Source organism: Bradyrhizobium genosp. SA-4 str. CB756, assembly GCF_000473125.1.
Classification (GTDB): Bacteria; Pseudomonadota; Alphaproteobacteria; order Rhizobiales; family Xanthobacteraceae; genus Bradyrhizobium; species Bradyrhizobium arachidis.
The window spans coordinates 8,315,238-8,430,580 of record NZ_KI421499.1 but is presented as its reverse complement, the minus strand read 5'-3'; the positions used below and the strand labels follow the sequence as shown (position 1 = coordinate 8,430,580).

Annotated in this window: 94 protein-coding genes (2 of these 94 cut by a window edge); 46 read left to right on the top strand and 48 right to left on the bottom strand. The window is 65.0% G+C overall.

Features of this window, described 5'->3' with window-relative positions:
- Positions 1-517, top strand: the 3' portion of a protein-coding gene (locus BRAGE_RS0140690; protein ID WP_027563205.1) for an MFS transporter. Its footprint begins 695 nt before the window's first position; only the last 517 of its 1,212 coding nucleotides appear in the window; the start codon falls outside the window, past its left edge; the stop codon is at positions 515-517.
- Between the two features lie 215 nt (positions 518-732).
- On the top strand, positions 733-2,448 hold the full coding sequence (locus BRAGE_RS0140685; RefSeq protein WP_027563206.1) for an N-acyl-D-amino-acid deacylase family protein: 1,716 nt from the start codon (positions 733-735) through the stop codon (positions 2,446-2,448).
- Between the two features lie 225 nt (positions 2,449-2,673).
- Here the strand turns inward: BRAGE_RS0140685 and BRAGE_RS0140680 are convergent, their stop codons facing one another.
- Entirely contained in the window at positions 2,674-4,011 is a 1,338-nt protein-coding gene (locus BRAGE_RS0140680; protein WP_027563207.1) for an MFS transporter, read from the bottom strand.
- A 145-nt stretch (positions 4,012-4,156) separates the two neighbouring features.
- On the opposite strand from BRAGE_RS0140680, the gene BRAGE_RS0140675 reads away from it, so the two are divergent.
- Genes BRAGE_RS0140675 through BRAGE_RS0140660 form a run of 4 tightly spaced genes read left to right on the top strand, consistent with a single transcriptional unit; the run spans position 4,157 to position 8,753 of the window.
- Positions 4,157-4,810: an ABC transporter ATP-binding protein gene (locus BRAGE_RS0140675; RefSeq protein ID WP_027563208.1), complete on the top strand. Its 654-nt coding sequence runs from the start codon at positions 4,157-4,159 to the stop codon at positions 4,808-4,810.
- On the top strand, positions 4,807-7,269 hold the full coding sequence (locus BRAGE_RS0140670; protein ID WP_027563209.1) for an FtsX-like permease family protein: 2,463 nt from the start codon (positions 4,807-4,809) through the stop codon (positions 7,267-7,269). Before BRAGE_RS0140675 ends, BRAGE_RS0140670 begins: the two co-directional genes overlap by 4 nt.
- Positions 7,259-8,341 (top strand): lipocalin-like domain-containing protein, encoded by a 1,083-nt coding sequence (locus BRAGE_RS0140665; protein WP_027563210.1) that lies wholly within the window; start codon positions 7,259-7,261, stop codon positions 8,339-8,341. Before BRAGE_RS0140670 ends, BRAGE_RS0140665 begins: the two co-directional genes overlap by 11 nt.
- A 25-nt stretch (positions 8,342-8,366) precedes the next feature.
- Positions 8,367-8,753, top strand: a complete 387-nt coding sequence (locus tag BRAGE_RS0140660; protein WP_027563211.1) for an MAPEG family protein — start codon at positions 8,367-8,369, stop codon at positions 8,751-8,753.
- 275 nt (positions 8,754-9,028) lie between these two features.
- Here BRAGE_RS0140660 and BRAGE_RS0140655 read toward each other — a convergent pair whose 3' ends face one another.
- From BRAGE_RS0140655 to BRAGE_RS0140645, 3 genes are all read right to left on the bottom strand, one after another.
- Positions 9,029-10,222, bottom strand: a complete 1,194-nt coding sequence (locus BRAGE_RS0140655) for an ABC transporter substrate-binding protein (protein WP_027563212.1) — start codon at positions 10,220-10,222, stop codon at positions 9,029-9,031.
- Positions 10,223-10,514: 292 nt separating this feature from the next.
- Entirely contained in the window at positions 10,515-13,679 is a 3,165-nt protein-coding gene (locus tag BRAGE_RS0140650) for an efflux RND transporter permease subunit (RefSeq protein WP_027563213.1), read from the bottom strand.
- A complete protein-coding gene (locus BRAGE_RS0140645; RefSeq protein WP_027563214.1) occupies positions 13,676-14,881 on the bottom strand; it encodes an efflux RND transporter periplasmic adaptor subunit in 1,206 nt (401 codons plus the stop codon). The genes BRAGE_RS0140650 and BRAGE_RS0140645 overlap by 4 nt, the downstream gene beginning before the upstream one ends.
- Positions 14,882-15,209: 328 nt before the next feature.
- Here BRAGE_RS0140645 and BRAGE_RS0140640 point away from each other — a divergent pair, with 328 nt between their 5' ends.
- The 7 genes from BRAGE_RS0140640 to BRAGE_RS0140610 all read left to right on the top strand — a co-directional run bounded on the left by BRAGE_RS0140640 (position 15,210) and on the right by BRAGE_RS0140610 (position 23,680).
- Entirely contained in the window at positions 15,210-16,364 is a 1,155-nt protein-coding gene (locus tag BRAGE_RS0140640) for an iron-containing alcohol dehydrogenase (protein ID WP_027563215.1), read from the top strand.
- A 17-nt stretch (positions 16,365-16,381) separates the two neighbouring features.
- Positions 16,382-17,932: an AMP-binding protein gene (locus tag BRAGE_RS0140635; protein ID WP_027563216.1), complete on the top strand. Its 1,551-nt coding sequence runs from the start codon at positions 16,382-16,384 to the stop codon at positions 17,930-17,932.
- A 272-nt stretch (positions 17,933-18,204) separates the two neighbouring features.
- The gene (locus tag BRAGE_RS0140630) at positions 18,205-19,803 is read left to right on the top strand and encodes an ABC transporter substrate-binding protein (protein WP_027563217.1); all 1,599 of its coding nucleotides are present in this window, start codon (positions 18,205-18,207) and stop codon (positions 19,801-19,803) included.
- A 36-nt stretch (positions 19,804-19,839) separates the two neighbouring features.
- On the top strand, positions 19,840-20,787 hold the full coding sequence (locus BRAGE_RS0140625) for an ABC transporter permease (RefSeq protein ID WP_027563218.1): 948 nt from the start codon (positions 19,840-19,842) through the stop codon (positions 20,785-20,787).
- Positions 20,788-20,796: 9 nt separating this feature from the next.
- On the top strand, positions 20,797-21,690 hold the full coding sequence (locus BRAGE_RS0140620; RefSeq protein WP_027563219.1) for an ABC transporter permease: 894 nt from the start codon (positions 20,797-20,799) through the stop codon (positions 21,688-21,690).
- Positions 21,690-22,697: an ABC transporter ATP-binding protein gene (locus tag BRAGE_RS0140615; protein ID WP_027563220.1), complete on the top strand. Its 1,008-nt coding sequence runs from the start codon at positions 21,690-21,692 to the stop codon at positions 22,695-22,697. Before BRAGE_RS0140620 ends, BRAGE_RS0140615 begins: the two co-directional genes overlap by 1 nt.
- Entirely contained in the window at positions 22,694-23,680 is a 987-nt protein-coding gene (locus BRAGE_RS0140610) for an ABC transporter ATP-binding protein (RefSeq protein ID WP_027563221.1), read from the top strand. Before BRAGE_RS0140615 ends, BRAGE_RS0140610 begins: the two co-directional genes overlap by 4 nt.
- On the opposite strand, the gene BRAGE_RS0140605 is transcribed toward BRAGE_RS0140610, so the two are convergent.
- The 8 genes from BRAGE_RS0140605 to BRAGE_RS0140570 form a co-directional block, all read right to left on the bottom strand.
- Positions 23,652-24,464, bottom strand: a complete 813-nt coding sequence (locus BRAGE_RS0140605) for a hypothetical protein (RefSeq protein ID WP_027563222.1) — start codon at positions 24,462-24,464, stop codon at positions 23,652-23,654. The genes BRAGE_RS0140610 and BRAGE_RS0140605 overlap by 29 nt on opposite strands.
- Before the next feature lie 267 nt (positions 24,465-24,731).
- A complete protein-coding gene (locus tag BRAGE_RS0140600; protein ID WP_027563223.1) occupies positions 24,732-26,705 on the bottom strand; it encodes an acetyl-CoA carboxylase biotin carboxylase subunit in 1,974 nt (657 codons plus the stop codon).
- Positions 26,702-28,318, bottom strand: coding sequence for an acyl-CoA carboxylase subunit beta (locus BRAGE_RS0140595; RefSeq protein ID WP_027563224.1), 1,617 nt, complete (start codon positions 28,316-28,318; stop codon positions 26,702-26,704). The genes BRAGE_RS0140600 and BRAGE_RS0140595 overlap by 4 nt, the downstream gene beginning before the upstream one ends.
- A 123-nt stretch (positions 28,319-28,441) precedes the next feature.
- Complete coding sequence (locus BRAGE_RS0140590) at positions 28,442-29,308, bottom strand: 3-keto-5-aminohexanoate cleavage protein (protein WP_027563225.1); 867 nt, start codon at positions 29,306-29,308, stop codon at positions 28,442-28,444.
- A 207-nt stretch (positions 29,309-29,515) separates the two neighbouring features.
- Positions 29,516-30,319, bottom strand: a complete 804-nt coding sequence (locus BRAGE_RS0140585; RefSeq protein ID WP_027563226.1) for a helix-turn-helix domain-containing protein — start codon at positions 30,317-30,319, stop codon at positions 29,516-29,518.
- A 193-nt stretch (positions 30,320-30,512) separates the two neighbouring features.
- Complete coding sequence (locus tag BRAGE_RS0140580) at positions 30,513-31,169, bottom strand: glutathione S-transferase family protein (RefSeq protein ID WP_027563227.1); 657 nt, start codon at positions 31,167-31,169, stop codon at positions 30,513-30,515.
- A complete protein-coding gene (locus BRAGE_RS0140575; RefSeq protein ID WP_027563228.1) occupies positions 31,169-32,332 on the bottom strand; it encodes an acyl-CoA dehydrogenase family protein in 1,164 nt (387 codons plus the stop codon). The genes BRAGE_RS0140580 and BRAGE_RS0140575 overlap by 1 nt, the downstream gene beginning before the upstream one ends.
- Before the next feature lie 119 nt (positions 32,333-32,451).
- A complete protein-coding gene (locus BRAGE_RS0140570) occupies positions 32,452-33,588 on the bottom strand; it encodes an acyl-CoA dehydrogenase family protein (RefSeq protein ID WP_027563229.1) in 1,137 nt (378 codons plus the stop codon).
- Positions 33,589-33,855: 267 nt separating this feature from the next.
- Between BRAGE_RS0140570 and BRAGE_RS0140565 the strand changes: the two genes are divergently transcribed.
- Both BRAGE_RS0140565 and BRAGE_RS0140560 read left to right on the top strand, forming a co-directional pair.
- Positions 33,856-35,406: an acyl-CoA synthetase gene (locus BRAGE_RS0140565; RefSeq protein ID WP_027563230.1), complete on the top strand. Its 1,551-nt coding sequence runs from the start codon at positions 33,856-33,858 to the stop codon at positions 35,404-35,406.
- Between the two features lie 74 nt (positions 35,407-35,480).
- Positions 35,481-36,704, top strand: coding sequence for an ABC transporter substrate-binding protein (locus tag BRAGE_RS0140560; protein ID WP_027563231.1), 1,224 nt, complete (start codon positions 35,481-35,483; stop codon positions 36,702-36,704).
- Here the strand turns inward: BRAGE_RS0140560 and BRAGE_RS0140555 are convergent.
- Positions 36,701-38,185, bottom strand: a complete 1,485-nt coding sequence (locus tag BRAGE_RS0140555; RefSeq protein WP_027563232.1) for a glycosyltransferase family 2 protein — start codon at positions 38,183-38,185, stop codon at positions 36,701-36,703. The two genes, BRAGE_RS0140560 and BRAGE_RS0140555, sit on opposite strands and share 4 nt — an antisense overlap.
- A 49-nt stretch (positions 38,186-38,234) precedes the next feature.
- Positions 38,235-39,005: a helix-turn-helix transcriptional regulator gene (locus tag BRAGE_RS0140550; protein ID WP_027563233.1), complete on the bottom strand. Its 771-nt coding sequence runs from the start codon at positions 39,003-39,005 to the stop codon at positions 38,235-38,237.
- A gap of 184 nt (positions 39,006-39,189) precedes the next feature.
- Here BRAGE_RS0140550 and BRAGE_RS0140545 point away from each other — a divergent pair, with 184 nt between their 5' ends.
- The 5 genes from BRAGE_RS0140545 to BRAGE_RS0140525 all read left to right on the top strand — a co-directional run bounded on the left by BRAGE_RS0140545 (position 39,190) and on the right by BRAGE_RS0140525 (position 46,674).
- A complete protein-coding gene (locus BRAGE_RS0140545; protein ID WP_027563234.1) occupies positions 39,190-41,454 on the top strand; it encodes a marine proteobacterial sortase target protein in 2,265 nt (754 codons plus the stop codon).
- A 198-nt stretch (positions 41,455-41,652) separates the two neighbouring features.
- Positions 41,653-42,222, top strand: coding sequence for a class GN sortase (locus BRAGE_RS0140540; protein WP_027563235.1), 570 nt, complete (start codon positions 41,653-41,655; stop codon positions 42,220-42,222).
- Between the two features lie 130 nt (positions 42,223-42,352).
- Positions 42,353-43,345: a glycosyltransferase family 2 protein gene (locus BRAGE_RS0140535; protein WP_027563236.1), complete on the top strand. Its 993-nt coding sequence runs from the start codon at positions 42,353-42,355 to the stop codon at positions 43,343-43,345.
- A 167-nt stretch (positions 43,346-43,512) separates the two neighbouring features.
- Positions 43,513-45,732, top strand: a complete 2,220-nt coding sequence (locus BRAGE_RS0140530) for an acetate--CoA ligase family protein (RefSeq protein WP_027563237.1) — start codon at positions 43,513-43,515, stop codon at positions 45,730-45,732.
- Between the two features lie 120 nt (positions 45,733-45,852).
- Entirely contained in the window at positions 45,853-46,674 is an 822-nt protein-coding gene (locus tag BRAGE_RS0140525; RefSeq protein WP_027563238.1) for an MlaD family protein, read from the top strand.
- 298 nt (positions 46,675-46,972) lie between these two features.
- Here the strand turns inward: BRAGE_RS0140525 and BRAGE_RS0140520 are convergent, their stop codons facing one another.
- From BRAGE_RS0140520 to BRAGE_RS0140505, 3 genes are all read right to left on the bottom strand, one after another.
- Entirely contained in the window at positions 46,973-50,092 is a 3,120-nt protein-coding gene (locus tag BRAGE_RS0140520; protein ID WP_027563239.1) for an autotransporter outer membrane beta-barrel domain-containing protein, read from the bottom strand.
- A 251-nt stretch (positions 50,093-50,343) separates the two neighbouring features.
- On the bottom strand, positions 50,344-51,846 hold the full coding sequence (locus BRAGE_RS0140510) for a flavin-containing monooxygenase (RefSeq protein ID WP_027563240.1): 1,503 nt from the start codon (positions 51,844-51,846) through the stop codon (positions 50,344-50,346).
- A 120-nt stretch (positions 51,847-51,966) separates the two neighbouring features.
- Positions 51,967-52,722: a S1 family peptidase gene (locus BRAGE_RS0140505; protein ID WP_027563241.1), complete on the bottom strand. Its 756-nt coding sequence runs from the start codon at positions 52,720-52,722 to the stop codon at positions 51,967-51,969.
- 108 nt (positions 52,723-52,830) lie between these two features.
- On the opposite strand from BRAGE_RS0140505, the gene BRAGE_RS0140500 reads away from it, so the two are divergent.
- Positions 52,831-53,466 carry an HAD-IA family hydrolase gene (locus BRAGE_RS0140500; protein ID WP_027563242.1) on the top strand — a complete coding sequence of 212 codons (636 nt, stop codon included), beginning with the start codon at positions 52,831-52,833 and terminating at the stop codon, positions 53,464-53,466.
- Between the two features lie 95 nt (positions 53,467-53,561).
- On the opposite strand, the gene mtnA is transcribed toward BRAGE_RS0140500, so the two are convergent.
- The 3 genes from mtnA to BRAGE_RS0140485 all read right to left on the bottom strand — a co-directional run bounded on the left by mtnA (position 53,562) and on the right by BRAGE_RS0140485 (position 56,124).
- A complete protein-coding gene (gene mtnA / locus BRAGE_RS0140495) occupies positions 53,562-54,668 on the bottom strand; it encodes an S-methyl-5-thioribose-1-phosphate isomerase (RefSeq protein WP_027563243.1) in 1,107 nt (368 codons plus the stop codon).
- Positions 54,669-54,698: 30 nt separating this feature from the next.
- The gene (locus tag BRAGE_RS0140490) at positions 54,699-55,574 is read right to left on the bottom strand and encodes an S-methyl-5'-thioadenosine phosphorylase (RefSeq protein ID WP_027563244.1); all 876 of its coding nucleotides are present in this window, start codon (positions 55,572-55,574) and stop codon (positions 54,699-54,701) included.
- A gap of 277 nt (positions 55,575-55,851) precedes the next feature.
- Positions 55,852-56,124 (bottom strand): phosphopantetheine-binding protein, encoded by a 273-nt coding sequence (locus tag BRAGE_RS0140485; RefSeq protein WP_027563245.1) that lies wholly within the window; start codon positions 56,122-56,124, stop codon positions 55,852-55,854.
- 357 nt (positions 56,125-56,481) lie between these two features.
- On the opposite strand from BRAGE_RS0140485, the gene BRAGE_RS0140480 reads away from it, so the two are divergent.
- The 7 genes from BRAGE_RS0140480 to BRAGE_RS0140450 all read left to right on the top strand — a co-directional run bounded on the left by BRAGE_RS0140480 (position 56,482) and on the right by BRAGE_RS0140450 (position 66,202).
- A complete protein-coding gene (locus BRAGE_RS0140480) occupies positions 56,482-57,699 on the top strand; it encodes an acyl-CoA dehydrogenase family protein (protein ID WP_027563246.1) in 1,218 nt (405 codons plus the stop codon).
- 39 nt (positions 57,700-57,738) lie between these two features.
- Positions 57,739-58,719, top strand: coding sequence for an amino acid--[acyl-carrier-protein] ligase (locus BRAGE_RS0140475; RefSeq protein WP_027563247.1), 981 nt, complete (start codon positions 57,739-57,741; stop codon positions 58,717-58,719).
- A gap of 41 nt (positions 58,720-58,760) precedes the next feature.
- Positions 58,761-59,636, top strand: a complete 876-nt coding sequence (locus BRAGE_RS0140470; protein WP_027563248.1) for a hypothetical protein — start codon at positions 58,761-58,763, stop codon at positions 59,634-59,636.
- A 348-nt stretch (positions 59,637-59,984) separates the two neighbouring features.
- Positions 59,985-62,852 carry a PAS-domain containing protein gene (locus BRAGE_RS0140465; RefSeq protein ID WP_027563249.1) on the top strand — a complete coding sequence of 956 codons (2,868 nt, stop codon included), beginning with the start codon at positions 59,985-59,987 and terminating at the stop codon, positions 62,850-62,852.
- A 203-nt stretch (positions 62,853-63,055) separates the two neighbouring features.
- Positions 63,056-64,030: a tripartite tricarboxylate transporter substrate binding protein gene (locus BRAGE_RS0140460; protein WP_027563250.1), complete on the top strand. Its 975-nt coding sequence runs from the start codon at positions 63,056-63,058 to the stop codon at positions 64,028-64,030.
- A gap of 174 nt (positions 64,031-64,204) precedes the next feature.
- Positions 64,205-64,690 carry a tripartite tricarboxylate transporter TctB family protein gene (locus BRAGE_RS0140455; RefSeq protein WP_027563251.1) on the top strand — a complete coding sequence of 162 codons (486 nt, stop codon included), beginning with the start codon at positions 64,205-64,207 and terminating at the stop codon, positions 64,688-64,690.
- Between the two features lie 3 nt (positions 64,691-64,693).
- Positions 64,694-66,202: a tripartite tricarboxylate transporter permease gene (locus BRAGE_RS0140450; RefSeq protein WP_027563252.1), complete on the top strand. Its 1,509-nt coding sequence runs from the start codon at positions 64,694-64,696 to the stop codon at positions 66,200-66,202.
- A gap of 116 nt (positions 66,203-66,318) precedes the next feature.
- Here BRAGE_RS0140450 and BRAGE_RS0140445 read toward each other — a convergent pair whose 3' ends face one another.
- Positions 66,319-66,783 carry a MarR family winged helix-turn-helix transcriptional regulator gene (locus BRAGE_RS0140445; protein ID WP_027563253.1) on the bottom strand — a complete coding sequence of 155 codons (465 nt, stop codon included), beginning with the start codon at positions 66,781-66,783 and terminating at the stop codon, positions 66,319-66,321.
- A gap of 97 nt (positions 66,784-66,880) precedes the next feature.
- Between BRAGE_RS0140445 and BRAGE_RS0140440 the strand changes: the two genes are divergently transcribed.
- Complete coding sequence (locus BRAGE_RS0140440) at positions 66,881-67,249, top strand: antibiotic biosynthesis monooxygenase family protein (RefSeq protein WP_027563254.1); 369 nt, start codon at positions 66,881-66,883, stop codon at positions 67,247-67,249.
- Positions 67,250-67,457: 208 nt separating this feature from the next.
- Here the strand turns inward: BRAGE_RS0140440 and BRAGE_RS0140435 are convergent, their stop codons facing one another.
- A complete protein-coding gene (locus BRAGE_RS0140435) occupies positions 67,458-69,152 on the bottom strand; it encodes a bifunctional diguanylate cyclase/phosphodiesterase (RefSeq protein ID WP_027563255.1) in 1,695 nt (564 codons plus the stop codon).
- Positions 69,153-69,373: 221 nt separating this feature from the next.
- Between BRAGE_RS0140435 and BRAGE_RS0140430 the strand changes: the two genes are divergently transcribed.
- Positions 69,374-69,634: a hypothetical protein gene (locus BRAGE_RS0140430; RefSeq protein WP_027563256.1), complete on the top strand. Its 261-nt coding sequence runs from the start codon at positions 69,374-69,376 to the stop codon at positions 69,632-69,634.
- Between the two features lie 205 nt (positions 69,635-69,839).
- On the opposite strand, the gene BRAGE_RS0140425 is transcribed toward BRAGE_RS0140430, so the two are convergent.
- The 3 genes from BRAGE_RS0140425 to mtgA form a co-directional block, all read right to left on the bottom strand.
- A complete protein-coding gene (locus BRAGE_RS0140425) occupies positions 69,840-70,499 on the bottom strand; it encodes a hypothetical protein (RefSeq protein ID WP_027563257.1) in 660 nt (219 codons plus the stop codon).
- Between the two features lie 144 nt (positions 70,500-70,643).
- Positions 70,644-70,826, bottom strand: coding sequence for a 50S ribosomal protein L32 (gene rpmF, locus BRAGE_RS0140420; RefSeq protein WP_007598106.1), 183 nt, complete (start codon positions 70,824-70,826; stop codon positions 70,644-70,646).
- A 169-nt stretch (positions 70,827-70,995) separates the two neighbouring features.
- Positions 70,996-71,670: a monofunctional biosynthetic peptidoglycan transglycosylase gene (gene mtgA, locus BRAGE_RS0140415; RefSeq protein WP_027563258.1), complete on the bottom strand. Its 675-nt coding sequence runs from the start codon at positions 71,668-71,670 to the stop codon at positions 70,996-70,998.
- 160 nt (positions 71,671-71,830) lie between these two features.
- On the opposite strand from mtgA, the gene BRAGE_RS0140410 reads away from it, so the two are divergent.
- Positions 71,831-72,754 (top strand): polyprenyl synthetase family protein, encoded by a 924-nt coding sequence (locus tag BRAGE_RS0140410; protein WP_027563259.1) that lies wholly within the window; start codon positions 71,831-71,833, stop codon positions 72,752-72,754.
- Between the two features lie 189 nt (positions 72,755-72,943).
- Positions 72,944-73,633: a DUF1345 domain-containing protein gene (locus BRAGE_RS0140405; protein ID WP_027563260.1), complete on the top strand. Its 690-nt coding sequence runs from the start codon at positions 72,944-72,946 to the stop codon at positions 73,631-73,633.
- A gap of 40 nt (positions 73,634-73,673) precedes the next feature.
- On the opposite strand, the gene BRAGE_RS0140400 is transcribed toward BRAGE_RS0140405, so the two are convergent.
- Together BRAGE_RS0140400 and BRAGE_RS0140395 are read right to left on the bottom strand one after the other, a co-directional pair.
- The gene (locus tag BRAGE_RS0140400; RefSeq protein WP_028146491.1) at positions 73,674-75,488 is read right to left on the bottom strand and encodes a caspase family protein; all 1,815 of its coding nucleotides are present in this window, start codon (positions 75,486-75,488) and stop codon (positions 73,674-73,676) included.
- Between the two features lie 182 nt (positions 75,489-75,670).
- Positions 75,671-76,099, bottom strand: coding sequence for a GFA family protein (locus BRAGE_RS0140395; protein ID WP_027563262.1), 429 nt, complete (start codon positions 76,097-76,099; stop codon positions 75,671-75,673).
- 94 nt (positions 76,100-76,193) lie between these two features.
- Between BRAGE_RS0140395 and BRAGE_RS0140390 the strand changes: the two genes are divergently transcribed.
- From BRAGE_RS0140390 to BRAGE_RS0140380, 3 genes are all read left to right on the top strand, one after another.
- On the top strand, positions 76,194-76,568 hold the full coding sequence (locus BRAGE_RS0140390; RefSeq protein ID WP_027563263.1) for a nuclear transport factor 2 family protein: 375 nt from the start codon (positions 76,194-76,196) through the stop codon (positions 76,566-76,568).
- Between the two features lie 221 nt (positions 76,569-76,789).
- Entirely contained in the window at positions 76,790-77,659 is an 870-nt protein-coding gene (gene bla, locus BRAGE_RS0140385) for a class A beta-lactamase (protein ID WP_027563264.1), read from the top strand.
- A 39-nt stretch (positions 77,660-77,698) separates the two neighbouring features.
- The gene (locus BRAGE_RS0140380) at positions 77,699-79,309 is read left to right on the top strand and encodes a Na+/H+ antiporter (RefSeq protein ID WP_092211937.1); all 1,611 of its coding nucleotides are present in this window, start codon (positions 77,699-77,701) and stop codon (positions 79,307-79,309) included.
- A 25-nt stretch (positions 79,310-79,334) separates the two neighbouring features.
- Here BRAGE_RS0140380 and BRAGE_RS0140375 read toward each other — a convergent pair whose 3' ends face one another.
- Complete coding sequence (locus BRAGE_RS0140375; protein ID WP_027563266.1) at positions 79,335-80,150, bottom strand: N-acetylmuramoyl-L-alanine amidase; 816 nt, start codon at positions 80,148-80,150, stop codon at positions 79,335-79,337.
- A gap of 310 nt (positions 80,151-80,460) precedes the next feature.
- On the opposite strand from BRAGE_RS0140375, the gene BRAGE_RS0140365 reads away from it, so the two are divergent.
- A complete protein-coding gene (locus tag BRAGE_RS0140365; protein WP_027563267.1) occupies positions 80,461-81,300 on the top strand; it encodes an outer membrane protein in 840 nt (279 codons plus the stop codon).
- 86 nt (positions 81,301-81,386) lie between these two features.
- Here BRAGE_RS0140365 and BRAGE_RS0140360 read toward each other — a convergent pair whose 3' ends face one another.
- From BRAGE_RS0140360 to BRAGE_RS0140345, 4 genes are all read right to left on the bottom strand, one after another.
- On the bottom strand, positions 81,387-82,283 hold the full coding sequence (locus BRAGE_RS0140360) for a TauD/TfdA dioxygenase family protein (RefSeq protein ID WP_027563268.1): 897 nt from the start codon (positions 82,281-82,283) through the stop codon (positions 81,387-81,389).
- Between the two features lie 244 nt (positions 82,284-82,527).
- On the bottom strand, positions 82,528-83,811 hold the full coding sequence (ispG, locus tag BRAGE_RS0140355; RefSeq protein ID WP_027563269.1) for a flavodoxin-dependent (E)-4-hydroxy-3-methylbut-2-enyl-diphosphate synthase: 1,284 nt from the start codon (positions 83,809-83,811) through the stop codon (positions 82,528-82,530).
- A 12-nt stretch (positions 83,812-83,823) separates the two neighbouring features.
- A complete protein-coding gene (locus BRAGE_RS0140350) occupies positions 83,824-84,777 on the bottom strand; it encodes a DMT family transporter (protein ID WP_027563270.1) in 954 nt (317 codons plus the stop codon).
- Between the two features lie 34 nt (positions 84,778-84,811).
- A complete protein-coding gene (locus BRAGE_RS0140345; RefSeq protein WP_027563271.1) occupies positions 84,812-85,306 on the bottom strand; it encodes a Fur family transcriptional regulator in 495 nt (164 codons plus the stop codon).
- A 157-nt stretch (positions 85,307-85,463) separates the two neighbouring features.
- On the opposite strand from BRAGE_RS0140345, the gene BRAGE_RS0140340 reads away from it, so the two are divergent.
- Genes BRAGE_RS0140340 through BRAGE_RS0140330 form a run of 3 tightly spaced genes read left to right on the top strand, consistent with a single transcriptional unit; the run spans position 85,464 to position 88,675 of the window.
- Positions 85,464-85,946: a MarR family winged helix-turn-helix transcriptional regulator gene (locus tag BRAGE_RS0140340; RefSeq protein WP_027563272.1), complete on the top strand. Its 483-nt coding sequence runs from the start codon at positions 85,464-85,466 to the stop codon at positions 85,944-85,946.
- Entirely contained in the window at positions 85,939-87,114 is a 1,176-nt protein-coding gene (locus BRAGE_RS0140335; RefSeq protein ID WP_027563273.1) for an HlyD family secretion protein, read from the top strand. Before BRAGE_RS0140340 ends, BRAGE_RS0140335 begins: the two co-directional genes overlap by 8 nt.
- 4 nt (positions 87,115-87,118) lie before the next feature.
- Positions 87,119-88,675, top strand: a complete 1,557-nt coding sequence (locus tag BRAGE_RS0140330; protein ID WP_027563274.1) for an MDR family MFS transporter — start codon at positions 87,119-87,121, stop codon at positions 88,673-88,675.
- 190 nt (positions 88,676-88,865) lie between these two features.
- Here the strand turns inward: BRAGE_RS0140330 and BRAGE_RS0140325 are convergent, their stop codons facing one another.
- The 6 genes from BRAGE_RS0140325 to pcaF form a co-directional block, all read right to left on the bottom strand.
- Complete coding sequence (locus BRAGE_RS0140325) at positions 88,866-89,954, bottom strand: phosphotransferase (RefSeq protein ID WP_027563275.1); 1,089 nt, start codon at positions 89,952-89,954, stop codon at positions 88,866-88,868.
- Positions 89,955-90,003: 49 nt separating this feature from the next.
- Positions 90,004-91,692 carry a methyl-accepting chemotaxis protein gene (locus tag BRAGE_RS0140320; RefSeq protein WP_027563276.1) on the bottom strand — a complete coding sequence of 563 codons (1,689 nt, stop codon included), beginning with the start codon at positions 91,690-91,692 and terminating at the stop codon, positions 90,004-90,006.
- Between the two features lie 229 nt (positions 91,693-91,921).
- On the bottom strand, positions 91,922-92,524 hold the full coding sequence (gene pcaG, locus BRAGE_RS0140315; RefSeq protein ID WP_027563277.1) for a protocatechuate 3,4-dioxygenase subunit alpha: 603 nt from the start codon (positions 92,522-92,524) through the stop codon (positions 91,922-91,924).
- Between the two features lies 1 nt (position 92,525).
- Entirely contained in the window at positions 92,526-93,227 is a 702-nt protein-coding gene (gene pcaH / locus BRAGE_RS0140310) for a protocatechuate 3,4-dioxygenase subunit beta (protein ID WP_027563278.1), read from the bottom strand.
- Positions 93,228-93,354: 127 nt separating this feature from the next.
- Positions 93,355-94,248: a dioxygenase gene (locus BRAGE_RS0140305; RefSeq protein ID WP_027563279.1), complete on the bottom strand. Its 894-nt coding sequence runs from the start codon at positions 94,246-94,248 to the stop codon at positions 93,355-93,357.
- Positions 94,249-94,402: 154 nt separating this feature from the next.
- Positions 94,403-95,611, bottom strand: coding sequence for a 3-oxoadipyl-CoA thiolase (gene pcaF / locus BRAGE_RS0140300; protein ID WP_027563280.1), 1,209 nt, complete (start codon positions 95,609-95,611; stop codon positions 94,403-94,405).
- Between the two features lie 215 nt (positions 95,612-95,826).
- On the opposite strand from pcaF, the gene mutS reads away from it, so the two are divergent.
- Entirely contained in the window at positions 95,827-98,565 is a 2,739-nt protein-coding gene (gene mutS, locus BRAGE_RS0140295) for a DNA mismatch repair protein MutS (protein ID WP_027563281.1), read from the top strand.
- 100 nt (positions 98,566-98,665) lie between these two features.
- Here mutS and BRAGE_RS0140290 read toward each other — a convergent pair whose 3' ends face one another.
- The 7 genes from BRAGE_RS0140290 to BRAGE_RS0140265 all read right to left on the bottom strand — a co-directional run bounded on the left by BRAGE_RS0140290 (position 98,666) and on the right by BRAGE_RS0140265 (position 105,139).
- A complete protein-coding gene (locus tag BRAGE_RS0140290; RefSeq protein ID WP_027563282.1) occupies positions 98,666-100,342 on the bottom strand; it encodes a methyl-accepting chemotaxis protein in 1,677 nt (558 codons plus the stop codon).
- Positions 100,343-100,508: 166 nt separating this feature from the next.
- Positions 100,509-100,712, bottom strand: coding sequence for a hypothetical protein (locus BRAGE_RS55395; protein ID WP_141263456.1), 204 nt, complete (start codon positions 100,710-100,712; stop codon positions 100,509-100,511).
- A 14-nt stretch (positions 100,713-100,726) separates the two neighbouring features.
- Positions 100,727-101,536, bottom strand: a complete 810-nt coding sequence (locus BRAGE_RS0140285; protein ID WP_027563283.1) for a hypothetical protein — start codon at positions 101,534-101,536, stop codon at positions 100,727-100,729.
- Positions 101,537-101,722: 186 nt separating this feature from the next.
- Complete coding sequence (locus tag BRAGE_RS0140280; RefSeq protein WP_027563284.1) at positions 101,723-102,232, bottom strand: OsmC family protein; 510 nt, start codon at positions 102,230-102,232, stop codon at positions 101,723-101,725.
- 54 nt (positions 102,233-102,286) lie between these two features.
- Positions 102,287-103,072 carry an ABC transporter ATP-binding protein gene (locus tag BRAGE_RS0140275; RefSeq protein WP_027563285.1) on the bottom strand — a complete coding sequence of 262 codons (786 nt, stop codon included), beginning with the start codon at positions 103,070-103,072 and terminating at the stop codon, positions 102,287-102,289.
- Positions 103,073-103,076: 4 nt separating this feature from the next.
- The gene (locus BRAGE_RS0140270; RefSeq protein WP_027563286.1) at positions 103,077-103,922 is read right to left on the bottom strand and encodes an ABC transporter permease; all 846 of its coding nucleotides are present in this window, start codon (positions 103,920-103,922) and stop codon (positions 103,077-103,079) included.
- A gap of 254 nt (positions 103,923-104,176) precedes the next feature.
- On the bottom strand, positions 104,177-105,139 hold the full coding sequence (locus BRAGE_RS0140265) for an aliphatic sulfonate ABC transporter substrate-binding protein (RefSeq protein ID WP_416207806.1): 963 nt from the start codon (positions 105,137-105,139) through the stop codon (positions 104,177-104,179).
- 213 nt (positions 105,140-105,352) lie between these two features.
- On the opposite strand from BRAGE_RS0140265, the gene BRAGE_RS0140260 reads away from it, so the two are divergent.
- On the top strand, positions 105,353-108,142 hold the full coding sequence (locus BRAGE_RS0140260; protein ID WP_027563288.1) for a [protein-PII] uridylyltransferase: 2,790 nt from the start codon (positions 105,353-105,355) through the stop codon (positions 108,140-108,142).
- 48 nt (positions 108,143-108,190) lie between these two features.
- Here the strand turns inward: BRAGE_RS0140260 and BRAGE_RS0140255 are convergent, their stop codons facing one another.
- The gene (locus tag BRAGE_RS0140255; RefSeq protein WP_027563289.1) at positions 108,191-109,093 is read right to left on the bottom strand and encodes a LysR family transcriptional regulator; all 903 of its coding nucleotides are present in this window, start codon (positions 109,091-109,093) and stop codon (positions 108,191-108,193) included.
- 165 nt (positions 109,094-109,258) lie between these two features.
- Between BRAGE_RS0140255 and BRAGE_RS0140250 the strand changes: the two genes are divergently transcribed.
- Positions 109,259-109,627, top strand: a complete 369-nt coding sequence (locus BRAGE_RS0140250) for a nuclear transport factor 2 family protein (protein ID WP_027563290.1) — start codon at positions 109,259-109,261, stop codon at positions 109,625-109,627.
- A gap of 82 nt (positions 109,628-109,709) precedes the next feature.
- Here BRAGE_RS0140250 and BRAGE_RS0140245 read toward each other — a convergent pair whose 3' ends face one another.
- Positions 109,710-110,240 (bottom strand): methylated-DNA--[protein]-cysteine S-methyltransferase, encoded by a 531-nt coding sequence (locus tag BRAGE_RS0140245; RefSeq protein WP_027563291.1) that lies wholly within the window; start codon positions 110,238-110,240, stop codon positions 109,710-109,712.
- A gap of 98 nt (positions 110,241-110,338) precedes the next feature.
- Here BRAGE_RS0140245 and BRAGE_RS0140240 point away from each other — a divergent pair, with 98 nt between their 5' ends.
- From BRAGE_RS0140240 to BRAGE_RS0140230, 3 genes are all read left to right on the top strand, one after another.
- The gene (locus tag BRAGE_RS0140240) at positions 110,339-110,695 is read left to right on the top strand and encodes a DUF1304 domain-containing protein (protein WP_181411744.1); all 357 of its coding nucleotides are present in this window, start codon (positions 110,339-110,341) and stop codon (positions 110,693-110,695) included.
- 150 nt (positions 110,696-110,845) lie between these two features.
- Positions 110,846-112,072, top strand: a complete 1,227-nt coding sequence (locus tag BRAGE_RS0140235) for an ABC transporter substrate-binding protein (protein ID WP_027563293.1) — start codon at positions 110,846-110,848, stop codon at positions 112,070-112,072.
- Between the two features lie 248 nt (positions 112,073-112,320).
- Positions 112,321-113,547: an ABC transporter substrate-binding protein gene (locus tag BRAGE_RS0140230; protein ID WP_027563294.1), complete on the top strand. Its 1,227-nt coding sequence runs from the start codon at positions 112,321-112,323 to the stop codon at positions 113,545-113,547.
- A 161-nt stretch (positions 113,548-113,708) separates the two neighbouring features.
- Here the strand turns inward: BRAGE_RS0140230 and BRAGE_RS0140225 are convergent, their stop codons facing one another.
- Entirely contained in the window at positions 113,709-114,134 is a 426-nt protein-coding gene (locus BRAGE_RS0140225; RefSeq protein WP_027563295.1) for a DUF1330 domain-containing protein, read from the bottom strand.
- 167 nt (positions 114,135-114,301) lie between these two features.
- On the opposite strand from BRAGE_RS0140225, the gene BRAGE_RS0140220 reads away from it, so the two are divergent.
- A protein-coding gene (locus tag BRAGE_RS0140220; RefSeq protein ID WP_027563296.1) for a transglycosylase domain-containing protein crosses the window boundary here: on the top strand, positions 114,302-115,343 show its beginning. It continues 1,181 nt past the right edge of the window; 1,042 of the gene's 2,223 nt are visible here — the first part of the coding sequence; it begins with the start codon at positions 114,302-114,304; its stop codon lies off the right edge, out of view.

Genomic DNA, 115,343 nt, shown 5'->3' with positions numbered 1-115,343 from the left:
GGTCGCCGGCATCAACAATTTCGGCGTGGTGGCGCTGATGAGCGGCTATGGGGCGTCCTATTCGATCGCCAATGTCGCGCTGACGGCGTTCCTTGGCTGCAGCGCCGTGGGTGTGCTCGCGGGCGGCTTCCTCGCCGATTACACCGAACATCACGGCTATGTCGCCGCCGCCTGCTTTGCCGCCAACGCAGCGATCGTGCTGCTGATCGCGCTGGTCACGCTGCCTGGCTGGGTCTTGACCGCGACGATGGCGACCGCGGGCTTCCTCTCCGGCGTGATCGCCCCGTCGCGGGACATGCTGGTGCGCAACGCCGCGCCTCCCGGCGCCGCCGGGCGCGCCTTCGGCATCGTCTCCACCGGCTTCAATCTCGGCGGCATCGTCTCTCCGCTGCTGTTCGGCTGGATCATGGACCAGAGCGCCCCGCACTGGGTGTTCGGGGCCTCCGTGATCTTCATGCTGGCGACGGTGGTGCTGTCGCCGTTCACCGAGCGGCGGGCGCAAGGTAAGGCGAATTGAGCGGTCAATATCGCTACAAATTCAACTGTCGTCCCCGCGAACGCGGGGACCCATAACCACAGGGAGGAGTCGTAGTGCAAGACCGGTAACTCCGAGTCTTCGCCAAACACCTCCCTGTGGCTATGGGTCCCGGATCTGCGCTTCGCTTGTCCGGGACGACGGCTGAGAGAGACGAGAAAAACACAACACAACAAGACAAAACGGGAAGAAACACCATGAGCACCCCTGATCTCGTGATCCGCGGCGGCACTGTTGCGGATGGAAGCGGCGGCGAGCTGTTCGAGGCTGACGTCGCGATCTCCCGCGGCAGGATCAGTGAGGTCGGGAAAGTTTCGGCGAAGGGACAAGAAGAGATCGACGCGCGCGGAAAACTGGTGACGCCGGGCTTCGTTGACGTGCACACCCATTACGACGGCCAGGTCACCTGGAGCCAGGACATCACGCCGTCCTCGCAGAACGGCGTCACCACGGCGATCATGGGCAATTGCGGCGTCGGCTTCGCGCCGTGCAAGCCCGCCGATCACACCCGTCTAATCCAGCTGATGGAAGGCGTCGAGGACATTCCGGAACCAGTGCTGAGTGCCGGCATTCCCTGGGCCTGGGAGAGCTTTCCGGATTACATGAACTGGCTGTCCAAGCGCGATTTCGACATCGATGTCGGCGCGCAGCTGCCGCATGCCGCGCTGCGCGTCTATGTCATGGGCGAGCGCGGCGCGCGCCGCGATCCCTCGACCGCCGAGGACAACGCTGCGATGGCGAAGCTCGCGGGCGAGGCGGTGCGCTCCGGCGCGCTCGGCTTCTCGACCTCCCGCACGCTCAACCACCGCACCTCGACCGGCGATTTCACCCCGACGCTGAAAGCCGGCGAGGACGAGCTGACCGCGATCGCCGGCGCGATGCATCGCGAGGGCCGCAGCGTGCTGCAATTCGTGCTTGATCTCTCGACCATCCACGAAGATCTGCCGATGATGCTGCGGGTCGCGGACGCCACGAAGTGCCCGATCTCGTTCTCGATCACGCAGAACGACAAGGCGCCCGACCGCTGGCGCCAGACGCTGGACGAGATCAATGCGGCCGCCAAGCGCGGCCTCTCCATCACCGCGCAGATCGCGGCACGTCCGGTCGGCCTCCTGCTCGGGCTCGAGCTGTCGCGAAACCCGTTCCAGACCCATCCAAGCTACAAGGCGATCGCGCATCTGCCGCTGCAGGAGCGGCTGGCGCGGTTGCACCAGAGCGAGGTGCGCAAGGCGATCCTCAGCGAGACGGCGACGTCGACCGACGATCCGCTGTTCTTCCGTCCGAACTACGACAAGATGTTCCTGCTCGGCGATCCCCCCGATTACGAGCAGCCGCCGGAGAACGCGCTGGGCCCGCAGGCGCGCAGGCAGGGCCGCCAGCCGGAGGAGCTCGCCTATGATGCGATGCTGTCGGACGAGGGTCGCGGCATGCTCTACGTGCCGTTCCTCAACTATGCCGACGGCAATCTCGATGCGACACGCGAGATGCTGATCGATCCGCAATCGGTGCCGGGCCTGTCCGACGGCGGCGCGCATTGCGGCATCATCTGCGATGCCAGCTTCCCGACCTATCTGCTGACGCACTGGACGCGCGACCGCAAGCGCGGCGAGAAGCTGACGATCCCGTTCGTGGTCGCCGCGCAGTCGCGCAAGACCGCGCTCTCGGTCGGCCTCACCGACCGCGGGCTGATCGCCCCCGGCTACAAGGCCGACGTCAACGTGATCGACTACGACCGCCTGCACCTGCATCCACCGAAGGTGCATTACGATCTGCCGGTCGGCGGTCGCAGGCTGTTGCAGGATGTCGACGGCTATGAGGCGACGATCGTGTCGGGCGTGCTGACGCGGCGGCACGGCGAGGCCACGGGGCAGCGGCCGGGCAAGCTGATTCGTGGCGCGCAGGGGATGAATTAGGCGAGGGCTGTCGCTGAGGCGCACAAGCCGCGCCTCACTCCCCGCTGTCGTCCCCGCGAACGCGGGGACCCATAACCACAGGGAGAAATTTGGCGAAGACTCGGAGTTACGAGCTTCCGCCAAACTTCTCCCTGTGGTTATGGATCCCGGATCGGCGCTCCGCTTCGCTGCGCTTGTCCGGGACGACAGTTGTGGTTGGGGCGAACAGCTTGCCTTGCAGCCCGCTTACGTCGGCGAGACCGCGCCTTTCAGCGGGGCGGGCTGCGCCGCCGCACCACGCGTTAGCCGCGCCTTTTCCGTGTTCGGCCAGAGCAGCAGCAGGCCGAGCAGGCCAGAGCCGACCATGACGGCGGCGTTGATGCTGAAGCCGGTCATGTAGCCATCGAGCATGCTGCCGGCGTGCTGGATCACGGTGCCCATCACGTTCGGCGCGATGATGCCCGAGAGCGTGTAGAGCGCTCCGTAGATCGCGAGGATGGCGCCGCGCTGCGATACCGGCGTGAACTCGCCGAGCATGGGCGGGCAGACGACGTAGATCGCGCCGCACAGGCCGGTGCCGACCACGAGCAGGACGATCTGGAAGCTCGCGCCCTGGACATGCGGCATCATCGCCAGGATCAGCCCGCCGATCACCAGCGGCACCGCGCCGAGCACGCCGCGGGCGATGCGGGTGTTGTAGCCGCGGGCCATCATCACCTGCGAGATCCACCCCGTGAGAATCACGATGGTGGCACCGAACACCCAGGGCAGGATCGAGATGAAGCCAGCCTGGCTCTGCGAGAAGCCGAGACCCTTGACGATGAAAGGCGTGAACCAGGTGAGGCCGAGCGACAGCGCCCAGTAAGCGCCGAAGGTCGCCGCGACGCAGCCGATGAAGGTGCGCGAGGTGAGAAGCTGCAGGTAGGGAATCGCCGGCTCGGTCGCGGCCGAGACCTGCGTGCTCTCGAGCGGCCCTTCCTTGCCGAGCGCGAGCCAGGCCGCAACCCAGATCAGGCCTACGACGCCAAGGGCACCGAAGGCATAGTGCCAGGAGTGATTGACGATGACCCAGTTCAGCGCCGGCACCGCGAGGATGACGCCGAAGGCCGAGCCTTGCGACAGGATCGCGGTCGGCAGCGTGCGCTTCTCGTCGGGGAACCATTTGTAGATCGCGTGCGCGGCGACCGAGAAGGCCGGACCCTCGCCCGCGCCGAGCACGATGCGGCAGATCAGGAGCGTGGTGAAGGAGACGGTGCCGACCATCGGAAACTGTGCCAGCGCCCAGATCACGGCCAGCGTGAGCAGCACCCAGCGCGTCGGCACCTTGTTGACGATGAAGCCGACGACGATGGCCGAGATCGAGAACAGGAAGAAGAACGAGGAGCCGAGCAGGCCGAATTGCTCGGCGCTGAGCTTCATGTCGGTCATGATCGGCACGCCGGCGAGGCCGACGACGATCTTGTCGGCGAAGTTTACCAGCATGAAGAGAAAGAGCAGAAACGTGACGGTCCAGGCGCCCTTCGGCGTTTCTTTGGACGTCCCTGCCGTCGTACCCGCCGCGGACGGCATTCCCTGAGCGCTCATGATTCTCCCCGTCTGTGTTTTTTGGCACTTTTTTGATTTGGCCTTCGTGAAGCTAACAACGGCTGCGACAGCAACGCAACCCCGGCATTTCCCCACCAAGTGTGCTACGCAACATTTCCGTTAATTCCGCCCGGCGCCATTCATCGTGCTGACTATCCGAAATCTCTCCAAGACCTTCGCCTCGGCCGGTGAGCCGGTTCACGTGCTGCGCGGCGTCGATCTCGACCTTAGGGCAGGCGAGCGCGTGGCGCTGACCGGCGAGTCCGGCAGCGGCAAGAGCACGCTGCTGCACCTGATCGCCGGCCTCGATGCCGCCGACGGCGGCTCGATCCGGCTGGAGGATATCGAGGTCACCAAGCTCTCCGACGCCGGGCGCGCAGAGCTGCGGCGCGACCGCATCGGCCTCGTGTTCCAGCAGTTCAACCTGATCCCGTCTCTCTCGGTCGCCGACAATCTCGCCTTCCAGGCGCGGATCGCCGGCCGGCATGATGCGGCCTGGACCAAGGAGCTGGTCGAGCGGCTCGGGCTCGGCCAGCTGCTCAGGCGTTATCCGGAGCAATTATCGGGCGGCCAGCAGCAGCGCGTCGCGATCGGCCGCGCGCTCGCGACAAAGCCCTCGCTGCTGCTCGCGGACGAGCCGACCGGCAATCTGGACGAAGACACCGCCGACGACGTGCTGGCGCTGACGCGCGACCTCGTCGCGCGCACCGGCTGCGGCTTCCTGATGGTGACGCACAGCCTGCATCTGGCCGGCACGCTCGATCGCCACGTCACCCTGCATGCGGGGCGGATCGCATGAGGCGCGCGCTGTGGGTCCTCGCCGTGCTGCTCAGCCATTGGCGGCGTCACAAGATGCAGTTCGCAACCCTCCTGATCGGCCTGATCGCGGCGACCGCCTTGTGGAGCGGCGTGCAGGCGATCAACCAGCAGGCCCGCAACGCCTATGACCGCGCCGCGGCGACCTTCGGCGGCGTGCGCACGGCCATGTTGGTGGCGCCCAATGCGGCGACGTTCTCCCAAGACTTGTTCGTCAAGCTCCGCCGCGCCGGCTGGCCGGTCTCGCCGGTGCTGGAAGGACGCGTGCAGGTCAACGGACGCTCGGTGCGGCTGCTCGGCATCGAACCGGTGACGATGCCGGCCGACGTCGGCAACGCGCCGCGCCTCGGCGCCTCTGATTTGAGCGGCTTCGTTGCCCCGCCCGGCCAGACATTGGTGGCGCGGGAGACGCTGAGCGATCTACAGGAGCAGGAGGGCGCGGCGCCGCCGATCAGCAGCGGCGCAAAGCTGCCGCCGCTGCGCGTGCTCCCGCAGCTCGTACCCGATGTGCTAGTGGTCGATATCGGCGTGGCGCAGCGGCTGCTCAACAAGCCGGATCAGGTGTCTCGGTTGCTGATCGGCAAGCCGAAGGGCAAGCCGGCGCCGCTGCAAGACGTCGTCGGCGATCAGTTGCAACGGATCGAGCCGAATGCGGAGACGGAGCTCGAGCGCCTCACCGACAGTTTTCATCTCAACCTCACGGCCTTCGGCCTGCTGTCGTTCTTCGTCGGCCTCTTCATCGTCAATTCGGCCGTGGGCCTCGCCTTCGAGCAGCGCCTGCCGATGCTGCGCACCTTGCGGGCCTGCGGTGCCTCGGCGCGGCTGGTCAACACGGTGCTGGTGATCGAGCTGGTGGCGCTGGCGCTGGTCGCAGGATTGATCGGGCTCGTCTGTGGCTATTTCATCGCGGCGGCGCTTCTCCCCGATGTCGCGGCCTCGCTGCGCGGGCTCTACGGCGCGCAGATCCCGGGGCAACTCACATTGCGGCCTGAATGGTGGCTCGCCGGGATCGGCATCAGCATTGCGGGCGCGCTTGTTGCGGCGGCGACCAGCCTGATCAAGGCGATCAGGATGCCGGTGCTGGCGACGGCGCAGCCGCGCGCCTGGCAGCAGCGGCAGCGGCGCTGGCTGATTCTGCAGAGCCTTGCCGCCGGCGCCGTGTTCGCGGTTGCGCTGCTGCTGCTTCATTACGGCGTGTCGCTGATCGCAGGATTCGGCGTGCTGGCGGCGCTGATGTTAGGTGCGGCGCTGATCCTGCCGGCCTTCCTCGAAATCATCCTGCTCGCCGGCCAGCGCACGGCGCAAGGTCCGCTATCGCTGTGGTTCTGGGCGGATAGCCGGCAACAACTGTCGGGACTGTCGCTGGCGCTGATGGCGTTGCTGCTCGCGCTCGCCGTCAATGTCGGCGTGTCCACCATGGTGGAAACCTTCAGCCGCACCTTCATCGGCTGGCTCAACGGGCGGCTCGCCGCCGACGTCTACATCAGCGCGGCCGACAATTCGCAGGGCGTTGCGATCCGCAACTGGCTGAAGGAGCGCAGCGACGTGCAGGCGATCCTGTCGGGCGGACGCGCCGAGACGCAGGTTCAGGGCCAGCCGGTGGAATTGTTCGGCCTGCCCGACCACCCGCTCTATCGCGAGCGCTGGCCGCTGCTGGAGACCGCGCCGCGCGCCTGGACTCAGCTCGTGCCGGGCAATGCCGCCTTCATCAGCGAGCAGCTCAGCCGCCGCCTCAACGTCCGTGTCGGCGATGTGATCGAGGTGCCGGCGCCGGGCGGGACCTGGGAGCTCGACATCGTCGGCATCTATGCCGATTACGGCAACCCCAAGGGCCAGCTCGCGGTGAATGTCGCGGCGCTGATCCGGCATTTTCCGCAGACGCCGCAGACCCGGATTGGCCTGACCGTCGCGAAGGACAATATCGCCGGGCTGATCGCGGCCTTGCAGAAGCAGTTCGCGCTCGATGATCGCAGCGTCGCCGACCAGGCGACGGTGAAGGCGGAATCGATCCGCATCTTCAATCGCACCTTTGCGGTGACGTCGGCGCTGAACGCCTTCACGCTCGGCGTCGCCGGCATTGCGCTCCTGACCAGCCTGCTGACGCTGGCGAACTCGCGCCTGCCGCAGCTCGCGCCGCTGTGGGCGGTCGGCATCACGCGGCCGCGCCTTGCCGCGATCGAGTTGACCAAGACGCTGTCGGTCGCGCTGTTCACCTCGCTCCTGGCCGTGCCGCTCGGGCTCCTGGTGGCGTGGTGCCTGATCGCGATCGTGAACGTGAAGGCGTTCGGCTGGCGGCTGCCGTTCCACGTCTTTCCGCTGCAACTGGTCGAGCTGGTTGCGGTGGCGCTGCTCGCTTCGCTGCTTGCAGCGCTGCTGCCGATGGTGCGGCTGGCGCGGATGCAGCCGGCGAGCCTCGTCAAGGTGTTTGCCAATGAGCGCTGATCGGATCTCCCGGCGCGCCTTTGCCGGCGGCCTCGCCGCGCTCGCTCTCGCACGCCGCGCCAGCGCGCAAGGTTATGCCGGGCTCGGCGAGACCGCCGACGGTTTTGCCAAGGTGACGCCGGGAAAGGCCTTTGCTTTCCCAGCCGATCACGGGCCGCATCCGGAGTTTCGCATCGAATGGTGGTATCTCACGGCGAATCTCATCGACAGCAGCGGCGCGGCGTGCGGCCTGCAATGGACGCTGTTTCGGCAGGCGGCGCGGCCGGGGCCGCAAGGCGAAGGCTGGGCCAATCAGCAGATCTGGATGGCGCATGCCGCAGTGACGCGCGCAGGCACGCACCGCTTCAGCGAGGTGTTTTCGCGCGGGGGTGTGGGGCAGGCCGGCGTCACGGACAAGCCGTTCGCGGCCTGGATCGATGATTGGGAGATGAAAGGTTTTGAAAAGACCGGCGACCACACCCTGGCGCCGTTGACGCTGAAGGCCTCGGGCACCGACTTCAGCTACGCGTTGACGCTGGAGGCCGATCGTCCGGTGGTGCTGCAGGGCGACCACGGCTACAGCCGCAAATCGGAGCGCGGACAGGCGTCGTATTATTACAGCCAGCCGTTCTATCGTGCGCGCGGCACGCTCACCATCGACGACAAGCCTGTCGATGTTTCCGGGCAAGCCTGGATGGACCGCGAATGGAGCAGCCAGCCGCTCGATGCCGACCAGACCGGCTGGGACTGGCTGTCGCTGCATCTCGCATCCGGCGACAAGCTGATGCTGTACCGGCTGCGCCAGAAGGACGGCAAGGATTATCCGTTCGGCAACTGGATCAGCGCCGCCGGCGACACACAGATGATTGCGGGCAATGATATCCAGATGAGTCCGAAAGCAACGGCCGAGGTCGCGGGCCGCAAGCTGCCGGTGGAATGGCAGATCGCGATTCCCTCGCGCTCGTTCTCGATTCTTTGCAAGCCGCTCAATCCGAAGGCATGGATGGGGACGGGCTTCTCCTATTGGGAGGGACCGATCAGCTTTGCCGGCACGCATGACGGCGTTGGCTATCTCGAGCTGACCGGGTATTGAAGCGCGGTCTCTAAGGGGATTCGCGATGTACCATCTCACCGCTCTCGTCACGCTGCTGGCGATCGCATTTTATTTCTTCACCTGCATCAACGTCTCGCGCTCGCGCACCCAAACCGGCGTCAAGGTGCCGGCGATGTCGGGCCATCCGGATTTCGAGCGCGCGTTCCGCATCCAGATGAACACGCTGGAATGGATGCCGATCTTCCTGCCGGCGCTCTGGTTGTTCGCGATCTATATCGGCGATGCCGTTGCGGCCGGGATCGGCGCCGTGTGGATCATCGGCCGCATCGTCTATTTCATGGGCTATTCGCAGGCCGCCGCAAAACGCGGCCCGGGTTTCGCGATCCAGGCGCTGGCCGCAATCGCGTTGTGGGCGGGGGCGCTAGGCGCGGTGGTGTTGCGGATGGTGTGAGGGAAGGTCGCGCCTCAATCTCAGTCGTCGTCCCGGACAAGCGCAGCGAAGCGAAGCGCCGATCCGGGACCCATATCCACAGGGAGTAGTTTGGCGCGAGCAGGTAACTCCGAGTCTCCGTAACCACACCGGCCTGTGGTTATGGGTCCCGGATCGGCGCGCGCTTGAGGCGCGCTTGTCCGGGACGACAGCGGAATGTGTGGCGCTGGCGCCGGACTCGGAGCTTCGAGATTCCGGGTTCGATGCTTCGCATCGCCCCGGAATGACGCTACGCGTCACTTCGTCAGCGGGCAGCCGCTGTCCTTGGCGGAGAAGAACGCCTTGTCGCCGGGAACGGTGGCGAGCAGCTTGTAATAGTCCCAGGGCTTCTTCGACTCCGAGGGCTTCTTGACCTCGAACAGATACATGTCGTGGACCATGCGGCCGTTCTCGAGCACCTTGCCGCCTTGCGCGAAGTCGTCGTTGACCGGCAGCTCCTTCAGCTTCTTGGAAACGGCCTCCGGGTCCTTGGTGCCGGCGGCCTTGACCGCCTTCAGGTAGCTCAGCGTCGCCGAATAGGTGCCGGCATGGATCATGCTCGGCATCCGGCCGGTGCGCTTGAGGAAGCGTTCGCCGAGATTGCGGGTCTTGTCGTTGAGATCCCAGTAATAGCCCTCGGTCAGCACCAGACCTTGCGCGGCCTGAAGACCGAGGCCGTTCACCTCGGCAAGCGTCATCAGGAGGCCCGCGAGCTTCTGGCCGCCGGAGACAATGCCGAACTCGGCCGCCTGCTTGATCGAGTTGGTGGTGTCGAGGCCGGCATTGGCGAGACCGACGATCTTCGCCTTCGAACTCTGCGCCTGCAGCAGGAAGGAGGAGAAGTCGGAGGAGTTGAGCGGCACGCGCACCGAGCCGACCACCTTGCCGCCATTGGCGGTGACGATCTCGCTGGTGTCCTTCTCCAGCGCATAGCCGAAGGCGTAGTCCGCGGTGAGGAAGAACCAGGTGTCGCCGCCGGCCTTGGTCAGCGCACCGCCGGTGCCGACGCCGAGCGCGCGGGTGTCATAGGCCCAGTGGAAGCCGTAGGGCTGGCAGGCATCGCCGGTGAGCCGCGAGGTCGCGGCGCCGACGACGATGTCGACCTTCTTCTTCTCCTTGGAAAGCTCGTGGACCGCGAGCGCGACCGAGGAGGTCGTCAGCTCCGTGATCATGTCGACGTTCTCGACGTCATACCAGCGCCGGGCGATCGAGGTCGCAAGGTCAGGCTTGTTCTGGTGGTCGGCGGTGACGAGCTCGATCTTCTGGCCCAAAACCTCGCCGCCAAAATCCTCGATCGCCATCTTGGCGGCCTCGACCGACCATTTGCCACCATAGTCGGCATAGACGCCGGACTGATCGTTGAGGATGCCGATCTTGACGCCTTGCGCGGAGGCCGGTGCCGCCAGCAGCAGGGCCGACATTGCGACGGCGGCCAAAAGGGATGATTTCATGAGTTAGCTCCCAGCAGTGTTCTGTTTTGAAATCGCGCGGATAGTAGTGAAGAACCCCGGCCCTGCCCATCCATTTCATGTTGGTCGTTAGTATGGAGGGAGCGCGCCAAACAACAGCTGTCGTCCCGGACGAGCGAAGCGAAGATCCGGGACCCATAACCACAGGGAGTGGTTTGACGAAGACTCGTGGTTACCCCCTTCGCGCCACCACTTCTCCCTGGGGTTATCGGTCCCCGCCTTCGCGGGGACGACAGCGGTGGGTGTGGAGGTTCCGATGGCAACCTGACCATCGTCAGGCCGCCACCTCCGGCTTCTTGTCGCGCCGCCCTTCGGCGAGGTTCCGCACCACGACGTAAAAGATCGGGGTGAACAGCAGCCCGAAGAGCGTCACGCCGATCATGCCGAAGAACACGGCAACGCCGACCGCCTGCCGCATCTCCGAGCCGGAGCCACTCGAGATCACCAGCGGCAAGACGCCGAGGATGAAGGCGAAGGACGTCATCAGGATCGGCCGCAAACGCAGGCGGCAGGCCTCGATCACGGCCTCCAGCCGCGGCTTGCCTTCGTTCTCGATGTCGCGCGCGAACTCGACGATCAGGATCGCGTTCTTTGCAGCTAGCCCCACCAGCACCACGAAGCCGATCTGGGTCAGGACGTTGACGTCCTGCCCCATGATTCGCACGCCGATGGTGGCGGCGAGCAGGCACATCGGCACGATCAGGATCACCGCGAAGGGCAGCGTCCAGCTGCCATATTGCGCGGCGAGCACGAGATAGACGAACAGCACGCAGATCGGGAACACGTAGAGGCCCGCATTGCCGCCGGTGATCTGCTGATAGGACAGGTCGGTCCATTCGAAGGTAAAGCCGCTCGGCAAGATGTCGTCGGCGAGCTTCTTGATGGTGTTGAGCGCGGTGGTCGAGCTGACGCCCGGCGCCGGCTCGCCCTGCAGTTCGGAGGCCGCATAGAGATTGTAGCGCGCGACGCGGTCGGGGCCCGAGACGTCCTTGAACTCGACCACGCTGCCCAGCATCACCATGTCGCCGGAGGCGTTGCGCGTGCGCAGCCGCGCGAGGTCGCTTGGCTCTTTCCGGAACGGGAAGTCTGCCTGCGCCGTGACGTGATAGGTGCGGCCGAACAGGTTGAAGTCGTTGACATAGGTCGATCCGAAATAGGTCTGGATCGTGTCGTTGACGTTGGCGATGGGAACGCCGAGCTTCTGCGCCTTGGTGCGGTCGATGTCGACGAAGAGCTGCGGCGTATTCGCCGTGAACGGCGAGAACACCGTGGGGCCGAGCAGCAACGGCGATTTGCGCGCAGCGGCGACAAGCTCGTCGGTGGCTGCGGCGAGCAGCTCCGGCCCGCGGCCCTGGCGGTCCTGGATGCGGATGGTGAAGCCGCCGCCGGTGCCGATGCCGGGGACGGCCGGCGGCGGAATGACGATGATGAACGCGCCCTGGAGCGCGGCGAGCCGCTTGCGCAGCTCGGCCGTGATGGCGTTCGCCGTCAGCCCCTTCTTCAGGCGCACCTCGGGTTCATCGAACACCGGAAACAGCGCCGCTGCGTTGCCCTGCTGCGTGCGCGTCGCACCCGAGAAGCCGGCGAAGACGGCAACTCGGATGATGCCCGGGGTATCCAGCGCGATCCGCTCGATCTCGCGCACGATCTCGGTGGTGCGCGCCAGCGACGCCGCGCCGGGCAATTGCACGGAGACGATGACGTAGCCGCGATCCTGCGCGGGGATGAAGCCCTGCGGCGTGGTCCCGATCAGCCAGCCGGCGCTGCCGATCAGCACGACGTAGATCAGCAACATCACCACCGAGTGCCGGATCACGAAATTCGCAAGACCCGCATAGCCATGCGACAGCCGGTCGAACACGCGGTTGAAGACGCCGGTGAAGGCATTCCATCCGCGCGCGATGACGTTCCAGGCCGCCGGCGGCCGCTTCTCCTCGTGCGGCGTGAGGATCAGCGAGGCCAGCGCCGGCGACAGCGTCAGCGAGCAGAAGCAGGAGATCGCGGTCGCAACCGCGATGGTGACGGCGAATTGCTGGAAGAATTGCCCGGAAATGCCGCCAAGGAACGCCGTCGGCACGAACACGGCACATAGCACCAGCGCGATCGAGACCAGCGCGCCGCCGACCTCCTCCATGGTTTTCAGCGCGGCATCGCGCCGACTGAGGCCATGCTCGAGATGCCGCTCGACATTCTCGACCACCACAATGGCGTCGTCGACGACGATACCGACGGCGAGCACGAGGCCGAAAAGCGTGAGATTGTTGATGGAGAAGCCGAGCGCCGCCATCACCGCAAAGGTGCCGACCAGCGAGACCGGAATCGCGATGATCGGGATGATCGCCGGGCGCCAGCCCTGCAGGAACACGAGCACCACGACGACCACAAGCAGCATGGCCTCGTAGATGGTCTTGATCAGCTCGTGGACGGATTGCGCGATGAACTCGGTCGGATTGTAGCCGATATTGTAGTCGAGGCCTTTCGGAAAACTCTCCTTCAGCTTGACCATGGTGTCGGAGATGCTTTTCGCGGTCGCCAGCGCGTTCGACCCGGGCCGCTGCGTCACCAGCATGCCGACGGCCGATTTGCGCAACAGGAAGCTGTTGGTGGAGTAGGAGAGCGCACCGAGCTCGATGCGGGCGACATCGCGCAGGCGCACGGTTCGGCCGTCCGAGCCGGCCTTGATCAGGATATCCTCGAACTGTCTCTGATCCTTCAGGCGTCCGGTGAACACGAGATTCGGCTGGAACGCGCGGTCGGTGATCGGCGGCTCGGCAACCTGGCCGCCTGCGATCTGGATGTTCTGCGCGCGGATCGCCGCGATCACCTCGGTCGAGGTCAGGCCGAGATTGGCGATGCGGTCGGGGTCAAGCCACAACCTCATGGAGTAGTCGCGCGCGCCGAAGATCTGGATGTCGCCGACGCCGTCGAGGCGCAGCAGCTGGTCGCGGACCTGGAGCAGCGCGTAGTTGGAGATGTAGAGCTGGTCGAACGTGTCGTCGGGCGACAACATGAACACGACCATCAGGATGTCGGGCGAGTTCTTGCGCGTGGTGACGCCGTTGCGCTGGACCTCTTCAGGAAGCCGCGGCTGCGCGATCGCGACGCGGTTCTGCACCAGCACCTGGGCCTTGTCGAGGTCGGTGCCGAGCTTGAAGGTGACGGTGATGGTGAGCTGGCCGTTCGAGGTCGCCTGGCTGTAGAGATACAGCATGTCCTCGACGCCGTTGATCTCCTGCTCGATGGGCGCTGCGACCGTGTCGGACACGGTCTGCGCGGAGGCGCCGGGATATTGCGTGGTGACGACGACGGTGGGCGGCACCACTTGCGGATATTCGGAGACCGGCAGCGTGGTGTAGGCGATCGCGCCGACGATCAGCAGCACGATCGACAGCACCATCGCGAGGATGGGCTGGTTGATGGAGAGACGGCCAAGATTCATGACTTGCCACCGGCCGGGGCTTGAGCAGTCTGCGGGGCGACCTTGGCGCCGACGCGGGCGCGCTGGATGCCGTTGACGATGACGCGATCGTCGGGCTTGAGCCCGTCGCGGATCACACGCAGGCCTTCGTCTAGCGGACCGAGCACCACGGCGCGCACCTCGACGGTGTCGTCAGGCTTGACTACGAACACGATCTTGCGGGACTGGTCGGTCGCGACCGCGGCGTCCGGAATCAGCAGCGCCTCATAGGGCGCGCTGCCGATCAGGCGGACTCGGCCGAACTGGCCGGGCAGGATCGACAGATCGGTGTTCTTGACCACGGCGCGGCTGCGCAGCGTGCCGGTGGAGACATCGAGGCGGTTGTCGAGGAAGTTGATCGAGCCGTCATGCGACGGCTTGGTCTCGCCGGCGAGCGTCACCTGCACCGGGTTTGCGGTATCGCGCGAGCTCGGGCGCTTACCCTCGAACCACAACTTGCTGTATTTGATGAAGGTCGCTTCGTCCATGTCGAAATAGACGTAGATCGGGTCGAGCGCGACGATCGAGGTGAGCAGTGTCGAAGTGCCGGTATCGCTGCCCTGCACGAGATTGCCGGGGCTGACGAGGTGGCGGCTGACGCGCCCGGTGAGCGGCGCGGTGACATGGGTGAACTCGATGTTGAGGCGAGCGGCCTTCAGCGCGCCCGCGGCCTGCGTCTCCGCAGCGTGCGCGGCCTGCAAGGCCTGGCGGCGCTGGTCGACGACCTGCTCGGAGACCGCGCTGGTCTGGACCAGGTTCAGGCCGCGGTCGAGCTCGCGCTTGGCCAGCTCCACCTTGGCGCGCGCGTCGGACAGCTGGCCGTCGGCCTGCTCGGCCACAGCCTCGAACGGACGCGGGTCGATCACGTAGAGCAGATCGCCCTGACGCACGATGGCGCCGTCCTGGAATTCGACCGAGTTGACGAAGCCGCCGACGCGCGGGCGCACCTGCACCTCCTCGATCGCCTCGAAGCGGCCGGTGAACTCGTCCCAATCAGTGACGGTGCGCTTGACCGGCTGGGCGACCGTCACCGGCGCGGGCGGCGGCGCAGACGCTTGCGAGGCCGGCTGTCCGCAGCCAGCGAGCGCGAAGGAAGCGGCGAGGAGACCCGCGATCGCGTAATGCCGCATCTGAACGAAATCGTGCTTTTTGACAAATGGCTCGCTTCCGTCCGGTCCAGTCATCCCAGGTCCTCGCATCAAAAGCCGCGGAAAAAGCAGGGTACGCGCCTGCTCGCGGGCGACACAAGATGGGCGGCAATGATGAACTCTTCAAGACCAATGCGCGTGCAATAGTACAACGCATGGCCTGACCGGATGGCGGGTTGACAGTGGGTGAGGTGGGCGCACACGCGGCGGTTGGTGCCAATGAGTTGGCGATGAAGGCGCGGCGTTCTCCACCCTCCCCTGGAGGGGGAGGGTAAGCGGCCAGCGTCTTCGCACATGACGGGCGGCGGGCGCTCGGCTAGACTTGCCTTCCAAAAACAAGACGAATTGTCCGGGGAGGACCGGCGTGCACCAGGGACGTGTCGTCTACGGCGCGATCGAGGAGGTCGTGTTCGGCCATCCGGCGGCGGATGCCATCGTCGCGCAGATGGACCGGCTGGGAACACGCCGCGCCTTCCTGATGGTCTCAGGCACGCTGAACCGGCAGACCGACGAAATCACGAAAATCAAGGACGCGCTCGGCGAACGCTGTGCCGGCCTGTTCGACGCCATGCCGGCACACACGCCGCGCGAGGCCGTCATTGCCGCCACCAACGCAGCGCGCGAGGTGGGCGCCGATCTGATCGTCACCGTGGGCGGCGGCTCGATCACCGACGGCGCCAAGGCGGTGCAGCTCTGTCTTGCGAATGGCATCGACACGATCGACGGCATCGACCGCATCCGCGTGCACAAGGGCGTTGCGCCGGAGATGACGGCGCCAAGCGTGCGCCAGGTCAGCGTGCCGACCACCATCGCCGGCGGCGAATTCAGCTCCATCGCAGGCGTGACCGACCGCGCTACGCATGTGAAGCAGATGCTGCGGCATCCGCTCACCGTGCCGCGCGCGACCATTCTCGACCCAGGCATCACCGTGCACACGCCGGAATGGCTGTTCCTCTCGACCGGCATTCGCGCCCTCGATCACTGCGTCGAGGCGATCTGCTCGCGCGAGACGCATCCCTATGCCGATGCGCAATCGGTCAAGGGCCTTGCCATGCTTGCCGACGCGCTGCCGCGGGTGAAGGCCGACCCTGCCGATCTCGACGCGCGGATGGATGCGCAGATCGGCACCTGGCTGTCGATGGGCGCGCTCGCGGCCGGGGTGCCGATGGGGGCGAGCCACGGCATCGGCTATGTGCTGGGCGCGGCGTTCGACGTGCCGCACGGCTACACCTCCTGCATCATGCTGCCGGCGGTGATGCGCTGGAACGCACGCGACAATGCCGAGCGCCAGATGATCGTCGCCGCCGCGATGGGCTTTCCCGGCCACAACGCCGCCGACGTGTTGGATGCCTTCATCCGCTCGCTCGGCATGCCACGCAGCCTTGCCGAGATGCGGGTCACGCCGGAGCATTTCGACGCCATCGCCGAACAGGCGATGCGCACCAACTGGATCCCGCGCAACCCGCGCAGGATCGACGGCCCCGCCGATATCCGCGAAATCCTGCTTCTCGCCGCATGATCCAAGCCGGAGGATAGATGTACACAGGTCACCACGCCCGCCTGCGCCCGCTGCAGCCCGCCTTCATCATGGCCGCGACAGGCGAGGCCGTCACCTATCGCGAGCTGGAGGCGCGCAGCAATCGCCTGGCGCATCTGTTCCGCAGGCACGGCTTGAAGCGGCTCGACCACTACTCGATCTTCATGGAGAACAATGCGCGCTATCTGGAAGCCTGCGGCGCGGGCGAGCGCTCGGGGCTCTACTACACCTGCATCAACTCCTTCCTGACGCCCGGCGAGCTCGCCTATCTCCTCGTCAACAGCCAGTCGAAAATCCTGATCACGTCGCGGGCGAAGCTGGACATCGCACGCGAGGCCATCAACGCCTGCCCCGACGTCAAGCTCTGCATCGTCGCCGACGGTCCCGGCGAGAGCGAGCGCATCGTCGGGCTGGCGGATGTGACCGCCGATCTGCCGGCGACGCCGATCGCGGACGAATGGCTTGGCACTGCGATGCTGTATTCATCGGGCACGACGGGACGGCCGAAGGGCATTTTGCGGCCGCTGCCGGAGGAGCCGCCAAAACAGAATCTGCCGCTGTTCGATTTCCTGACGAAACTCTGGCACTACCGCGAGGGCATGGTCTACCTGTCGCCGGCCCCGCTCTATCACTCGGCGCCGCAGGCCGCGGTAAATCTCACGATCCGCATGGGCGGCACCGTGATCATCATGGAGACGTTCGATCCCGAGCGCTATCTCCAGCTGGTGCAACAATGGGGCATCACCCACACCCAGCTGGTGCCGACGATGTTCTCGCGGATGCTGAAGCTGCCGGAGGAGGTGCGCAAGCGTTACGACCTCTCCTCGCTGGAGATCGCGATCCATGCCGCCGCGCCCTGCCCGGCCCTCGTCAAGGACGACATCATCAAATGGTGGGGTCCGATCATCCACGAATATTACGGCGCCACCGAAGGCCTCGGCTTCACCGCCTGCAACAGCGCGGAATGGCTGGCGCATCGCGGCACCGTCGGCAAGGTGCTGCTCGGCGACCTCCATATTCTCGACGAGAACATGCAGCCACGCCCGACCGGAACGCCGGGGCAAGTCTGGTTCAAGACGGGATCGCCGTTCGAATATTTCAATGATCCGGAGAAGACGAAGGAAGCGCGCTCGGCCGACGGCAACATGAGCACGGTCGGCGACGTCGGCTATGTCGACGAGGACCGCTTCCTGTATCTGACCGACCGCGCGACCTTCATGATCATCTCGGGCGGGGTGAACATCTATCCGCAGGAATGCGAGAATCTCTTGATCACCCACCCGAAGGTCGCCGATGCCGCCGTGTTCGGCGTGCCCAATCCCGATCTCGGCGAAGAGGTGAAGGCGGTGGTGCAGCCGATGCCGGGCGTGGTGCCGGGCCCGGCGCTTGCCGAAGAGCTGATCGCCTTCTGCGGGGCGTCGCTGTCGCGGCAGAAGGTGCCGCGCTCGGTGGACTTCGAGAAGGAGTTGCCGCGGCTCCCGACCGGCAAGCTGTACAAGCGGCTGCTAAGGGATCGGTATTGGGGCAACAAGACGTCGCGGATCGTGTGAGCCCCGCTGTCGTCCCGGGGCGCGACGAAGTCGCGAACCCGGGACGACGGCGGAGGTTGGCGATGCAACTGCGCACAAAAATCCACACAGGAACCAGCTCTTCGCACCTGCACTCTCACATGATGAAAGTGTGAACCCCTGCGGCCTTCCGTCATCCGAATTGTCGAGGCGGCTTGCGGCGTTACGGGTTGCCTCCCTCTATTCGCGTCGCTATCGTCCTGACAAACAGGCCACAAAAGGCCCAAAAGAACTAATGTCCAGGGAGGACGAGGATGCGGAGCGTGCGGGCGCTCGCCGCGACGGCGGCGCTATCTTTGCTGGCGTTTTCGACCATTGCGGTCGCCGGCGAGCCCAAACAGGGCGGAATCCTGCGGATGTATCACCGCGACAGCCCTGGCAACGCCTCGATCCATGAAGGCGCGACCTATTCGCTCAATGTTCCCTTCATGCCCGTCTTCAACAACCTCGTTATCTACAAGCAGGACGAAGCCCAGAACAGGATGGACAACATCGTCCCGGAGCTCGCCGAGAGCTGGGCCTGGGTGAACGACAACAAGACGCTGACCTTCAAGCTCCGCCAGGGCGTGAAATGGCACGACGGCAAGCCGTTCACCTCGGCCGACGTCAAATGCACCTTCGACATGCTGATGGGCAAGGCGCAGCAGAAGTTCCGGCAGAATCCGCGCAAGACCTGGTACGAGCAAGTCAATGACGTCTCGACCAACGGCGATTTCGAGGTCTCCTTCAACCTGAAGCGGCCGCAGCCGTCGCTGCTGGCGCTGCTCGCCTCGGGCTACACGCCGGTCTATCCCTGCCACGTCTCGCCCGGCGACATGCGCACGCATCCGATCGGCACCGGCCCGTTCAAGTTCGTCGAGTTCAAGGCCAACGAATCGATCAAGCTGACCCGCAACACCGACTATTGGCGCAAGGGCCGGCCTTATCTCGACGGCATCGAGTTCACCATCATCCCGAACCGCTCGACCGCGATCCTCGCCTTCGTCGCCGGCAAGTTCGACATGACCTTCCCGACCGAGGTAAGCATTCCGCTGCTCAAGGACGTCAAATCGCAGGATCCGAGCGCGGTCTGCGTCGTCGAGCCCAACAACGTCGCCACCAACATCATCGTCAATTCGACCGCTGCGCCGTTCGACAATGCCGACATCCGCAAGGCCATGGCGCTGGCGCTCGACCGCAAGGCCTTCATCAACATCATGTTCGAGGGTCAGGGCGACATCGGCGGCACCATGGAACCTGCGCCGGCCGGGCTGTGGGCGATGCCGAAGGAGATGCTGGAGAGCATTCCGGGCTATGGACCCGACGTGAACGCCAACCGCGAGCAGGCCAAGAAGCTGATGCAGAAGGCCGGTTACGGGCCGGACAAGCATCTCGCGGTGAAGATCTCGACCCGCAACATCCCGGTTTACCGCGATCCCGCGGTGATCCTGATCGACCAGCTCAAGAGCATCTATATCGACGGCGAGCTCGACGTGGTGGAGACCGCAAACTGGTTCCCGAAGGTCGCGCGCAAGGACTACATGCTCGGCCTGAACCTCACCGGCAACGCGGTCGACGATCCCGACCAGTCCTTCTACGAGAACTATTCCTGCGGCTCGGAGCGCAACTACACCAACTATTGCAACAAGGAGATCGAGAAGCTGTTCGACGTGCAGTCGCAGGAGACCGACATCGCCAAACGCAAGAAGCTGGTGTGGGAGATCGACAAGAAGTTGCAGGAGGACGTCGCCCGCCCGATCATCTTCCATGCGCGCACCGGCACCTGCTGGAAGCCCTATGTCAAGGGCGTGACGGTGATGTCGAACAGCTCCTATAATGGGTACCGCTACGAGGACGTGTGGATGGACAAGTAGCGGCGGGCGGCTGACGGGTTCGACAGGAGGCGATGCATGTTTGCCTATCTGGTGCGGCGCCTGTTCCTGATGCTCGTGACCCTGTTCGGGATCTCGGTCGTCATCTTCTTCCTGCTGCGCATCGTGCCCGGCAACATCGTCGACATCCTGTTCGCCGCCGCCGGCTATGTCGATCCCGCCGACAAGGCCAATCTGGAAAAGGAGCTCGGCATCGACCAGCCGCTGATCGTGCAGTATTGGCACTGGATCAGCGGTTTCCTGCGCGGCGATTTTGGCTATTCCTACGTCTCCGAGAAGCCGGCGTTGCAGGAGATATTGCCGCGGATTCCGATCACCGCGCGGCTCGCCGGCCTTGCGCTGTTGTTCTCGGCATCGATCGGCATCCCGCTCGGCGTCATCAGCGCGGTGAAACAGGGAACGCGGCTCGACTACGCGCTGCGCGTCGTCAGCCTCAGCGGCCTGTCGCTGCCCTCGTTCTGGCTTGGCCTCCTCATCCTCACGGCGTCGGTGGCGATGTTCGGCCAGATGCCGATCTTCAATCCCAATCCGCAGACCTGGCTCGAGGCATTCGCGACCTACGCCGTGCCGGCCGCCGCCGTCGGTTTCCGCAGCGCGGCGCTGACTATGCGCATCACGCGGTCCTCGATGCTGGAGGTGCTGCGGCAGGACTATATCCGCACCGCGCGCGCCAAGGGTGCCTCCGATGCCGCCGTGAACTATCACCACGCGCTGAAGAATGCGATCCTGCCCGTCATCACCGTGATCGGCATCGAGGCGGCATTCCTGATCGGCGGCCTGATCGTCACCGAGACCGTGTTCAACATCCCCGGCGTCGCGCGCTTCCTGGTCGAGGCGATCCGCTGGCGCGATTATCCGATCGTGCAGAACCTCGTGATGTTCATCGCGGTCGTCGTGGTGTTCGCGAATTTCACCGTCGACATGCTCTACGCGGTGTTCGACCCGCGGATCAGGTACACGGATTAGGAGAGCTGTTTGGCCGCGATCGACTTTGACGTTGAGCTGAGACGCGCCGGGGCGAACGCGACCGGAGGCTGGCGGCGCGTGCTGTTCATGGCGCAGCGGCATGTGCTGGGCGCGGCCGGGCTCGTCATCATGACGGTGTTCGTGCTAACAGCCGTCTTTGCCGACTTCATCGCGCGCTATGATCCGCTGACGGTCGATGCCGCACGTGCGCTGGCGCGCCCGAGCTGGGCGCACTGGATGGGCACGGATTCGTTCGGCCGCGACGTGTTCAGCCGCATCATCCACGGCGCGCGGATCTCGCTCGCGGTCGGCATCGGCTCGACCGCGCTCGGCGGCACGATCGGCGTCATCGTCGGCCTCACCTCCGGCTATCTCTCCGGCTGGGTCGACCTTGTGTTCCAGCGCGTCTCCGACATCCTCCAGGCGCTGCCCCTGCTGGTCCTCGCGCTGATCATGACGGCGGCGCTCGGCCCGTCACTGCCGAACGTCATCATCGCCATTGCCATTCCGCTGATCCCGACCGTGTCGCGCGTCATCCGCGCCAACACGCTGGCGCTGCGCGAGCAGCCCTTCGTCGAGGCCGCCAAGTCGATCGGCATGAGCGAGGTACGGATTGCGCTCCGCCATGTGCTGCCCAACACGCTGGCGCCGCTGATCGTGCTCGCCACCGCCCAGCTCGGCTCGACCATCCTCACCGAAGCCTCGCTCTCCTTCCTCGGTCTCGGCATTCCCGAGCCTTATCCGTCCTGGGGCCGCATGCTCTCCGAGTCCGCCGCCGAATATGTCCGCACCGCGCCGTGGCTAGTGATCTTCCCGGGCATCGCGATCAGCCTCGCCGTGTTCGGCGCCAATTTGTTCGGCGACGCCCTGCGCGACATCCTCGATCCCCGGCAGCGCGGCTGATGGCGAAAGAATCCGACCTCGTGCTCGATGTGAAGAACCTGAAGACGGTGTTCTTCACCAATTCGGGGCTCTTCAAGGCGGTCGACGACGTCTCCTTCACGGTGAAGCGCGGCGAGACGTTGGCGATCGTCGGCGAATCCGGCTGCGGCAAGAGCGTCACCGCGCTGTCCCTGATGCGGCTGGTGCCCGATCCGCCCGGACGCATCGTCGGCGGATCTGTTACGCTCGAAGGCACCGATCTGCTGGCGTTGGACGAAGCCCAGATGCGCAAGATCCGGGGCAATCGCATCTCCATGATCTTCCAGGAGCCGATGACCTCGCTCAATCCCGTGATGCGGATCGGCGACCAGATCGTCGAGGCCGTGCGGCTGCACCGGAACATCTCGTCGAAGGAGGCACAAGGAATCGCCGTCGAGATGCTGCGGCTGGTGCGCATCCCCGAACCGGCGCGGCGGGCGAAGGAGTATCCGCACCAGCTTTCCGGCGGCATGCGCCAGCGCGCGATGATCGCGATGGCGCTGGCCTGCCGGCCGGCGCTGCTGATCGCGGACGAGCCGACCACCGCGCTCGACGTCACCATCCAGGCGCAGATCCTGGCCCTGATCCTCGATCTCCAGAAGGAGCTCGGCACGGGTCTGGTGCTGATCACGCACGACCTCGGCGTCGTCGCCCAGACCGCGCAGCGCGTGATCGTGATGTATGCGGGGCGGAAGGTCGAGGAAGCCAGCGTCGAGGCGCTGTTCGCGGCGCCGAAGCATCCCTATACGCGCGGGCTGATGGCCTCGATCCCGGCCGTGCCAGCGTCCGGCGTCGCGGCGCAGGAGCGGCTCAACGAGATTCCCGGCACCGTGCCGTCGCTGGTGCGGCTGCCGAAGGGCTGCGCTTTCGCGCCGCGCTGCAAGCTCGCGATCAAGCGCTGCGAGGCAGAATACCCCCCGCTAGCGGATTGGGGCGGCGGCCATCTCGCGGCGTGCTGGCGTGCGGCTGAAGTTGCGGAGGTGGCATGACCCAGGCTCTGCTCGAAGTCACCGACCTCAAGAAATATTATCCGGTGCGCGCCGGCGTGCTGCGGCGGCAGGTGGGCACCGTGCACTCGGTCGACGGCGTCTCGTTCTCGCTTGGCGCCGGCGAGACGCTCGGGCTCGTCGGCGAATCCGGCTGCGGCAAGTCGACGGTGGCGCGCAGCGTGCTGCGGCTGGTCGAGCCGACCTCGGGCCAGATCCGCCTCGACGGCGAGGACATCACGCATCTGTCCAAGACGGCGCTGCGCCCGCATCGCCGTTCGATGCAGATCGTGTTCCAGGACCCGTTCGCCTCGCTCAATCCGCGCATGACCGCAGGCGATATCGTCGGCGAGCCGCTCGCCGTGCACGGCCTCGCCACCGGCAAGGCCCTGGAGGCGCGCGTTGCAAAACTGTTTGAGCAGGTAGGCCTGCGGCCCGACCAGATGCGCAACTTCCCGCATCAATTCTCCGGCGGCCAGCGCCAGCGCATCTGCATCGCGCGGGCACTCGCGCTGGAACCGCGTCTGATCGTCTGCGACGAGCCGGTGTCCGCGCTCGACGTCTCGATCCAGGCGCAGGTAATCAACCTCCTGATCGACCTACAGCGCCAGCACGGCTTCTCCTATCTCTTCATCGCGCACGACCTCGCCGTGGTCGCCCATATCAGCCATCGTGTCGCCGTGATGTATCTCGGCCGCATCGTCGAGATCGCCGACAAGGACGAGCTGTTCAGGAATCCGCGCCATCCCTACACGCAGGCCCTGCTCGCCTCCGTGCCGATCGCCAACCCGCTCGCGAAGAAGCTGGCGCCGCTGGTCGATGGCGACGTGCCGAGCCCGGTCAATCCACCCTCCGGCTGCGCATTTCACACGCGCTGCCGGTTTGCGATGGAGCGATGCAAGACGGAACGGCCGGCGCTGGTGAATGCGGGCGACGGGCACCAGGTGGCGTGCTTGCTCAATGACGGGACGGGGCGGAGCCAGTAGGCCGTAGCGCGCTGATCACCGGCCAGGCTGCCAGCGCTGCGGAGAGATGCTTGAGCGTGTGGCCCGAGACGATGTGTCCTGTGGCTTCGAAAATGGTCGCATCGCCGAGCTCGAAAAGCTTCGCCAGCACATAAAAGACAATCACGCCGCCGAGCGGCACGCCGAACGCACCGGGCCGGGGCCGCGTCAGCGCCAGTCCCACGGCGAGCGCCATGCCGCCGAACTGCACGACCGCCCATGGCGTGAGATTCTCGCGCGCCACCCAGGCCGCGAGCGGGCCCGCAACCGTCATCAGCATCACCATCGCCAAGCCCGCGCGCTTGCTGACGCGCTCGCTGGCCGCGATGCCGAGAAAGCCCGCGAACGCCACCGCCATGCCGAGACGATCAGCCACGAGCCGCTGCGGCGCGTCAGGATCCAGATGATAGATGCTCGACCCGATACAGGTGAGGATCAGGCCCACGAAGAAGCAGCCTGCGCCCACGGGCGCATCATTGTGGCCACGCAGCTGCATCAGACCCCAGACGCCCATTGCCACGAAGGCGAGATTGCTCAGCACGTCGCCGGCGTTGGGCACGCCCAGCCAGAAGCGGGTGTCGACGTAATGCGGGATGGGCCAGGCGGAGGCGTGCAGCGTCGGCGCGAAGACCGCCGCCAGGGTCAGGACGAAGAGCGCGGCGATCAGGCATTTCTCGCGGAAGTGCGGGGCGCCGACTGCGAAACGGCGGCGCACTGATGGGAATATCGTGTCGATCGCTTGGCCGGGGTCATTTGCGCGCAACATGCGTGGCTCCAGACGAATTGAACGAAGTTCATTATTGATAGACCAGAATTGAACAATGTTCAATGAGGATTGTGCGCTAAGTCTCGCGAGCTCGAATGTCATTGAAATTATTCATATTTTTGGAGTTTACGACCGAGGAGGTGCCGTTGGTGCCGTAGGGTGGGCAAAGCGAAGCGTGCCCACCACCTGTATGCCAATCGAAACGAATGGTGGGCACGGCGCTATGCGCCTTTGCCTACCCTACGATTGCGGAGTTCGCGGCGCCGACTACGCCCCGATCTCCACAACGATCCTGCCCGTCGTCACCTGCTCGCCCTCGGTGACGTCGATTGCCGAAACCACGCCATCGATGCCGGCCTTGTGGACGTGCTCCATCTTCATCGCTTCCAGCGTCATCACCGGTTGGCCGGCGGTGACGCGGTCGCCCGGCTTGACCAGCACAGCGACGACGCGGCCGTTCATGGCGGCGCGGACCTTGCCGTCGCCGCCGTTGCTTGCGGCGGCCTTCGGCGCAGCGAGGGTGAGATCATTCACCGCGAGCGGGATGCCGCGATGCTGGAGATACAGCCGATCGCCGTCCCGCAGGAATTTTGCGCTGTCCATCACGCCATCGTGGCGGAAGCGAATGGCATCGGCATCGAGCTGGTCGATCTCGAACGTTTCCTTCCGGCTGTCGGTGGCGACAATGTAGCTGCCATCGCGCTCGCGGGTGACTTCGAGCTCGTACGCCTGGCCGGCGATCTCGATCTTTGCCGGCAGCGGGAATGTTGCCGCGAGACTCCGGGCCCCCTGCCATGACGGCGAGCGCGGATTGGTGATGTAGAGCAGCAGGCATGCCAGTGCCGTATCGAATGCGGCGTTTGCGCGCGGCACCAGCAGCTCGTCGCGATGCGCGCCGATGAAGGTCGTCGTTGCTTCGCCCCTGGCAAAGCCGGGATGGCGCAGGCACGACATCAGGAACGCCTGGTTGGTGGTTACGCCGAACGCGGTGAGTTGCTCGAGGCCAACGATCAGCCGCCCCCTCGCCTCCTCGCGCGTCGTGCCGTGGCCGATCACCTTGGCGATCATGGAATCGTAGAACGGCGGGATCTCAGAGCCCGATTGCAGCGCATGCTCGACGCGGATGCCGTCAGGCACCTGCCAGCGCGCCATGCGTCCGGACTGCGGCATGAAGTCGTGCGCGGCATCTTCCGAGCACAGCCGCACCTCGATGGCATGGCCTGTGAAGCGGATGTCCTGCTGCTTCACCGGCAGCGCCTCGCCGCGCGCGACGCGCAGCTGCAGCTCGACGAGGTCGAGCCCGGTGATCGCCTCGGTTACGGGATGCTCGACCTGGAGACGCGTGTTCATCTCCATGAAGTAGAACTCCCCGCTTTGATCGAGCAGGAATTCCAGCGTGCCGGCGCCCTCGTAACGCAGCGCCTTCACCGCCGCGACCGCGACCTCGCCCATTTTCGCGCGCAGCTCCGAAGTGACGGCCGGCGACGGCGCCTCCTCGATCAGCTTCTGGTGCCGCCGCTGCACCGAGCAGTCGCGCTCGCCGAGATGGATGGCGTTGCCGTGGCTGTCGCCGAACACCTGGATCTCGATGTGGCGTGGATTTTCGATGGCGCGCTCGAGGATCACGGTGGGATCGCCGAACGCCGCCTTCGCTTCCGACCGCGCGCTGCGCAGCGCATCCGGAAACGATGCAGCATCGGTCACAAGCCGCATGCCGCGGCCACCGCCGCCGGCAACCGCCTTGATCATCACGGGGAAGCCGATCTTTTTGGCCTCGGCGAGCATGATCTCGTCGCTTTGGTCGGCGCCCTGATAGCCGGGCACGATGGGCACGCCGGCCTTCTTCATGATCTCCTTGGCGCCGGCCTTGTTGCCCATCGCCTCGATCGCCTGCGGCGACGGGCCGATGAAGACCAACCCGGCATCCTTGCAGGCTTGCGCGAAATCTTCATTCTCGGCGAGGAAACCATAGCCGGGATGCACTGCGTCCGCACCGCTCGCCTTCGCGGCTGCGATGATCGCGGGGATGTTGAGATAGGACTGCGCCGGCAAGGCTTCACCAATGCACACGGCCTGGTCGGCCTGCTTGACGTGGAGCGCGCCGCGATCGGCGTCCGAATAAACCGCGACGACGCCGAGGCCGAGCCGCCGCGCGCTGCGCATCACACGCAACGCGATCTCGCCGCGATTGGCGACCAGAACCCTATAGAACGGCCGGTGCTGCACTGATCCGTTCCTCATGGGCGGGCCACCGAGAATTGCATGCGCTGGGGCGCGCGCGAATCGCCCTCGCGGCAGATCGCGAGCACCTCCGACAGCACCGCGCGCGTGTCGCGGGGGTCGATCACGCCGTCGTCGAGCACGCGTGCGCTGGTGGAGAACACGTCCATCTGGCCGTCGAACACACCGACGATCTGCGCCTTCATGGCCTCCAACTTGTCCTTCTCGATCGGCTTGCCGCGGCGCGCGGCGGCGGCCTCGGTCACGATCGCCATAGTCTCGGCGGCCTGCTCGCCGCCCATCACCGCGGTCTTGGCGTTCGGCCAGGAGAAGCAGAAGCGCGGATGGAAGCCGCGCCCGCACATGCCGTAATTGCCGGCACCGAACGAGGCACCGCAATAGATCGTGATCTGCGGCACCGTCGCCGAGGTCACCGCCTGGATCATCTTGGAGCCGTGCTTGATCATGCCGGCTTCCTCATAGGCCTTGCCGACCATGTAGCCGGTGGTGTTGTTGAGATAGAGGATCGGCGTGCGGGTCTGGCAGCAGGCCTGGATGAAATGCGTCGCCTTGTTGGCGCCAGCGGGATCGAGCGGGCCATTGTTGGTGATGATGCCGATGGCCTGGCCCTCGATGCGGGCATGGCCGCAGACGGTGGCGGGGCCATAGTTCGGCGCCATCTCGGTGAAGTCGGAATCGTCGATGATCCGCGCGATCACCTGCTTCATGTCGACGGGGCGCTTGTGGTCCATCGGCATGATACCGAGCAACTCATCCTGGTCGTAGCGCGGCGGCTTGAACTCCGACGCCGCTCGGCCCGGCCGCTCCCATTCCAGCGCCGCCATGATCTCGCGCGCGATGCGCAATGCATCGCGGTCGTCCTCGGCGAGATAGTCACCGAGGCCGGAGACCTGCGTGTGCATCTCGGCGCCCCCGAGCTCTTCTTCCGTAGCGATCTCGCCGGTCGCGGCCTTTAGCAGCGGTGGCCCCGCGAGGAAGGCGCGGGTGCGGCCGCGAACCATGACGATGTAGTCCGAAAGGCCGGTCTGGTAGGCGCCGCCGGCGGTCGAGGAGCCGTGCGTGACGGTGACAACCGGCAAGCCTGCCGCCGAAAGCCGCGCCAGATTGCGAAAGATATTGCCGCCGCGGACAAAATCCTCGACGCGGTAGCGCAACAGATTGGCGCCGGCGCTCTCGACGAGCTGCACGTAAGGCAGCTTGTTCTCCAGAGCGAGCTCCTGCACCCGCAGCGTCTTGTCGAGGCCGTAGGGCTGCAGCGCGCCGGCATCGATGCCGGAATCACTGGCGCTGACCATGCAGCGGATGCCGGAGACGAAGCCGATGCCGGCGATCACGCCGCCGCCGGGCACACTCTTGCTCGCATCCGGCACGTCGAACATGTAGCCGGCGAGCGTCGACAGCTCGATGAAGGGCGCGCCGGGATCGAGCACCAGCGCGACGCGTTCGCGCGGCAGCAGCTGACCGCGCTTGTGGAAGCGATCCTTTGCGGCGGCGGATGCGGCCCGCGTGCGCTCTTCCAGCGCGCGCATGCGGTCGATCAGTGCGAGCATGCCGTCGCGATTGGCGTGGTAGGCGGCGCTGCCGGGGGAAATGGTGTTTTCGAGAATGGACATAACTCTTTCCCAGTCGTCATTCCGGGGCGCGCGTAGCGCGAGCCCGGAATCCATACTCCCCGATCGTGGTTATGGATTCCGGGCCTGGCCCTTCGGGCCATCCCGGAATGACGGAGTGTGTGGCTACCTGTTCGTCCCAAAGATCTTCCGCGCCTCGGCGGGGCTCGCGATCTCGCGGCCGGCGCGGCGGGCGCAGGCGGCGATGGCCTCGATCAGCTGGCCGTTCGAGGTCACCTTCTTGCCGTCGGCGAGATAGAACGCGTCCTCGAGACCGGTACGCAAGTGACCGCCGAGCTCGGCGCAGCGCTGGTGCAGCGGCCAGATCTCCTCGCGGCCGATCGCGGTGACCTGGAACTGCGCTTCGGGGCGCTTCAGCTTGATCAGGATCGGCAGCAGCTCCGGGTCCGACGGCATGCCGGAGGCAACGCCCATGACGAAATTATACTCGAGCGGGCCCTTGTACATGCCGACCTGGTGATACATGCCGACGCAGCGGACGATGCCGACGTCGAAGCATTCGAACTCGGGGATAGTGCCGACCTCATTCATGACGTCGAGATAGTCCTTCACCTTCTCGACCGCGTTGTCGAACATCATCGGCGGCCAGGCCCAGGTGTTGTCTGCCTTGACCTTCAAATAATTCAGCGAGCCAGCGTTGCAGGCAGCGATCTCGGGCTTGGTCTCGCGGATGCAGTCGAGCGCGCCGGAGTAGTTCGGGCCTGAGACACCCGAGGTGTGGTTGATGATGACCCCGGGACAGGCTTCGCGGATCGCCTGCTGGATCTCCTTGCTGACGCTGACCTCCCAGGACGGCAGATGGCCCTTGCCCGGCGCCTGCTGGCGCAGATGGATGTGCATGATGGAGGCGCCGGCATCGAACGCAGCCTTGGCCTCGCGCGCCATCTGCTCGGGCGTCACGGGCACGTTGTGCTGCTTCGGGTCGGTGAGCACGCCGTTCAGCGCGCAGGTGATGACGGCCTTGTCGCTCATGCCAAAAATATCTCGCACGTTGAGAATTCAACGCTTGCGATCATGTGATGCGGGGCATGCGGCTTCTTGCGCGGAGAAGCTAGCTAAAGACGAGCTATCGTAGGGTGGGTAAAGCGTAGCGTGCCCACCAACTTTGCCAGTTGCCGACAGGTGGTGGGCACGGCGCAAGAGCGCCTTTGCCCACCCTACGAAGCGACGAGAGCGAGCCTAGCCCGCCTCCGCGAGCACCCGCACCGTCTCGGTGCTGCGATAGATCGCAAGATCGCGCGAGCCGACGAAGATCGCGCGCGGCTTCAATCCATAGAAGCGGCGGATCGAATGGCTGAAATGGGTGCTGTCGGGATAACCGATGTCCTGCGCGAGATGGGCGAGGTTGAGGTCCTGGTTGGCGAAGTGCAGCAGATGCCGCGCGCGCTTCCAGGCGCGGAAGGAGCGGAACGAGATGCCGGTCTCTTCCTTGAACAGATGCAGGAAGCGCGAGGCCGAGAGGCCCGCTTCGGCCGCACATGTATCCGCCGTGACCGGCTCGCCGGAGAAACGCTCGATGCGGGCGACTGCGCGCATCACGCGCGGGTCGAGCACGCGGCGCGGCAGCGCCTCGCCAAAACACATCTCGTCGAATTCGGCGGTGGTGATGTCGCCGTAGCGGCGTTGGCGCAGCAGCGCGTAGGCAGCCAGGATCTTTCGGGCATAGACCGCGCGGTCCGGCCCCGTCAGCCGCTGGGCCAGGGCTTCGATCACGCCATCCGGCATGCTCTCGGGCTCAAGCGTCACGCTGATTGCGGTGCGGTAGTCGCTGGCAATGGAATGGCGCTGGTTCGGCAGCGTGACGAACAGCTCGCCGGTGGCGAGAACGTCGTCGATGGTCAGGTGGAGATTGCCCTTCACGGCCACATAGACATGGCAGCAACCCGGAGTCCGCTTGCGGGGCCGTCCGAGCAGGCCGGCATAGAACACCCGCTCCGGCGTGATCAGCATCAGATGGTCGGATTCGCGACCGTTATAATCCATTGGGCATCCTCCTCGCGCGGCTCTTTGGCCGCTGCGGACGGAGGTCACCTTAGCGGAAATTTGGGCGCTGTCACGACGGGATAGCGCTGTCATGAAAACATGCGTCGTCGTTCCGGGGCGGTCCAAAGGGCCGAATCCGGAACCTCAAGATTCCGGGTTCGCGCTATTGCGCGGCCCGGAATGACAGCTTCCCTTACGCCCTCACGCGCGGCGCAACATTCTGCTCAAGGCCGGCCTTCTGCTCCGCAGCAACCGCGCGCCTGAAACCATCGCGCTGCTGCAGGCGCGACCAATAAGCTGCGACATTTGGCCCAAAGTCCTTGGCGAGCCCGATATTGTCGGCGAGGCGCAGCGCATAACCGATGACAATGTCAGCGGCGGTGAAGCGACCGGCGCACAAGGTTTCGGCATTGGCCGTCGCTGCCTCGACGGCGCGCAGCCTGCCCAGAAACCATTTTGCGTAATCGGTGGCGACCTGCGGAACGCGGCGCTCTTCCGGCTCGAGCTGGGTGTATCGGAGCACCAGCGTCTGCGGGAAGGTTAAGGTGGCGTCGGAAAAATACATCCAGTTCAGGAACGCGCCATAGGCGGGATCCTCGGAGCCGACCATCAGCGGCGTCGGCCCGTATTTGATGCCGAGATAATGGCAGATGCCCGAGGACTCGGTCATCCGCGTCTCGCCGTCGATCAGGAAGGGGATAGTGCCGAGCGGATTGATGCCAAGATAATCCTTGGCAAACACTCGCGGCGGGAACGGCAGCATCTTCAATTCATACGGCAGCCCCATCTCCTCCAGCATCCAGAGCGGGCGGAACGAGCGCGCAGCGTCGCAGTGATAGAGCGTGATCATCAGGCGTTTTCCTTACTTCCCGGCAGCGTGCCCATCATCTTGCACAGGACCATCAGCATGACCTCGTCGGCGCCGCCGCCGATCGAGGTCAGGCGGCTGTCGCGATAGGCGCGGCTGACCGGCGTCTCGTTGGTAAAGCCCATTCCGCCCCAATATTGCAAGCAGGCGTCGGTGAGCTCGCGCCCGAGCCGGCCGGCTTTCAGCTTGGCCATGGTCGCAAGCCGCGTCACGTCCTCGCCCGCGACCAGCTGCTCGGCAGCGCGATAGATCAGCGCGCGCAACAGCTCGACCTCGGTCTGCATCTCCGCAAGCTTGAAGTGCACGACCTGGTTGTCGAGGATTGACTTCCCGAAAGCCTTGCGGTTGCGGGTGTACTCGATGGTCTGGTCGATGATGTATCCGTGTGCCTTCAGACAGGCGGCCGCGCCCCAGAGCCGCTCCTCCTGGAACTGGATCATCTGGTAGGTAAAGCCCTTGCCCTCCTCCCCGATCCGGTTGCGCTTGGGCACGCGGACATTGTCGAAGAATATCTGCGCGGTGTCCGACGAGCGCATGCCCATCTTGTCGAGCTTGCGCGCGACCGTGACGCCCTTGCTCTTCATGGGCACGCAGATCAGCGACTTGTTGCGGTGAACGGGCCCATCGCCGGTGTTGGCGAGCAGGCAGATCCAGTCGGCCTGGGTGCCGTTGGTGATCCACATCTTGCCGCCATTGATGACGTAGTCGTCGCCGTCGGATTTCGCGCTGGTCTTGATCGAGGCGACGTCGGAGCCCGCGCCGGGCTCGGAGACGCCGATGCAGGCGACGTAATCGCCTGATATCGAGGGGCTGAGGAATTCGCGCCGCACCTCGTCCGAGCCGAACCGCGCCAGCGCCGGCGTCGCCATGTCGGTCTGCACGCCGATCGCCATCGGCACGCCGCCGCAGGTGATGGCCCCTAACTCTTCCGCCATCATCAGCGCATAGGAATAGTCGAGGCCCGAGCCGCCGAACTCGACCGGCTTGTTCAGCCCGAGGAAGCCGAGGCTGCCCATCTTCTTGAACAGCTCATGCGCCGGGAAGATGTCGGCCTTCTCCCATTCATCGACGTGAGGATTGATCTCATTGGCGATGAATTTCTGCAAGCTACGGCGGATGTCGTCGTGATCGGCGGTGAATAGCATTCTTTCCCCTTTGTCATTCCGGGGCGCGCGAAGCGCGAACCCGGAATCCAGAGATTAGGTCCTACAATATCGAGATTCCGGGTTCGACGCTTCGCGTCGCCCCGGAATGACGGTGAGGGTCACAACCCCATCTGCCGGCTTGCCAGATCCTTCATGATCTCCTCGGTGCCGCCGCCGATGGCGTTGACCTTGACCTCGCGGTAGATGCGCTCGGCCTTGATGCCGCGCATGAAGCCGGCGCCGCCAAAGATCTGCACGGCTTCCGAGGCGCAGAACGCCATGGTCTGCGTCGCCTGGTTCTTCATCATGCAGATCTCGGCGACCGGGCTCTCGCCCTGCTCCAGCCGCCACGCCAGCATTTCCAGCATTGCCTGACTTGCGGCGACCTTCTGTGCCATGTCGACGATCTTGTGCCTGATGACCTGGTGCTGGGCGAGCGGCTTGCCGAATGTCTTGCGCTCCTTAGCGTAGGCAATCGCCTCGTCGAGACAGACGCGGGCGAAGGCGGTGCAGCTCGCCGCCATGCCCATGCGCTCGCTGTTGAAGTTCTGCATGATGATCTTAAAACCCTGGCCCTGTTCGCCGATCAGGTTCTCGGCCGGTACGCGGCATTCGTCGAAATGCAGCGTTGCGGTGTCCGAGGCCCACCAGCCCATCTTCTTCAGCTTGGTGCGCGACAGGCCGGGCGTGTCGCCCTCGATCAGGAGCAGGCTGACGCCGCCGGCGCCCTCGCCGCCGGTGCGCACCGCCACGGTCAGGTAGTCGGCGCGCACGCCTGAGGTGATGAAGGTCTTTTCGCCGCTCACGACGTAGTGATCCCCGTCGCGCCGCGCCCTGGTGCGGAGGTTTGCGACATCGGAGCCGCCGCCCGGCTCGGTGATGGCGAGCGCAGAAATCTTCTCGCCGGCTAGCACCTGCGGCAGCAGGCGCGCCTTCACTTCCGGCCGCGCCGCCCGCGCGATCGGCGGCGAGCCGATGGTGTGGCTCATCAGGCTGGCGCTGACGCCGCCGGCCCCGGCGCGCGCCAGCTCCTGGCTGGCCACGATCTTCATGAACTGGTCGGCGGCGATCCCGCCATATTCCTCGGGGAATCCAAGCCCAAGGAGACCTATCTCCGCCGCCTTGCGATAGAGCGCACGCGGGAATTCGCCGGCCTCGTCCCATTCATGGGCGAAGGGCGTGATCTCCTTGTCGACGAAGCGGCGCATGACCTCGCGGAAGGCGTCGTGCTCAGCGGTATAGAACGGGCTCGTCATCGCAACTTTCGCCCTGTTGGCGGATTCGGCTCATTCACCATGGCCGGAACATTTGCCGTTCACTTGCGCAGAGTGGCTGACCGGAGGAACCGCTCTACCGCAGCCTATCGCCTAGCAACTCAACGCAAGACGATTTTCACCCCTCGCAGGCCAACTCCGGATCAAAAAAGACTGCTGCACAGACTCCGGCTGGCCCCAGGGCCATGCCGGGCATGGTGCACGGCAACAGGGACGCGAGGCGGCACAAGACCGCCGAGGGAGGGATTTTTGGCCGTTCGTTACTACGACTGGATCGCCCACCATGGCCGCCGCACACCTGACAAGGTTGCGGTGATCGATCTCGCCAGCGAGCGCCGCTTCACCTATGCGCAGCTCGACGCTCGCGTCTCGCGCCTCGCTTCGTTCCTGCGCCATACGCTCAACGTCTCGCGCGGCGACCGCGTCGCGGTGCTGGCGCTGAACACGACCGATACGCTGGAAGCGCAGTTCGCCTGCGGACGGCTTGGCGCCATCTTCGTGCCGCTGAACACCCGCCTCACCGTTCCCGAGCTTCAGTTCATCACCAGCGATTGCGCGCCGAAGGTGATGATCCACGACACTGACCTGGCCGAGACCGCGCTCGCGGTCGCAAAGCTCTGCAATGTCGCGACCAGCCTGCTGCTCGGCACCGGCGGCGCCTATGAAGCCGGCATTGCCGCCGCAAAGCCGCTCGACCGCGCCGAGGAGGTCACGCTCGATGACGTCTCGACCATCATGTACACGTCGGGCACCACGGGTCATCCCAAGGGCGCGACGATCACCCATGGCATGACCTTCTGGAATTGCGTCAATCTCGGCGGCCCCGCCTACATCGGGCCGGCCTCGGTGCTGCTCACCGTGCTGCCGCTGTTCCACACCGGCGGACTGAATTGCTACACCAATCCCGTCCTGCATGCCGGCGGCACCGTGATGATCATGCGCGCCTTCGATCCCGGCACGGCGCTCGGCCTGATTAACGATCCCGCGCAGGGCATCAACGTGTTCTTCGGCGTGCCCGCGATCTACCAGTTCATGGCGCAGCATCCGGCTTTCGCGACGAGCGATCTGACCCGGCTGATCGTCTGCGGTGTCGGCGGCGCGCCGATGCCGGTGCCGCTCTTGAAAGTCTGGGAAGCCCGCGGCGTCGCGCTCCAGCAGGGCTACGGCATGACCGAGACCTCGCCAGCCGTGCTGGTGCTCGACCGCGAGGACGCGGCGCGCAAGGCGGGCTCGGCCGGCAAACCGGTGCTGCACACCGAGGTGCGAATCGTGCGCCCCGACGGCAGCGATGCCGATACCGGCGAGCTCGGTGAGCTCTGGGTCAAGGGACCCAACATCACGCCCGGCTACTGGAACAGGCCGGAGGCGAACAAGACGTCCTTCACCGACGGCTGGCTGCACACCGGCGATGCTACGCGCGTGGATGAAGAAGGCTTCTACTACATCGTCGACCGCTGGAAGGACATGTACATTTCCGGCGGCGAGAACGTCTATCCCGCCGAGGTCGAGAACGTCCTGCACCAGCTCACCGCGATCGCGGAAGCCGCGGTGATCGGCATTCCCGATGCGCAATGGGGCGAAGTGGGCCTTGCCATCGTCGCGGTCAAACAGGGCCAGCGGCTGAGCGAAGCCGAGGTCTTGGCGCATTGCGCGGCGAATCTCGCGCGCTTCAAATGCCCGCGCCAGGTCCGCTTCGTCGATGCGCTGCCACGCAACGCCACCGGCAAGATCCACAAGCCGACCTTGCGCAAGGAATTCTCGGTGGCTTCCGAAGTCGACAAGAAAGCCGCCAACGCCTGATCGAAGCGCCCCTCGCGGGCGCTTTTTGTTTTGAAAGTGCCTGCTCCACCCCAAAAGAAGTCAAAGGAATTTCCATGAAGAACAAGAAACTCGCCCTGCTTGCCGCGGCAACGGCCCTGACATTGCTCTCGGTTCAAGGCGCATATGCGCAGAAGAAATACGACACCGGCGTCACCGACACCGAGATCAAGATTGGCAACGTCGAGGCCTATTCCGGTCCCGCCTCCGCCTACGGCATCATCGGCAAGACCGAGGAAGCCTATTTCAAGATGATCAACGACCAGGGCGGCATCAACGGCCGCAAGATCAACTGGATCTCCTATGACGACGGCTACTCGCCGCCGAAGACGGTGGAGCAGATCCGCAAGCTGATCGAGAGCGACGAGGTGTTCCTCGTCTTCAACGCGTTGGGCACGCCGACCCAGACCGCCGTGCAGAAATATCACAACGCCAAGAAGGTGCCGCAGCTGTTCCTCGCCACCGGCGCCAGCAAGTGGAACGACCCGAAGAACTTTCCCTGGACCATGGGCTTCCAGCCCAGCTACCGGGTCGAGGCCCAGATTTTCGCAAAATACATCCTGAAGGAGAAGCCGGACGCGAAGGTCGCGATCTTCTATGCCAATGACGATTTCGGCAAAGACTACCTCGCCGGCATCAAGGACATTTTCGGCGACAAGGCCTCGAAGCTGATCGTGGCCGAGGAGAGCTACGAGACGTCGGAGCCGTCGATCGATGCCCACATCGTTAAGCTCAAGGGCACCGGCGCCGATGTCTTCGTCAACATCGCGACGCCGAAGTTCGCAGCGCAAGCGATTAAGAAGATCGCGGAGCTGGAGTGGAAGCCGATGCACCTGATGACCGACGTCTCGGTGTCAATCGGCGCGGTGATGAAGCCGGCCGGCCTTGAGGCATCCGAAGGCGTGCTGTCGGCCGGCTACTTGAAAGATGCGTCGGACCCGCAATGGAAGGACGACGAGGGCATGAAGAGGTTCATGACCTTCATCGACAAGTACATGCCTGGCGCGAACATCTCGGACGCCAATCTGGTTTACGCCTATGCGGCGGCCCAGACCATGGTGCAGGTGCTGAAACAGTCGGGCGACAACCTGACCCGCGAGAACGTGATGAAGCAGGCCGCCAGCCTGAAGGACTTCGTCCCCGACACGCTGATCCCCGGCATCAAGATCAACACTTCCTCCACCGACTTCGCGCCGATCGAGCAGCTCAAGATGTGGCGGTTCAAGAAGGGCCAGTGGGAGCTGTTCGGCGACATCATCAGCGCCGAAACCGGCGGCTAACCTCGCATCATGGCGGCGGGTGATGGTGCCTCGTTCGCGCCCTCGCCCGCCCCGATGCTGATCCCTGCCACCGGCAGACCAAGCCGGCGTTCGTCGCCTTTCGCCGCAAAGCGTGGGCATGTCCATGCCAGTATCGCCATGCCCGATGACGGCCGATTGAGCTGGAGGACGAAGGCGCCGGCAGAGATCGCCACATCGGCGACGCGCACGCCGTCGAGATAGAAGCGCACTCCGATTCGATCGAGAGGCTCGCGAATCTCCGGCGATGCAATGCGGATGGTGTTGCGCCCCTGCGGCAGTTCGATCCGCAATGCGGCTTCCGGCTCGCTCCAGCGAAAGCTGCGCTGCCGCCAGACCTCCGGTGCGTGGAAGCCGGCCTGCGCCACCACCTGATCTCCGAGGCGCGGCAATTTCGCACCGGGCGTCTCGCTGCTGCCGTGAATGCAATCGAGGCGCTGAAAATGGATCAGGGAGGCGATATAGCGCTTCAGCCAGCGCACAATGCTGTCGTCAGATCCGATCATCGTGAGCATGGTCAGCACGCACCGCGCATAGGCCGCGGAGGCGCGCGCCGAGCCGCGCGCGAAGCCGCCGCCCGCGAGCGCGATAAGGCCCCAGCGCCAGAGGCCCTCCAGGCTCTCGCCATTCAGGTGAGAAGATCGCATCCGCGCGGCCAGGGTGCTGCGCGCGAGCGCGACATCGAAATTGTCGCGCCTGCTCCATTCGATGGGAATGTCGAGCAGCTCGCTGCCGGCATCGCTGCGCGCCTCGCCGAGATAGCGGATCTCGCCTCGCACGAAGTCGAGCGTGAACGTCTTCAGCTCGCCGAGCTCGCCGATATAGTAGTGGTGGAAGCGCGCCTCTTCGAGATAGCCAATCGCATGGCCTCGCGCATGATAGGCGGCGGCGAGCACCCATTCGGCGAAGTGGCCGAACTCCTCGCGCAGGCCCCCGCATTCCCAGTAGATGTCGCGTCGCGTGACGAAGCACTGGTCCAGCACCTTACGCCAAGGATGCTGCTTCATGCCGAACTCGATGTCGGCCTGATACATGGCAGCTTCCGCCACGGACAGCCGGTTATGGCAGATCGGCACCGAACGGCAGGAAAAGCCGGCCCAGTCGGGATGAGCATCGATGGCGCGGAGGCACAGCTCGATCACATCGGGTTCGGGCCGGCAGTGCGATTCCGTGAAGAACAAATATCTGCCGCGCGCCTTCTCCGCGCCGAATGCGCAGAGCCCGATATCGTGCGCGACGCCGGCCTGCTCGATCCGGGCCGCGTCACCGGCAAGCGCTACCAGCTCCTCGCGCGCGGTGAAATCCGGCGGCATCACCAGGATGATCTCGTAGAGGGATTTGTCGGCGGTCTGCGAGGTCCAGCCGAGCCAGGATTGCTCCCACTGCCCGCGATGGAATTCGAGCGGAATAATGATGGAGAACAGCGGAGATCCGCCGCCGTGAGGTTGGAGCACGTCCTGCATGCTCCCTTATAGACGCAGGCCCAGCCGACGCCGGACTCTTTCTTGCGGATTATACCGACAGAAACACTGCAAACGGTTCTTCCACCGTGCGCCGCAGATGTTTCCGGTACAATGCATGGTTGCTGTCGTCAGGTCCGACCCGTCCCAGAGACGGGTTCGGGACGTTCCGGAGCGGCACGTAAGCGACCGGCGCCGCGATCGGCGTCAGCTGCGAGCCGGGGCCCGCGCGGAGCGTCGAGATGATGCCGTACATCTCGCCGCTCACCGTCGGCCGCGACACCGTGATCACCCGATGCTGGCCGTGCTTGATGATGACGAGATAGATGAAGCCGGACTGATGCGGCACCGCGACCTCCCCGGTGTGCTCGTAGGCGGCATCGGTCCGCTCGCCCTCGCGGAAGACCAGCGACGAGATCTTCGGCTCCCAGACGATCTCGGTGCGATAGGCGAAGATCGCGTCCTTGGCGCCGAACGAGGGCCGCAGCGTGATGTAGACATCCTCGAGCCAGGTCACGGCGCGATGCGCATAGGAGCCGAGGCTGTCGGGTGCGACATCGCTTGCGGCCGGGGGCGTCACCACGACGGCGTTTTTTCGCAAGGAGACACCCAGCGCTTGCTCCAGCCGCACCGTCGTCGCCAGCGTGAACGGCCGGCGCCCGCCGAGCGCCTTTTCCAGGGTCGAGAGGCTGAGCTTGGCCTGCTCGGCCAGCGCCTGCCGGGAGATCCGGCGCCTCGCCAGCTCCTCGCGAATGGTCTCTGCGATCTCCCGGCTCTGCTCGTCCGAAAGCTGCCCGTCGTTGAGTTTGTCCTGCGTCTGCATCGTGGCCCTGCTCCAGGACAGCCATTCTAGCAGGGCGGACAAACCAGCACAAAACCGCACATGGCCGCCCCGGCGGCGGCGTGCCGGGCCGGCCGCGGCGGAACATTGCCGATCATTCTGCTCGCGACATCAGGCCCTCCCGGCAGATGCTTTGGGCCAGCGAACATGCTTCGGGGCAGGCCAAATGGACACCTACGACACAGCCGACAGCGACGAGCACCCCATGCTGGGCCGGCTGATCAAGCTCGGATTGTTTCTCCTCGTGCAGGGCATCGCGGTGATGCTGGTCGCCTTCGTGGCTCTGCTGGTGAGCTTTGAGCCCGGATGGTCGGCGACGACGGAGCAGGCCAGCCTGCTCCAGCCTGGCGACGCCAAATCCGGAACGCTCCTGCTGAAGGAGGATGGCGCCACTACCGAAGCGATCCGCCTCGGCACCGATGTCGACATCACGGTGTCAGGTCCAACGCTGCGCGCCCGCATCACCCAAATCTTCCGCAATCCGACCAAGGACTGGGTCGAGGCGACCTATGTTTATCCGCTCGCAACCGGCGGCGCCGTCGACACGCTGAAGATGGTGGTCGGCGACCGCGTCATCGTCGGCGACATCAAGGAACGGCAGCAGGCGCGCGTGATCTACGAGCAGGCGCGCCGCGCCGGCCAGAAGGCCGCGCTCACCGAGCAGGAACGGCCGAACATCTTCACCAACTCGGTCGCCAATATCGGTCCCGGCGAAACCGTGCTGGTGCAGATCGAATATCAGGAGCCGGTGCACCAGTCCGGCAACGAATATTCGCTGCGCCTGCCGCTGGTGGTCGCGCCGCGCTACAATCCGGCGCCGATCGTGCAGAGCGTCGACTTTCGCAAGGACGGCTCGGGCTGGGGCGCGACCAGTTCGGACCCGGTGCCGGACCGCGAGCGGATTACGCCGCCGGTGCTGAATCCTGCGACCAATGCGCCGGTCAACCCGACCAGCATCACGGTGCGCCTCAAGGCCGGCTTTGCGCTCGGCGAAGTCAAAAGCCACCACCACAACGTCAAGGTCGACAGCCCCGACAACACGACGCGTGTCGTCACGCTCGCTGATGGCGCTGTGCCCGCCGACCGCGATTTCGAACTGAGCTGGACGCCCGCCGCGGAGAAGGCGCCGTCGGTCGGCCTGTTCCGCGAGCATGTTGGCGATGCCGATTATCTGCTCGCCTTCGTCACCCCGCCCGGCGCCGAGCAGGCAACGCAGAAACCGTGGCCGCGCGAAGTGGTGTTCGTGATCGACAATTCCGGTTCGATGGGCGGCACCTCGATCGTCCAGGCCAAGGCGAGCCTGCTTTATGCGCTCGGCCGCCTCCAGCCCAATGACCGCTTCAACGTGATCCGCTTCGACGACACCATGGACGTGCTGTTCTCAACCTCCGTGCCGGCCGACCCCGCGCATCTCGGCGAAGCACTCGCTTTCGTGAATGGATTGCAGGCGCGCGGCGGCACCGAGATGGTGTCGGCGATGCGCGCCGCGCTGACCGACAAGCTCAGTGACACCAACATGGTTCGCCAGGTCGTCTTCCTGACTGACGGTGCGATCGGCAACGAGCAGCAATTGTTCGAGACCATCACGGCGATGCGCGGCCGCTCGCGCGTGTTCATGGTCGGCATCGGGTCCGCGCCCAACACCTATCTGATGACGCGCGCCGCCGAGCTCGGCCGCGGCGCCTTCACCCATATCGGCTCGGTGGAGCAGGTTGAGGAGCGCATGCGCGGCCTGTTCGCCAAGCTGGAGAATCCGGCCGTGACCGGCCTCAGCGCAAAGTTCTCCGAAGCCAAGGCCGACGTCACGCCGGCGATCATTCCCGATGTCTATCGCGACGAGCCGCTGGTGCTGGCGGCAAGGCTCGACAAGCTCGCGGGCTCGCTCGAGATCAAGGGGCGTGTCGGCGACCGTCCGTGGTCGGTGACGCTGCCGCTGCAAAATGCCGCCGAAGGCAAGGGCCTGTCGAAACTCTGGGCGAAGCGCAAGATCGACGATGCCGAAGTCGCGCGCACCCTGCGCGAGATGACGCCCGAAGATTCCGACAAGGCGATCCTGGCGCTGGCGCTGGACCACCAGATCGTCACGCGCCTGACCAGCCTCGTCGCCGTCGACAAGACGCCGAGCCGTCCCGAGGGCGAACCGCTCAAGCTCAGCGAGCTGCCGATCAACCTGCCTGCCGGCTGGGATTTCGAGAAGGTCTTTGGCGAGCGGCCGAATCTGACGCCGACGCAACTGCGCGAGCGCCATGCCGATGCGCGCAACCAGCCTTCGGCAAGGCGGCCGACCCCCGCCGCGCCCGATGCGATCCGCCTGCCCAAGACTGCAACTTCGGCCGAGCTGAAGATGATCGCAGGCTTCATCCTGATCATGCTCGCCCTGATCCTATTCGTGTTCAACCGGCGTCGGCCCTTGCTCACCGACGCTGCTTGAGAGAGGAGCCCCCCGAACTCCTCTGTTAGCGCGCGCGGTCGCCCGTCCCGTAACCAACGGCCGCGCGCGCCTTTTTTTGGGAATGTCATTCCGGGGCGGCGCAGAGCCGAACCCGGAATCTCGAGATTCTCAGGTGCGCAATTGCGCACCATAGTTCGACGCTTCGCATCGCCCCGGAATGACGAACAAGAGATTCGAATGCCCCGCCTCATCTCTCCCCTGGCCCTCGCCATCATCGGCGCCATCCTATGCGGCGACGGCGCCTACATCCATGCCAAAGCCTGGCTCGCGCAGGTGCTGCTGGAGCGCGCGTTCGACAGGAGCGTTGCGACCGGCGAGGTGGTCAAGCCATGGTCATGGGCCGACACCTGGCCGGTCGCGCGGATCGAGGTGAAGCGGCTCGGCGCCAGCGCGATCGTGCTGGACGGTGTGAGCGGCCAGGCGCTCGCGTTCGGACCCGGTCATGTCCGCCAAACGGCTGATGCGGGCGAACGCGGTATTGCCGTATATGCCGCCCATCGCGACACACATTTCCGCTTCTTGCGGAATGTTACCATCGGAGACGTCATCGATGTCACGCGCAGGGACGGCAAGCATTTTCGCTATCGCGCGGATTCCTCCGCCGTGGTTCGCTTCGATGAGTCTGGCATCGATCCCGCGGCGCAGGATTTCGAGCTGGTGCTCGCGACCTGCTGGCCGTTCGACGCCGTCACCTCCGGTCCCGAGCGCTACGTGTTGCACGCCACCTTGATCGGACCTGATGAATAGCGGTTCGCAGTCGGGGCCTCTCGCAGTGATTCATCGCACCTGTTGGAGCCGCTGAACTGGCGTCATCGCCGGGAGACCTATAAGAATGGCCGATTGATCTTTTGACGCTGCAATTTCAGGACAAGCGGTAATGGACGACCACCTCAGGCAGCGTTTCGAACAGCGATTCGAGCAACTCGAAAACCGCGTCGCGCTGCTGGAGAGGAACCAAGATCTCATCGCCGCCGGCCAAAGACGATCCTCGCTGCGGAGCGTGTGGCGGCGTCCGCCGATGTGGACCTTCGAGCAATATCCGCCGCGCCTGCTCAACCTCAAGGCTTTCCCGCCGGCGCCCGCAATCCGCGGCAATGCACCCCGGATCGCAATGGTCACGCCGAGCTACAACCATGCGCAGTATCTCGGTGCCACGATCGACAGCATCGTGAGCCAGAACTATCCAAACCTGTATTATCACGTGCAGGACGGTGCTTCGATCGACGGCACGCTCGATCTCCTGAAAAGCCGCGGCGCGAGCATCAGCTGGAAGAGCGAGCCGGACGAGGGACAATCGAACGCCATCAATCTCGGCTTCGCCGGCGTTGACAGCGAGATCATGGCTTACCTGAACAGCGACGACATGCTGCTGCCGGGGACGCTTGCCTATGTCGCCAACTACTTCATGTCGCATCCGCATGTCGATATCGTCTACGGCCATCGCGTCTTCGTCGATCGCGAGGGGCTCGAGGTCGGACGTGCCGTACTGCCGCCGCATGACGGCAGGGCGCTGCGATATGCCGACTACATTCCGCAGGAGACAATGTTCTGGCGCAGGCGCGTGTGGGACAGGATCGGGCCGATCGACGAGAGTTTCCACTACGCGATGGACTGGGACTTCATCCTGAGGGCGCAGGCCGCGGGATTCAAGTTCGTGCGCCTGCCGCGATTCATCGCCTGCTTCCGGATCCACGACGCACAGAAGACGGCGTCGACCTACGCGGTCGGCGTCAGGGAGATGGGCATCTTGCGGCGCCGGGTGCTCGGCTTCGATCCGACGCAGATGCAGATCCGGCGCGCCATCGCTCCCTATCTCGCCAAGCAACTCGCCTGTCACTACGCCTACAAGCTGAACCTGCTGCGCTACTGAGCAGGCGAAGATCAGCGACGGCCCTTCGCACTTTCGCCAAAACTCTGGTGATGCTAGCCTCGATGTGACGTCTCACCATTCCGCCACGCGGGATGAAGATGTCACGATCAGTCCCGCCAGACCTCGGCGCCCGAGCGCGCGCTGCAACAAGAACAAGAGGTGAGCGCATGGAAGCCCAGGTGCCTGCTGCGTCGACGTCTCCCCGCCCATGGTCTCCGCCACCCGATGCAAGCGATGTCGCCAAAGGCATCCACGCCATGCTGCACCCGCACAACATCGTGCTGGTGGGCGCCACCGACAAGCCCGGCAACTATGCCGAGCGCATTTGGAACAATCTGGTCAAGTACGGCTACGAGGGCGGGCTCTATCCGGTCAACGCCAAGCGCGAGACCATTTGGGGCGTCCCCTGCTACAAGGACTTTGCGAGCCTCCCGGAAAAGCCCGATCACGTGCTGGTGCTGGTGCCGGCGCGCTTTGCCGTGCAGGTGATCCGCGATGCGGCTGCGGCCGGCGCGCGCTCGGCCACCATCGTCACCTCGGGCTTCAGTGAGTTGCAGGATGCGGAGAGCCAAAAGCTCGCCGCCGAATTGCAGGCGGCGGTGCGCGAGACCGGCCTTGCCGTCACCGGCCCGAACTGCCTCGGCAACTTAAGCGCCGGCGAAAAGCTGTTCACCAATATCGACGACCGCATTGTCACCATGGAGCAGGGCGCGGTGGCGATCGCCGGGCAATCCGGCGCCATCGTCATGGCGATCCGGCAGGCGCTGGAAGATCGCGGCGTCGGTGTCGGCTACATGGTGACGACAGGCAACGAGGCCGGGCTCGAGACGCCCGATCTGATGCGCTATTTCGCCGAGGATCCCAGCATCAGGGTGATCGTCGTCTACCTCGAAGGCGTGCGCAACACCAAGGCGTTCCGCGATGCCTGCAAGGCGGCGCGCGCCGCGAGCAAGCCGGTGATTGCGCTCAAGCTCGGCGCATCCGAGGGCGGCCGCGCGGCGGCAATGGCCCATACCGGCGCGCTCGCCGGCTCGATCGAGACCTTCGACGCCATTGCGACGCGCGAGGGCGTGATCCGGGTCGGCGGGCTCGACGAGCTGATCGAGACCACCGAATGCTTCGTCCACTCGGCCGTGCCCAAGGGCGATCGGCTCGCCGCAGTCACGCTGTCGGGCGGCAAGCGCGGCATGCTGCTTGATGCCTTCTATGCCGAGGGCCTGAACTTTGCGCCGCTGAGCCCGCACGTCGGTTCCGAACTGGCAAAGATGCTCGGGCCGGGCTCGATCGTCGGTAATCCGCTCGACGCCGGCTTTGCTGCGGTGGTCGATCCCTCCGTCTACATGAAGTCGATCAAGCTGATGATCGACGATCCCGACATCGACATCGTCATCATCGATGCCGAGCTGCCGAAGGCGCCGCACGAATTGCGCGAGCGCAATTTGCGTATCGTCAACGAGATGGCGAGCCGGGCTTCAAAGCCCGTGATCTATATCAGCGCGATGTCGATCGGCTTCACCGAGTTCACCAAAAGCTTGCGCAAATCGCTGCCGCATCTCGCGGTGATGCAGGGCATGGACCGCGCGGTGACCGCGATCAAGTCGCTGCTCGCCTATGCCAGCTTACGGAAAGAAGTGCCCGACATCGTCTCGAGCTCCAAGCCTGCCGCACGCGCGATGCTGGAGAAGGCATTGAAAGCGGCGAACGGCGCCGCGCTCGACGAGGTCGCCTCGAAGAAGCTGCTGAAGGCCTACGGCATCCCGATCTCCAAGGAAGCCATCGCGCAGACCGCGGCGGAGGCTGCGAAGATCGCCAAGCAAATCGGTTTCCCGGTCGTCGCAAAGGTCGTCAGCGCCGAGATCCTGCACAAATCCGACATTGGCGGCGTGGTGCTGAACCTCAACAGCGCGGCCGAGGTGAAGAAGGCCTTTGCCGACATCACCGCGCGGGTGGCGAAGCTGAAGGGCAAGCCGAAGCTCGATGGCATTTTGATCGCGCAGCAGGTCAAGGCTGACCTGGAGCTCGTCGTCGGCGCCTCGCTCGATGCCGAGATGGGACCTGTGGTGCTGTTCGGCACCGGCGGCATCGATATCGAGCTGATGAAGGATGTCGCGCTTGCCGGCGCACCGCTGGACGAGGCCGAGGCGCGGCTCCTGATCGGCCGCACCAAGGCCGGCATCAAGATGCGCGGCTATCGCGGCAAGCCGGCCCTGCACGAGACCTCCGCGGTGAAGGCGCTGGTCGGCCTGTCCAATTTGATCGCGGATGCCGGCGACCGGATCGCCTCGATCGACATCAACCCGTTCCTGATCAATGCGAAGACGGGTGTGGCCGTCGATGCCCTGATCGTGCTGAACAATGCCGCGGCAAAACGAGCGGCCGGGCATTGAGGTCTCGACGACGGGTTACGCTTGCGCCTTCGCTCTGCGAGCTTCGGCGGGCGTTAACCCGTCCTGCGTATCATTGCGGGCGCCTTCCAACTTCCCCGCTTTGGCCGTAAAATCTCCCGCATGGCACGCGCGAGCAATCTCGTCATCGGAACCGCGACGCTGGCGGTGATCGCCGTGGCGTTCGGCGGCCTGCTCGGCGTGCAAAAGTGGCGCACGATCCAGAGCCGGAGCCAATTGCGCGTCGTGTTCGAGGGCGGCTCCGCCAGCGGGCTGCGCCGCGGCGGGCCGGTGAATTTCGACGGCGTGCCTGCGGGCCAGATCCTGTCGATCAAGCTGGACAGTCCGCGCCGGATCGTGGCGCTGGTGATGCTCGACAACGCCGCGCCGATCCGCAAGGACACCGTCGCCGGCATCGAGTTCCAGGGCCTCACCGGCGTTGCCGCGATCTCGCTGGTCGGAGGCGCGCCCTCGGCCCCACCCGTGCCGCTGGACTCGGACGGCATCCCCGTGCTGACCGCCGATCTCAGCGATGCCGAATCCATCGTTGAGACCCTGCACAGTGTCGACCGCACCATCGTGAGCAACGCCCCCGCGATCAAGGAGGGCCTGCGCACGTTCGAGACCAATACCGCCGATCTCCGCAGCAAGGGTGGTGAGATCGATTCCGTGATGGCCAAGGTCGACAGCGCCTTTGCGGGCTTCGACAAGGCCGTCACCAAGATCGAGGGCGTCGTGCCCGGCTTCGTCGACGGCAAGGCCGACGAGCTGTTCGAGAAGGTGCAGGGGCTGCGTGAGCTCGCCGACACCATGCGGAAGAAGTCGGCGAGCTACATCGAGGACATCCGCCGCTCGCTGCTCGACGTCAGCGAAACCGCCAACAAGATGGCCGGCACCCCCGTCGCACCGCGGCCGCCGCGCCGGCCCGAGCAGCAGAAGCGGTGATTCCTCTTATCCTCCCCTGGAGGGGCAGGGCAATCGCATATGGCTTGCACGATGCGGCGGCATCGGCACTGGGCTCCCTCTCCCGCTTGCGGGAGAGGGTTGGGGAGAGGGTGTCTCCTCAACGGGATAATCCCCAAGAGGAAAGAGCCCTCACCCGCCGCGCTCTGCGAGCGCGTCGGCCTCTCCCGCAAGCGGGAGAGGCGGAGCAAGCCCGCAGACAATTCTCGTGGAATTCACATGCGATTGCCCTACCCCTCCAGGGGAGGATGGCAATCCCGCCGTGGCCTATCGACCTCGCCTACCACGCGTAGCGCACGAGGCCCTTGCCGGCATAGGAGCGGGTGACGTTGGAGAACTCGCCCTCGAAGGTCGCCGACGCGGACCAGCCGTTCATCCAGTTCATCTGCACTGCCGCCGTCGTCAGCGCGGAATCGCGCGCCTGCGCGGCGCCGTTCACGACGAAGGCGGAGCCCGGCAGCGTCTGGAACACCGCGCCGACGGTGCGATCCGGATTGTAGTCATGCGCCCAGGCGAGCCGGCCACGCAAGGTCATCAGCCCGCCGGCCGCGGCGAACGACTGGTCGGCGCGCAGGCCGAGCTCGGTGCGGGTGCTGGTCACATCCTTGGCGCCATAATTGAGCGCGAAGGTGTTGTTGCCGACCACGGCGAATTCCGAATAGTTCGGAAGGCTGAACATGGTGGCCTGCAGCGCCGCGTAGGGCGTGAGGCCGACCCACTGCATGGCGTAGCGATAGCCGCCCTCGATGCGGCCCGAGAGGGCGTTGGCATTGAACTGCGCGCGCAGCTGATCGACGCCGGCAATTGTGACGATGCGGTTGGTGGTGACGTCCTGCCAGCCATAGGCCAGCGCGGCCGTGATATAGGCCGGTCCCGCCGTGTGACGCACGAAGGCGCCAGCCTGGAACAGGTCGGAGCGGCCCCAGCCGAGCCCGTTGACGCCAAAGCCCGTGCCGCCGCCAGCAAGCGCAAAGCCGGCGATGGTCGAGGGCGAGAAGCGATAATCAAGACCGACCGCGGTGCCATAGATGCTGCTGGTGGTGTTGTTCGAGCCGAGCGCGGTATGGCCGTCGGTCGTCTGCGAGCCGCCGAAGCCGGCCGCCCAGACGTCCCAGCGCTGCGCGAAGGTCGCAGCCGGCGCCTTGCGGTAGATCGAGGCGAACGCGTCGCGCGCGTCCCTGCCACGCGCGGCGTAGGCGCTCGCGTTCGTTTCCTCGGCCAGCGGCGTCGCACCGGGCGCACCGCTGCGTCCCGAGCCGAACACATCGGTCAAGAGGCTCATGAACTGGTTCATCGCGTTGAACGTGGTCTGCTGCGATCCCGTGGCCGATTCACCGGAGGCCTGGGTGAGCCCGGCCGGCGAGAGATTGGCGAGCGCGACCGGGAGGCTGCCGGTGGTGTTGAAGATGCGCGTCAGGGCGTTGGCGACATTCTGCTGGTTGATATTGAGGCCGGAGCCGTAGCTCAGCGACAGATCGAGGAAGACGTTGTTCGGATCATAGCTCAGCACCGCCTTCAGGTTCGACGAGAGCCCGGCAACGACCGGATTGAACGCATCGGGGAGCGTCGTCGCAGTCAGGATCGTGTAGTGCTTTGCGATCGAGCCGGTTGGGACGACCACGACCGTTGCACCGCCAAGCGTCGCCGTTCCCGTCACCGCCGCAAGGCCGTTGCTGGCGCCCGAGACCTGTACCAGGTAGCTCGACGCCGACGTGAATGTGAGGTCGCCGGACACGGTGAGCGTGCCGGTCGGATTGCCCGGTGCCAGTGCACCGCCATTGACGGTGGTCGTGCCGACCGTGCCGACGCCGCCGAAGGTACCACCGCTCGCGACGGTCACGGTGCCGTTGATGGTACCGGCGAGCAGAAGCGTACCTCCGAGCACGTTCCAGTCCTGATTGCCGGTGCCGGTCACGGTCCAGGTCGAGCTGTCGACCTTGTTGAAGGTCGCAAAGCCGTCGTACTGGAGGAGGCTGCCGATCAGGCTGAGGTCGAACGTGTCCTTCCCGGTGCCGCCGAGCTGCAACGTGTCAGTGCCGGCGCCAAGCACCTGACCGTTGATGACGCTGCCCGGGCCGAGCGTCAGCGTGTTCGGGCCGCAGCTGCAGAACTCGATCGCCGCCAGACCGGTCGCGGCGTTGATGGTGCCCGAGTTGAACACGCTTCCGCCGCCGCTCAGGCTGATGCCGATACCGCCGGCCCCGACGGTGATGGTGCCGGTATTGACGACCTGGTTGGTCGTGCTGAACGAGCTCACGCTGATGCCGACGCCGGTGGCGCCGACGGTGATCGTACCGCCGTTGGTGACGACATTGGAGTCACCGGCCACGAAAATGGCTTGGGCGAAATCGCCGCCCGTAATTCGTCCGTTGTTGGTGATCGTGGCCGACGAACCGGAATAGGCGATGCCCGCACCGCCCACGCCGACATTGATCGTGCCGCTCTGGCTGATGATGGCCCGATCACCCGACACAGAAATGCCGGCCGATGCGGTATCCCCCGCCGTAATCGTACCGCCGTTGGTTATCTTGACATCATCGCCGAGCGCGGCGATGCCAACACCAATATCGCCGGCCGTGATTGAGCCAAAATTGCTGACGGTCTGGACGTTGCCTTGCAGAAAGATGCCGGCGGCGAACTGCCCGACCGTGATCGTGCCGGTGGCGGTGTTGACGACCGTATTGTTGTTGCTGATCGCCATGATGCCGCCGGAGAATCCGGCGGAAGCGCCGACCGTGATCGTGCCGGCATTGGTGATGGTCGCGCCGCCAAACCCAAAAATGCCGCTTGCACCGTCGCCGCCCGTGATCGTGCCCGTCGCGGCGTTGGTGATCGTGTTGTTCTGGCCCGAGAAGATGCCCACCCCCGACGCACCGACAGACAGCGCACCGCTGTTGGTGACGGTGTTGCTGTCGCCGACCGAGATCGCGGCACCGTTGTCACCTGTCGTGATCGTTCCGGCATTGGCGACGACGTTGTGATCGATCACCTGGATGCCGAGGCCGTTGTCCAGCACCGTGATGCTGCCGTTGTTGGTCACGGTGTTCGAATTTCCGGCGCCAATGCCGATCAGGCCCGAGCCAGCCGATAGAGTGCCGTTGTTGACGACCGTGCTGGTATTGTTGACGCCGATCGAGACCGTCCCGTTATCGTTCACGGTCGCGCCGGAGAGCACGTTGACATTGAGACTGTCGACCCCGGCCCCGGCCTGGAAGCCGTCCGCGTCCGTGCCGCTACATGTAACGGTCTGACCGCTGGTGGCCGGATCGGGCGCGCAGAGCGCGTTTGCCGGCGTCGTGCAAAGGCTGAGGCCGACGAAGACCGCCGATACGCTTACAAGCGACGCAGCGACGGATCGGCGCAGTCGATCCTGCCGCCTCCAAAGCCCCTCGCCTTGCACGCCACACCCCCCGTTCCCAGCAATTCCGCCGGGAACTTAGGTCATGACGAGGCTCCGTAACACTACGGCAGCGCCAAAATGCGTCCGTTCGCCCCACAACCGGAGCAGAATCCGGCCGCCATGTTGCAACTGCGCCACGCTTTTGCCGCGCAGAATGATCAATCCGCGCATCTGCAGCCTGTGCCGCCCCGTTGCAGCGTTGACCGCCGTTCACATGAACCTTGACCGTCCGTGGCTTTCTCTAGCGCACCTCACCCGTAAACGAACGCCTTGTCGTCCAGATCCGTCTTCGGGATCTCGTCCTTCTCGGTCCAGTAATCCTGGCTGTGCTGCCATTCCGGCTTGTCGCCGCGCTTCGGCAGCAGGTTCATGTTGCGCATGATGTAGCCGGGGTTGAAGTTTTCCGGATCGATCCAGGGCAGGATCGGCATGTTGTGGTCTTCGGGGCGCAGCCTGACCTCGACCTTCTTCGTACCCTTCGCCTTCATGTGGCCGAGCAGCCGGCAGACGAAATCGGCGACGAGGTCGACGCGCAGCGTCCAGCTCGCGCGGAAATAGCCGAACACCCAGGCCATGTTCGGCACGCCCGTGAACATCATGCCGCGATAGGTGACGGTGTCGCCGAAGGCGAGCGGCTTGCCGTCGACCTCGAAGGCGATGTCGCCGAGTGCCGAGAGATTGAAGCCGGTCGCCGTGACGATGATATCGGCCTCCAGCAGCTTGCCCGATTTGAGCTGAATGCCGTTCTCTACGAAGCATTCGATCTCGTCGGTGACGACGGAAGCCTTGCCGCTGGCAATGCCCTTGAACAGATCGGCATCCGGCACGAAAGCGATGCGCTGGCGCCATGGCCGATAGCTCGGCGTGAAATGCGTCTCGACATCGTAGTCGGGGCCGAGCACCGCGCTGATCTGGCCGATCAGGTCCTTCTTCACCTGCTCGGGCTTGGAGATGCAGAGCTTCGTGAACGCGTCCTGCTCGAACAGGATCTTGCGGCGGACGATCTCGTGAATCCAGGTCTCGTCGACCTGAAGCCGTCGCAGCTCCTCGGCGATCTCGATGGCGTTGCGGCCGAGCCGGAAATAGGTCGGCGAACGCTGCAGCATGGTGACATGCGCGCATGCGTCGGCGATGTTCGGCACCAGCGTCGCCGCGGTCGCACCGGAGCCGATCACGACCACCTTCTTGTTCGCGAGATCGATATCGTCAGGCCAGGTCTGCGGATGGACGATGCGGCCCTTGAAGCGGTCCATGCCCTTCCATTCCGGTGTGTAGCCTTCGGAATGGCGATAATAACCTTGGCACATCCAGAGAAAATTCGCGGTGAAGGTCTTTGCCTCGCCCGTATCGGTCGTCGTCGCCTCGATGGTCCAGAGATTCTGTTCGCTCGACCAGCTCGCGGAGTTGATCTTGTGCTTGTAGCGGATATGCCGGGCGATATCGTTATCGTCGATCACCTCTTTCATGTAGGTGAGGATTTCTTCGGCGGTCGCGATCGGCGGGCCGACCCAGGGCTTGAAGCTGTAGCCGAAGGTGTGGAGGTCGCTGTCGGAGCGAATGCCGGGATAGCGATGCGTCGACCAGGTGCCGCCGAACGTCTCTTGCGTTTCCAGGATGACGTAGCTCGTGCCCGGCAGCTGCTTTTCGATGTGATAGGCGCTGCCGATGCCGGAGATGCCGGCACCGACGATCATCACGTCGAAATGTTCAGAAGCCTGTTTGGCCATGGCGTGACTGCGAACAGCGACATTCATTGTTGCTTCTATGCCTTGTCTTTTTCAGGCCGCCTTATTGGCGACGCGTTTCCTCCGCGACGGGCATGGTCGCCCATCGCGCTTCCGCATTAAAATGACATAGATCAATTCGCGGTCAAACTACAACGCTGCGCCCCAGCTCCGTGCGGTCTGCAAGATCCAGTCGCGATAGAGCGTGAGCGGAGTGGCGCCGGTCAAGCCGCCGCAGCCGGCGGCGCCATTCGGTCCTGTGGACCAGCTGATAAGACCGACAAGCACGGGACCACTCGGCTTGTCCTCGAACACGGGACCGCCGGAATCGCCGGTACAGGCGCCGATTCCGTCGCGAACACCGTTGGTTACGGGATCGACCAGGCGAATTTGAAGCGTGCCGGGCTGCCCTGTCGCAACGAGACCGGCAACGCGCGTGGTGCCGCCGCTCTTGCCGTCGCCGCGCACGGTGACGCCGATACCGGCGATGACGAAGCGGCCGCCGACCTGGATCGGAATATTCGGCGCGCCGACCACGACCGTCGATTTTCCCTTGAGTGGAATATCGAGCTGCAGCAGCGCTACGTCGGCAGTGGCGCGATGCGCCTGCATCGCCTGAATGTTGAAATTTGGGTGGATCGCGACGGAGCGCACATTCAGCAGTTGCGGCGCACCGTCGGTGCCGCGATCGACGATCTTGTAGTCCGCGCCGGGCTGCACGCAATGCGCAACCGTCAGCACGATTTTCGGCGCGATCAGGCTGCCGGTACAGAAATTGCCGCGCGAGCCGACAATGGTGACGACCGCGCGTGCAACGCCATCGGCCTGCGGCGTGCCGCCGCCGACGATGGCGTGAGCGGGGGTGGCGAGCAGAGCGGCAATGATGAGGGCTGCGAGCTTCTTCATGGGAACACGTATTGGAGCGGAGTCGATGCGGGCGCGGATTGCTTCGGACTGGTCCTTGCCGATAACGCATGCTAGCGCTCTTGGAAAGGAATTGACGAGGGCAGGACAGTGGCGATCGAGGCAGTGATCTTTGATTTTGGCGGCGTTTTGACCAGTTCGCCGTTCGAGGCATTCACACGGTTCGAGACGGAGCGCGGATTGCCCGCCGACATCATCCGCCGCACCAACGCTGCCAATCACCTGGAAAACGCCTGGGCCAAGTTCGAGCGGGCCGAGGTCGACATCGACACGTTCGATGCCTTGTTCGCGGAGGAGTCACGCGCACTCGGTGCCGAAGTGCGCGGCCGCGACGTGCTGCCGCTGCTCCAGGGCGACCTGCGCCCCGAGATGGTCGAGGCGCTCAAGCGCATCAAGGCGCAATTCAAGACCGGCTGCATCACCAACAATCTCCCCGCCAACGCCATCGGCAGCATGACCGGACGCTCGCTTTACATTGCCGAAGTGATGGTGCTGTTCGACCACGTCATCGAGTCCGCCAAGATCGGCCTGCGCAAGCCCGATCCGCGAATCTACGGGATGATGGTGGAGACGCTGAAGGTCGATCCGAAGAAGTGCATTTATCTCGACGATCTCGGCGTCAACCTGAAGCCGGCGCGGGAGATGGGCATGACCACGATCAAGGTCACGAGCGGCTCGCAAGCGATCGCGGAGCTCGAGGCGGCGACGGGGTTGAAGCTGAGCTAGCTCGCAAAGACCGTAGGGTGGGCAAAGCGGAAGCGTGCCCACCACAAGCAGATGGTGGGCACGGCGCTTTCGCGCCTTTGCCCACCCTACGAGACCTATTCCGCCGCAGCAGCAATCCGCTCGGGGAACGCAGCAGCCAGCGAAGCTCGATCCGCCTTCAGCACGCCGCGCTCAGTGATCAACCCCGTCACCAGCCGCGCGGGCGTCACGTCGAAGGCATAGTTCGCCACCGGTGATCCCTCCGGCACGATGCGAACCGTTTCCAGCCTTCCATCCGCGGTGCGGCCGGTCATGTCGGTGACTTCCGTGCCGCTGCGCTGCTCGATCGGGATGTCTCGGATGCCGTCATCGACGGCGAAATCGATGGTCGGCGACGGCAGCGCGACGTAGAACGGCACGCCGTTGTCGTGCGCGGCGAGCGCCTTCAAGTATGTGCCGATCTTGTTGCAGACGTCGCCATTGGCGGCGACGCGGTCGGTGCCGACGATGGCGAGATCGACCATGCCGTGCTGCATCAGGTGTCCCCCGGTGTTGTCGGGGATGACCGTGTGCGGCACGCCGTGATGGCCGAGCTCCCACGCCGTGAGCGAGGCGCCCTGGTTGCGCGGGCGGGTCTCGTCGACCCAGACATGGACCTTGATGCCGCGCTCATGCGCGAGATAGATCGGCGCCGTTGCCGTGCCCCAGTCGACGGTCGCGAGCCAGCCGGCATTGCAATGGGTCAGCACGTTGACCACTTCGCCCGGTTTCTTCGCCGCGATCGCCTCGATCAGCTTCAGGCCGTTGCCGGCGATGCCGCGGTTGATCTCGACGTCCTGCTCGACGATCTCGTCGGCGCGCGCATAGGCGGCTTCCGCCCGCTCGGCCGGATCGATTGGCGCGAGCGTCGCACGCATCTCGTCGAGCGCCCATTTCAGATTGATCGCGGTCGGCCGCGCCACGACCAGCGTCTCATAGGCGCGCTTCAGGCCGGCGTCGGAGGCGTTCTCGCGCATCGCGAGCGCCATGCCGTAGGCCGCGGTGGCGCCGATCAGCGGCGCACCGCGCACCAGCATGTCGCGGATGGCGACGGCCGCATCCTCGCACGAGGTCAGCTTCGCAACGACGAACTCATGCGGCAACCGGCGCTGATCGATCGCACCGACCGACCAGCCATCGCGCTCGCGCCAGATGCTGCGGAAATGCTTGCCGTCGACCTTCATGGCATTCTGCCTTTTCGTTCTTCTTGCGTCTCACCCGCGCAGGATGCGCCCGGCCACCGCATCGAGCTTCTTCAGGAGTTCGGGATCGCGCGCCTCGGGTGCGGTGATCAGCGCGGTGTCGAGCGCACGGTCCGAACCGATCGGGCACGGCTCGTGCTCGCGCGGAAAATCCTTTGCGAGCCGCGCCACCAGCGCCTTGGCCTTGTCGGCGTTCGAGTTCAGCACGCGGATGATGTCCTGCACGGTGACGGCGTCGTGATCGGGATGCCAGCAGTCGAAATCCGTCACCATCGCGACGGTGGCATAGCAGATCTCCGCCTCACGGGCGAGTTTCGCTTCCGGCATGTTGGTCATGCCGATCACGGAGTAACCGTGTGTCTTGTAGGTCATGCTCTCCGCATAGGTGGAGAATTGCGGGCCCTCCATGCAGACATAGGTGCCGCCGCGCGCGATCGCGATGCCCTCGGCTTCGGCCGCCGCTGCAAGATGGATGCGCAAGCGCGGCGAGACCGGATGCGCCATCGACACGTGCGCGACACAGCCGCGGCCGAAGAACGAGCTCTCGCGCTTGTAGGTGCGGTCGACGAACTGATCGACGAGAACGAACGTGCCGGGCGGCAGTTCCTCCCTGAAGGAACCGCAGGCCGACAGCGAGATCAGGTCAGTGACGCCGGCGCGCTTCAGCACGTCGATGTTGGCGCGATAGTTGATGTCGGAGGGCGACAACCGGTGGCCCTTGTCGTGCCGCGGCAGGAACACGATCGGCAGGCCCGCGATGGTGCCGCGCCGGAGCGGCGCCGACGGCTCGCCCCAGGGGCTCTTGATCACCTCCTCGTGCGCGCCTTCGAGGCCCGGCAAATCGTAGATGCCGGAGCCGCCGATGATGCCCAATACCGCCTGCGCCATGCCTGCTCCACCCTGTCCGCTACATACGACATGGTTAAGCTATGCCAGTTTTGCGGGGGTTTTGGAACGGGGGTGGTGGGTCGGATGCCGGTGACGTGAGGAGCGGTGGCGCGGGCCTCACACTCGATGTCGTCCCCGCGAAAGCGGGGACCCATAACCACAGGCCGTTGTTTGGCGAAGACTCGCAGTTCGGTACCGCGACCTTCAACGATCGATAGATTCCGCGGTATGGGTCCCTGCGTTCGCAGGGACGACACCGGGAGAGAGTTACGACCTATTAAGCCGCGGCCGCCAGCTTCAGCTGGGTCGCAACCATCCGCTCCAGCGTCTCGACCGACTGGAAATTCTCCGGCGTGATCTCGGCTTGCGGGATGGTGAAGTCGAACTCGGCTTCGACACCCAGCATCAGATTGACCATGTCCATCGAGGTCAGGCCGACGTCGACGAGCTTCGCCTGTGGCGCGACTTCGGCGCTGAGCGAATTCTGCGCGAGAATGCCCCTCACCAGCTTGATGATGCGATTGCGCAATTCGGTGTCGAAGGCCTGCATCGGTAAATTCCCATCTGTCATCAAAGTCGGACCGGTCGCCGGCTACGATGGGCACGGCCAGCCGATCTCGCAATGGGCGTCACCATTACTTCGGGTTTCTTAGTAAACGATGACTCAGATTGTCTGGAATTCGCCCTTCTTCCAGAACCCTAACGCGAGCTTCGAATTTCCGGCGATGCAAACAACCGGACCTTAACTGTCCATTCGGAATTGGGCTTCGTTTACCCTCTATTTCATCGACGAATTTGAATTAAATCCGTAGCCTCGTCTCACAAGCAAAGATGGTCGGGGGATCGCTCTACACGGCGTCGCGAATGATGCCGGCGATCCTGAACGGCAAACCGGAGGCGGACGAGTATGAACGTGCGTGAAGCGGTCCTCACTGTCGACGATACACAAACGAGTTTTCTCGAACAGGGTCCCTCCCTGATCGAGCGCGCTGCCCGGACCGCCGCTGCGGCGGCTGCCGACGCAGACGGCGTCGATCGCGACGCCCGCTTTCCCCATAAAGCGTTCGACGTCGCACGGGAGCAAAAACTGCTCGGCGTCATGATCCCGGTCGAGTTCGGCGGCTTCGGTGCCTCGATCCACGACGTCACCGACATCTGCTACACGCTCGGGCGCGCCTGCGCCTCGACCGCGATGATCTACGCGATGCACACGACAAAGGTCGCTTGCGTGACCAGGCACGGCCACGGCATTCCCTGGATGGAAACCATGATGCGCCGGGTCGCGCGCGACCAGTGGCTGCTCGCCTCCTCCACCACGGAAGGCCAGAACGGCGGCAACGTTCGTTCCAGCGCGGCGGCGGTGGATCACGCCGACGACACCATCTCGCTGGTGCGCGACGCCACAGTGATCTCCTACGGTGCCGAGGCCGACGGTCTCGTCACCATCGCCCGCCGCGCCACCAATGCTGCCGCTTCCGACCAGGTGCTGCTGGCGCTCGCCAAGGACGACTATTCGCTGAAGCAGACCCAGGGCTGGGAAACGCTCGGCATGCGCGGCACCTGCTCCACCGGTTTCGAGCTGAAGGTCGATTGCCCCGCCGACCGCGTCTTCCCCGAGGCCTATGACAAGATCCACGCCCAGACCATGACGCCGTTCGCCCATCTGTGCTGGTCGTCGGCCTGGGCCGGCATTGCCGCCGCCGCCGTCACGCGCGCGCAGGCCTTCATCCGCAAGGCGGCCCGTTCGTCCGGCGGGCAGATGCCGCCAGCCGCCGCCCATTTCACCGCTGCGAAGATGTCGCTCGCAAAACTGCGCGCGCTGATCGCGGCCAATATCGATGCCTTTGCCCGCGCCGAGCATGACGAGCGCGCGCTCGGCTCGCTCGACTTCCAATCCTCGATCACGCTGCTCAAGGTGCAGGCCTCCGAGCTCGCGGTCGAGACCGTGATGCACGCGATGCGCACCGCCGGCCTCTCCGGCTACCGTAATGACGGCGAATTCACCATGGGCCGTCACCTGCGCGACGTGCTGTCGTCGCCGATCATGATCAACAACGACCGCATTCTGGCCAACGCCGCGACCTCGACGCTGATGAGCGGCGTGCCGGCAAGCCTTCATGACTGAAACAACAAGAACAATTTTCAGATAGCAGGACACCATCCCATGAACATTGCCGTCCTCCCCAACTCGCCCGAGACCGCGCCTGAAATTGCCGATCCGCTCGATCATCTCGCCGACAAGCTGTTCCACCGCATGGGCTCGGACGGCGTCTATGCGCGCACCGCGCTCTATGAGGGCGTCGTCGAGAAGCTCGCCGCGCTGATCACTCGGCATCGCGAGGCCGGCACCGAAGCGCTGCGCTTCCCGCCGGTGATGAGCCGGGCCCAGCTGGAGAAATCAGGCTATCTCAAGAGCTTTCCGAACCTGCTCGGCTGCGTCTGCGGCCTGCACGGCACCGAACGCGAGATCAACGCCGCGGTGAGCCGCTTCGATGCCGGCGGCGACTGGACCACCTCGCTCTCGCCGGCCGACCTCGTGCTCTCGCCCGCCGCCTGCTATCCGGTCTATCCGATCGCGGCGAGCCGCGGCCAATTGCCAAAGGGCGGCCTGCGCTTCGACGTCGCCGCCGACTGCTTCCGCCGCGAGCCGTCGAAGCATCTCGACCGGCTGCAATCGTTCCGGATGCGCGAATATGTCTGCATCGGCACGCCCGATGACGTCGCCGATTTCCGCGACCGCTGGATGGTGCGCGCGCAGAAGATCGCGACCGACCTCGGCCTGACCTTCCGTGTCGACTATGCCAGCGACCCCTTCTTCGGCCGCGTCGGCCAGATGAAGGCGGTGAGTCAGAAGCAGCAGCAGCTCAAGTTCGAGCTCTTGATCCCGCTGCGCTCGGAAGAGCAGCCGACCGCCTGCATGAGCTTCAACTATCACCGCGAACATTTCGGCACGACCTGGGGCATCCAGGACGCCAATGGCGAGCCCGCTCACACCGGCTGCGTCGCCTTCGGCATGGATCGCCTCGCCGTCGCCATGTTCCACACCCACGGCACCGACCTTTCCGCCTGGCCCGCCAAGGTGCGGGAGATCATGGGCATGCAGTCGCAGATCGCGACTGAAGCCCATGGCGAAGGCTGGCGCTAACTCAACTCACGAGGCCTCCCATTTCCACGGGCAAGACGAGCGTGATCCACACCAAGGTCCGATGCCGCGAGATCACCGAAGCCGACGTCGAGAAGGTCGCAGACCTGTTGACGCGCGGCTTTGTCGGCCGCTCGTACAATTACTGGATCCAGGGCCTGCGCCGGCAGGCCTTCCGGCCTGTGCCGGAGGGCTACCCGCGCTTCGGCTACATGCTCGACAATGACGGTACGCCGGTCGGCGTGCTGCTGCTGATCTACACGACGCGCAAGGTCGGCGAGGAGACCGCCATCCAGTGCAATTTGTCGAGCTGGTATGTCGATCCGGCCTACCGCAACTATGCGCCGCTGCTGACCAAGATCGCGCAGCGGCACAAGGACGTCACCTATCTCAACATCTCGCCGGCGCCGTGGACCTGGCCGATCATCGAGACCCAGGGTTTTCGCGCCTATTGCCGCGGCATCTTCTTTTCCGTGCCGGCGCTGACGCGCGCCCCGCGCTGGAGCAAGATCGAGGTCATCCCGCAGCACGCCAAGGCCATCGAGGGACTTTCCGCCGAGGAGACTGAGCTGTTGACGCGGCATGCGCGCTACAATTGCCTCAGCCTGGTCGTCCGCACGCCGAAGGGAACGTTCCCGTTCATCCTGCAACCAGTGCGCATCCGCCGCGGCTTCATCGCGCCGCCCGCGATGAAGCTGATCTATTGCCGCAGCGCCGCCGAATACGCCGCCTGCGCCGGCCGCATCGGCCGGCTCTTGCTGCGGCTCGGCAAGATCTCGGTCGCGGTCGATGCCAACGGCCCGATCCCCGGCCTCGCCGGCATTTATACCGAGCGGCGCGGCCGCAAATATTTCAAGGGCCCGCACCGCCCGCAGCTCGGCGACCTCACCGACACCGAGCTCGTGCTGTACGGACCGTAGGCCTCTTGTCGTCCCTGCGAACGCAGGGACCCATACCGCGGAATCTATCGGTAAACGCAAGGTCCCAGTAACGCGGCAAAGCCTCTTCACGGCCAGTCTTCGCCAAACGTCTTCCTGTGGTTATGGGTCCCTGCGTTCGCAGGGACGACAGCGGAGTTTGCTGCGCGCTCTCGGGCCAACTCTGGCTTGCAGGCACTTCCGCATTCGCGTGCCGGCACAGACCTTTCCCCATCGCCAGTCACCCTCCGTAAACTACTGCGCTTAAGGGAATTTTCCCGCCTGTTCGCTACCCTCGGCGCCCGAATTACGTTGCGTTAAGTCTATTGCCCGCCGAGACCCGCCGATCCCATGACGTCGACCCGCGACAATGAGCTTGGTGCACGCCGCGAGCAGGGCCCGGAGGCCCTGGTCGGGCTGAGCCAGCTTGCGCTCGATCACATGGAGCAGGGCGTCTGCGTCTACGATGCCGACAACCGGATCGTGCTGGTCAATCAGCGCTACCTCAGCCTGTTCGACATGTCGGCCGACATCGTGCGGGTGGGCGCGAGCTACCGCGAGGTGCTTGCGCACAGCGCGAGGCGCGGCAACTTTCCCGAGGACGAGCTCGACACGCTGTATTCGGCGCGGATCGCGCAGATCGCAGCGGGCAAGCCGTTCCGGACCGAGCAGCGGCTTGCGACCGGCCTCGTCATGTCGCTCGAGCTGAAGCCGCTTCCCGGCGGCGGCTGGATGACGATCTGCGACGACGTCAGCCGCCTTGCCCGGCTCGAAGCGGAATTGCGTGTGCAGACCGAGCGCAGCCAGCACGCGCTCGCCAACATGTCGCACGGCCTCATCATGTATGATGCCGACAGCCGCGTCGTGGTCTGCAACGAACGCTTCCTGAACCTCTACGATCTCGACCCCGAGGTCGTGAAACCGGGCGTCACGCACAGCACGGCGATCGACCATTGGCTGTCGCGCGGCAACCTGCCGGGCATGTCGGCCGGCGAATTCCATGACACCAGGCTGGAGGACGTACGCAGCAGGAAGGCGAAAACCCTGCTGGTGATGCGCTACGACGGGCGGATGGTGCAGGCGGTCTCGCGCTTCCTGCCCGACGGCGGCTGGGTGACCGTGCACGAGGACGTCACCGAGCGGCTGCAATACGAGGAGACGCTGCGGCAGCAGAATTTCATCCTTGATGCCGCGCTTGAGAACATGGCGCACGGGCTCGCCTTCTACGACAGCGACATGCGTCTGCGCGTCTGCAACACCACCTACCGCACCATCTACCGGCTGTCGCCGGAGGAGACCAGACCCGGCACGCATCTCGGCGAACTGATCGAGCGCTCGATAACGAACGGCGCGTTCTCCTCGGAATACAGCCCGCAGCAGATCCTCGAAGCCGCCCGCGCCCGGATCGCCAGCCGCGACTCCTCGCCGATGCGCCGGAGCATGTCGAACGACACCGTGATCTCGGTGCGCTATTGCGCGCTGGCCGAGGGCGGCTTCGTCGCCACCTACGAGGACATCACCGAGCGCGAGCGCGCGGTCGAGGAGCTGAGCGAGCAATACCGCCGCTTCGATGCGGCGCTGAACAACATGAGCCAGGGCCTGTGCATGCTCGATGCCAGCCTGCGCGTCATCGTGTGCAACCGCCGCTACATCGAGATGTACGGCCTCTCCCCGGACGTGGTGAAGCCCGGCGTCTCGATGCGCGAGATCATGGAGCACAGCTGCGACCTCGGCATCCATCCGAATACGACCGGGGCCACGCTCTATGCCGATTATGTCGAGCGGCTGCGGGAAGGCGAGCACACGCTGCACCGTCATTTGAGCGATGGCCGTATCATCAAGCTCAACCACAAGCGGATGGAGCATGGCGGCTGGGTCGTCACCTATGAGGACGTCACCGAGCGCCACAAGGCGCAGGCGCGCGTGGCGCACATGGCGCGGCACGATTCCCTGACTGACCTGCCCAACCGCACGCTGTTCCGCGAGAAGATGGGCGAGGGGCTGAACCAGGTCGCGATCGCCGGCGGCGCGATGGCGGTGCTCTGCTTCGACCTCGACAATTTCAAGACCGTCAACGACCGCCTCGGCCATGCCGCCGGCGATCGGCTGCTGCGCTGGGTCGCAGCGCGACTGAAGGAGAATGTCGGCGAGCACGACACCGTCGCGCGCCTCGGCGGCGACGAATTCGCCGTGCTCCAGCGCGGGCCGCAGCCGGAATCGGCCGAGAAGCTCGCCCGCCACCTGGTCGAGATCATCGGCCATCCGCCGGCGCTGGAAAGCCAGTCGATCCATGTCGGCGTCTCCGTCGGCATCGCGATCGCGCCCGATCACGGCCTGGATGCCGACGAGCTGATGAAATGCGCCGACCTCGCGCTGTACCAGGCCAAGGCCAGAGGCCGCGGCGCCTATCAGCTGTTCGAGCCCGAGATGGAGGAAGAGGCGCGCAGCCGCCACGCGCTGGAGCACGACCTGCGCGGCGCGCTGGAAGGCAACCAATTCCATTTGGTGTTCCAGCCGCAGGTGCGGCTCGACACCACCGAGCTCACCGGCTTCGAGGCGCTGCTGCGCTGGAAACATCCCTCGCGCGGCTTCGTCTCGCCCGCCGAGTTCATTCCGATCGCGGAAGAGAATGGGCTGATCGTCCCGATCGGCGAATGGGTGCTGCGCACGGCCTGCGCCACCGCCGCCTCATGGCCTGATGTCACCGTCGCGGTCAACCTGTCGCCGGTGCAGTTCCGCTCGCGCGGGCTGGTCGCGATGGTCACGAGCGCGCTGGCGGAGGCCGGCCTGCCGCCGCAGCGGCTCGAGCTCGAGGTCACCGAGACCGCCCTGCTCGACGACAGCGAGGCGACCATCGAGATCCTGCATCAGCTCCGTGCGCTGGGCGTCCGCGTCAGCCTCGACGATTTCGGCGTCGGCTATTCCTCGCTGAGTTACCTGCGCAAGTTTCCGTTCGACCGCATCAAGATCGACCGCTCCTTCGTCGGCACGCTCGGCGAAAGCCCGGAGAGCGTCGCCATCGTCCGCACCATCGCCAGCCTCGGCTCCGTGCTCGGCGTCGAGACCACGGCGGAGGGCGTCGAGACCATCGAGCAGCTCGACTTCGTCCGCGAATGCGGCTGTACCGCCGTGCAGGGATATTATTTCGGCAAGCCGTGCCCGGCAGCCGAGGTCGGACGTACCATCGAGACGCTGAACGCAGTTCGCCGCGTGGCGTAACGGCTCCGGCTCCCTCAAATTCCGCCTCTCGGCACACCTCCAAACGACGAATTGTCGCACGCCCCGTTTCCGCCGGGATAGCGGCCTCGACCGCGTGCCCGGTCCGCGCAACGCGCTTTTCTTCTCGCGTGATTTCAGGAACAATCGCCTCACAAGAACGAGAAACGGCGGTCCAGCGAGGCCGCTGCGCGGGAGGAATTTCGATGTCGCGATACGGGCTGAAGACGTTCGCCTTTGCCGCCATGCATGTTGTCGGCGCCTTGCTTGCAACTGCCGCCGGTGCGCAGGACTATCCCAGCAAACCCATCACGCTGATCGTGCCATGGCCGGCCGGCGGCTCCACCGACATCTCGATGCGCGCGATCGCCGACAGCGCCTCGAAAGTGCTGGGGCAGCCGATCGTGATCGACAACAAGGCCGGCGGCGGTGGCACGGTGGGCCCTGCGACCATGGCCGCGGCCGCCAAGCCCGACGGCTACACCATTGCGCAGATTCCGATCACCGTGTTCCGCCTGCCGCTGATGCAGGAGGTGTCGTGGGATCCGGCCAAGGACTTCACCTACATCATCCACCTCACCGGCTATACGTTCGGCGTGACCACGAACGCGGAATCGCAGTTCAAGTCCTGGAAGGACGTCGTCGACTTCGCCAAGGCCAATCCGGGCAAGGTGACCTATGCGACGCCGGGCACCGGCACCTCGCTGCATATCGGCATGGAGCAGATCGCGGCGATGTCCGGCATCAAGCTCACGCAGGTGCCGTTCAAGGGCGGCGCGGAGACCAATGCCGCCGTGCTCGGCCAGCACACCATGCTGCAGGCCGACTCCACCGGTTGGCGGCCGCTGGTCGACGCCGGCAAGCTAAAGCTGCTGATGGTGTGGACCGGCGCACGGTCGCCGAACTATCCCGATGTGCCGACGCTGAAGGAGCTCGGCTATCCCATGGTCTATGATTCCCCGTTCGGCGTTGCCGGACCGAAGGGCATGGATCCCAAGATCGTCGCCAAGCTGCACGATGCCTTCAAGAAGGCGGTCGAGGATCCCGCGGTGATCGCGACGCTCGCGAAATACGACATGGTGCCGAACTACAAGAACACCGAGGACTACAAGAAATTCGTCGTCGAGGTCACGGAGTCCGAGCGCAAGGTGATCGACAGCCTCGGGCTTGCGAAGAAGTAGGACTGAATTGCCACACATGCCGGCGTCATCCTGAGGTGCGAGCCGCGGTTGCGGCTCGCCTCGAAGGATGGATCGTGGCACCGTCGCCCTTCGAGGGCCGTTGAAGAAGCGGCCACCTCAGCGACAACGGCTTCGCCGTTGCGCAGGGGTGACGGTGATCTAGAGGTGCTTCGAATGAGCAACCAAACCAACGTCAAACTCCGCCTCAACAACTCCGAGCTCTGGGGCGGGCTGATCGGGCTTGCGCTCGGCGGCTTCGTGATCTGGCAGGGATTGAAGCTGAAGCTCGGCACCATCAACGATCCCGGCTCCGGCTATGTGCTGTTCTACACGGGCATCCTGATGTGCGTGTTCGCGGGCAGCATCATCATCGCAGCGATCACCGAGGGTGGCCCGACGCTGGCCTCGCGCTGGGAGAATGCGCGCTGGAGCAAGCCGCTGCTCGTCATCGCCTGCCTCACCGCGTTCTCCTTCGCGCTGGAGCCGCTGGGATTTCTGCTATCGTCGATCCCGCTGATGCTGCTGCTACTCCGACTGATCGATCCCGTGCGCTGGACGCTGGCGATCCCGATCGCTGTGCTGGTGCCATCAGGCATGTGGTGGGTGCTCAAGCGGCTGCTGTTGATCCAGCTGCCCTCGGGCCTGTTCGGGATCGGCTGACCCATGGATACGCTTGCCAATGTCGCGCATGGGTTCGGCGTCGCCCTGCTCCCGATCAACCTGCTCTACTGCTTCATCGGCGTCTTCATCGGTACGCTGGTCGGCGTGCTGCCCGGCATCGGGCCGATCTCGGCGATGTCGCTGCTGCTGCCGGTGACGCTGTCGGGCACGCCGGAATCCGGCATCATCATGATGGCCGGCATCTATTACGGCTCGATGTATGGGGGATCGACCACCTCGATCCTGGTCAACATCCCCGGCGAGGCCGCTTCCGTCGTCACCTGCATCGACGGTCACCAGATGGCAAAGCAGGGCCGTGCCGGTCCCGCGCTCGGCATCTCCGCTTTCGGCTCCTTCATTGCAGGCACCTTTGCGCTGATCGCCTTGATGCTCGTGGCACCAAAGCTTGCCAGCATCGCCATCGCGTTCGGCCCGGCCGAGTATTTCAGCCTGATGGTACTCGGCCTCGTGGTGCTCACCTTCCTCACCCAAGGCTCGATGCCGAAGGCACTGCTGATGGCGTGCATCGGCGTCGTGCTCGGACTGATCGGTCTCGACAGCATCACGGCGCAGCCGCGCCTCACCTTCGGCCGCATGGAGCTGATCGACGGCATCGGCCTCGTGCCCGTGGTGATGGGCCTGTTCGGCGTCGCCGAGGTGCTGCTCAACACCGAGCAGGCGATCAAGCGCGACATCATCAACGCCAAGATCACGCAGCTGTTGCCCAACAAGGCCGATTGGCAGGCGAGCACCGGCCCCGTCGCGCGCGGCACGCTGCTCGGCTTCCTGCTCGGCATTCTCCCGGGCGGCGGCGCGGTGGTCGCTTCGTTTGCCTCCTACGCGCTGGAGAAACGGCTGTCGAAAACGCCTGAGCGGTTCGGCCACGGCGCGATCGAGGGCGTCGCGGGTCCGGAATCGGCCAACAACGCGGCGGCCGGCGGCGCGTTCATTCCGCTGATGACGCTCGGCATCCCGCCGAACGTGGTGATGGCGCTGCTGCTCGGGGCCTTCGTCATCCACGGCCTGCAGCCGGGGCCGCTGCTGATCACGCAAAACCCCGGCCTGTTCTGGGGCATCGTGGCCAGCATGTATATCGGCAACGTCATGCTGCTGATCCTGAACCTGCCGATGATCGGCATGTGGGTGCAGCTCCTGAAGCTGCCCTACAACATCCTGTTCCCGCTGATCATCCTGTTCACGATCCTCGGCGTCTACTGCTCCAGCAACAACGTGTTCGACGTCTATGTGATGATCGCGTTCGGCATCATCGGCTATTTCATGCGCAAGCTCGGCTACGAGCCGGCGCCGCTGGTGCTCGCCTTCGTGCTCGGGCCGATGCTGGAGAACAATCTGCGCAAGTCGCTGATCCTGTCGCAGGGCGATCTCTTGACCTTCGTGCAGCGGCCGATCTCGGCGGCCTGCCTCGTGCTGGCGCTGATCCTGTTGATCGCGCCATTGCTGCCATCGCTGCGCAAGAAGCGCGAGCTGGTGGCGCTGGATGAAGGGGTATAAAGGTTTCGTAGGGTGGGCAAGGGCGCGCACGCGCCGTGCCCACCATCTCTCTATGGTGGGCACGCTACGCTTTGCCCACCCTACGGCGCCTGCGCAAGGAGCGCGGTACGGCGCGATCACCCCTCGCCGCTTCCCTCCAGCCGGTCGCGCAGGGCGCCGATCACGCGATGGGCCGTCTCGATCTCCTTCACCGACAATCCATCCGACAGGCCATTGACCCACGGGACCTGCAAGCGGCCGGCGGCATCGTAGATCTGCCTGCCCTTGTCGGTGAGCACCACGAGCTGCGCCCGGCGATGATGCGGGTTGGTCTCGAATACGACGAGACCGTCCCGCTCCAGATCGTTGACGATGCGCTGCACGTTCTGGCGATTGGCGCCGAGATTGCGCGCCAGCCAGGCGACCGGCTCAGGCCGCTCGGCATCGACGATCGCCCCGAGAATCTGCCAGCGCGCGCTGGTGAGGCCGAGCGAGGCGACCAGCCGGTCACCTGCGGTCAGGAGCAGGCCGTTGGCCCGGAACAGGTCGAGGATCAGGCCGGTCAGGGCATCGCCTGCCGGGCTCCGCTTGGTCCTGGTCATTTGTAATGATTGCTCCGTATTGACATCATCATGTCAAACTCATATGTCATATCTTGTCGAATTGACATGATAGTACCAAGCTAGACGGAGTGATGCCATGCCCCAGATGCGCCCTCTCGACCCCGCCTTCCCGATCGACCGCCAGATCGCGCTCGATGCCGGCCCCGTGGTGCTGGTCAATCTGTTCACGCTCGATGCCGCGGATGAGCAGAGCTTCCTGACGAGCTGGCAGGACGATGCCGCCTTCATGAAGCGCCAGCCGGGTTTCATCTCGACCCAGCTCCACCGCGCCGTCGGCGACAATCCGACCTATCTCAATTACGCAGTGTGGGAATCCAACGCGCATTTCCGCGCGGCGTTCACCCACCCGGAATTCCGCGCCAAGATCGCGGACTACCCGGCGTCGGCCGTGGCCAGCCCGCATCTGTTCCAGAAGGTCGCGGTAGCGGGGATTTGCGTGGCGTAGCCTGCCACGTCGTCATTGCTACGCTCGCAACGACGTAGGCGAGAGCGGCCCAAAGGCGCAATCGTAGGGTGGGCAAAGGCGCGCTTGCGCCGTGCCCACCATCTCGCCACGAATGCAACAGAAGTCGTGGGCACGCTTCCGCCTTCGCTCTTCGAGCTACGGCGGACAAGTCGCTTTGCCTACCCTACGGCATCTCAACTACGGCATCTCAGCTTGCCGCAGGCAGCGCGCTGTCCGGCGGTGCACCCCATGGGCGGTCGGCTGAGGCGAGGCCGATCAGGCGGCCCTGGATGTAGTCGCAGCCCCAATCGCCCAGCATGTTGGCGGCTTCCTCGTCCTGCACCCATTCGGCGACGGTCTTGATGTCGAGACGGCGGGCGAGGTCGATCAGGGTCTGCACGAAGGCGCGGTCGTCGGCGGAATGGGTGATGTTCTGCACGAAGGCGCCGTCGATTTTCACGATATCGACGCCGAGCTTGCGCAGGTTGCGGAACGAGGTGTAGCCGGCGCCGAAATCGTCGATGGCGATTCGGCTGCCGAAATGCTTGAGCCGGCCGACGAAAGCGCGGACGTCGTCGATGTCCTGGATCGCGACCGTCTCGGTGATCTCGACGATCAGCCGCTCGGCGACGCCGGGATGGGCACGCATCAACGATTCGATTCCGGCCCACCAGTCCGGATCCATCGTGGTATCGGGCGAGATGTTGAGGCTGAGCCGAATATCCGGCGCAGCCGCGAGCTCGGCGACCACGAGCTCGAGCACGCGGTGATCGACCAGGCGGATCAGGCCGAGCCGTTCCGCCACCGGCACGATATCAGGCGCGAGCAGCACCTGGCCGTCGCCCTGATCCATCCGCACCAGGCATTCGTGGAACGCGCGCTCGCGCGAGGTCGCCGCAACCACCGGCTCATAGGCGAGCCTGATCCGACGCTCGTTCAGCGCGGTCACGATCTCGTCGGTGACGCGGATGTTGACGCGGCGCTGCGCGTCGCGCGCGGCATCCGGACGCCACGCCGCGAATGAGCCGGCGCGGCGGCGCTTGGCGGCATCCAGCGTCTCATGGGCGCGGTTGACCGCCTCGTCGGTGTTGCGGGCATAACGCGGCAGGCTGACCGCGCCGATCGAGGCCGTGATCGAGACCGGACCGGATTTGGTCGGCACCACCTCGTCGCGAATGCCGGCAAGGAAACGCTCGGCGGCGACGTTCATGTCGTCGACGGTGCAGTTCTTCAGGATCAGGCCGAACTTGTTGCCGGAGAAGCGCCCGAGCACATCGCCGCCGCGCAGCCGCGCGCGGATGCGCTTGGCGACATCGAGGATCACGGCGTCGGCGACGTCGAAGCCGAAGGCGTCGTTGACGCGGGCGAGATGATCGATGCCCACCAGCATGAAGGCGGCGGTCGAGCGGAAGCGGGTCGTCTCCTCGATCGACTCGGCCAGCGCCGCGATCAGATGCGAGCGGTTCAACTCGCCGGTCAGCGGATCGAGCCGAGCGAGCCTCGTCAGCTCCTCGTCGCGGGCGTGACGCTCATTGTTGATGCGGACGGAGCCGATCGCGCGCGTGGGGCGGCCATCGGGGCCGGCGAACCAGCGGCCGGTCTCCTCGATCCAGACCACGGGATCGGCGGCGCTCATGCGCACACCATACTCGACCCGGTAGGGCGTGCCGTCGGCGCCATGCACCGCGGAGGTCTGGGTCAGCGAGGCGGTCCGCAGCGACTGCGAAGGCTCGATCAACTTGGCGAATTCAGCGCCGGTGGCGAGCCGCTCAGTGGGGATACCGGGGAAGACCGCGCCGACTTGGTCGCCCCAGGCAATGGCGTCACTGGCGATGTCCCAGGCGAACACGGCTTGGCCAAGCGCGGCCAGGATGTCGGAGGCTTGCGGCAATGCGGGGATCAAAATCGCCTCATTTCGGGACAACAGGGGAGTCCGGAGCCAGCACAGGATAGAGCCAGATTCGCCCCCGACCCTAGGCAAAGTTGATAAACAATTTGGAAACCACGTTTCTGCGCGCGGCGGAACCAAATCGGCCCGCGCGGCATAGGCCTTGCGAGTACTGACTCGCACCCGGCGCCAGCGTCCCGAAACGCGACATCTTCGCCGGATCAACGGTGATTGCGATGTTGGGTACTGATCGATCGAACGTGGTGGAAGCCGGCACGGGCACGGCCCTGGTGACGGTTGTGCCCACGCTTGCGTGGGTCCACAAGGCGCCGCTGCCGCGCCCCGATCCGAGCTTCGTCACTCAGCTGATCGCCAATGCCGAGCACCTGCCCCAGACCACACGGCTGCGCCGCGGCTCCTCTGAAGACGCGCGGATGGCTTACGGCAGCAAGCACCCGCTCGGAAGCGTCGCCGCACGCACGCGGCAGGTGGCTTGAGATTCATTTGAAGTGAGACGGCGCTTCTTACCTCTCCCCGCTTGCGGGGAGAGGTCGGATCGCTCTTGCGATCCGGGTGAGGGGGTACAGGTCCCACGGCTATCTCATCCTTGGAGAGAGGCCCCTCACCCCAACCCTCTCCCCGTAAGAACGGGGCGAGGGAGCACACTGTCGCCGCGGTGCGATGCGAGCAAATCCAGAGAAATCAGCGCGGCGCGTCGGGGGACGACGGCGTGCCGTTGCCCGGCTGCAGATGCGGCGAGGGGATTTCCGGCGAGGGCGGGGTCACCGGCTTCGGCGCGGGATGATCCATCAGCACGGACTCGGCGACCGACTGCGCCGAGGGCGGGGGCGGCACGACAGGCGCGGCTTGTGGCGCGGGCGCCGGCTCGAACTTGGGCTCGGACAATTTGGGCTCGGACGGGGGTTCGTCCGCCGGCGCTTCAGCCTGACGCTTGGCCTTACGCGGCGCCGGCACCGTCTCGGCGACATAGGCGACGCGGCGGCGCGTGCGCTGGGCGATGCCGCCGAAGAAATCGGCCATCGCGAGCAGCACCAGCAGGAAAAAAGTGGAGTTGCCGAACTTGGGCCACATCACGAATTCGGCCGCGGCCGCGCCGAACACGATCAGCGACAGCAGATGATCCATCACGAATTTCGAGCCGGGCCGCGCGCCTTTGACCACCTCGAGCAGCAGCAGCACCACGCCGAGCGCGAGCAGGAGATCGGCCAGCGTCACCGGCCAGGTCTCGCCCGTGATCATCGGCACCTTGAACAGCACGTCCGTGAAGGACACGCTCGGCATCAGGAAGGCGATGATGTTGTAGACCGCGAGCGGAATCAGGAGCAGCGGGAAACCGACCATCGGCGAAATGCCTTCTCGATCAAGATATCCAGACAGGACAATGCGGCGGCGAAGCATTGGCTCCGCCGCCGTCACTGTCATATCTCATGGGTTGGCCGAAATCAGGCAGGTCAAATCGTCCTGCCCCAAGAAAGGTCCTGAAACTCAGGACTCTTTCTTCTTCAGGACCTGACGGCCCTTGTACATGCCGGTCTTGAGGTCGAGATGGTGCGGACGACGGAGCTCGCCGGAGTCCTTGTCTTCCACATAGGTCGGCTTCTTGATGGCGTCTGCCGAGCGGCGCATGCCACGGCGCGACGGCGAGGTTTTTCTTCTCGGAACGGCCATTTCAATATCCTCTAGGGATTGGTGTCATCAGGGCATCGTCCGCGAGGGGACGGCTCAGCACCCGCAATACGAGGCGAGCTGAATGCCGATCAAGGCCGCGCTTATAGAGGAAGGCTGGCCGTAAAGCTAGGCTCTTGGGCCGGAAAATATGCCCCAAATGGGCCCGAAATCAGCGATTTTCCCGCCAGCAGGTCACAAGCGAGGTCGCCTGCCCCCTCGCCATATAGGTCGCCGCCAGCCGCCGGACACCCGGGCCGGGGGTCCGGGCGCTGCGTTTGACCGGGTTCGGCAGGATCGAGGCCAGAAGCGCGGCCTCCCGAGGGGAGAGGTTCTCGGCCGATTTGCCGAAGGCATAGGCGCTGGCCGCCTCCACCCCGAACTGGCCCTGGGGGCCGAGTTCGGCGATGTTGAGGTAAATTTCCAGGATCCGCGCCTTGGGCAGGACGAGGTCGATCCACAGCGCCAGCGGGAATTCCAGCGCCTTGCGGACGAAATCCCGGCCCTGCCAGAGGAACAGGTTCTTCGCCACCTGCTGGGTGATGGTGGAGGCGCCCCGGAAAGCGGTGCCGTCCTCCCTGGCGTCGTCGATGGCCTCGCGCAGCGCGCCCCAATCGATGCCGTGATGCTTGCAGAAATGGGCGTCCTCGGCCGCCACCACTGCGCGCGGCAGATAGGGCGACATATCAGCCAGATCGATCCACTCCCGCTGCATCGGCGCGCCGCGCAAGCTGCGCCAGGCCATCAGCGTCGAAACCGGATGGCCAATGCGGTAGAACGGCGTGATCACATAGGGCATGAGAACCACGATCGCGAGCAGCGCCAGCAGGATTTTAACGATGCGCAAATCGACCTTTCCGGCGGAAAACGAAACGCGGCCACGAGCCCGGCATTAAGTCTGTGATAATTCGGGCCTTTTCCAGCACTTTTTACGCCTTCCAAACGATTGACTGGGGCTGGCGCATAAAGGATTGTCCGGCCGAATTTTAGTTCTGGAGCCCTTCTTGATGACCGGCACGTCCCCGTCCGATTTCGCCAAACGTCTGGACAAGACCGCTGATGATACCGAGGCCCTGCTCGGGCGCCTGCTGTCGGACGACATCCTGCACGATGAGATCGCCCGGCCCAAGCGACTGATGGACGCAATGCGCTATTCGAGCCTCAACGGCGGCAAGCGCCTGCGGCCGTTCCTGGTGGTCGAGAGCGCGGCCGTGTTCGGCGTGCCCCGCGAAGCGGCGCTGCTCGCCGGCGCCGCGCTCGAATGCATCCATTGCTATTCGCTGATCCATGACGACCTGCCGGCGATGGACAATTCGGACCTGCGCCGCGGCCGCCCCACCCTGCACAAGAAGACCGATGACGCCACCGCGATCCTCGCTGGCGACGGGCTCCTGACGCTCGCCTTCGACATCATCACCCGCGACGAGATCCATCGCGACGCCAATGTGCGCCTGCTGCTAACGCGCGCGCTGGCGCGCTGCGCCGGCATCGGCGGCATGGTCGGCGGCCAGATCCTCGATCTCGCCGGCGAAGGCCGCTTTGGCGGCAACGAGCCGATCGATGTCGCCCGCATTCAGCAGATGAAGACCGGCGCGCTGCTGCGTTACGGCTGCATCGCCGGCGCGATCCTCGGCCAGGCCTCGCAGAAGGAATATCAGGCGCTCGACGATTACGGCCGCGCGCTCGGCGAAGCCTTCCAGATCGCCGACGACCTGCTCGACGTCGAAGGCGATGCGGCTGCGCTCGGCAAGCCGGCCGGTGCCGATGCCGCGCTCGGCAAGACCACCTTCGTCACCCAGCTCGGCATCGAAGGCGCCAAGCAGCGCGTGCGCGACCTGCTCGCGCGCGCCGACAGCGCGGTGTCGATCTTCGGCGATCGCGCCGCCGTGCTGCAGGCCGCCGCGCGGTTTGTGGCCGAACGGAAGAGCTAAGGTTGGGTTTTCACCTCTCCCGCTTGCGGGAGAGGTCGGATCGCGACAGCGATCCGGGCGAGGGCTCTCTCCTCTTGGGGGGTCTCGCTTGTGGAGACACCCTCTCCCCACCCCTCCCTCGCAAGCGGGAGAGGAAGCGCACCGGCGATGCGGCGACAAGGCGAGTTGATCGAGACGGTCGAAGTCGAAATGGCCACTGACAAGGAAGATCCCGTCCTCGTTCACTTCCGCCAGATGTCGCGGCCGGTGCGGCTGATCTATGCGCGGCCGCGGACCTTCATCTCGCTTGGCGTCGGCATTCTCGTCTGCCTGCTATTGCCGGGTTCGCACCGGCTGGTGACGCGGCTGTTGTTCGGCTGGGATGCCCTGATCGCGGTCTATCTCGTGCTGGTTTACACGATGATGCTCTGCAACGATCACCTGCACATCCGCCGCGCGGCTGCGATGCAGGACGACGGTCGCTTCGTGATCCTGCTGGTGACGGCGATCGGCGCCTTCGCCAGCATTGCCGCAATCGTCTCAGAACTCGGCACGCCGCAGCGCGGCGCCGCCGAGCTGACCGTCGCGATCAGCACCATCGCGCTGTCATGGGCCGCCGTGCACACGACCTTCGCGCTGCATTACGCCCATGATTACTATCGGAACGCCAAGCCGGGCGGTCTGCAGTTTCCGAGCGGCGACAAGGACGTCCACGCCGACTATTGGGACTTCGTCTATTTTTCCTTCGTCATCGGCATGACCGCGCAGGTCTCCGACGTCGGCATCACCGACAAGACCATCCGCCGCACCGCCACCGCGCATGGCATCGTGTCATTCATCTACAACACGGCCTTGCTGGCGCTGACGGTGAACATCGCGGCGAGCGCGATCTCGAACTGATCTGTCATCCCGACGTTCGCCGGGACGACCCAGAGCAGTGTCAGTAGCACACCTCGGCATTGGCATCGTTGCCGGGGCCGCCGCCGCCGCGATATTCGAGGTGGCAGCCGCGGTTGACCGGACGGCATCCGCCGCTGTTGCAGAAGACTTGCCCGCCACCCGAGCGACGGCCGGCGCCGGCGGCGGCAGCGATGCCGGCAGCTGCACCGTAGCCGCCTGCCGCACCGCCGGCCTGGCGACGCTGCCGGGCTGGACGCTCATCGCCGTCGTCGCGCTTGGCCGTTGCAGGCTTGGCCGGCTTGGCGGCACGCTGCTTCTCGCATTCGTTGTCGTCGTTGACCGCATAGCCCTCGCGGCAGACGATCTTGGTGCATTTGTCGCCGTCGGCCTTGAAGCCGTGCTCGCAAACCAGCGGGCAGACGCGCGACTGCTTGGCCTTGACGGTACCGAGCGCATCGGTGCTCGCCACCTTCACGTCGAGCTTGGTGCCGGCGTAACGGTTGAACTGCGACAGCGACCGCTGCGAGGACGTATTCCAGTTGCCATCGGCCTGTCCGGAGAAGCAGCCGACGCGGCCGAGTTCGGTCTGCACCGAGCGGGTGAGATCGGCTGGCGTCGCCGCCGGCGTCAGCGAGGCGACATTGGTGCCGGTCGGGCTCGCCGTGCTGGCCGGCGCAGTGTTAGGTGCCGCGACGGCGAGATTGACGCGCTGCTGCTCGGCGGCAGCCGCCTGTTGCTGTGCCTGCTCCTTGGCCTTCTGCGCAGCGAACTGCGCCTGCTCGGCGGCCTTGGCGTCAGCCGCGGCCTTGGCCTGCGCCTCCTTCTGCGCGCCAAGCGCGGCGAGACGATCGCGCTCGGCCTCGGCCTGCTTCGCCTTCTCGGTCGCCGCGGCATGCGCCTGCTCGGCGCCGATTTTCTCGAGCTGCAGCTTGGCAAGGTTCGCATAGAAGCCATCGGGATGCTGGGCGAGAAACGCTTCCCATGCCGCCCTGTTGCCGACCTGGAGCGAGAGCTCATAGTCGCGGCGGATATCGGCTTGCGGATTCGCCACGGGCGCCGTGGGCGCCGCGGCCACCGCCTTGACCGGCACCAGCGGCACGTCCTCGCCGCCGAGCGAGCCGTACACGAACGGCTCCTGCTTGTTGCCGGTCGATTTGAGCACGTCGTCGCGCACGAAGCCGAAGGCGCGGCGGACGTCGAGGCCCGGCGTCGTCAGATGCTTCGACAGCGCCACCGTGAACGGGCTGTTGGCGCCATCGCCGTCCTGCGCGGTGAAACCGGCCTTGGCCGAATAGGCGATCAGCGTGTTGGGGCTGGTCGGCTCGACCTGGGCGAGGCCACGGCCGATGCCGCGCGTCGCGATCGTGCGCTTCATGGTCTTGCCGAACGGATTGTCGCGGCAGGCATCCAGGATCACCAGGCGCAGCTGCTTGGCGGGCTCGACCGCGACCAGGACACGGTCGAGCGACAGCGCCTCGTCGTACACGTCGGTGTCGCGCTCGAGCTTGGCGTCGACAGGGATCAGATAATTCGAGCCTTCGACCTCGATGCCGTGGCCGGCATAATAGACCACGGCGATGTCGGCATCGCGGGTCGCATCCGCAAAGTCGCGCAGCACGCGGCGCGTGTCGAGCGCCGAGAGATCGTGCCTGGACTCGACAACGTCGAATCCGGCTTCCTTCAGCGTCTTCGCCATCACCGAACCGTCACTGACGGGGTTCGCCAGCGAGGGCGCGTGCTGATAGGCCGAGTTGGCGAGCACCAGCGCGACGCGCTTTCCGGCAAAAGCGGGCCCGGCGCCGAACAGTAGCGCGGCGGCGAGCAGAAGCGGGCAAAGTCTGAGCAGATTGCGCATGACACGACTTCCGAAGTTCAGAGGCAGTTCGAGCCCCTTTGGGACCGCTTTAGCAGGACCCGCTGCGGCCGCTTGTGATCGAGGTCACGAAGGCGGCGCCGGCAGTGGGCCGAAAGACCCTTTATGTTTGTCGCGCCAGCGCGGTCGGGGTTCGCCGACAAAGGCCCGCTGGCCCGGTTCCCCTAGGTATCCCCGACGTGCCCCCGATACTGCGGCAGATTGTCCGTAATCTCGTGCCAGGGCGCCTTCGACCCCACGAAGATGTGGGCGGTCGGCCTGATCGAGGGAGCATCGACCAGGGTTCCCATGGCGACATGAACCCATTTCCCCTCGCGCACCCGGGAATAAAGCAGCGAGCCGCAGCACGCGCAGTGGGCGTCATGGGTCAAGTCATCGCCGTAGATCAGGCGCTGGTCCGCGCCTTGGACAAGGCGGAGCTTGTGCTGCTCGATCCCGGCGAACGGCTTGAAGGCCGAACCGGTGGTGCGGCGGCAATTCGAGCAGTGGCAGTTCATCGCATAGGAGAACGCATCCGCCACCTCGAAGCGCACGCTGCGGCAATAGCATTCGCCGGTGAGGATACGAGCGTTCGAATTTTCTGATCCGGTCATGACAATGTCTTCGCGCAAATGGCTGACACACCCATAGCGCATTCTGATGTGTACGACTAAGTTCCTCGCAAGACATCATGCAAAAGGATGACCCATGAGCCAGAACCGTGCGAGCGTCGAAGCCGTCGTGCAATCCTATTTCGACGGGCTCTATGAGGGTGACGCCGAAAAGCTCGGCGCCATCTTCCATCCCTCCGCCGATTTGCGCTGGGTCGAGAAGGGCGAATTGCAGGTGCTGACCGTGCCGGACTGGCTCGACCGCGTGCGCAAGCGCCCTTCCGGCAAGGCCGAAGGCAAGCCGCGTGAGGATTTCATCGTCACCATCGACCGCTCCGACGACAAAACCGCCTTCATCAAGGTCCGCTGCCAGCTGCCGCCGCGCTACTTCACGGACTATCTGGTGGCGATGAAGCTCGCCGACGGCTGGCAGATCGTGTCGAAATCGTATCGGTATGATTTGAGAGAGTGAGGTTAGATGCGCCCCCTTTCCCCGTTCTTACGGGGAGAGGGTTGGGGTGAGGGGCTGCTTCCGCGAACGCAGTGACAGTTGCGCTCGCGGAGAGTGCCCCTCGCCCCGCAAGCGGGGTGAGGCTAAGAAAACGCCCTCGCGCCACACATTCGTCTTTTCGATGGATGAATGCGGAGTTCGTTCGCATAACCCCCGCTCGCACTTCCATTTGAAAGTCCCCCATGCCTCTCGACCGCCGCTCCCTGCTCGCCTCGCTGTGCTGGATCGCCGCCTCTCCTGCGTTCGCCGCGGAGGCGCCGTCTGAGCTCGAATCCTACGAGCGCGAGAGCGGCGGGCGGATCGGGCTTTACGCCGAGAACCTCGCGACCGGCGCCAGGCTCGCCTGGCGCGCCGACGAGAGATTCGTGATGTGCTCGACGTTCAAGGCCTCGCTGGCGGCCTGCGTGCTGGCGCGTGTCGATCGTGGCGACGAGCAGCTTGCGGCGATGATCCCTTACGGCCAGGCCGACCTGCTCGACTACGCGCCGGTCGCCAAGCAAAATCTCGCCGCCGGCAAGATGTCGGTCACTGACATGTGCAAGGCGATCGTCGAACTCAGTGACAACACCTGCGCCAATCTGCTGCTGGCGCGGGTCGGCGGGCCAGCCGCACTCACCGCGTTCTGGCGATCACTCGGCGATGCCACTTCGCGGCTCGACCACAATGAGCCCGAGCTCAATCGCTCGCCGCCCGGCGATCCCCGGGACACCACGACGCCGGCGGCGATGGCCGGCAATCTGAAGCGGCTGATAGTGGGCGAGGCGCTGTCGCCGGCCTCACGCGCGCAGCTCACCGAGTGGATGGTGAACTGCAAGACCGGCGCGAACCGGCTGCGCGGCGGCCTGCCCGCGGGCTGGAAGATCGGCGACAAGACCGGCAACAACGGCAGGGACGCATCCGGCGATATCGCGGTCGTCTGGCCCAAGCCTGACAACAAGCCTGATGCACCGATCCTGATCACGGCCTATACCCAGGGCGGCACGCCGAACGCCGCCCAAATCGAAGCCGCGTTTGCACGCATCGGACGTATGGTGGCCGAACGGCTGGGGTGAGGCGTTGACCTTGCGATTGCTTCCGGGCCAAGACAGGCCATGATCGCAGCGAAGTTCCAGACCTTTCTCATCCTGCTCGCGGTGCTGGCGGGCACCGCGCTGGTCGCCCGCCGCTTCAACATCGCGCCCGCCATTTTGCTGATGCTCTCCGGCGTCGGCCTCGCTTTCATACCCGGCATGCCGCCGGTGGAACTGCCGCCGGAACTGGTGCTGCTGATGGTGCTGCCGCCGCTGATCTACTCGGCGAGCGTTGCGATGAGCTGGCGCGAGTTCAAGAACAATCTGCGGCCAATCGTGCTGCTCGCGGTCGGCGCGGTGATCTTCACCGCGGCCATGGTAGCCGCCGCCACGCACTATCTGATCGGCCTGCCCTGGACCATCGGCTTCCTGCTCGGGGCGATCGTCGCGCCGCCCGACGTGGTGGCGCCGCTCGCGATCGCGCGCCGGCTGAACCTGCCGCGCCGGCTCGTGGTCATCCTCGAAGGCGAAGGGCTCGCCAACGATGCCACCGCGCTGATCCTCTACCGCTTCGCGCTCGCCGCCATCATGGTCGGTCACTTCTCGCTGCCGCTGGCGGCCGGTGAATTCGCCCTCATCGTCGCCGGCGAGATCGCGTTCGGCATCGGCGTCGGCTGGCTCTCCCTGCGTTTCCGCAAATGGTCCGGGGATCCGCAGGTCGAGCTGACGCTGTCGCTGATCACGCCCTACGTCTCCTACTGGCTGCCCGAGCATGTCGGCGGCTCCGGCGTGATCGCCACGGTCGCCTGCGGCCTCTATGTCAGCTGGAACGGCCCGCTGCTGATCTCGTCGGCGACGCGCCTGCAGGGCATCTTCTTCTGGGACCTCATCATCTACCTGATCGAGGGCCTGCTGTTCCTGCTCACCGGCTTCCAGATGCGCGCGCTCTACGAGAAATCGAAGACGTTCCCGCTCGACGACATTCTGATCGCAACTGCCCTGGTGCTGATGATCATCGTGATCGCGCGCTTCACCTGGCTCTATCCGGCGACCTATCTGCCGCGAATCCTCTCGAAGTCGCTGCGCGAGCGCGATCCCTCGCCGCCTTGGCAATGGCCGTTCGTGCTCGCCTTCACCGGCGTGCGCGGCGCGGTGTCGCTCGCGGCCGCGCTGGCGCTGCCGTTCACGCTGCCCGAGGGCGATGCCTTCCCGTATCGCGACCTGATCCTGTTCGTCGCCTTCGGCGTCATCTTCGTCACCCTGATCGGCGTCGGCCTGACGCTGCCGCCCGTGGTGCGCTGGCTCGGCGTCGCCGAAGCTGGCCGCAACGAGCACGTCGCCGAGCACGAGGCCGAGATCGCGGCGCGTCGCCAGGCGCTCGACGCCGCGCTGAAATCGCTGGACGAGCTCACCGCGGAGAAGGAAGTCTCCGACGAGGTGATGCGGCTCCTGCGCGCGCGCCACGAGATCCGCGTCAACCAGCTTCCGGACTCACTCGATCCCGCGCACCACGACGTCTCCGCCGCCGGCACCGCGCTGACCCGCGAGCTGATCGCCGCCGAACGCAAATTCATCCACGAACTCCTCCGCGACGGCCAGATCACCGACGAGACAAGACGGCGGATCGAGCGCGATCTGGACCTGGAGGAGGCGAGCCTGGCGAACCGGGAGTATCGGGGGGTGCCGCTGTAGCAGCCCGTCATTGCGAGCGCAGCAGCTACCGCCTCTCGCAGAACTCCCCGACCCCCGCCGCGACGGCCTCCGCAATCATCTCCTGCCGCTCGGACGAGTTCAGCTCCATCTCCTCGTCGCGATTGATGATCGAGCCGGCCTCGAGCAGCACGGCAGCACTCCGTGTCCGCGACAGCACGATGAGCCCGTCATAGCGGTAGACGCCGACCTCCTTGTCGAGCAGCTGGCGGCGGTAGCGGCCCATCACCGGCAGCGTGTACTGGCTGGCGTAGTGAAGGCCCTGCTGCTTGAGCTGCCTGCCGATCATCCGCGCCAGCATCAGGCTGGTGGCGAAGTGCGGATTCTGCTGCGACACGAACAGCGAGTGCCCCGAGAAGCGGTCGCTGAAATAGCTCTTCGCGCCGTCGAATTCCCAGGTCTCGAGCAGCTTATCCGGCACCGAATCGTGATGGATCGACAGGAAGAGATCGGTCCGGCTGTCATTGGCGGCACTGACGCGCTTGAACAGGCTCGGCCGCGCCTTGCCGTCCGTGACGAGCAGGCGGGTGGCGGCAAAACCTTCGGACTTGAGTTTGGCCGTGATCAGCTTTGCGAGAACGAAGTTGAAGCCGAACTCCGGATCATTGCGCGCACTGAGCGCGCCGTAGGCGTCCGGGGTATGCCCGACATCGACGACGATGCGGAATTTTGGCTTCTCACATTTGAACGGCGGCTGTGTCGACTGTGACTTGAGTTTCGTTGTCTTTCGCGTGGCGGCGGCTTGGCCACTGCCAACAGGCGCAAGCGACGATAGCAGGATGGACGCGACGAGCCCGGCGACGATGCTCCGCGCGTGCGACAAACCCTACTCCGCTGCCCAGAAACGCTGCAACAGCCCGCCCATTCGCGCTCCGAGGCCGGACTCGATCAGGAATTTGTTGTCCTCGGCGCGGAGCATGGCTGATCCTCCCGACTCCCTTTCGGGAAGATTGGCGCAGGCGACGCGGGGCGTCAACGCGTAGACTTGCGGCGCGCTGGCCCCTCCTTTTTCGTCATGGCGACCACGCTTTCGGGAAATTTCCCCGGTGTTGCAGATGGGTGACGGACTTGGGCGCGGCGGACGCCGTAACTTGTCGGCATATTGAAATCTGATTTGGCTGGGGGCCAAAGAGATGGTGAAGAGCGCGCTGAGGATCGCGGCTATTTCTGTTTCCGTGTTGATGCCCGGCGTCGTTTCCGCGGCCGACATGGCGGTGAAGGCTCGCCCCGCACCAGTCCCGGTTTTCTCCTGGAGCGGCTGCTATGTCGGCGGCAACGCAGGCTACTCGCGCGCCGAGGTCAGGTCGGATGGCACCCCCAACGCCATCTTTGCGGGCCTGACGCCGGTTGGCACCGCCGCGATATTGACGTCGGCATCCGCCGCAAAAGTTACGCCGGATGGCGTCACCGCAGGTCTCGGAATTGGTTGTAACTACCAAAAGGGCATCTTCGTCATCGGCGCCGAAGGCGATATCAACTACAGCGATCTTGGCGCACAACAAATTCGAGGCCCCTTTGCAAACGCGGCGCCCATCTCTCCCTACACCTGGGAAGAGCGTTTCCATTCCAATTGGTTTGCAACGGCGCGAGCGCGGGCCGGCGTCGTGGTCGCCGAGCGCAGTTTGTTGTACGTGACCGGCGGCGCGGCCTTTGCCGAATTCAATTGGCTCAAGGCACTCGATTTTCCGGGATTCGTAGGCTTCCGGTATCAAGCTAGCGCGTCTGACACCAAGCTCGGGTGGGTCGTGGGCGCCGGCTGGGAGTACGCGTTCAACAACAATTGGTCCGCCAAAGTCGAATATTTGCACATGGATTTCGGAAGCTCGTCCGGAATCACTCCGACGCCTCCTGCTCCCGCTGCCGGAGCAGGCGCAGGTGCGGCCTGGTCGATCTCGAATAATTTCCGTGAAGACGTGGTACGCCTGGGTGTCAACTATCGCTTTAGTGGCGGTGCGATCGTCGCGAAGTACTGACGGCCTGCGGACCAAAGGACTTCAAAAGCCTCGGCGTTGCCCGGTGCTTTCTTTGTTCATGCTGGGCTGCCCACATCGCAGCCCCTTCACACCGGCCTTTCCCCCTTCACCGTCACCCGCGTGCCCGAGCGCGTATGCGGCCAGTAGTCCCACATGGCGCGGTGCTGGGTGCAGCGGTTGTCCCAGAACGCGATGGCGTTCTCGGTCCAGCGGAAGCGGCACTGGAACAGCGGGTTCTCGGCGTGCTGGTAGAGATAGGCGAGCATGGCGTCGCTCTCGTCGCGCGGGATGCCGTTGATGTGGCGGGTGAAGCCGCGGTTGACGTAGAGTGCCTTTCTGCCCGTGACCGGATGCGTGCGCACCACGGGGTGCTCCGCGTTCGGATATGACGGACGGTCGGCGACGCCATAGTTCGCGTAGAGCCCGCGATAGATCGGCTCGCCGTCATGCAGCGCGGTCAGGCCGTCGAGATAAGCCTTCATGCGATCCGACAGCGCCTCATAGGCGGCGTACATGTTGGCGAACAGCGTGTCGCCACCGCGCGGCGGACACTGCTTGATGTAGAGGATCGAGCCCATCGGCGGCTCGAGATCGCAGGACACGTCCGAATGCCAGCCCTCGCCATTAGCGCGCGGCGAGTTCTTGTCGGCATAGATCTTCATCAGCGCCGGGTCTTCGTCCTCGTGGGGAGCTGCGGGATGGAAATGCAGTTCGCCGAACTTGCGGCCGAAGGCGAGATGCTGCTTTGGCGTGATTTGCTGGTCGCGAAAGAAGATCACGAGGTTTTCGGCGAGCGCACGATGGATCTCGTCCATCTGCCGGTTGGAGCGCGCGTCGCCCTCGACGAGCTGGCCGATATCGACGCCGGAGATTTCCGCGCCGATGATGGGCGTGAGCTTCTCGACCGCGATGGTCTCGTAAGGAGCGCCGTCGTCCGCGGTATGGCGATAGCGCGGACCTTGCTTGCCGGCGAGTGAGCTCATGGCGTGTCTCCCGATCATTGTTGATTGGGGGCCATCGTAGCGTGCGGAGACAGATACGCAATCTCCGCTGCAACCACAGCTGTCGTCCCGGGGCGCGCGTAGCGCGAGCCCGGGACCCATAACCACAGGATCAGGTTTGGCGAAGACTCGGAGTGGCAGCCTGCCGCAACCACAACGCCTTGTGGTTATGGGTCCCTGCTTTCGCAGGGACGACCGCGGAGTGTAAGGCGCTAGCGGAGTGAAATCACTCCGCCGCGGTCACGGGCACCTTGGCTCCCTGGCCATAGCGCTGGTCGATGTAGTCGATCACCAGCGCCTTGAAGTCTGCGGCGATGCCGGGGCCGCGCAGCGTGCGGAACTTCTTGCCGTCGACGAACACGGGCGCGGCCGGCGCTTCGCCGGTACCGGGCAGCGAGATGCCGATATTGGCGTGCTTGGACTCGCCGGGGCCGTTGACGATGCAGCCCATCACCGCGACGTTGAGCTCCTCGACACCAGGATATTTCGTTTTCCAGGTCGGCATCTCGTCGCGGATGAAATCCTGGATCGAGCGCGCCAGCTCCTGGAACGTGGTCGAGGTGGTGCGGCCGCAGCCGGGGCACGCCGCGACCAGCGGCACGAAGGTGCGGAAGCCCATGGTCTGCAGGAGCTCCTGGCCGACCTGCACCTCGCGGGTGCGGTCGCCGCCGGGCTCCGGCGTCAGAGAGATGCGGATGGTGTCGCCGATGCCCTGCTGCAAGAGGATGCCGAGCGCGGCCGACGAAGCGACGATGCCCTTCGAGCCCATGCCGGCCTCGGTCAGGCCGAGATGAATGGCGTAATCCGAGCGCGACGCGAGGTCCTGGTAAACCGCGATCAGATCCTGCACGGCCGAAACCTTGGCCGAGAGGATGATGCGGTCCTTCGGCATGCCGAGTTCCTGGGCCCGCGCGGCCGAGAGCAGCGCCGACTGCACCATCGCTTCACGCGTCACCGCACGCACGTCGCGCGGTGACGGCGACGCGGCGTTCTCGTCCATCAGCTTGGTCAGGAGCTCCTGGTCGAGCGAGCCCCAATTGGCGCCGATGCGCACCGGCTTGTTGTTCTTGTTGGCGATCTCGATGATGTCCGCGAACTGGGTGTCGCGCTTGTCCTTGAAGCCGACATTGCCGGGATTGATGCGATATTTGGCGAGCGCCTCGGCGCAGGCCGGATGCTCGGCGAGCAGCTTGTGGCCGATATAGTGGAAGTCACCGATCAGCGGCGTGGTGATGCCGCGCTTGGCGAGGCCGTCGCGAATGTGCGGAACGGCGGCTGCGGCCTCCTCACGGTCCACGGTGATGCGGACCATTTCGGAGCCGGCGCGCGCCAGCGCTGCGACCTGGGCGATGGTGCCGTCGATGTCGGCGGTGTCGGTGTTGGTCATCGACTGCACGACGATCGGTGCACCGCCGCCCACAGTGACGTCGCCGACCTTCACCTGGGTGGTCTGGTGCCGGGGCGCCGGGCCCGCGAGGTCGGAATCGATGGAGTTTTCGAGCTTGTTCATGGGGTCCAAATATCAGGTTTTGGTGGCATTCAGCAATGCATCGCGCGGCGCCGCAGCCTCTCGGCTCGGACGGTTAACCAGAAAAAGCCCAGCAATTACAAGGACGGCGGCCGCCCCGAAAGCAAGGCTCAGAGTGTCGTGCATGATGAAATAGCTACCCACCACGCCAAACAAAGGGGTGATGAAGGTAAAAGCCGACAATTTGCTGGCTGAATAGGCCTTCACCAGTGCGAACCAAAGCGTGAACGTGGTTCCGACCACCCAGATCGCCTGGAAGGCCATCAGGCCGAGCGACAGCGGCGACGGCGTATGAGTGATGGTCTCCCCGAACAGATACGCCGCCAGCCCGAGGATCGGGATCGAGGTTGCGACCTGATAGCCGAGCGCCTTCTCGGGAGCTGCGAAGCGCAGCCGGGTGCCCTTGGCCACCAGCGTGGTCGCGGCCCATAGCGCGGCGCCGCCGACGATCAGGAGATCGCCGAGCAGGACATGCGCGTCGACATTGGGCTGCGGCACGCCGATCGCGAGCGCGACACCGGCAAAGCTGATGGCAAGGCCGAGCCATTGCGAGGCGCCGAGCCGCTCGCCGAGCACCTGATACGAGCCGAGCGCCACGAAGAACGGCGCGGTGTAGAGGAACACCACCGCGCGGGAGGCGGAGGTGAGGCGCAGGCCCTGGAAGATCAGCACGAACTCGATGCCGAACATCAGTCCTGCGATCAGGCCGGGCTTCCAGGTGCCGTCCCGTTCGAAGAATTTCACGCCGCGCAAGGTGCCGATGATGAACAGCACCGGCAGCGCGCCCATCGAGCGGATCATCGCCTGGAGCATCGGCGGGATATCCGGCAGCACCAGCTTCACCGCGATCTGGTTGAAACCCCAGGTCAGGCACAGCATGAGCATCAGGGCGATGGCGCCGGCACTGAGGGGACGACCGGCGGACGGGATGGCTTGAGGTGTGGGCATGTTTCCTGTGATCCGGCTTTGCGCCGTTGTTGCTTTATGCAGCTTTCTGACAATGGGTGCAGACGCCCGTGATCTCCACCACGGACAATTTGGGGGCGAAACCTGAGCTGCGCGCCGCGGCGTTGAGATTCCCGGCGAAGGATGCCGAGGGTATCTCGCCGACGAGGCCGCAGCGCTCGCAGATCAGGAACGCCACCGCAGAGGTCGAATCGTGGTCGTGGGCGGCGCAGGCGAGATAGGCATTGCGGCTTTCGATGCGGTGCACGAGGCCGTTGGCCATCAGGAAATCGAGCGCACGGTAGACCGTGATCGGCGCCGGCCGCGCCATCGACTTGGCGAGTTCGTCGATCACCTCATAGGCGCCGAGCGGGCGATGGCTGGAGAGCAAGGCGCCCAGCACCTGACGGCGGATCGGCGTGAATTTCTGCGCGCGCTGCTCGCAGACCGCCTCGGCATGCGCCAGCGCGTCCGCAGTGCAGCGGCCGTGATCGTGGTCGGGCGCAGGAAAGGCCGGCTTTGCGAGGGTCATGCCGGCAGCGTTCTAGCATTTCGGTGAGGGAACCCAAAGCGCGACACCGAACGCGGCTGCCAGCCATGCTCCCCCCGCGGGACAGCATCCCGGCAATCCGCCATGAAATAATCATAAGCTTGCTTATTATATGCCAAGCTTATTGGAGACCAAGCTTATGACCCGCGGGTCTGTCGACCAGAACTTCCTGTTCACGCTCGGCGAGCTCTACCGCCTCTTGCGTGTCTACGCCGACAAGGAGGCCTCGCGCTTCGGCATCACCCGCGCGCAATGGGCCGTGCTGGCCAAGGTCGAGCGCAGCGAGGGCATGAAACAGTCGGAACTCGCCGAGTTGCTGGAGATGCAGCCGATCACGCTGACCCGGCTGATCGACAAGCTGTGCGACAACGACTGGATCGAGCGCCGCAGCGATGCCTCGGACCGCCGCGTCAAGCGGCTCTATCTGAAGAAAGCCGGGCGGCAATTGCTCGGCCGGATGAGCGGGCTGAAGTCCGAGCTCACGGCCAATGCGCTGGACGGCATCAACCCGGCGGACGCCCACCGCCTCCTCACCCAACTCGAAACAATCAAGGAAAACGTGCGTAACGCGATCCAGAATAGCGGAGCGGAACAAGCGCGTAAGGAGCAGCGCTATGGCTGATCAAGTCCTCAAGTTCCAGCCCGAGCAGAAGATCGACAGCGGCAAGCCGACCAAGAAGGCCGGCACCGATCCGCGCCGCCGGTTCGTGGCGGGCCTGCGGCGCTATCGCCGCTTCCTGCTGATGGTCGTGCTGCCGATCGTGGTCGCCGTCGGCGGCCTCACCTTCTATCTCAATGGCGGCCGCTATGTCGGCACCGACGATGCCTATGTCGGCGCGCAGAAGGTGCTGGTGACGCCCGACATCTCCGGCAAGATCGAGAAGGTCGTGGTCAAAGAAGGCCAGCTCGTCCACCAAGGCGACGTGCTGTTCGAGATCGACCCCGTGCCGTTCCGCCTCGCGGTGGACGAGGCCAAGGCGCAGCTGATGCAGGCGCAGAGCACCTACGACAACCTCCGCGCCAACATCAAGATCTACGGCGACATGCTCAACCTCGCCCAGCAGGGCGTCGACCTCAAGCAGCGCGATGTCGAACGCAAGCAGGCGCTGGTGAAGAACAGTTACGGCTCGCAGCTCGACCTCGACAACGCCGCGAACGCACTGGTCACGTCGGGCTCGATCGCGCAATATGTCAAGCAACAGATCTCGACCGCCAAGACGCAATTGCTCGGCGACACCGACCTGCCGCTGGAGAAATTCCCGCCCTACGCGCAGGCCAAGGCCAAGCTCGACAATGCCGAGCGCAATCTCGACCACGCCGTTGTGCGCGCGTCGATGAGTGGCGTGGCGACGCAGGTCGAGCAGATCCAGCTCGGCCGCTACGTCAGCGCCGGCACGGCGGTGTTCTCCATCATCGACGTCGCCCATCCCTGGGTCGACGCCAATCCGAAGGAGAGCGACCTCACCTATGTCACCGAGGGACAGCCCGTGACCCTCGAGGTCGACGCGTTCCCGAACCACGTCTTCAAGGGCAAGATCGGCTCGCTCTCGCCCGGCACCGGCGCGCAATTCGCGATCCTGCCGCCGCAGAACGCCACCGGCAACTTCGTCAAGGTGGTGCAGCGCGTGCCGATCCGCATCTATTTCGACGAGACCGACAAATATGTGAGGAAGCTGAAGGCCGGCATGAGCGTCTATGCCACCATCGACACCGGCCACAAGCGCTCGCTCGCCGGACTGTTCGGCCTGCCGGCGACCGCAAGCCAAGACAAAGACCACGACAAGGACTGATCCGATGTCCGGCCCCAATGCCAGCCTGATGGTCCCCGGCCTGCGCCGGAACATGGTGACGATCTGCGCCATGACCGCGACCATCATGCAGGCGCTGGACACCACCATCGCCAACGTCGCCCTGCCCTACATGCAGGGCACGCTGTCGGCCTCGCAGGACCAGATCAACTGGGTGCTGACCTCCTACATCGTCGCCGCGGCGATCATGACGGCGCCGGTGGGCTGGATCGCCAACCGCTTCGGCCGCAAGCGCATCTTCATCATCTGCTCGGCCGGCTTCACCATGGCCTCCGTGCTGTGCGGCCTCGCGCAGGACATCAACCAGATGGTGCTGTTCCGCCTGTTGCAAGGCGTGTTCGGCGCCGCGCTGGTGCCGCTGTCGCAGTCGGTGATGCTCGACTATTACACGCTCCAGGAACGCGCCAAGGCGATGTCGATCTGGGGCATGGGTGTGATGATGGGCCCGATCATGGGCCCCTCGCTCGGCGCCTGGCTGACCGAGACCTATTCCTGGCACTGGGTGTTCTTCGTCAATCTGCCGTTCGGCGCGATCACCGTGATCGGGCTCATCGTCTTCATGGACGAGACCAAGAAGGACCTCACCCTCAGATTCGACTGGCTCGGCTTTGCCGCGCTGGCGATCGCGATCGGCGCCCTCCAGCTCGCGCTCGACCGCGGCGAGCAACTGGGCTGGCTCGAATCGAACGAGATCATCGCGGAATTCATCGTCTCGGCCGTTGCCTTCTATTTCTTCCTCGCGCACTCCTTCACGACCTCGACGCCGTTCATCCGCTTCGCGCTATTCCGGGATCGCAATTTCGTCACCGGCTGCATGTTCATGGTCGTGATGGGCCTCGTGCTGTTCTCGACCATGGCGCTGGCCTCGCCCTACATGCAGAACGTGATCGGCTATCCCATCATCACTGCCGGCCTGCTGCTGGCAAGCCGCGGCTTCGGCACCTTCTTCGCCATGATGCTGGTCGGCCGCATGATGCGCTATTTCGAGGCGCGCACGCTGATCATCACCGGCCTCACGCTGACCGCGGGCTCGCTGTTCCAGATGACGGGCTGGACCGACCTGACCCAGGTGCCGGAGATCGTGACCGTCAGCGTGATCCAGGGCTTCGGGTTCGGCCTCGTGTTCGTGCCGCTTTCGACGGTGGCGTTCCTGACGCTGCCGAACAATTTGCGCACCGACGGCACCGCGATGCTGACGCTGATGCGTAACGTCGCGAGCTCGGTCGGCATTTCCGTCGTCATCGCCGAGCTGACGCAGGGAACGCGGCGAACCTATGCGATCCTCTCCGAGCACATCAACCCGTTCAACCACGCGCTGCAGATGCCCGACGTGCGCGGCATGATCAATCTGTCGACCGATGCCGGCCGCGCGATGGCCGACAGGATGGTCAGCGTGCAGGCGCAAATCATCGCCTTCGCGCACGACTACCAGCTGGTGATGTTCTTCATCCTCTTCACCATCCCGCTCGCCCTGCTGATCGGCTCGACCAAGGCCACGCTGCGCAAGCAGGCCGCGGGGCCAGAACATGCGGTGATGGAGTAGACGCGTTATCGCGGCGTTGCCTCATACTCCCCCGTCGTCCCGGACAAGCGCAGCGCCGATCCGGGACCCATAACCACAGGGAGTGGTTTGGCGAAGACTCGGAGTTGCCGGCTCGCGCCGCAACTGCTTCCTGTGGTTATGGGTCCCCGCGTTCGCGGGGACGACAGCGAGAATGTTGAAGCAGCGCCGGCTACAACAACTCCTCACACCCCAAATCCTCGACCGCCATCATCACCCGCTCAAGGTTGTTCCACCAGATCAGCGGAGGAATGTTGATGCTCCATTGCCAGACCGGCTTGGTGATCTGCCAGAGCACCGACAGGCGATAGTCCTGATCGAGCGCGCCGCGCGTGTAGCCGGTGACACCATTGGCCATCAGCGTCTCGTGATAATGATTGAGCAGCGGCCGCTCGAGCGCCTGCCGTTGCTGCGGATACCATTGGGTCGCCATCATGTAGGCGAGATCGGTCGTCGGCACGTTGATGCGCCACTGGTCGAAATCGAAGATGCGCACGGTGTCTGCGACGCCGGGACGCGGCAGCAGGAAATTCCAGATATGGGCATCGCCATGGGCGATGCTGATGTGACGCCGTGACTGATAGCGCTGGGACAGCCGGGCCGAATGCTCGATCAGACGGCGATAGAGGGTGCGGCGCTCTTCGCTGAGGCGGTCGCCGAGCAGATCGGCAAAACGGTCGTAATGGCCAGCAAAGGTCTCCATGTGCTGCGCGCGGTCCTCGGCGCTCGCCCAGCTGCCGACGGTGTCACCAAGACCGGGATGGTCCCACCATGCCGCATGCCAGCGCGCCAGCGTCGTGACGATGGCCATCGCCTGCTCGCGCGACGGCGGCAGAGGCCACTGGGTCGCGATCACATGGCTGTCGGTGAGATCCTCGAGCAGGAGATGCCAGGCCCGGCTCTCCTCGTCGAAGCTCCCGTCGAAGCAGCGCGGCGCGAGCCCCCGCGGCATGCTCGGCGCAAGTTGCGTGTAGAAAGCCACCTCGTGGCGGCCGGCATCTGCGAGCGATTTTGCGAAGGCGGCATGCGCGGTCTTCAGGATCAGCGATTGCGGCGCGCCGCCGGATTCTCCGACATAGCGCAGGCCGAGGCGGATGATGTGCGACAAGACGGTGTCGCGCTGGTGCAACACCTTCACCTCTCGGACAGCGCCAGCATCCAACACGCGCCCCTTGCGCAGCGCCGCGGTCAGTTGGGCGGGCTCAACGACCGCCGGCAGTTGTGGAAGTGTCATGACCACGATGCCCCTGTCCCGCGCAATACTGCACGATCGCAATTCCGGGCACCAGCGGCAGAGCTGATGCCGGGCTTCAGGCCGCGGCGGTCGAGTCCCGCACGGTCCGGACCACGACCGACCGCAGCTGTTCGAGATTGGCCGCCATGCCGGCGATCGCCTTCCTGACCTCCGCGGCGCGTTCATCCACGGAGGCGGCGTCGCGGCTGACATTGTCGATCTTGGCAGAGACCTCCTTGGCGGCGGACGCCGATTCGGAAATCGACCGGGCGATCTCCCGCGTCGCGGCGTCCTGCTCTTCCATCGCGGCGGCAACCGAGGTGGCGACGCCGTCGATCTCGACGATGTGGCCTCCCATGCTCTCGACGGCATCGACGGCGGCCTGGGTCGAAGCCTGGATCTCGGCGATCAGCCGCGTGATCTCCTCGGTGGATTTGGCGGTCTGGTCCGACAGCGACTTCACCTCGGCGGCGACCACCGCGAAGCCGCGACCGGCCTCGCCGGCGCGCGCGGCCTCGATCGTGGCGTTGAGCGCCAGGAGATTGGTCTGGCCGGCGATGCCGCCAATGAGATCCGAGACTTCGGCGATCTTCTTCACCGCGCCCGCCAGCGCCTGGATGGTCGAACGCGCCTGCTCGCGGCCGGCGACCGCCGATTTGGTGACGGTCGAGGTCCGCGCCACCTGGGTCGCGATCTCCCGGATCGAGGCGCTCAGCTGTTCGGCTGCGGCCGAAACGGTCTGCGAGCTGCCCAGCGCCTGGGTGGAGGCCGCGGCCACCGCCTGCGATTCCGCCGACAGCGACCTCGCGATCTCGGCCAGGCTGGAGGCGGCCCGCTCGACGCCCTGGCTCGCCGCGCTCGCGGTGTCGACCGAGCGGCCGGTCTCGCGCTCCACGGTCTCGGCCATCTGGTGCAGGGCGCCGCGCTTGGCGAGCGCGGCCTCCTGCTCCTGGCGCAGTTGCTCCTCGCGCAGGCGAGAATTCTCGATTGCCCCCTGCTTGAACACCTGCAGGGCTCCGGCCATCGAGCCGACCTCGTCCTGACGGTGCGCGAAAGGAATATCGGCGGCGAGATCGCCGGTTGCGAGCTTCTGCATCGCCCCGGTCATGCGCACGATCGGTCGCACCACGCCGAGGGCAACGCCGAGCAGACCCGCGGCAATGAAGGCGAGAACGGCGGCGGAGACGCCGAGAAGGATGTAAAGCATCGAGCTGTCGCGGTCCGCGGCCAGCTTCTCCATGGCGGCGTTCTGCTTGTTGGCGTTCTCGACGATGCTGTCGATGACGGCGCGATGCTCGGTGTAGGCATCCTTGAGCTGCGCATAGGCGCGCTCGGCGGCAGCCGTGTCCTTGGCCTTGAGGGCCGGCAGCAGTTGGTCGGATGCCTTCCAGAATTTCTGCACCTCGGCATCGGATTTCGATACCAGAGCCGTCTTCAGGTCGGCCGAGAGGCTGGAGGCGACCCAGTAAGCCTTGCGCTCGTCGTAATCCTTGCGGAGCTGGACCAGGCGCTCGCCATGGGCCGCCAGTTGATCCGGCTCGCGCATGGCGAGGGTGGCTTCGAGATAGGCCTCGATGACATATTCCGGCGGCGGCAGGATGTCGGCGATGAGGTCATTGCCGAGCTTGATGTCGGAATAGAGCGGACCGCCGACCTTGAGCTCGCGCAGCGCATAGAGGCTGGTGGAGACGACCGCAGTGAAGCCGATGGCAAGCACGATCCCGAACGCAATAATCGCGGACGACAACGACAGGCGAATTTTCATGAGGCAATCCGGGCGCGAATCAAATCTGCACTGACCCTAGACCGCTACGGTAAATACGGGCTTTCCTCGCGGAGAGGTTGCCGAAGAAAAGCTCCGCATAACTACGGGAATGGGATGTCGGTCAATCGGTTTGCGTCAATGAACTGATGCTCAAACGCGCGGCACTGGCTGCGATTGCGCTGAATGAGAAGCGCGTAGCGGCGACCGGGAATCGCCGCTCCGCATTGCCTTAGACGTCGAAGAACACCGTCTCGTTGTCGCCCTGAAGGTGCAGGTCGAGCCGGTAGAGCGGCTTGCCGGCCTCGCGCACCGCGGTCAGCGTGGCGCGGCGATCGGCCGGCACCAGCGCCAGCACGGGGTCGGCGGCATTGCCGGCCTCGTCGCTGAAATAGATCCGGGTGTAGAGATGCCGCAGCATGCCGCGTCCGAACACCGCAAGCACGATGTGCGGCGCCTGCGGCTTGCCGTCGGGGTCGGGCACAACGCCGGGCTTGATGGTGTCGAAGGAATAATTGCCGTCCTTGTCGGTGCCGCAGCGGGCAAAGCCGCGGAAGCTGGCGTTCGGCAGCGCGCGCTTGTCCTGCGGGTCGGCAAAGCGGCCCTGCGCATCCGCCTGCCAAATCTCCAGCATGACGTCGGGCACGACGACGCCGTCGCCGTCGAACACCCGGCCCTCGATGCGGATGCGGTCGCCGGAGACGTCGGGCGTCAGCGTCGAGTTGGTGAACGCGTCGTTCCAGGCGTACTCGCCGTTCGGCGTCAGGCCGTATTTGAAGAACGGACCGACGGTCTGCGATGGGGTGATCCCGTTGGGCTTCACAGAATCCTGCACTTTAGTGGTTCTCCATGGGAGTGGCGTTCTTGCCGCGCAGCACGATGTCAAAGCGGTAGCACAGCGCCCATTCGGGCTGGGTGTTCTCGAGGTCGAACGACGACACCATCCGCGCCCGCGCCTTCTCGTCCGGCACCGAATTGAAGATCGGGTCGAACGGGAACAGCGGGTCAGCAGGAAAATACATCTGGGTCACGAGGCGCGTGACGAAGGAATGGCCGAACACGGACAGATGGATATGCGCGGGACGCCAGGCGTTGTGGTGGTTGCCCCAGGGATAGGCGCCGGGCTTGATGGTGACGAAGCGGTAATAGCCGTCGGCATCGCTCACGGTGCGGCCTGCGCCGGTGAAATTCGGATCGAGCGGTGCCGGGTGCTGGTCGCGGACATGGACATAGCGGCCGCAGGCATTGGCCTGCCAGATCTCGACCAGCGAGTTCGGCACGCCGCGGCCGTCCTCGTCGCGGACATGGCCGTGCACGATGATGCGCTCGCCGATCGGCTCGCCCACATGCTGGGTGGTGAGGTCGTTGTCGCCCTCGCGCACGGTCTCGTGGCCATAGACCGGACCGGTCAGCTCCGACAGGGTGTGGCGCATCGGGATCAACGGCTTGTTCGGCGCGCGCTTGATCGAGCTCTTGTACTCGGGCGACAGCGGCAGCGGATGCGCCTTGTTGCTGTCGGTGGGATAGATGAATGTCATTGGCGAACTCCTCCCCGGCCATTTTGGTCCGGCCGGTCAACGCTTCCGCCAATCATTATAGGATATAACTAATTGGGGGAAGCGGGTTTAGTTGCGTTCCTGCGCCCGGCAGCGGGCCTATGTGCGCCTATTTGATCGGCGGCCGCGGCAACACGGCTTCCCCGGCCTCGAGCCGATAGGTGTGGTCGAGCGAGTACCAGGGCGCCACGACGTCGGATGCGGTCGCATGCGGCGTATCGTGGCGCTCGAACTTGCCGATCAGCGCCTGCGTCACCCCAAACTGCACGTCACTGTCGATATGAGGATCGGCGGGATCGTAGACCTGCGAGATCAGCGTCTTGAATCCGGGCTTGAAGATCAGCGCGTGCAGATGCGCCGGTCGATAGGGATGCCGGCCCTGCGCCTCGAGCAGGCGGCCGACCACGCCGTTGGTCGGAATGGGATAGCCGACCATCATCACCGAGCGGAAGGCAAAGCGCCCACCCTGGTCCGTCGTGAACTTTCCGCGCAGGTTCATGTCGGCCTGATCGGGGTCCTGGTTCTCGTAGAGACCAACCGGCGAAGCGTGCCAGACATCGACCTCTGCGCCTGCGACGGGACGACCCTCCTTGTCGACGACACGGCCGCTGACGAACAGCGGCGCGCCCGGCGTCTCCGAGCGCACGATTGATCCGCCGTTCTCGACCCGCGGCGAGTTCAGCCGCCAGAAGGGCCCGAGCAGCGACTGATCGGTTTCGGTGTTGCCGTCGTCGCCGTTGTTGAGCAGGCACACCAGCGGGGAGACACCGAGCGAGCCGGCCATCAGCACGACCTCATTATGCGTGTCGGTGGTCAGCTTGCCGAGCTCGGCCACGATCGCGGTGGCATCGCGGAATTCCTGCTCGCTCAGGCGGACGTCGCGGACGAAGGCGTGCAGATGCTTGACCAGGGAGACCATGATCTGGCGCAGCCGCGGATCGGCCGTCCGCTCCATCACCGCCAGTGCCGCGGCCGTGACGTCCTGCTCGCGCTCGATGATCATGGGACGGTCCCTTCACCTTGCGTCATGGCCGGGCTCGTCCCGGCCATCCACGACCTTCCTCTCGCGGCACCAAGAACGTGGATGCCCGGGACAAGCCCGGGCATGACTAGTCTGTGGCACACCGCCCCGGGATGACGGGACGCTGCGCGTTTCGTCAATTCAGCTTCTCGATCGCGACGGCCACACCCTGGCCGACGCCGACGCACATGGTGGCGAGCGCGAGCTTGCCGCCGCGCTTTTCCATGCCGTGCACGGCGGTGAGCGCGAGGCGGGCGCCGCTCATGCCGAGCGGATGGCCGAGCGCGATGGCGCCGCCATGCGGATTGACGTAATCGGCGTCGTCGGCGACGCCGAGCTGACGCATGCAGGCAATGCCCTGCGAGGCGAAGGCTTCGTTGAGCTCGATCAGGTCAAAGTCGCTGATCTTCTTGCCGAGCCGCTCCATCAGCTTGCGGGTCGCCGGCACCGGGCCGATGCCCATGATGCGCGGCGGCACGCCGGCCGAAGCGAGGCCGAGGATGCGCGCGCGCGGCGTCAGGCCATGCTTCTTCACCGCGGCTTCCGAGGCGAGGATCATGGCGGCGGCGCCGTCATTGACGCCCGACGCGTTGCCGGCGGTGACCGTGCCGGGATTGCGCACGATCGGCTTCAGTTTTGCCAAGCCTTCCAGCGTGGTCTCGGGGCGCGGATGCTCGTCCTTGTCGACCGTGATGGGGCCGGCCTTGCCGCCGGGAATGGTGATCGGGGTGATCTCTTCCGCGAAATAGCCGGCCGCGATCGCCTTGCCGGCGCGCTGCTGCGAGCGGATCGCGAAGGCGTCCTGGTCGGCGCGCGAGACCTGGAACTCCTCGGCGACGTTCTCGCCGGTCTCCGGCATCGCATCGACGCCATACTGCGCCTTCAAGAGCGGATTGATGAAGCGCCAGCCGATCGTGGTGTCGAAGATCTCGGCCGAGCGCGAGAAGGCTTCCTGCGCCTTGCCCATCACGAACGGCGCGCGGGTCATGGATTCGACGCCGCCCGCGATCGCAAGCTCGACCTCGCCGGAACGGATCGCGCGGCCCGCGGCACCGACCGCATCGAGGCCGGAAGCGCAGAGGCGGTTGAGCGTCTGGCCGGGAACCGAATCCGGCAGGCCTGCCAGCAGCAGCGCCATGCGCGCGACGTTGCGGTTGTCCTCGCCGGCCTGGTTGGCGCAGCCGAAGAAGACTTCATCCACCTGGGCCCAGTCGAGATTGGGGTGCTTGGCCATCAGCGCCTTGATCGGGGCGGCGGCGAGGTCGTCGGCGCGCACCTTGGCGAGCGAGCCGCCGAAACGGCCGATCGGGGTCCGCACGGCGTCGCAGATAAAGACATCACGCATCGTTGTTCTCCCTGAATGCCGCGATCCGGCCAAATTCTTCAATGTCGGCGGAGTTTTAGGAGGGCGCCCGCGGCAGGTCAATTGACGGTTTCACGCGGGATTCGAGGGGCGCACACGCCGGCAGCGCATGCCGTGGTGCGGACAACGTGGAAAACCTCCCCTCCCCGGCCAAACCGATAGGAGCAGGAGGCGAAATTTTGTAGGTTGCGCCGCCCATGACGATGCAACAGCCGATACCCGTACCGCCGCCCGACGAAGCACCCGCAGCGCCGGCGGAAGCCGCCGCGCGCGTCACACCGATGATGGAACAGTACCTCGAGATCAAGGCTGCACATCAGGGCCTGCTGCTGTTCTACCGGATGGGCGATTTCTACGAGCTGTTCTTCGAGGATGCCGAGATCGCCTCGAAGACGCTCGGCATTGTGCTGACCAAGCGCGGCAAGCATCAGGGCAACGACATCCCGATGTGCGGCGTGCCGGTCGAGCGCTCCGAGGATTATTTGCACCGCCTGATCTCGGCCGGCCACCGGGTCGCGGTCTGCGAACAGACCGAGGACCCCGCGGCGGCGAAAGCGCGCGGCAACAAGAGCGTCGTGCGCCGCGGCGTGGTGCGGCTGGTCACGCCGGGCACGCTGACCGAGGACACGCTGCTCGATGCGCGTGCCAACAATTACCTGCTGGCGATCGCGCGCGCGCGTTCATCCGCCGGCGGCGACCGCTTCGGCCTCGCCTGGATCGACATCTCGACCGCCGAATTCATGGTCACCGAGGTTTCGGGCGGCGAACTCGCCGCGACGCTGGCGCGCATCAACCCGAACGAGGCGATCGTCACCGACGCGCTCTATAGCGACAACGAGCTCGGCCAGACCTTGCGCGAATTGCCGGCGGTGACGCCGCTCACCCGCGACGTCTTCGATGGCGCCACCGCCGAGAAGCGCCTCTGCGACTATTTTGCCGTCGCGACCATGGATGGCCTCGCGCAGCTCACGCGGCTGGAAGCAACGGCTGCGGCCGCCGCTGTCACCTATGTCGACCGCACCCAGGTCGGCAAGCATCCGCCGCTGTCGCCGCCTGCGCGCGAAGCATCCGATGCGACCATGGCGATCGATCCGGCGACGCGCGCCAATCTCGAACTGACGCGGACGCTCGGCGGCGAACGCCGCGGCTCGCTGCTCGATGCCATCGACTGCACGGTGACCTCCGCCGGCTCGCGTCTGCTGGCGCAGCGTCTGGCGGCGCCGCTGACGGATGCGCCGGCGATCGCACGGCGGCTCGACGCGGTCAGCACTTTCGTTGCCGACTCGGCCGCACGCGAGGACATCCGCAGCATCCTGCGTGGCGCGCCCGACATGTCGCGCGCGCTGGCCCGCCTCTCGGTCGGTCGTGGCGGCCCGCGCGACCTTGCGGGCCTCCGCGACGGTATCATCGCCGCCGATCAGGTGCTGACGCGGCTTTCCGAGCTCGACCAGCCGCCGCAGGAGATTGCGGCGGTGATGGCGGCCTTGCAGCGACCGTCGCGCGAGCTCGCGGCCGAATTCGCAAGCGCTCTCGACGAGCAATTGCCGCTGATCAAGCGCGACGGCGGCTTCGTCCGCCAAGGTTACGAACCTGCCCTCGACGAAGCGCGAAACCTGCGCGATGCCTCGCGCCTCGTGGTCGCCTCGATGCAGGCGCGCTACGCCGACGCGACCTCCGTCAAGGCCCTCAAGATCCGCCACAACAACGTGCTCGGCTATTTCGTCGAGGTGACCGCGCAGCACGGCGACAAGCTGATGTCGGCACCGCTGAACGCGACCTTCATCCACCGCCAGACGTTGGCGGGCCAGGTCCGCTTCACCACGTCGGAGCTCGGCGAGATCGAAGCCAAGATCGCCAATGCCGGCGATCGCGCGCTCGGCCTCGAGCTCGAAATCTTCGAAAAGCTCTGCGCCAAGGCGCTCGAGATCAGCGACGACCTGCGCGCCGCAGCGCAAGGCTTTGCACTGCTCGACGTTGCGACCTCGCTCGCAAAGCTGGCGATCGACGAGAACTATGTGCGGCCGGAGGTCGATTCGTCGCTCGCCTTCGCGATCGAGGCCGGCCGTCATCCCGTGGTCGAGCAGGCGCTCAAGCGCAATGGCGAGCCATTCATTGCCAATGCCTGCGATCTGTCGCCTGCGCCCGCGCAAAAATCCGGCCAGCTCTGGCTGCTCACCGGTCCCAACATGGCGGGTAAATCGACCTTCCTGCGCCAGAACGCGCTGATTGCGCTGCTGGCGCAGATCGGCAGCTTCGTGCCGGCGACGCGCGCGCGGATCGGTATCATCGACCGCCTGTTCTCGCGCGTCGGCGCTGCCGACGATCTCGCCCGCGGCCGCTCCACCTTCATGGTGGAGATGGTCGAGACCGCGGCGATCCTCAATCAAGCGGGCGAACGCTCACTCGTGATCCTCGACGAGATCGGCCGCGGCACCGCGACCTTTGACGGCCTCTCCATCGCCTGGGCCGCGATCGAGCACCTGCACGAAAGCAACCGCTGCCGCACATTGTTCGCCACGCATTATCACGAGCTGACCGCGCTCTCGGCCAAGCTGCCGCGGATGTTCAACGCGACGGTGCGCGTGAAGGAATGGCAGGGCAATGTCGTGTTCCTGCACGAGGTGCTGCCGGGCTCGGCCGACCGCTCCTACGGCATCCAGGTCGCCAAGCTCGCCGGCCTGCCGCCCGCCGTGATCACGCGCGCAAAATCCGTGCTCTCCAAGCTGGAGGCGCAGGACCGCGGCCAGACCGCGCGCGCCTTGGTGGACGATCTGCCACTGTTCGCCGTCCCCTCCCGCGCCGCCGCAGAAGCCGCCCCGCCGAGCGAGGCCGACCTGCTGATGGACGCCGTGAAGGCGCTGCACCCCGACGAGATGTCCCCGCGCGAGGCGCTCGATGCGCTCTATGCGTTGAAGGCCAAGCTGCCGAAGCAGTGAAATCGGCCGTCATTTCCGCGGCGATGCGAAGCATCGAACCCGGAATCTCGAGATTCCGGGTTCGCCTCTTCGAGGCGCCCCGGAATGACAGTGTGCTTGCCTACGCCCTTGCCGCGATCGCCGCGGCTTCCGCGGCGGCGCGCTGCATGCTGGTCGACATCTCGTTCGTCACCGTGCTCTGCTCCTCGACCGCGGCGGCGGTTGACGTCACGTATTCGCTGACGTTGTTGATCGCCTGCTTGATCGAGCCGAGCGCGCTGACGACGTCGCCGGAGATGCCGTTGAGGCTGCCGATCTCCTGGCCGATCTTATCGGTCGCCTGCTTGGCCTGGTTGGCGAGGCTCTTCACTTCGGATGCCACCACCGCGAAGCCGCGACCGGCCTCGCCGGCGCGGGCGGATTCGATCGTGGCGTTGAGCGCGAGCAGGTTGATCTGCCCGGTGATGCTGTTGATCATCTCGACGATGCCGCTCATCGCCTGCGCCGCCTCGGTGAGGCGCTGCGCCTGCGCGTCAGCAGCGGCGACCTGATCGACCGCGCTCATCGCGGTCTCGCGCGACTTGGTCATCGCCTCGGAGATCTCGCGCACCGAGGCGTTGAGCTCCTCCGAGCCGGCGGCAACCGATTCCATCATGCCGCGGACGCGCTCGTTGCCCATGCGGACCAGCACCTGCCGCGTGGTGTCGGTGGCGTATTTCACCACCTTGAACGGCTTGCCGTTGAGATCGAGGATCGGGTTGTACGAGGCCTGAATGTAGACCTCCTTGCCGCCCTTGCCGATGCGCTTGTATTCGGCCGCCTGGTACTGGCCGCGATTGAGCGCGGCCCAGAACTCGCGATAGGCCGCGCCGTCGCGCTCCGTGGGCTCGACGAACATGCTGTGGTGATGGCCCTTGATCTCGGCCAAGGAGTAGCCGAGCGTGGCTAGGAAGTTGGCGTTCGCCGTGATGATGGTGCCGTCCATGTTGAATTCGATCACGGCCTGGGCCTTGTCGATCGCCGCGATCTGACCGGCGAGATCGGCGTTCTTCAGCTTCTCCGCGGTGACGTCGGTTGCGAATTTGACGACGCCGTACGGCTTGCCGCGCTCGTCGAGCAACGGATTGTAGGAGGCGAGAATCCAGACCTCGCGACCACCCTTGCCGATCCGCTTGAACTCGCCGGCCTGGTAGTCGCCGCGGTTGAGCTTGGTCCAGAGATCGCGATAGGCCACGCCGTCGCGCTCGGCAGGAGCGACGAACAGGCTGTGATGCCGGCCCTCGATCTCGGCCAGCGAGTAGCCGAGCGTCTTGCAGAAATTCTCGTTGGCGGTGACGATGGTGCCGTCGAGCTTGAACTCGATCATGGCCTGGGCACGGCCGATGGCGGCGATCTTGGAGGCCTCGGTCATGCCGCGAATCTTCTTCGCGGTGATGTCGGTCGCGATCTTCACGACCTTGACGGGCTTGCCGGCGGCGTCGAGCACCGGATTGTAGGAGGCCTCGATCCAGACCTCGCGGCCGCCCTTGGCGATCCGCTTGAATTCGGAGACCTGCGGCTCGCCGCGATTGAGTTGCGCCCAGAACGCCTGGTACGCGGCGTCCTCGCGCTGATTGGCCGGCATGAACATGGCGTGCTTCTTCCCCTTGATCTCGCCGAGGGAGTAGCCGAGCGCCGTCAGGAAATTCTGATTGGCGTTGAGGATCGTGCCGTCCATCGCGAACTCGATCACCGCCTGCGAGCGGCCGATGGCGGCAATCTCTGCGTCCGCATCGCTGCGGGACCTGCGACCAAACATCAAAGAATCTCCATCTCGAAATAAGCAGCGAGGATACGCCAGTCGGGATGTGCCCGTGCGGCGACTTACAAACTTCAATCGGCAAATCCCGCAGGTCCGCACAATCGGCTACAAATCGGACAAGTTTCACGCCGGCGACGGCGGAAGCGGGTACGCAAACACGATGCTAGGCGAAAAGGTCGAATAAAGTTCTAATAGAGTTGTCGGAAATCAGCAGCGGCAGTACTGCAAAACCATCGCGATTTTCCGGGAAAATTCGGCAAAAGTCGCGACGCGATCTGAAATGACGCTTGTCATTCAACAGCTTGAAGACGTGGCGCGCATCGAATGATGGCGACACGCCGATTGGGCATTCGCGGCGTGATGTCACCAACGCCCGTCGTCTCACGGCGCGTGCCGCATCCTATGCTTCGCGCGACGCCCGATCGTCCACAGCGTCAGGTTCCAGACGATGCAGGTTGCGAGTGCAAGGCACAGGCCGATGGCGGAGCCAAACCACACGACCGCGACGTGCATGACAGCAATCGCCATGCCGAATCCGAGCAGCCCCCAGGCTGAATTGGCGAGCACGGCGGCGGTCGGCGGACCGCCGATGCGCGGATGCAGGATCACCATGATGCTGGTGAACACGATCGGGTAGAGCGCGATGACGCCGCTCACCCGCGGGCCGACCCAGCCCGAGGTCGAGACCACGATCGCAACCAACGTCGCCACCAGCGAGGCGCGGAACGGGATGTCGTACCAGCGGCGCGTCACCAGCGGCATCTTCGCGTGGCGGTACTTTGCGAGCAGAGGAATGCAGATGCCGAAGGCGACCAGGTTCACGGCAAGGCCGGCCGTCAAGCTCCAGTCGAACAGGCGAATGATGGAGGCCAGCACGATCCACACCGCGACCGCGCTTCCGACACTCACCAGCAGATTGTTCCGCTGCGCCAGCACGACATAGGTGAGCCCGAGGACGATCGTCGCCGCGTTGACCGGAAGGCTCGCCAGCGCGCCTTGCGCGATGAAGGCTGCGTCATGGTCGATCGCGAGGAAGACATAGGACGGCCCGGCCGAGATCGGCAGCGTCGCCACCAGCGCGCCGATCACCGGACCGGAACGTTCGGTGATGATCGACGCCGACACGACGAACGCCGCCGCGATCGCCATGCGCAGGAGAAGAATGAGAATGAAGTGGAGGTCGAGGGACATTTTTTTGTTTTTGTCGTCGCGGACAAGCGAAGCGCGAGCCCGGAATCCATAGCCACAGGCCGTGGTGGTTGAAGAGCTGGAGCTACGACCCGTCTGAAGTCACTACGGCCTGGGGTTAGGGGTCCCAGGCTCGCGCCAAGCGGCGCGCCCCGGGACGACGCCGATTGTTGGGTTAGGGCCCTCGCGTCACATCCGCTGCATCGACACCGAAACCTTCGGGCCGTTCTTGATGGTCTGGTAGACCACGCAATAGCGCTCAGTGAGCTTGAGCAGGAGGTCGAGCTTGTCCTGCGGCGCATCGGTGTCGACCTCGAAGCGCAGGCGGATCTCCGCGAAGCCGACCGGGGTCTCCTTGTCGACGCCGAGCGTGCCGCGGAAATCCAGATCGCCCTCGGCATAGACATTGCCGGTTTTCAGCGGCACCTCGATCGCGGTCGCCACCGATTTCAGCGTGACGCCGGCGCAGGCGACCAACGCTTCCAGCAGCATGTCGCCGGAGCAGAGTTCGAGGCCGGAGCCGCCGGTGGCGGGGTGCAAACCGGCCATCGCGATGGCGCGGCCGGTCTCGACCTTGCAGGCGATGCCTTCGCTGTCGGTGGAGCCCTTGGCCTTCAGCGTGATCATCGCGGCCTTGGGATCGGTCTTGTAGCGTTCCTTGATCGGGGCCTGCATCTGGCGCAGTTCGGCGGCGTCCATGTTGTTCTCTCCCGGAAAATACGCCTGCCGATGTACCGGCTTAAGGAGCGAATGTCACCACCACATGGCCTGACCGGGACCCTGGGTTGCGTCACGGTCGGGCACGCTGCGGTCGAGCGAGCGGTCGAGTGACGTCAGCACACTCCGCTTGAAGGTCTCGAACAGCGGCGAATTGCGGTCGCGCGGCCGGCCGAGATTGATCTCGATCTGGTCGAACAGCCGGCCCGGCCGCGGCCGCATCACCAGCACGCGGTCAGCCAGCACCACGGCCTCGTCGACGTCATGTGTGACGAGGATCAAGGTCGGGCGCGTGTCGGCCCAGAGGTCGAGCAGATGATCCTGCAGATCCCTGCGGGTGAAGGCATCGAGCGCCGAGAACGGCTCGTCGAGCAGCAGCACCTCGGGCTGCGGCACCAGCGCCCGCGCAATCGCGACGCGCTGCGCCTGTCCGCCGGAGAGCTCGCGCGGCCAGGCCTGCGCCTTGTCGGCGAGGCCAACACGATCGAGCGCGCGCGCCACTTTCTCGCGCCGCTCGGCCGCGGGCAGATCCGCAAGGCCGAAACCGATATTGTCGGCGACGCTGAGCCAGGGCAGCAGCCGCGGCTCCTGGAAGATGATGCCGATCTTGGCGTGCGGCGAAGAGATCGCTTCGCTGTCGAGCGTCACTGCGCCGGAGCTGGCGCGGTCGAGACCGGCGATGGCGCGGAGCAGCGTGGACTTGCCGCAACCGGAGCCACCGATGATGGCGATGATCTCGCCCTGCCTGATCTGGGCGGAGAAGCGCGCCAGCGCCTCGACGCCGTTGGGATAGGTCTTGCTGACCCGGTCGAGCGCTAGCATCGTGTTACGCTCCCTTCGCGCGGGAGAAGGCGTCCTGCCAGCGCAGGAACGGCGCAGCTGCGACCTCGATCAGCCAGTCGGTGAGCTTGCCGAGGATGGCGAAGATCACGATGGCGGCGAGTATCTGCGCGGGCTTGCCGAGCTGCTGGCCGTCGAGCAGGAGATAGCCGAGGCCTTCGGAGGCGCCGATCAACTCGGCCGCGACGACGAACATCCAGCCGAGACCGAGGCCGACGCGCAGGGACACGACATAGGCCGGCAGCACCGCGGGCAGCAGGATGCGGCGGATCATGGCAAAGCCGGAGAGGCGGAAGGTGCGGCCGACCTCGACGATCTTGCGATCGACCGAGAGGATCGCACCCATCACGCCGAGATAGACCGGGAAGAACACACCGGCCGCGATCAGCGCGATCTTGGAGGTCTCGAAGATGCCGAGCCAGAGGATGAACAGCGGCACCCAGGCGAGCGAGGGGATCGCGCGCAAGGCTTGTACCGTGGGATCAAGAAGCCGCCGCGCCAGCGACCAATAGCCGGAGATGGCACCTAACAGCGTGCCCGCGACCACGCCGAAGGCAAAGCCGAGACCGACGCGCCACAGCGTCGCGGCGATATGGCGGACCAGCTCGCCGGAGCGGGCGAGCTCGCTGATGGTGGCAAAGACGCGCGAGGGCGGCGGCACCAGGCGCCCGTTGGACCAGCCGGACCAGACCACCAGCTCCCAGCCGAGCGCGAGTGTCAGTGGCAGCAGCAGTCCCAGCATCGGCCGCCCGTAGCGCGACAGCCGCGAAGGCGCGGCGGCACGTTCGGCGGGTTCCGAAGTTTGTTGCAGGACTGGCGCGTCGGAGATCATGGCCGGTAGGAAGCGCGTCTGGCCGGGGAATGCAAGGGCGCGAGGCAATCTCCGCTGTCGCCCCGGGCAAGCGAAGCGCAGATCCGGGGCCCATAACCACAGGACGATGTGGTTACGGGGACTCGGAGTGACGCCTGCGCACCACAACCACTCCCTGGGGTTATGGCGACGAGCGCAAGCGCTCGCGTGGGGGTCCCGGGTTCGCTTCGCGCCCCGGGACGACGACGGAATGTGCTGCGCCGGCGTGCCGCTTACTAATTCGTCGGCAGCGGGACCTGGTCGTCGATCAGCGCATCCAGCGTCGCCTTCACGTCGACCTTGGCGTCGACGACGCCGGCTTGCTGGAGCGCGAGGCCGGCGGCGAGGATCGACTCGCGCTGGGGCGCGCCGATGCGGCTGTGGGTCAGCTCGGTGCGCTCCTTGAGCTGCTTGTCGACGACCGCCTCGGGCAGCTTCGTCACCGCGATGAAGGTCTTCTTCAGCTCGTCGTAATTCGCCAGCGAATATTTTCGCGCCTCCTCATACACCGCGAGCACGCGACGGGCGGCGTCGGGATAGTCCTTCAAGAACTGCTCGCGCACATTGAGGATGCCCCAGGTGTTGGCGTCGGCCTTGCGATAGAACAGCTTTGCACCTTCCTCGACCTCGGCCTGCGCCATCATGGGATCGAGACCGGCCCAGGCATCAACGTCGCCGCGGATCAGCGCGGTCTTGCCGTCGGCGTGCTGGAGCAGCACCGGCGTGATGTCCTTCTCGGTGAGACCGGCACCGAGAAGTGCGCGTACCAGGAAGATGTGCGGATCAGTGCCGCGCGTCACCGCGACGCGCTTGCCCTTCAGATCAGCAACGCTTGCGATCTTGGAATCCTTGCCTGTCACCAGCGCGGTCCACTCGGGCCGCGAATAGACATAGATCGACTTGATCGGGTTGCCGTTGATGCGTGCGACCAGCGCCGCCGAGCCCGCGGTCGAGCCGAAATCGATCGAGCCGGCGTTGAGGAATTCGAGCGCCTTGTTGGAGCCCGCCGACTGCACCCAGGTGATGGTGATGCCGTCCTTGGCGAACTCCTTCTCCAGCAGCCCCTTCTGCTTCAGGACCATCGACACCGGGTTGTAGGTTGCCCAGTCGATGCGGATCTCCTTGAGCGGGTCCGCCGCCTTTGCCACGGGGGTCGCGGCGAGCGCAATGGCTCCCGCGAGCAGAATGCGTCGTGTCATCCAGGTCATGCCCAGCCTCCTCCAAAACTTCATTGTTTTTCAATGAGTTATATCTAGAGGTCAACGAGAAAATCCGACCCTTGAAAGCCTGCGGCGCGAGAACAATTTGCTCCCGGCCGGCCTTTTCCAGCATGGAACGACTATTGCCTGAGAATGGCGGGTGACAGCGCGGGTCACCTCTTATATCCGATGAGACCCCATATTCGGTGAGACATGGATAGCGTCGCGACTGAGCAGAAGCCTGAGGTGGACGATCGCTTCGATACCGCGCGGATCACAGCCGCGGTCGATGCGCTTGCCGAAAAGCATGAGGGACGCGAGGACGCGTTCCGCACTGCCGTCGCGCAGTTGCTCAAGGCCGAGCTGATCGCGGCGCGCGCCGCGGCGCAGGCGATCCTGCTCAAGGACCGCCACGGCCGCCGCTGCGCCGAGCGACTGTGCCATGTCCAGGACGAGATCATCCGCATCCTGTACTCCGCGGCGACGCGCCATCTCTACCGCTCGCCGATCCCGAGCGGCGCCGAGCGCATGGCGGTGGTGGCGACCGGCGGCTATGGCCGCGGCCTGATGGCGCCCGAGTCCGACATCGATCTCTTGTTCATCCTGCCCTACAAGCAGACCGCCTGGGGCGAGCAGGTCGCCGAAGCGATCCTCTACTGCCTGTGGGACATGGGGCTGAAGGTCGGCCACGCCACGCGCTCGGTCGATGAATCGATCCGCCAGGCGCGCGGCGACATGACCATCCGCACCGCGATCCTGGAGACGCGCTTTCTCACCGGTGATCAGCCGCTCTACGACGAGCTGGTCGCGCGTTTCGACAAGGAAGTGGTGCAGGGCACCGCGTCCGAATTCGTCACCGCAAAGCTCGCCGAGCGCGAGGAGCGGCATCGCCGTGGCGGCCAGTCGCGCTATCTGGTCGAGCCCAACGTCAAGGACGGCAAGGGCGCGCTGCGCGACCTGCACACGCTGTTCTGGATCGCCAAATACGTCTATCGCGTGCGCGACACCGACGAATTGGTCGAGCGCGGCGTGTTCGACGCGCAGGAATACCGCAGCTTCCGCCGCTGCGCCGATTTCCTCTGGTCGGTGCGCTGCAATCTGCATTTCTATTGCGGCCGCGCCGAGGAGCGTCTCTCCTTCGACCTCCAGCGCGAGATCGCGATCCGGCTCGGCTACACCTCGCATCCCGGCATGCAGGATGTCGAGCGCTTCATGAAGCACTACTTCCTGGTCGCCAAGGAAGTCGGCAACCTCACCGCCATCCTCTGCGCCAAGCTCGAGGACCAGCAGGCCAAGCCCGCGCCGGTCCTGAGCCGGATGATGGCGCGGCTGCGCCCGACGCCGGCGAAGCGGCGCGTGCCTGACAGCGACGACTTCATCGTCGACAACAACCGCATCAACGTGGCCGCGCCTGATATCTTCAAGCACGATCCGGTCAATCTGATCCGCATCTTCCGCCTGGCGCAGAAGAACAACCTCGCCTTCCATCCGGACGCGATGCGCGACGTGACGCGCTCGCTCGGCCTGATCAACGCGCAGCTGCGCGAGAATCCCGAGGCCAACCGGCTGTTCATGGAGATCCTGACCTCGGACAACGCCGAGATCGTGCTGCGGCGGATGAACGAAACCGGCGTGCTCGGCCATTTCATTCGCGCCTTCGGCAAGATCGTCTCGATGATGCAGTTCAACATGTATCATCACTACACCGTCGACGAGCACCTGATCCGCTGCATCGGCTTCCTCCAGGACATCGAGCGCGGCGGCATCGAGGAGTTCACGCTCGCCAGCGACCTGATGCGCAAGACCCGCCCCGAGCACCGCGCGGTGATCTACATCGCGACACTGCTGCACGACGTCGCCAAGGGTCGGCCCGAGGACCACTCGATCGCCGGCGCCAAGGTCGCGCGCCGGCTGTGCCCGCGGCTCGGCTTCAGCCCGGCCGACACCGAGCTGGTGGCCTGGCTGATCGAGGAGCACCTCACCATGTCCACGGTTGCACAGTCGCGCGACCTTTCGGATCGCAAGACCATCGAGAATTTCGCCGCGGTCGTGCAGTCGGTCGAGCAGATGAAGCTGCTCACCATCCTCACCACCGCCGACATCCGCGGCGTCGGTCCGGGCGTGTGGAACGGCTGGAAGGCGCAGCTCTTGCGCTCGCTGTATTACGAGACCGAGCCGGTGCTGACCGGCGGCTTCTCCGAGGTCGATCGCGGCAAGCGCCTCACGGCCGCCTACGCCGAATTCCGCAACGCCTTCGCCGAGTGGCCGGTGGACGAGCTCGATGCCTATATCGCCCGGCACTATCCGGCCTACTGGCTCAAGGTCGAGCTGCCGCGCAAGATCCGCCACGCCCGCTTCGTCCGTTCCAGCGAGCAGGCCGGCCACAAGCTCGCGATCAATGTCGGCTTCGATGAGGTGCGCGGCGTCACTGAGCTGACCATCTTCGCCGCCGACCATCCCTGGCTGCTCTCGATCATCGCCGGCGCCTGCGCCTCGGCCGGCGCCAACATCGTCGACGCCCAGATCTACACCACGACCGACGGCCGCGCGCTCGATACGATCTCGATCTCCAGGGAATACGACCGCGACGAGGACGAGGGTCGGCGCGCCACGCGCATCGGCGAGATGATCGAGGACGTGCTGGAGGGCAAGCTGCGCCTGCCCGAAGTGGTGGCGCGGCGCACCGTGCGCAGCAAGGCGCGCCCCTTCGTGATCGAGCCGGAAGTGACCATCAACAACCAATGGTCCGACCGCTACACCGTGATCGAGGTCTCAGGCCTCGACCGGCCCGGTCTGCTCTACGAGCTCACCACCGCGATCTCGAAGCTCAATCTCAATATCGCCTCGGCCCATGTCGCGACCTTCGGCGAGCGCGCCCGCGACGTGTTCTACGTCACCGACCTCCTCGGCGCACAGATCAACGCGCCGACGCGGCAGTCCGCGATCAAGAGCGCGCTGACGCATGTGATGGCCGGCGACAAGGCGGTTCAGCCGGCGGCGTGACTCTCGTCATTGCGCGCTCGCGGCTAAGGGGCCCAGACCGCTTACCAATCATCGTGCCGGCTTTTGTTCAGAGTGCCGTAGCGCTTTCACCAGTGCTGACAGCGCGGCTGGTTGATGCTGGCGACTGGGATAATACATGAAGAAGCCGGGAATTGGCGGCGTCCAATCCTCCAGCACCCGAACAAGGCGGCCCTTCGCAATATATCCGGCGACCTGCTCTTCATAGGCGAGCCCGATACCAACTCCAGCGAGCGCTGCCTGAATCACCAGATGAGTATCGTCAATTATCAGTGGGCCGTTGACGTTGATCGTGACCGACTTTCGACCTTGCTCAAACTCCCACCGATATGGACCGCCGGCAAGACGCAGGGTAATGCACCGATGATCGTTGAGATCTTTTGGCTTTTCGGGGATGCGTCGTGAAGCGAAATATCGTGGCGACCCCACAACCGCCAATCGCAGTTCGGGCGTGACACGAACCGCGATCATGTCCTTTTGAATGTACTCGCCGAGCTGGATACCGGCATCGAACTCGCCTGCAACGAGATCCACGGGGCCAGTGACGGTGATCACGTCCAGAATGATGTCAGGATAGGCCTCAGCGAAAGCTCTGAGCCGCGGTAACAAGACCATCACCGCAGCTGATCGCGACATTACAATTCGAAGGCGACCTTCGGGTCTGCGCCGAATGCTCCGGGCTTTGTCGAGGGCATGACGAATTTGCTCGAGCGCCGGAGACAAGTCTTCCAGGAGCGCAGCCCCCGCGGCGGTTGGCGCAACGCTCTTGGTTGTTCGAGCGAGCAGCTGTAGCTCAAGCCGTTGCTCAAGCCTCCGGATCGTATGGCTCAAAGCAGACTGAGACACACCCAGCCTTATCGCAGCGCGTGTAAAGCTTCGTTCACGGGCCACAATTGCAAACGTCGCGAGATCGTTCATTTCGCTTGTCATCATCATGAATATCACTCATGAGGCCATGCCAATCAAGACGTCTATTCTCATAAGTTAGCCTGCCGTAGGTTTTGCGCGAGCACGGAGACGACCTGCCGCAGCTTTCTGCGAGACAGGTAGACGCCGGGCCGCATCGATGAGTTCGATGCAACAGCTTTGAGGATGACAATGGATACGGACGTTCCCGCCTTGCGCTCCCTTGCGCAGACCTATTTCGATGCCGCCTATGAAATGGACGCTGAAAAATTTGCATCCATCTTTCACCCCTCGAGTTCCGTGACAAAGGTCGCCGAGGACGGCAACGTGGGCGTGACGCCGATTGCGTCATGGCTAGCAGTGGTCCGCAACACGAAGGCTCCGAAGCAACTGGGCTTCGAGCGAGAAGATCAGATCCTGTCAATAGACGTTGAAAGAGAGCTTGCGCTTTTGAAAATCAGATTGCGCATTCCGCCGCGTTCCTTCACGGACCTGTTGTCATGCTTGAAGGTGAACGGGACCTGGAAAATAGTGCAGAAAGTGATGACCTCAAAAGTCTGACGGATTCGGGTACGGCGGGCTGTGTCCACGATGCCGGTGCGGTCGTAGGCACGGTTCACTCAACACATTCTGAAACGGGCTCTCAGACCTCCACCCCTTCATGCCGCAGCAGCCACCTCTTCCGCTCCAGCCCGCCGCCATATTTCACCAGTGAACCATCCGCGCCGATCAGGCGGTGGCACGGCAGAACCACGCTGATCGGGTTGGAGCCGTTGGCGTGGCCGACAGCGCGAATGGCCTTCGGCATCTCGATCCTGGCGGCCATCGCGCCGTAGCTCATCGTCGTGCCGGCCGGGATCTTTGCCAGCGCGGTCCAGACCTTCTGCTGGAACGACGTGCCGGCGATCCGCCACGCGATGCCCAAGAGCTGGGCAAGATCGCCTTCGAAATAGCGCGACAGCGCTGTCCGAATCGGTGCGGGCGCAGGCTGATCGGTCAGATCCACCGCGCCGTAATGCAGGCGCAACAGCTCGCGCATGCGGTGCTCGTAATCCTCCCAATCGAGCGCACGAAGATTGCCCTCGGCATCGGTGACGAGTAGCGCGATCCCAATCGGTGTCGGCAGGCGATCGAGGCGGAAGCTTACAGACGGTCTGGTTGATCGAGCGGGCATTGCGGCACCATGGCGTCGAAACACAGCGTCGCGTTTGCCATGGCGGCCGTGCTAACGTCCACCCGAAAGCTGACGCTTTGGGGGAGCTCACCTTGATTCTGATCGCCAATGTCCTGGTGGCGCTGGTCGCCGCACTGCACGCTTATTTCCTGGTCCTGGAGATGTTCCTCTGGACCAAGCCGACGGGTCTGAAGGTGTTTCGCAATACGCCTGAGAAGGCCGAGATCACGAAGGTGCTCGCTGCCAACCAGGGGCTCTATAACGGTTTCCTCGTCGCCGGCCTGATCTGGGGTCTGGTCCACGGCAATCCCGCGTTCGCGTTCCAGATCAAGGTGTTCTTCCTGCTCTGCGTGGTCGTGGCGGGCGCCTATGGTGCGGCGACCGTCAGCACGCGCATCCTGATCGTGCAGGCGCTGCCGGCGGCGATCGCGCTGGCTGCATTGTTCCTGGCTTAATAGTCCTGACCTGAGACGCTACAACGCAGCGCCGCGATCCTTGCGCGGCACCTCGCGTTCCTCCACACTCTCCGGCAGCGATGGCGACCGTTGCAATCAACGGGAAAAAGACCGTCGGCCGGAAAATTCCGTCAGGAGGAACATCCCAACATGAAGACTCGCAGAGCCTATCTAGCTGCCACGGCGGCGCTCGCCTTCGCGTTCTCCGCCACCCAAGCTCTCGCCCAGAAGAAATATGACACCGGTGCGAGCGACACCGAGATCAAGATCGGCCAGACCGTGCCGTTCTCCGGCCCCTACTCCGTCTACGCCAACATCGGCAAGACGCAGGCCGCCTACTTCAAGATGATCAACGATCAGGGCGGCATCAACGGCCGCAAGATCAATCTCATCCAGTATGACGACGCCTATTCGCCGCCGAAGACCGTCGAGCAGGTGCGCAAGCTCGTCGAAGGCGACGAGGTGTTGTTCACCTTCCAGATCATCGGCACGGCCGCCAATGCCGCCGTGCAGAAATATCTCAACGGCAAGAAGATCCCGCAGCTGCTCGCCTCGACCGGCGCTGCCCGCTTCAACGACCCGCAGAACTATCCCTGGACCATCGCCTATAACCCCAACTACGTGTCCGAGGGACGCATCTACGCCAAGTACATTCTCAAGGAGCATCCCAACGCCAAGATCGGCGTGCTCTACCAGAACGACGACATGGGCCGCGATTATCTCGCGGGGCTCAAGAGCGGCCTCGGCGACAAGGCCGCCAGCATGATCGTCGGCGAGGTGTCCTACGAGGTCACCGATCCGACGGTGGACTCGCAGGTAGTGAAACTGAAGTCGATGGGCGCCGACCTTTTCTACGATGCCTCGACACCGAAGTTCGCGGCGCAAGCCATCAAGAAGGTGGCCGAGCTCGGCTGGAACCCCGTGCATATCCTCGACATCAATGCGAGCCCGATCTCAGCGACCCTCAAGCCGGCCGGCCTCGACATCTCCAAGGGCATCATCTCCACCCAGTATGGCAAGGAGCCCAGCGATCCCCAGTGGAAGGACGATCCGGGCGTGAAAGCGTTCTTCGCCTTCATGGACAAGTATTTCCCTGAGGGTGACAAGCTCAACACGGTCAACACCTATGCCTATTCGGTCGCCGAGCTACTGACCCAGGTGCTGAAGCAATGCGGCGACGACCTGTCGCGCGAGAACGTGATGAAGCAGGTCGCCAACATCAAGGACTTCACTCCGAGCTTCGCGCTGCCCGGCATCAAGATCAACACCGGGCCGAACGACTACCGCGTCAACAAGCAGATGCAGATGATGAAGTTCAACGGCGAACGCTGGGAGCTGTTCGGACCGATCATCGAGGACACCGGACCGTCGGGTTAGCGATGACGTAGGGTGGGTTAGCGAAGCGTAACCCACCCTATTTCGATCTGCGGAAGCAGAAGTGGTGGGTTACGCCCAGCGGACTGCGCTTCGCGCAGCCGCAAGGCTAACCCACCCTACGAACTGCGTGCCCTCCCCCACCTTGCGTCGCAACAACGCCTCCTCCACACTCGCCCTCAGCGGTGACGTCCGACGCGCGAGTGCACGCCGGTCAGATCACCTGCAATAACAAACTGAGGAAATTGCGAATGAGGAATGGAGTACTGCATCTGGCCACGGCAACGGCGCTGACCCTCGCGCTGTCGATCTCTGCGGCCAATGCCCAGAAGAAATATGATCCGGGCGCCAGCGACACCGAGATCAAGGTCGGGCAGACCATGCCGTTTTCGGGACCGGCGTCGGCCTATTCGTCGATCGGCAAGACCCAGGCCGCCTATTTCAAGATGATCAACGACCAGGGCGGCATCAACGGCCGCAAGATCAACCTGATTCAATACGACGACGCCTATTCGCCGCCGAAAGCCGTGGAGCAGATCCGCAAGCTGGTCGAGAGCGACGAGGTGCTGCTGACCTTCCAGATCATCGGCACGCCCGTGAACGCGGCGGTGCAGAAATATCTCAATGCCAAGAAGGTGCCGCAGCTGTTCGCGGCGACCGGCGCCTCCAGGTTCACCGATCCGAAGAACTTTCCGTGGACCATGGGCTTCAATCCGAACTACTTCGTCGAAGGCCGCATCTACGGCCAGTACATTCTCAAGGAGCATCCGAACGCCAAGATCGGTGTGCTCTATCAGAACGACGACCTCGGCAAGGATTATCTGAACGGCCTCAAGGCCGGCCTCGGCGACAAGGCCGCCAAGATGATCGTGACCGAAGCCTCCTACGAGGTCTCCGATCCGACCGTCGATTCGCAGATCCTCAAGATCAAGGACGCCGGCGCCGATCTGTTCTTCAGCGCGACCACGCCGAAGCAGGCCGCGCAGGCGATCAAGAAGATCGCCGAAATGGGCTGGCATCCAGTGCAGATCGTCGACATCAACGCGACCTCCGTCGGCGCGGTGCTGAAGCCGGCCGGCCTCGAGGCAGCCAAGGGCCTCATCAGCGTCAACTACGGCAAGGAACCGCTCGATCCGACCTGGAAGGATGATCCCGGCCTGAAGAGGTATTTCGACTTCATGGCGAAGTACTATCCCGACGGCGACAAGGACTCGAACTTCAACACCTACGGCTACAGCACGGCGCAGCTGCTGGTGCATGTGCTGAAGCAGTGTGGTGACGATCTGACGCGTGAGAACGTCATGAAGCAGGCGGCCTCGCTGAAGGACGTCACGAGCGACACCGCGCTGCCCGGCATCAAGGCCAACACCTCGCCGACCGACTACCGCGTCAACAAGCAGCTTCAGATGATGAAGTTCAGCGGCGAGCGCTGGGAGCTGTTCGGCCCGATCCTGGAGGATGCGGGTCCGGCGGGTTAGTTCTCTCGCTGTCATTCCGGGGCGATGCGACAGCATCGAACCCGGAATCTCGAGATTCCGGGTTCTGCTCTCCGAGCCGCCCCGGAATGATTGAACACGAAGGCGTGGATGGCCGGGTCAAGCCCGGCCATGACGGTGGAGAGAGATTCGCTCCACCGCAATCAAGTCGGTATCTCCCCAAAATTCTTCCCGACCGGCAGCACGGCGTGCCGGATCAGCCGCGAGTCCTCCACCGCCGCCTGCCTGTGCTTCACCGCCTCGCGATAGACGGGATCGCGGATCATCTCGACGAAGGCGGCGACGCTCGGATATTCCGCGATGAAGCAATGGTCCCAGCGTTCCTCCTGCGGGCCGATCAGCATCAGCTCGAACCGGCCCTGCCAGACGATGCGGCCGCCGAGGCGTTCGAACACCGGGCCGCTCTCGCGGCCATAGGCGGCATAGGCCTCCGCGCCGCTCGCCTTGCGGCCGTCGGGATAGGCGGCTTCTTTGCGCAGGCGCACCAGGTTGAGCATGTGGATCGGGCCCGAGCGGTCGTTGTCCCGGAACTGCGCAAAGATCTCCTTGGTCGGATCGATGTGGCCCATGCGAACTCCCTCTTCTTTATGCATTCGATCCTAACTCCCACGCCTCGGAAGCGGAACTGCGGCGGGCGAATGCCGCATCTCCTAATCGCGCGTTAACGCCGGGGTAACCGGGCCTTAAACAGCGACCGCTAGCGTGCGGCGGGGCGGTCTGACCGGGCGTTTTGCGTATGGCGTGGGGAAAGAAGAAGGGTGGGCGGAAGGAGCCGTTGTTCGGCTTGCCCGCGGCGCTCGCCGATCTGCGCCTGACCGCCGCGGACCGCATCCCCGGCGGCGACGACACGCCGAAGAAGTCCACGAAATCATCCGCCAAGCGCAAAGCCGACGAGCCCGACGAGGAGCCGCCGCGCGAGCGGAAGGCTCAGCCAAGCCGCAGCGGCGCCAAGCGAAGGTCGAAGTCGCGCGGCGGGTTCGGCCTCAGCCGTCTCATCTATTGGGGCGCGGTGCTGAGCCTGTGGGGCGTGATCGCCGTGATCGGCGTCGTGGTCTATGTCGGCGCCCATCTGCCGCCGATCCAGTCGCTGGAAATCCCCAAGCGCCCGCCGACGATCCAGATCGTCGGCATCGACGGCAGCATGCTGGCGCAGCGCGGCGAGATGGCCGGCGCCAATGTCGCGCTGAAGGATCTGCCGCCTTATCTGCCGAAGGCGTTCATCGCCATCGAGGACCGCCGCTTCTATTCGCATTTCGGCATCGACCCGATCGGCATCCTGCGCGCCCTCGTCACCAACGTGCTCCATCGCGGCGTGTCGCAGGGCGGCTCGACCCTGACGCAGCAGCTGGCGAAAAACCTGTTCCTGACCCAGGAGCGCACCATGCAGCGCAAGCTGCAGGAGGCGGAGCTGGCGATCTGGCTGGAGCGCAAGCACTCCAAGAACGAGATCCTGGAACTTTATCTGAACCGCGTCTATTTCGGCTCCGGCGCCTACGGCGTCGAAGCTGCCGCGCAGAAATATTTCGGCAAGTCGGCGAAGAACGTCACGGTCGCGGAAGCCGCGATGCTGGCCGGTCTCGTCAAATCGCCCTCGCGCCTCGCCCCGAACCGCAACCCCGAAGGGGCCGAAGCGCGCGCGCAAATCGTGCTCGCGGCGATGGCGGATGCGAAGTTCATCACCGACGCACAGGCGCAGGCCTCGATCGGCCACCCCTCCTACAATGTGAAGCCGGCCGGCGCCGGCACGGTCAATTACGTCGCCGACTGGATCGGCGAGG

Bases quoted from the DNA above. Each gene is read 5' to 3' on its own strand.
- BRAGE_RS0140685 (WP_027563206.1), top strand. From the start codon at position 733: ATGAGCACCCCTGATCTCGTGATCCGCGGCGGCACTGTTGCGGATGGA.
- BRAGE_RS0140680 (WP_027563207.1), bottom strand. From the start codon at position 4,011: ATGAGCGCTCAGGGAATGCCGTCCGCGGCGGGTACGACGGCAGGGACG.
- BRAGE_RS0140670 (WP_027563209.1), top strand. From the start codon at position 4,807: ATGAGGCGCGCGCTGTGGGTCCTCGCCGTGCTGCTCAGCCATTGGCGG.
- BRAGE_RS0140665 (WP_027563210.1), top strand. From the start codon at position 7,259: ATGAGCGCTGATCGGATCTCCCGGCGCGCCTTTGCCGGCGGCCTCGCC.
- BRAGE_RS0140660 (WP_027563211.1), top strand. From the start codon at position 8,367: ATGTACCATCTCACCGCTCTCGTCACGCTGCTGGCGATCGCATTTTAT.
- BRAGE_RS0140655 (WP_027563212.1), bottom strand. From the start codon at position 10,222: ATGAAATCATCCCTTTTGGCCGCCGTCGCAATGTCGGCCCTGCTGCTG.
- BRAGE_RS0140650 (WP_027563213.1), bottom strand. From the start codon at position 13,679: ATGAATCTTGGCCGTCTCTCCATCAACCAGCCCATCCTCGCGATGGTG.
- BRAGE_RS0140645 (WP_027563214.1), bottom strand. From the start codon at position 14,881: ATGACTGGACCGGACGGAAGCGAGCCATTTGTCAAAAAGCACGATTTC.
- BRAGE_RS0140635 (WP_027563216.1), top strand. From the start codon at position 16,382: ATGTACACAGGTCACCACGCCCGCCTGCGCCCGCTGCAGCCCGCCTTC.
- BRAGE_RS0140630 (WP_027563217.1), top strand. From the start codon at position 18,205: ATGCGGAGCGTGCGGGCGCTCGCCGCGACGGCGGCGCTATCTTTGCTG.
- BRAGE_RS0140625 (WP_027563218.1), top strand. From the start codon at position 19,840: ATGTTTGCCTATCTGGTGCGGCGCCTGTTCCTGATGCTCGTGACCCTG.
- BRAGE_RS0140615 (WP_027563220.1), top strand. From the start codon at position 21,690: ATGGCGAAAGAATCCGACCTCGTGCTCGATGTGAAGAACCTGAAGACG.
- BRAGE_RS0140610 (WP_027563221.1), top strand. From the start codon at position 22,694: ATGACCCAGGCTCTGCTCGAAGTCACCGACCTCAAGAAATATTATCCG.
- BRAGE_RS0140605 (WP_027563222.1), bottom strand. From the start codon at position 24,464: ATGTTGCGCGCAAATGACCCCGGCCAAGCGATCGACACGATATTCCCA.
- BRAGE_RS0140600 (WP_027563223.1), bottom strand. From the start codon at position 26,705: ATGAGGAACGGATCAGTGCAGCACCGGCCGTTCTATAGGGTTCTGGTC.
- BRAGE_RS0140595 (WP_027563224.1), bottom strand. From the start codon at position 28,318: ATGTCCATTCTCGAAAACACCATTTCCCCCGGCAGCGCCGCCTACCAC.
- BRAGE_RS0140590 (WP_027563225.1), bottom strand. From the start codon at position 29,308: ATGAGCGACAAGGCCGTCATCACCTGCGCGCTGAACGGCGTGCTCACC.
- BRAGE_RS0140585 (WP_027563226.1), bottom strand. From the start codon at position 30,319: ATGGATTATAACGGTCGCGAATCCGACCATCTGATGCTGATCACGCCG.
- BRAGE_RS0140580 (WP_027563227.1), bottom strand. From the start codon at position 31,169: ATGATCACGCTCTATCACTGCGACGCTGCGCGCTCGTTCCGCCCGCTC.
- BRAGE_RS0140575 (WP_027563228.1), bottom strand. From the start codon at position 32,332: ATGCTATTCACCGCCGATCACGACGACATCCGCCGTAGCTTGCAGAAA.
- BRAGE_RS0140570 (WP_027563229.1), bottom strand. From the start codon at position 33,588: ATGACGAGCCCGTTCTATACCGCTGAGCACGACGCCTTCCGCGAGGTC.
- BRAGE_RS0140560 (WP_027563231.1), top strand. From the start codon at position 35,481: ATGAAGAACAAGAAACTCGCCCTGCTTGCCGCGGCAACGGCCCTGACA.
- BRAGE_RS0140555 (WP_027563232.1), bottom strand. From the start codon at position 38,185: ATGCAGGACGTGCTCCAACCTCACGGCGGCGGATCTCCGCTGTTCTCC.
- BRAGE_RS0140550 (WP_027563233.1), bottom strand. From the start codon at position 39,005: ATGCAGACGCAGGACAAACTCAACGACGGGCAGCTTTCGGACGAGCAG.
- BRAGE_RS0140545 (WP_027563234.1), top strand. From the start codon at position 39,190: ATGGACACCTACGACACAGCCGACAGCGACGAGCACCCCATGCTGGGC.
- BRAGE_RS0140540 (WP_027563235.1), top strand. From the start codon at position 41,653: ATGCCCCGCCTCATCTCTCCCCTGGCCCTCGCCATCATCGGCGCCATC.
- BRAGE_RS0140535 (WP_027563236.1), top strand. From the start codon at position 42,353: ATGGACGACCACCTCAGGCAGCGTTTCGAACAGCGATTCGAGCAACTC.
- BRAGE_RS0140530 (WP_027563237.1), top strand. From the start codon at position 43,513: ATGGAAGCCCAGGTGCCTGCTGCGTCGACGTCTCCCCGCCCATGGTCT.
- BRAGE_RS0140525 (WP_027563238.1), top strand. From the start codon at position 45,853: ATGGCACGCGCGAGCAATCTCGTCATCGGAACCGCGACGCTGGCGGTG.
- BRAGE_RS0140510 (WP_027563240.1), bottom strand. From the start codon at position 51,846: ATGAATGTCGCTGTTCGCAGTCACGCCATGGCCAAACAGGCTTCTGAA.
- BRAGE_RS0140505 (WP_027563241.1), bottom strand. From the start codon at position 52,722: ATGAAGAAGCTCGCAGCCCTCATCATTGCCGCTCTGCTCGCCACCCCC.
- mtnA (WP_027563243.1), bottom strand. From the start codon at position 54,668: ATGAAGGTCGACGGCAAGCATTTCCGCAGCATCTGGCGCGAGCGCGAT.
- BRAGE_RS0140490 (WP_027563244.1), bottom strand. From the start codon at position 55,574: ATGGCGCAGGCGGTATTGGGCATCATCGGCGGCTCCGGCATCTACGAT.
- BRAGE_RS0140485 (WP_027563245.1), bottom strand. From the start codon at position 56,124: ATGCAGGCCTTCGACACCGAATTGCGCAATCGCATCATCAAGCTGGTG.
- BRAGE_RS0140480 (WP_027563246.1), top strand. From the start codon at position 56,482: ATGAACGTGCGTGAAGCGGTCCTCACTGTCGACGATACACAAACGAGT.
- BRAGE_RS0140475 (WP_027563247.1), top strand. From the start codon at position 57,739: ATGAACATTGCCGTCCTCCCCAACTCGCCCGAGACCGCGCCTGAAATT.
- BRAGE_RS0140465 (WP_027563249.1), top strand. From the start codon at position 59,985: ATGACGTCGACCCGCGACAATGAGCTTGGTGCACGCCGCGAGCAGGGC.
- BRAGE_RS0140460 (WP_027563250.1), top strand. From the start codon at position 63,056: ATGTCGCGATACGGGCTGAAGACGTTCGCCTTTGCCGCCATGCATGTT.
- BRAGE_RS0140455 (WP_027563251.1), top strand. From the start codon at position 64,205: ATGAGCAACCAAACCAACGTCAAACTCCGCCTCAACAACTCCGAGCTC.
- BRAGE_RS0140450 (WP_027563252.1), top strand. From the start codon at position 64,694: ATGGATACGCTTGCCAATGTCGCGCATGGGTTCGGCGTCGCCCTGCTC.
- BRAGE_RS0140445 (WP_027563253.1), bottom strand. From the start codon at position 66,783: ATGACCAGGACCAAGCGGAGCCCGGCAGGCGATGCCCTGACCGGCCTG.
- BRAGE_RS0140440 (WP_027563254.1), top strand. From the start codon at position 66,881: ATGCCCCAGATGCGCCCTCTCGACCCCGCCTTCCCGATCGACCGCCAG.
- BRAGE_RS0140430 (WP_027563256.1), top strand. From the start codon at position 69,374: ATGTTGGGTACTGATCGATCGAACGTGGTGGAAGCCGGCACGGGCACG.
- BRAGE_RS0140425 (WP_027563257.1), bottom strand. From the start codon at position 70,499: ATGGTCGGTTTCCCGCTGCTCCTGATTCCGCTCGCGGTCTACAACATC.
- rpmF (WP_007598106.1), bottom strand. From the start codon at position 70,826: ATGGCCGTTCCGAGAAGAAAAACCTCGCCGTCGCGCCGTGGCATGCGC.
- BRAGE_RS0140410 (WP_027563259.1), top strand. From the start codon at position 71,831: ATGACCGGCACGTCCCCGTCCGATTTCGCCAAACGTCTGGACAAGACC.
- BRAGE_RS0140405 (WP_027563260.1), top strand. From the start codon at position 72,944: ATGGCCACTGACAAGGAAGATCCCGTCCTCGTTCACTTCCGCCAGATG.
- BRAGE_RS0140400 (WP_028146491.1), bottom strand. From the start codon at position 75,488: ATGCGCAATCTGCTCAGACTTTGCCCGCTTCTGCTCGCCGCCGCGCTA.
- BRAGE_RS0140395 (WP_027563262.1), bottom strand. From the start codon at position 76,099: ATGACCGGATCAGAAAATTCGAACGCTCGTATCCTCACCGGCGAATGC.
- BRAGE_RS0140390 (WP_027563263.1), top strand. From the start codon at position 76,194: ATGAGCCAGAACCGTGCGAGCGTCGAAGCCGTCGTGCAATCCTATTTC.
- bla (WP_027563264.1), top strand. From the start codon at position 76,790: ATGCCTCTCGACCGCCGCTCCCTGCTCGCCTCGCTGTGCTGGATCGCC.
- BRAGE_RS0140380 (WP_092211937.1), top strand. From the start codon at position 77,699: ATGATCGCAGCGAAGTTCCAGACCTTTCTCATCCTGCTCGCGGTGCTG.
- BRAGE_RS0140365 (WP_027563267.1), top strand. From the start codon at position 80,461: ATGGTGAAGAGCGCGCTGAGGATCGCGGCTATTTCTGTTTCCGTGTTG.
- BRAGE_RS0140360 (WP_027563268.1), bottom strand. From the start codon at position 82,283: ATGAGCTCACTCGCCGGCAAGCAAGGTCCGCGCTATCGCCATACCGCG.
- ispG (WP_027563269.1), bottom strand. From the start codon at position 83,811: ATGAACAAGCTCGAAAACTCCATCGATTCCGACCTCGCGGGCCCGGCG.
- BRAGE_RS0140350 (WP_027563270.1), bottom strand. From the start codon at position 84,777: ATGCCCACACCTCAAGCCATCCCGTCCGCCGGTCGTCCCCTCAGTGCC.
- BRAGE_RS0140345 (WP_027563271.1), bottom strand. From the start codon at position 85,306: ATGACCCTCGCAAAGCCGGCCTTTCCTGCGCCCGACCACGATCACGGC.
- BRAGE_RS0140340 (WP_027563272.1), top strand. From the start codon at position 85,464: ATGACCCGCGGGTCTGTCGACCAGAACTTCCTGTTCACGCTCGGCGAG.
- BRAGE_RS0140335 (WP_027563273.1), top strand. From the start codon at position 85,939: ATGGCTGATCAAGTCCTCAAGTTCCAGCCCGAGCAGAAGATCGACAGC.
- BRAGE_RS0140330 (WP_027563274.1), top strand. From the start codon at position 87,119: ATGTCCGGCCCCAATGCCAGCCTGATGGTCCCCGGCCTGCGCCGGAAC.
- BRAGE_RS0140320 (WP_027563276.1), bottom strand. From the start codon at position 91,692: ATGAAAATTCGCCTGTCGTTGTCGTCCGCGATTATTGCGTTCGGGATC.
- pcaH (WP_027563278.1), bottom strand. From the start codon at position 93,227: ATGACATTCATCTATCCCACCGACAGCAACAAGGCGCATCCGCTGCCG.
- BRAGE_RS0140305 (WP_027563279.1), bottom strand. From the start codon at position 94,248: ATGATCATCGAGCGCGAGCAGGACGTCACGGCCGCGGCACTGGCGGTG.
- pcaF (WP_027563280.1), bottom strand. From the start codon at position 95,611: ATGCGTGATGTCTTTATCTGCGACGCCGTGCGGACCCCGATCGGCCGT.
- mutS (WP_027563281.1), top strand. From the start codon at position 95,827: ATGACGATGCAACAGCCGATACCCGTACCGCCGCCCGACGAAGCACCC.
- BRAGE_RS0140290 (WP_027563282.1), bottom strand. From the start codon at position 100,342: ATGTTTGGTCGCAGGTCCCGCAGCGATGCGGACGCAGAGATTGCCGCC.
- BRAGE_RS0140285 (WP_027563283.1), bottom strand. From the start codon at position 101,536: ATGTCCCTCGACCTCCACTTCATTCTCATTCTTCTCCTGCGCATGGCG.
- BRAGE_RS0140280 (WP_027563284.1), bottom strand. From the start codon at position 102,232: ATGGACGCCGCCGAACTGCGCCAGATGCAGGCCCCGATCAAGGAACGC.
- BRAGE_RS0140275 (WP_027563285.1), bottom strand. From the start codon at position 103,072: ATGCTAGCGCTCGACCGGGTCAGCAAGACCTATCCCAACGGCGTCGAG.
- BRAGE_RS0140270 (WP_027563286.1), bottom strand. From the start codon at position 103,922: ATGATCTCCGACGCGCCAGTCCTGCAACAAACTTCGGAACCCGCCGAA.
- BRAGE_RS0140265 (WP_416207806.1), bottom strand. From the start codon at position 105,139: ATGACACGACGCATTCTGCTCGCGGGAGCCATTGCGCTCGCCGCGACC.
- BRAGE_RS0140260 (WP_027563288.1), top strand. From the start codon at position 105,353: ATGGATAGCGTCGCGACTGAGCAGAAGCCTGAGGTGGACGATCGCTTC.
- BRAGE_RS0140255 (WP_027563289.1), bottom strand. From the start codon at position 109,093: ATGATGACAAGCGAAATGAACGATCTCGCGACGTTTGCAATTGTGGCC.
- BRAGE_RS0140250 (WP_027563290.1), top strand. From the start codon at position 109,259: ATGGATACGGACGTTCCCGCCTTGCGCTCCCTTGCGCAGACCTATTTC.
- BRAGE_RS0140245 (WP_027563291.1), bottom strand. From the start codon at position 110,240: ATGCCCGCTCGATCAACCAGACCGTCTGTAAGCTTCCGCCTCGATCGC.
- BRAGE_RS0140235 (WP_027563293.1), top strand. From the start codon at position 110,846: ATGAAGACTCGCAGAGCCTATCTAGCTGCCACGGCGGCGCTCGCCTTC.
- BRAGE_RS0140230 (WP_027563294.1), top strand. From the start codon at position 112,321: ATGAGGAATGGAGTACTGCATCTGGCCACGGCAACGGCGCTGACCCTC.
- BRAGE_RS0140225 (WP_027563295.1), bottom strand. From the start codon at position 114,134: ATGGGCCACATCGATCCGACCAAGGAGATCTTTGCGCAGTTCCGGGAC.